105 protein-coding genes (2 of these 105 cut by a window edge) are annotated in these 114,051 nt (G+C 58.3%); 41 read left to right on the plus strand and 64 right to left on the minus strand.

The window, feature by feature from the left end; all coding sequences use genetic code 11:
- From leuD to DNI29_RS09555, 3 genes are all read right to left on the minus strand, one after another.
- Nucleotides 1-542 carry the 5' portion of a 3-isopropylmalate dehydratase small subunit gene (gene leuD / locus DNI29_RS09545; RefSeq protein ID WP_110977882.1) on the minus strand. It extends 58 nt beyond the left edge of the window, so 542 of the gene's 600 nt are visible here — the first part of the coding sequence; the start codon lies at nt 540-542; the stop codon falls past the left edge of the window.
- Between the two features lie 260 nt (nt 543-802).
- Nucleotides 803-2,197: a 3-isopropylmalate dehydratase large subunit gene (leuC, locus tag DNI29_RS09550; RefSeq protein WP_110977883.1), complete on the minus strand. Its 1,395-nt coding sequence runs from the start codon at nt 2,195-2,197 to the stop codon at nt 803-805.
- A gap of 86 nt (nt 2,198-2,283) precedes the next feature.
- The gene (locus DNI29_RS09555; RefSeq protein WP_110977884.1) at nt 2,284-3,450 is read right to left on the minus strand and encodes a 2-isopropylmalate synthase; all 1,167 of its coding nucleotides are present in this window, start codon (nt 3,448-3,450) and stop codon (nt 2,284-2,286) included.
- Between the two features lie 356 nt (nt 3,451-3,806).
- On the opposite strand from DNI29_RS09555, the gene DNI29_RS09560 reads away from it, so the two are divergent.
- From DNI29_RS09560 to DNI29_RS09575, 4 genes are read left to right on the plus strand one after another with little or no spacing between them, the layout of a single operon-like run.
- Nucleotides 3,807-5,249: a 3' terminal RNA ribose 2'-O-methyltransferase Hen1 gene (locus DNI29_RS09560; protein WP_110977885.1), complete on the plus strand. Its 1,443-nt coding sequence runs from the start codon at nt 3,807-3,809 to the stop codon at nt 5,247-5,249.
- A gap of 59 nt (nt 5,250-5,308) precedes the next feature.
- A complete protein-coding gene (locus tag DNI29_RS09565; protein WP_110977886.1) occupies nt 5,309-7,909 on the plus strand; it encodes a polynucleotide kinase-phosphatase in 2,601 nt (866 codons plus the stop codon).
- A complete protein-coding gene (locus tag DNI29_RS09570; RefSeq protein WP_110977887.1) occupies nt 7,909-8,691 on the plus strand; it encodes a nucleotidyltransferase domain-containing protein in 783 nt (260 codons plus the stop codon). Before DNI29_RS09565 ends, DNI29_RS09570 begins: the two co-directional genes overlap by 1 nt.
- 35 nt (nt 8,692-8,726) lie before the next feature.
- The gene (locus DNI29_RS09575) at nt 8,727-9,809 is read left to right on the plus strand and encodes a DNA polymerase beta superfamily protein (protein ID WP_317048749.1); all 1,083 of its coding nucleotides are present in this window, start codon (nt 8,727-8,729) and stop codon (nt 9,807-9,809) included.
- 238 nt (nt 9,810-10,047) lie between these two features.
- Here DNI29_RS09575 and DNI29_RS09580 read toward each other — a convergent pair whose 3' ends face one another.
- The 6 genes from DNI29_RS09580 to DNI29_RS09605 form a co-directional block, all read right to left on the minus strand.
- Complete coding sequence (locus DNI29_RS09580; RefSeq protein WP_110977888.1) at nt 10,048-12,093, minus strand: HelD family protein; 2,046 nt, start codon at nt 12,091-12,093, stop codon at nt 10,048-10,050.
- 307 nt (nt 12,094-12,400) lie between these two features.
- The gene (ilvC, locus tag DNI29_RS09585; protein WP_110977889.1) at nt 12,401-13,489 is read right to left on the minus strand and encodes a ketol-acid reductoisomerase; all 1,089 of its coding nucleotides are present in this window, start codon (nt 13,487-13,489) and stop codon (nt 12,401-12,403) included.
- Between the two features lie 55 nt (nt 13,490-13,544).
- A complete protein-coding gene (gene ilvN / locus DNI29_RS09590) occupies nt 13,545-14,150 on the minus strand; it encodes an acetolactate synthase small subunit (RefSeq protein ID WP_110977890.1) in 606 nt (201 codons plus the stop codon).
- Between the two features lie 179 nt (nt 14,151-14,329).
- Entirely contained in the window at nt 14,330-16,093 is a 1,764-nt protein-coding gene (gene ilvB / locus DNI29_RS09595) for a biosynthetic-type acetolactate synthase large subunit (RefSeq protein WP_110977891.1), read from the minus strand.
- Nucleotides 16,050-17,774: a dihydroxy-acid dehydratase gene (ilvD, locus tag DNI29_RS09600; protein ID WP_110977892.1), complete on the minus strand. Its 1,725-nt coding sequence runs from the start codon at nt 17,772-17,774 to the stop codon at nt 16,050-16,052. The genes ilvB and ilvD overlap by 44 nt, the downstream gene beginning before the upstream one ends.
- A 174-nt stretch (nt 17,775-17,948) precedes the next feature.
- Nucleotides 17,949-18,857, minus strand: coding sequence for a branched-chain amino acid transaminase (locus DNI29_RS09605; protein WP_110977893.1), 909 nt, complete (start codon nt 18,855-18,857; stop codon nt 17,949-17,951).
- A 410-nt stretch (nt 18,858-19,267) separates the two neighbouring features.
- Here DNI29_RS09605 and DNI29_RS09610 point away from each other — a divergent pair, with 410 nt between their 5' ends.
- The gene (locus DNI29_RS09610) at nt 19,268-20,812 is read left to right on the plus strand and encodes a hypothetical protein (RefSeq protein ID WP_202910418.1); all 1,545 of its coding nucleotides are present in this window, start codon (nt 19,268-19,270) and stop codon (nt 20,810-20,812) included.
- 55 nt (nt 20,813-20,867) lie between these two features.
- Here DNI29_RS09610 and DNI29_RS09615 read toward each other — a convergent pair whose 3' ends face one another.
- On the minus strand, nt 20,868-21,737 hold the full coding sequence (locus DNI29_RS09615; RefSeq protein ID WP_110977894.1) for a hypothetical protein: 870 nt from the start codon (nt 21,735-21,737) through the stop codon (nt 20,868-20,870).
- A gap of 12 nt (nt 21,738-21,749) precedes the next feature.
- Nucleotides 21,750-22,211: an ABA4-like family protein gene (locus DNI29_RS09620; protein ID WP_110977895.1), complete on the minus strand. Its 462-nt coding sequence runs from the start codon at nt 22,209-22,211 to the stop codon at nt 21,750-21,752.
- 164 nt (nt 22,212-22,375) lie between these two features.
- On the opposite strand from DNI29_RS09620, the gene DNI29_RS09625 reads away from it, so the two are divergent.
- Nucleotides 22,376-23,083 (plus strand): hypothetical protein, encoded by a 708-nt coding sequence (locus tag DNI29_RS09625; protein ID WP_123823176.1) that lies wholly within the window; start codon nt 22,376-22,378, stop codon nt 23,081-23,083.
- A 142-nt stretch (nt 23,084-23,225) separates the two neighbouring features.
- On the opposite strand, the gene DNI29_RS09630 is transcribed toward DNI29_RS09625, so the two are convergent.
- The 3 genes from DNI29_RS09630 to DNI29_RS09640 form a co-directional block, all read right to left on the minus strand.
- On the minus strand, nt 23,226-23,651 hold the full coding sequence (locus tag DNI29_RS09630) for a hypothetical protein (protein ID WP_110977897.1): 426 nt from the start codon (nt 23,649-23,651) through the stop codon (nt 23,226-23,228).
- Nucleotides 23,652-23,935: 284 nt separating this feature from the next.
- Nucleotides 23,936-25,051, minus strand: coding sequence for an AMP-binding protein (locus tag DNI29_RS09635; RefSeq protein ID WP_110977898.1), 1,116 nt, complete (start codon nt 25,049-25,051; stop codon nt 23,936-23,938).
- 215 nt (nt 25,052-25,266) lie between these two features.
- Complete coding sequence (locus tag DNI29_RS09640) at nt 25,267-25,983, minus strand: DUF1266 domain-containing protein (RefSeq protein ID WP_110977899.1); 717 nt, start codon at nt 25,981-25,983, stop codon at nt 25,267-25,269.
- Nucleotides 25,984-26,168: 185 nt separating this feature from the next.
- Here DNI29_RS09640 and DNI29_RS09645 point away from each other — a divergent pair, with 185 nt between their 5' ends.
- Nucleotides 26,169-26,387: a hypothetical protein gene (locus DNI29_RS09645; protein ID WP_110977900.1), complete on the plus strand. Its 219-nt coding sequence runs from the start codon at nt 26,169-26,171 to the stop codon at nt 26,385-26,387.
- Between the two features lie 107 nt (nt 26,388-26,494).
- Here the strand turns inward: DNI29_RS09645 and DNI29_RS09650 are convergent, their stop codons facing one another.
- From DNI29_RS09650 to DNI29_RS09695, 8 genes are all read right to left on the minus strand, one after another.
- Nucleotides 26,495-29,071, minus strand: coding sequence for a hypothetical protein (locus tag DNI29_RS09650; protein WP_123823178.1), 2,577 nt, complete (start codon nt 29,069-29,071; stop codon nt 26,495-26,497).
- A gap of 164 nt (nt 29,072-29,235) precedes the next feature.
- Nucleotides 29,236-29,592 carry a DUF6370 family protein gene (locus DNI29_RS09655; protein WP_110977902.1) on the minus strand — a complete coding sequence of 119 codons (357 nt, stop codon included), beginning with the start codon at nt 29,590-29,592 and terminating at the stop codon, nt 29,236-29,238.
- A gap of 38 nt (nt 29,593-29,630) precedes the next feature.
- Nucleotides 29,631-30,149 carry a hypothetical protein gene (locus DNI29_RS09660; protein ID WP_123823180.1) on the minus strand — a complete coding sequence of 173 codons (519 nt, stop codon included), beginning with the start codon at nt 30,147-30,149 and terminating at the stop codon, nt 29,631-29,633.
- 191 nt (nt 30,150-30,340) lie between these two features.
- Nucleotides 30,341-31,165 carry a 1,4-dihydroxy-2-naphthoyl-CoA synthase gene (menB, locus tag DNI29_RS09665; protein WP_110977904.1) on the minus strand — a complete coding sequence of 275 codons (825 nt, stop codon included), beginning with the start codon at nt 31,163-31,165 and terminating at the stop codon, nt 30,341-30,343.
- Nucleotides 31,166-31,179: 14 nt separating this feature from the next.
- Complete coding sequence (gene menD / locus DNI29_RS24460) at nt 31,180-33,168, minus strand: 2-succinyl-5-enolpyruvyl-6-hydroxy-3-cyclohexene-1-carboxylic-acid synthase (RefSeq protein WP_162303567.1); 1,989 nt, start codon at nt 33,166-33,168, stop codon at nt 31,180-31,182.
- Nucleotides 33,169-33,242: 74 nt separating this feature from the next.
- Entirely contained in the window at nt 33,243-33,569 is a 327-nt protein-coding gene (locus tag DNI29_RS09685) for a DUF4844 domain-containing protein (protein WP_110977905.1), read from the minus strand.
- A gap of 32 nt (nt 33,570-33,601) precedes the next feature.
- A complete protein-coding gene (locus DNI29_RS09690) occupies nt 33,602-34,843 on the minus strand; it encodes a chorismate-binding protein (protein WP_110977906.1) in 1,242 nt (413 codons plus the stop codon).
- Nucleotides 34,840-35,271 carry a hotdog fold thioesterase gene (locus tag DNI29_RS09695; protein ID WP_110977907.1) on the minus strand — a complete coding sequence of 144 codons (432 nt, stop codon included), beginning with the start codon at nt 35,269-35,271 and terminating at the stop codon, nt 34,840-34,842. The genes DNI29_RS09690 and DNI29_RS09695 overlap by 4 nt, the downstream gene beginning before the upstream one ends.
- A gap of 202 nt (nt 35,272-35,473) precedes the next feature.
- Here DNI29_RS09695 and DNI29_RS09700 point away from each other — a divergent pair, with 202 nt between their 5' ends.
- From DNI29_RS09700 to DNI29_RS09740, 9 genes are all read left to right on the plus strand, one after another.
- On the plus strand, nt 35,474-36,097 hold the full coding sequence (locus DNI29_RS09700) for a histidine phosphatase family protein (protein ID WP_110977908.1): 624 nt from the start codon (nt 35,474-35,476) through the stop codon (nt 36,095-36,097).
- A gap of 145 nt (nt 36,098-36,242) precedes the next feature.
- Nucleotides 36,243-38,000, plus strand: a complete 1,758-nt coding sequence (locus tag DNI29_RS09705; RefSeq protein WP_110977909.1) for a pyruvate dehydrogenase complex dihydrolipoamide acetyltransferase — start codon at nt 36,243-36,245, stop codon at nt 37,998-38,000.
- Between the two features lie 188 nt (nt 38,001-38,188).
- Entirely contained in the window at nt 38,189-40,744 is a 2,556-nt protein-coding gene (locus tag DNI29_RS09710; protein WP_110977910.1) for a TonB-dependent receptor, read from the plus strand.
- A 117-nt stretch (nt 40,745-40,861) separates the two neighbouring features.
- Nucleotides 40,862-43,195, plus strand: coding sequence for a S9 family peptidase (locus tag DNI29_RS09715; RefSeq protein ID WP_110977911.1), 2,334 nt, complete (start codon nt 40,862-40,864; stop codon nt 43,193-43,195).
- A gap of 281 nt (nt 43,196-43,476) precedes the next feature.
- Nucleotides 43,477-44,013 carry an ATP-dependent protease subunit HslV gene (gene hslV / locus DNI29_RS09720; RefSeq protein ID WP_110977912.1) on the plus strand — a complete coding sequence of 179 codons (537 nt, stop codon included), beginning with the start codon at nt 43,477-43,479 and terminating at the stop codon, nt 44,011-44,013.
- 14 nt (nt 44,014-44,027) lie between these two features.
- The gene (locus DNI29_RS09725; protein ID WP_110977913.1) at nt 44,028-44,522 is read left to right on the plus strand and encodes an STM3941 family protein; all 495 of its coding nucleotides are present in this window, start codon (nt 44,028-44,030) and stop codon (nt 44,520-44,522) included.
- Between the two features lie 133 nt (nt 44,523-44,655).
- On the plus strand, nt 44,656-45,627 hold the full coding sequence (locus DNI29_RS09730) for a deoxyhypusine synthase family protein (protein ID WP_110977914.1): 972 nt from the start codon (nt 44,656-44,658) through the stop codon (nt 45,625-45,627).
- 221 nt (nt 45,628-45,848) lie between these two features.
- A complete protein-coding gene (locus tag DNI29_RS09735; protein WP_123823182.1) occupies nt 45,849-46,577 on the plus strand; it encodes a hypothetical protein in 729 nt (242 codons plus the stop codon).
- A 135-nt stretch (nt 46,578-46,712) separates the two neighbouring features.
- The gene (locus tag DNI29_RS09740; protein ID WP_110977916.1) at nt 46,713-47,042 is read left to right on the plus strand and encodes a hypothetical protein; all 330 of its coding nucleotides are present in this window, start codon (nt 46,713-46,715) and stop codon (nt 47,040-47,042) included.
- A gap of 5 nt (nt 47,043-47,047) precedes the next feature.
- On the opposite strand, the gene DNI29_RS09745 is transcribed toward DNI29_RS09740, so the two are convergent.
- The 5 genes from DNI29_RS09745 to DNI29_RS09765 form a co-directional block, all read right to left on the minus strand.
- The gene (locus DNI29_RS09745) at nt 47,048-47,782 is read right to left on the minus strand and encodes an ATP-grasp domain-containing protein (RefSeq protein ID WP_110977917.1); all 735 of its coding nucleotides are present in this window, start codon (nt 47,780-47,782) and stop codon (nt 47,048-47,050) included.
- 26 nt (nt 47,783-47,808) lie between these two features.
- Nucleotides 47,809-48,861, minus strand: coding sequence for an N-acetylmuramoyl-L-alanine amidase family protein (locus DNI29_RS09750; protein WP_238388057.1), 1,053 nt, complete (start codon nt 48,859-48,861; stop codon nt 47,809-47,811).
- A gap of 209 nt (nt 48,862-49,070) precedes the next feature.
- Nucleotides 49,071-49,958, minus strand: a complete 888-nt coding sequence (locus DNI29_RS09755; RefSeq protein ID WP_238388058.1) for an SDR family oxidoreductase — start codon at nt 49,956-49,958, stop codon at nt 49,071-49,073.
- A gap of 133 nt (nt 49,959-50,091) precedes the next feature.
- Entirely contained in the window at nt 50,092-50,931 is an 840-nt protein-coding gene (locus DNI29_RS09760; RefSeq protein WP_110977919.1) for an oxidoreductase, read from the minus strand.
- An 82-nt stretch (nt 50,932-51,013) separates the two neighbouring features.
- A complete protein-coding gene (locus tag DNI29_RS09765; protein WP_110977920.1) occupies nt 51,014-51,913 on the minus strand; it encodes a helix-turn-helix domain-containing protein in 900 nt (299 codons plus the stop codon).
- Nucleotides 51,914-52,012: 99 nt separating this feature from the next.
- Here DNI29_RS09765 and DNI29_RS09770 point away from each other — a divergent pair, with 99 nt between their 5' ends.
- The 3 genes from DNI29_RS09770 to DNI29_RS09780 all read left to right on the plus strand — a co-directional run bounded on the left by DNI29_RS09770 (nt 52,013) and on the right by DNI29_RS09780 (nt 53,817).
- Nucleotides 52,013-52,543, plus strand: coding sequence for a hypothetical protein (locus DNI29_RS09770; protein ID WP_123823184.1), 531 nt, complete (start codon nt 52,013-52,015; stop codon nt 52,541-52,543).
- Between the two features lie 14 nt (nt 52,544-52,557).
- Nucleotides 52,558-52,983: a helix-turn-helix domain-containing protein gene (locus DNI29_RS09775; RefSeq protein ID WP_110977922.1), complete on the plus strand. Its 426-nt coding sequence runs from the start codon at nt 52,558-52,560 to the stop codon at nt 52,981-52,983.
- Between the two features lie 72 nt (nt 52,984-53,055).
- Nucleotides 53,056-53,817 carry an SDR family oxidoreductase gene (locus DNI29_RS09780; RefSeq protein WP_110977923.1) on the plus strand — a complete coding sequence of 254 codons (762 nt, stop codon included), beginning with the start codon at nt 53,056-53,058 and terminating at the stop codon, nt 53,815-53,817.
- 76 nt (nt 53,818-53,893) lie between these two features.
- Here DNI29_RS09780 and DNI29_RS09785 read toward each other — a convergent pair whose 3' ends face one another.
- Together DNI29_RS09785 and DNI29_RS09790 are read right to left on the minus strand one after the other, a co-directional pair.
- Nucleotides 53,894-54,367: a hypothetical protein gene (locus tag DNI29_RS09785; RefSeq protein WP_110977924.1), complete on the minus strand. Its 474-nt coding sequence runs from the start codon at nt 54,365-54,367 to the stop codon at nt 53,894-53,896.
- 107 nt (nt 54,368-54,474) lie between these two features.
- A complete protein-coding gene (locus tag DNI29_RS09790; RefSeq protein ID WP_110977925.1) occupies nt 54,475-55,053 on the minus strand; it encodes a 2'-5' RNA ligase family protein in 579 nt (192 codons plus the stop codon).
- Between the two features lie 197 nt (nt 55,054-55,250).
- Here DNI29_RS09790 and DNI29_RS09795 point away from each other — a divergent pair, with 197 nt between their 5' ends.
- Nucleotides 55,251-57,398, plus strand: coding sequence for an AsmA family protein (locus tag DNI29_RS09795; RefSeq protein ID WP_123823185.1), 2,148 nt, complete (start codon nt 55,251-55,253; stop codon nt 57,396-57,398).
- Nucleotides 57,399-57,480: 82 nt separating this feature from the next.
- On the opposite strand, the gene DNI29_RS09800 is transcribed toward DNI29_RS09795, so the two are convergent.
- Entirely contained in the window at nt 57,481-58,488 is a 1,008-nt protein-coding gene (locus tag DNI29_RS09800; protein WP_110977927.1) for an SMP-30/gluconolactonase/LRE family protein, read from the minus strand.
- 97 nt (nt 58,489-58,585) lie between these two features.
- Entirely contained in the window at nt 58,586-58,987 is a 402-nt protein-coding gene (locus tag DNI29_RS09805; RefSeq protein WP_110977928.1) for an STAS/SEC14 domain-containing protein, read from the minus strand.
- Between the two features lie 274 nt (nt 58,988-59,261).
- On the opposite strand from DNI29_RS09805, the gene DNI29_RS09810 reads away from it, so the two are divergent.
- On the plus strand, nt 59,262-60,899 hold the full coding sequence (locus DNI29_RS09810; protein ID WP_110977929.1) for an amidase: 1,638 nt from the start codon (nt 59,262-59,264) through the stop codon (nt 60,897-60,899).
- Between the two features lie 242 nt (nt 60,900-61,141).
- Complete coding sequence (locus DNI29_RS09815; protein ID WP_110977930.1) at nt 61,142-62,401, plus strand: hypothetical protein; 1,260 nt, start codon at nt 61,142-61,144, stop codon at nt 62,399-62,401.
- 93 nt (nt 62,402-62,494) lie between these two features.
- On the opposite strand, the gene DNI29_RS09820 is transcribed toward DNI29_RS09815, so the two are convergent.
- The 3 genes from DNI29_RS09820 to DNI29_RS09830 all read right to left on the minus strand — a co-directional run bounded on the left by DNI29_RS09820 (nt 62,495) and on the right by DNI29_RS09830 (nt 64,570).
- Nucleotides 62,495-62,737: a hypothetical protein gene (locus DNI29_RS09820; protein ID WP_110977931.1), complete on the minus strand. Its 243-nt coding sequence runs from the start codon at nt 62,735-62,737 to the stop codon at nt 62,495-62,497.
- Nucleotides 62,738-62,835: 98 nt separating this feature from the next.
- Nucleotides 62,836-63,378: a hypothetical protein gene (locus DNI29_RS09825; protein ID WP_123823187.1), complete on the minus strand. Its 543-nt coding sequence runs from the start codon at nt 63,376-63,378 to the stop codon at nt 62,836-62,838.
- A 604-nt stretch (nt 63,379-63,982) separates the two neighbouring features.
- Nucleotides 63,983-64,570, minus strand: coding sequence for an HAD family hydrolase (locus DNI29_RS09830; RefSeq protein WP_110977933.1), 588 nt, complete (start codon nt 64,568-64,570; stop codon nt 63,983-63,985).
- 88 nt (nt 64,571-64,658) lie between these two features.
- Between DNI29_RS09830 and DNI29_RS09835 the strand changes: the two genes are divergently transcribed.
- Nucleotides 64,659-66,569 (plus strand): ABC-F family ATP-binding cassette domain-containing protein, encoded by a 1,911-nt coding sequence (locus DNI29_RS09835; protein ID WP_110977934.1) that lies wholly within the window; start codon nt 64,659-64,661, stop codon nt 66,567-66,569.
- A gap of 213 nt (nt 66,570-66,782) precedes the next feature.
- Here the strand turns inward: DNI29_RS09835 and DNI29_RS09840 are convergent, their stop codons facing one another.
- The 4 genes from DNI29_RS09840 to DNI29_RS09855 all read right to left on the minus strand — a co-directional run bounded on the left by DNI29_RS09840 (nt 66,783) and on the right by DNI29_RS09855 (nt 71,823).
- A complete protein-coding gene (locus tag DNI29_RS09840) occupies nt 66,783-67,271 on the minus strand; it encodes an imm68 putative immunity domain-containing protein (RefSeq protein WP_162303568.1) in 489 nt (162 codons plus the stop codon).
- 135 nt (nt 67,272-67,406) lie between these two features.
- On the minus strand, nt 67,407-69,227 hold the full coding sequence (locus DNI29_RS09845) for a cytochrome c peroxidase (RefSeq protein WP_110977936.1): 1,821 nt from the start codon (nt 69,225-69,227) through the stop codon (nt 67,407-67,409).
- On the minus strand, nt 69,227-70,144 hold the full coding sequence (locus tag DNI29_RS09850; RefSeq protein ID WP_110977937.1) for a leucine-rich repeat domain-containing protein: 918 nt from the start codon (nt 70,142-70,144) through the stop codon (nt 69,227-69,229). The genes DNI29_RS09845 and DNI29_RS09850 overlap by 1 nt, the downstream gene beginning before the upstream one ends.
- Nucleotides 70,141-71,823 carry an alkaline phosphatase PhoX gene (locus tag DNI29_RS09855; protein WP_110977938.1) on the minus strand — a complete coding sequence of 561 codons (1,683 nt, stop codon included), beginning with the start codon at nt 71,821-71,823 and terminating at the stop codon, nt 70,141-70,143. Before DNI29_RS09855 ends, DNI29_RS09850 begins: the two co-directional genes overlap by 4 nt.
- 250 nt (nt 71,824-72,073) lie before the next feature.
- Here DNI29_RS09855 and DNI29_RS09860 point away from each other — a divergent pair, with 250 nt between their 5' ends.
- Nucleotides 72,074-73,420: a type IX secretion system plug protein gene (locus DNI29_RS09860; protein WP_162303569.1), complete on the plus strand. Its 1,347-nt coding sequence runs from the start codon at nt 72,074-72,076 to the stop codon at nt 73,418-73,420.
- A gap of 86 nt (nt 73,421-73,506) precedes the next feature.
- Here the strand turns inward: DNI29_RS09860 and DNI29_RS09865 are convergent, their stop codons facing one another.
- Nucleotides 73,507-74,445: a hypothetical protein gene (locus tag DNI29_RS09865; protein ID WP_110977940.1), complete on the minus strand. Its 939-nt coding sequence runs from the start codon at nt 74,443-74,445 to the stop codon at nt 73,507-73,509.
- 160 nt (nt 74,446-74,605) lie between these two features.
- Between DNI29_RS09865 and DNI29_RS09870 the strand changes: the two genes are divergently transcribed.
- Complete coding sequence (locus DNI29_RS09870; protein ID WP_110977941.1) at nt 74,606-75,898, plus strand: cation:proton antiporter; 1,293 nt, start codon at nt 74,606-74,608, stop codon at nt 75,896-75,898.
- A 107-nt stretch (nt 75,899-76,005) separates the two neighbouring features.
- On the plus strand, nt 76,006-77,469 hold the full coding sequence (locus tag DNI29_RS09875; protein WP_110977942.1) for a M48 family metalloprotease: 1,464 nt from the start codon (nt 76,006-76,008) through the stop codon (nt 77,467-77,469).
- A 24-nt stretch (nt 77,470-77,493) separates the two neighbouring features.
- Here DNI29_RS09875 and DNI29_RS09880 read toward each other — a convergent pair whose 3' ends face one another.
- From DNI29_RS09880 to DNI29_RS09895, 4 genes are all read right to left on the minus strand, one after another.
- Nucleotides 77,494-78,069 carry a hypothetical protein gene (locus DNI29_RS09880; protein ID WP_110977943.1) on the minus strand — a complete coding sequence of 192 codons (576 nt, stop codon included), beginning with the start codon at nt 78,067-78,069 and terminating at the stop codon, nt 77,494-77,496.
- A gap of 99 nt (nt 78,070-78,168) precedes the next feature.
- The gene (locus DNI29_RS09885; protein ID WP_110977944.1) at nt 78,169-78,378 is read right to left on the minus strand and encodes an alkylphosphonate utilization protein; all 210 of its coding nucleotides are present in this window, start codon (nt 78,376-78,378) and stop codon (nt 78,169-78,171) included.
- A gap of 22 nt (nt 78,379-78,400) precedes the next feature.
- Nucleotides 78,401-79,501 (minus strand): redox-regulated ATPase YchF, encoded by a 1,101-nt coding sequence (ychF, locus tag DNI29_RS09890; RefSeq protein WP_110977945.1) that lies wholly within the window; start codon nt 79,499-79,501, stop codon nt 78,401-78,403.
- Between the two features lie 280 nt (nt 79,502-79,781).
- A complete protein-coding gene (locus DNI29_RS09895) occupies nt 79,782-80,123 on the minus strand; it encodes a DUF3276 family protein (RefSeq protein ID WP_110977946.1) in 342 nt (113 codons plus the stop codon).
- A gap of 462 nt (nt 80,124-80,585) precedes the next feature.
- Here DNI29_RS09895 and DNI29_RS09900 point away from each other — a divergent pair, with 462 nt between their 5' ends.
- Together DNI29_RS09900 and DNI29_RS24115 are read left to right on the plus strand one after the other, a co-directional pair.
- A complete protein-coding gene (locus DNI29_RS09900) occupies nt 80,586-81,506 on the plus strand; it encodes a DUF58 domain-containing protein (protein WP_110977947.1) in 921 nt (306 codons plus the stop codon).
- Between the two features lie 34 nt (nt 81,507-81,540).
- Complete coding sequence (locus DNI29_RS24115) at nt 81,541-81,750, plus strand: hypothetical protein (RefSeq protein ID WP_123823191.1); 210 nt, start codon at nt 81,541-81,543, stop codon at nt 81,748-81,750.
- 3 nt (nt 81,751-81,753) lie between these two features.
- On the opposite strand, the gene DNI29_RS09905 is transcribed toward DNI29_RS24115, so the two are convergent.
- From DNI29_RS09905 to DNI29_RS09920, 4 genes are all read right to left on the minus strand, one after another.
- Nucleotides 81,754-82,392 carry a DNA-3-methyladenine glycosylase family protein gene (locus DNI29_RS09905; protein ID WP_110977948.1) on the minus strand — a complete coding sequence of 213 codons (639 nt, stop codon included), beginning with the start codon at nt 82,390-82,392 and terminating at the stop codon, nt 81,754-81,756.
- A gap of 21 nt (nt 82,393-82,413) precedes the next feature.
- A complete protein-coding gene (locus DNI29_RS09910; RefSeq protein ID WP_110977949.1) occupies nt 82,414-83,079 on the minus strand; it encodes a metallophosphoesterase in 666 nt (221 codons plus the stop codon).
- A 46-nt stretch (nt 83,080-83,125) separates the two neighbouring features.
- The gene (locus DNI29_RS09915) at nt 83,126-84,391 is read right to left on the minus strand and encodes a cation:proton antiporter (protein ID WP_110977950.1); all 1,266 of its coding nucleotides are present in this window, start codon (nt 84,389-84,391) and stop codon (nt 83,126-83,128) included.
- Between the two features lie 124 nt (nt 84,392-84,515).
- Nucleotides 84,516-85,541: a threonine aldolase family protein gene (locus DNI29_RS09920; protein WP_110977951.1), complete on the minus strand. Its 1,026-nt coding sequence runs from the start codon at nt 85,539-85,541 to the stop codon at nt 84,516-84,518.
- A 100-nt stretch (nt 85,542-85,641) separates the two neighbouring features.
- Between DNI29_RS09920 and DNI29_RS24730 the strand changes: the two genes are divergently transcribed.
- Nucleotides 85,642-85,800, plus strand: coding sequence for a hypothetical protein (locus tag DNI29_RS24730; RefSeq protein ID WP_202910420.1), 159 nt, complete (start codon nt 85,642-85,644; stop codon nt 85,798-85,800).
- A gap of 115 nt (nt 85,801-85,915) precedes the next feature.
- Here DNI29_RS24730 and DNI29_RS09925 read toward each other — a convergent pair whose 3' ends face one another.
- Nucleotides 85,916-86,410: a metallophosphoesterase family protein gene (locus tag DNI29_RS09925; protein ID WP_110977952.1), complete on the minus strand. Its 495-nt coding sequence runs from the start codon at nt 86,408-86,410 to the stop codon at nt 85,916-85,918.
- 262 nt (nt 86,411-86,672) lie between these two features.
- Here DNI29_RS09925 and DNI29_RS09930 point away from each other — a divergent pair, with 262 nt between their 5' ends.
- Entirely contained in the window at nt 86,673-87,374 is a 702-nt protein-coding gene (locus tag DNI29_RS09930; RefSeq protein ID WP_110977953.1) for an NUDIX hydrolase, read from the plus strand.
- A gap of 18 nt (nt 87,375-87,392) precedes the next feature.
- Entirely contained in the window at nt 87,393-87,869 is a 477-nt protein-coding gene (locus DNI29_RS09935) for a hypothetical protein (RefSeq protein ID WP_110977954.1), read from the plus strand.
- 70 nt (nt 87,870-87,939) lie between these two features.
- Here DNI29_RS09935 and coaD read toward each other — a convergent pair whose 3' ends face one another.
- The 4 genes from coaD to DNI29_RS09955 all read right to left on the minus strand — a co-directional run bounded on the left by coaD (nt 87,940) and on the right by DNI29_RS09955 (nt 90,905).
- Nucleotides 87,940-88,404 carry a pantetheine-phosphate adenylyltransferase gene (gene coaD, locus DNI29_RS09940; protein WP_110977955.1) on the minus strand — a complete coding sequence of 155 codons (465 nt, stop codon included), beginning with the start codon at nt 88,402-88,404 and terminating at the stop codon, nt 87,940-87,942.
- A gap of 225 nt (nt 88,405-88,629) precedes the next feature.
- Nucleotides 88,630-89,505 carry a DUF3822 family protein gene (locus DNI29_RS09945; protein WP_110977956.1) on the minus strand — a complete coding sequence of 292 codons (876 nt, stop codon included), beginning with the start codon at nt 89,503-89,505 and terminating at the stop codon, nt 88,630-88,632.
- Nucleotides 89,506-89,673: 168 nt separating this feature from the next.
- Nucleotides 89,674-90,183, minus strand: coding sequence for an NUDIX domain-containing protein (locus DNI29_RS09950; RefSeq protein WP_110977957.1), 510 nt, complete (start codon nt 90,181-90,183; stop codon nt 89,674-89,676).
- 119 nt (nt 90,184-90,302) lie between these two features.
- A complete protein-coding gene (locus tag DNI29_RS09955) occupies nt 90,303-90,905 on the minus strand; it encodes a DUF4126 domain-containing protein (RefSeq protein WP_110977958.1) in 603 nt (200 codons plus the stop codon).
- 93 nt (nt 90,906-90,998) lie between these two features.
- On the opposite strand from DNI29_RS09955, the gene DNI29_RS09960 reads away from it, so the two are divergent.
- The 4 genes from DNI29_RS09960 to DNI29_RS09975 all read left to right on the plus strand — a co-directional run bounded on the left by DNI29_RS09960 (nt 90,999) and on the right by DNI29_RS09975 (nt 96,245).
- Nucleotides 90,999-91,427, plus strand: coding sequence for a PaaI family thioesterase (locus DNI29_RS09960; RefSeq protein WP_110977959.1), 429 nt, complete (start codon nt 90,999-91,001; stop codon nt 91,425-91,427).
- 83 nt (nt 91,428-91,510) lie between these two features.
- Nucleotides 91,511-93,727, plus strand: a complete 2,217-nt coding sequence (locus DNI29_RS09965) for an ATP-binding protein (protein WP_110977960.1) — start codon at nt 91,511-91,513, stop codon at nt 93,725-93,727.
- Nucleotides 93,728-93,998: 271 nt separating this feature from the next.
- Nucleotides 93,999-95,423, plus strand: a complete 1,425-nt coding sequence (locus DNI29_RS09970; protein ID WP_110977961.1) for an ATP-dependent DNA helicase — start codon at nt 93,999-94,001, stop codon at nt 95,421-95,423.
- A 282-nt stretch (nt 95,424-95,705) separates the two neighbouring features.
- Nucleotides 95,706-96,245 carry a DUF1573 domain-containing protein gene (locus DNI29_RS09975; protein ID WP_110977962.1) on the plus strand — a complete coding sequence of 180 codons (540 nt, stop codon included), beginning with the start codon at nt 95,706-95,708 and terminating at the stop codon, nt 96,243-96,245.
- Between the two features lie 76 nt (nt 96,246-96,321).
- On the opposite strand, the gene DNI29_RS09980 is transcribed toward DNI29_RS09975, so the two are convergent.
- The 5 genes from DNI29_RS09980 to DNI29_RS10000 form a co-directional block, all read right to left on the minus strand.
- Nucleotides 96,322-96,699 carry a DUF423 domain-containing protein gene (locus DNI29_RS09980; RefSeq protein ID WP_110977963.1) on the minus strand — a complete coding sequence of 126 codons (378 nt, stop codon included), beginning with the start codon at nt 96,697-96,699 and terminating at the stop codon, nt 96,322-96,324.
- A gap of 123 nt (nt 96,700-96,822) precedes the next feature.
- Nucleotides 96,823-97,485, minus strand: a complete 663-nt coding sequence (locus DNI29_RS09985; RefSeq protein ID WP_110977964.1) for a YggS family pyridoxal phosphate-dependent enzyme — start codon at nt 97,483-97,485, stop codon at nt 96,823-96,825.
- Nucleotides 97,486-97,675: 190 nt separating this feature from the next.
- On the minus strand, nt 97,676-98,725 hold the full coding sequence (locus tag DNI29_RS09990; RefSeq protein WP_110977965.1) for a vWA domain-containing protein: 1,050 nt from the start codon (nt 98,723-98,725) through the stop codon (nt 97,676-97,678).
- A 75-nt stretch (nt 98,726-98,800) separates the two neighbouring features.
- Complete coding sequence (locus DNI29_RS09995) at nt 98,801-99,844, minus strand: hypothetical protein (protein ID WP_162303570.1); 1,044 nt, start codon at nt 99,842-99,844, stop codon at nt 98,801-98,803.
- Nucleotides 99,786-100,685 carry a DUF58 domain-containing protein gene (locus tag DNI29_RS10000; protein ID WP_110977967.1) on the minus strand — a complete coding sequence of 300 codons (900 nt, stop codon included), beginning with the start codon at nt 100,683-100,685 and terminating at the stop codon, nt 99,786-99,788. The genes DNI29_RS09995 and DNI29_RS10000 overlap by 59 nt, the downstream gene beginning before the upstream one ends.
- 37 nt (nt 100,686-100,722) lie before the next feature.
- On the opposite strand from DNI29_RS10000, the gene DNI29_RS10005 reads away from it, so the two are divergent.
- Nucleotides 100,723-101,148 (plus strand): DUF4296 domain-containing protein, encoded by a 426-nt coding sequence (locus DNI29_RS10005; protein ID WP_123823194.1) that lies wholly within the window; start codon nt 100,723-100,725, stop codon nt 101,146-101,148.
- Here the strand turns inward: DNI29_RS10005 and DNI29_RS10010 are convergent, their stop codons facing one another.
- From DNI29_RS10010 to egtB, 6 genes are all read right to left on the minus strand, one after another.
- On the minus strand, nt 101,149-101,481 hold the full coding sequence (locus DNI29_RS10010; RefSeq protein WP_110977969.1) for a tRNA-binding protein: 333 nt from the start codon (nt 101,479-101,481) through the stop codon (nt 101,149-101,151).
- Nucleotides 101,482-101,714: 233 nt separating this feature from the next.
- Complete coding sequence (locus tag DNI29_RS10015; RefSeq protein WP_110977970.1) at nt 101,715-102,281, minus strand: DUF922 domain-containing protein; 567 nt, start codon at nt 102,279-102,281, stop codon at nt 101,715-101,717.
- Nucleotides 102,282-102,417: 136 nt separating this feature from the next.
- Nucleotides 102,418-103,794 (minus strand): MATE family efflux transporter, encoded by a 1,377-nt coding sequence (locus DNI29_RS10020; RefSeq protein WP_110977971.1) that lies wholly within the window; start codon nt 103,792-103,794, stop codon nt 102,418-102,420.
- Between the two features lie 99 nt (nt 103,795-103,893).
- Nucleotides 103,894-105,015 (minus strand): pyridoxal phosphate-dependent aminotransferase, encoded by a 1,122-nt coding sequence (locus tag DNI29_RS10025; RefSeq protein WP_110977972.1) that lies wholly within the window; start codon nt 105,013-105,015, stop codon nt 103,894-103,896.
- Between the two features lie 45 nt (nt 105,016-105,060).
- A complete protein-coding gene (egtD, locus tag DNI29_RS10030) occupies nt 105,061-106,077 on the minus strand; it encodes an L-histidine N(alpha)-methyltransferase (protein ID WP_110977973.1) in 1,017 nt (338 codons plus the stop codon).
- 84 nt (nt 106,078-106,161) lie between these two features.
- Nucleotides 106,162-107,457, minus strand: a complete 1,296-nt coding sequence (gene egtB, locus DNI29_RS10035) for an ergothioneine biosynthesis protein EgtB (RefSeq protein WP_110977974.1) — start codon at nt 107,455-107,457, stop codon at nt 106,162-106,164.
- Nucleotides 107,458-107,719: 262 nt separating this feature from the next.
- Here egtB and DNI29_RS10040 point away from each other — a divergent pair, with 262 nt between their 5' ends.
- The 5 genes from DNI29_RS10040 to DNI29_RS10060 all read left to right on the plus strand — a co-directional run bounded on the left by DNI29_RS10040 (nt 107,720) and on the right by DNI29_RS10060 (nt 113,785).
- Nucleotides 107,720-107,956 carry a KGG domain-containing protein gene (locus DNI29_RS10040; RefSeq protein ID WP_110977975.1) on the plus strand — a complete coding sequence of 79 codons (237 nt, stop codon included), beginning with the start codon at nt 107,720-107,722 and terminating at the stop codon, nt 107,954-107,956.
- 183 nt (nt 107,957-108,139) lie between these two features.
- Nucleotides 108,140-109,213 (plus strand): o-succinylbenzoate synthase, encoded by a 1,074-nt coding sequence (locus DNI29_RS10045; RefSeq protein WP_110977976.1) that lies wholly within the window; start codon nt 108,140-108,142, stop codon nt 109,211-109,213.
- Nucleotides 109,214-109,296: 83 nt separating this feature from the next.
- Nucleotides 109,297-110,592, plus strand: coding sequence for an aspartyl protease family protein (locus DNI29_RS10050; RefSeq protein WP_110977977.1), 1,296 nt, complete (start codon nt 109,297-109,299; stop codon nt 110,590-110,592).
- A 162-nt stretch (nt 110,593-110,754) separates the two neighbouring features.
- A complete protein-coding gene (locus tag DNI29_RS10055) occupies nt 110,755-111,945 on the plus strand; it encodes a lysophospholipid acyltransferase family protein (protein WP_110977978.1) in 1,191 nt (396 codons plus the stop codon).
- A gap of 151 nt (nt 111,946-112,096) precedes the next feature.
- Entirely contained in the window at nt 112,097-113,785 is a 1,689-nt protein-coding gene (locus tag DNI29_RS10060; protein WP_110977979.1) for an ABC1 kinase family protein, read from the plus strand.
- Nucleotides 113,786-113,794: 9 nt separating this feature from the next.
- Here the strand turns inward: DNI29_RS10060 and DNI29_RS24120 are convergent, their stop codons facing one another.
- Nucleotides 113,795-114,051: the 3' end of a hypothetical protein gene (locus DNI29_RS24120; RefSeq protein ID WP_123823196.1), read on the minus strand. 913 nt of this gene lie beyond the right edge of the window; the window shows 257 of its 1,170 coding nt (coding positions 914-1,170); the start codon falls outside the window, past its right edge; it ends in the stop codon at nt 113,795-113,797.

Here is a 114,051-nt window from a genome sequence, read left to right on the forward strand (position 1 = left end):
AGAAAATCGATGTCGTCGTACCCGTTGATCAGGCACTCTTTTTTGTAAGGGTCCAGCTCGAAGTGAATCACCTCTGCCCAGCCGGGTACGGTCAGGGTTTGCGTCTGCAAATCCACCATCAGGGCAGCCTGCGGGTCTTGGTCTACCACCTCGAACAGGCCCTGCAGCACCTCATCCGAAACCTGCAGGGGCAGCAGACCCGTGTTTAGCGCATTGCCCCGGAAAATATCGGCGAAGTAGCTGCTGATTACTACCCGAAACCCGGCGTCATACAAGGCCCAGGCGGCGTGCTCCCGACTGGAGCCGCACCCGAAGTTCTTGCCAGCCAGCAGAATCTTGTGGCCTTGGTAGCGGGCATCGTTCAGCACGAAATCTGGCTTAGGCTGCCCATCAGCGGTGTAGCGCCAGTCGGCAAACAGGTTAGCACCAAATCCTTCGCGGGTCGTCGCCTTCAGAAAGCGCGCCGGAATGATCTGGTCGGTATCCACATTTTCTATCGGAAGCGGCACCACGCCGGAGCGTAGTGTTTGGAATTTTTCCATGGGGTGGGGAGGATTAACTGTTTAGAGCTAGGCTAAGCTCCCCTCCTCAGATGAGAAGGGGCTGGGGGTGGTTGAAGTGGGCTAGAACGACAACCCGTAACCGTCATTCCGAGCGAAGTCGAGGAATCTCGCATGCTGACGTTGTAATGGTAATTCAACGATTCGAGCGAGATGTCTCGACAAGACGTTCTCGGTAAACAACGATGGGTCAACCACCCCCAGCCCCTCCTCATCTGAGGAGGGGAGCTAGGTTCTAGTGTCTAGTTCAAATACTGGGTGATGTCTACCAAGCGGCCTTCCACGGCAGTAATAGCCGCTACCAGCGGGCTAGCGAGTAGAGTGCGGGCGCCGGGGCCCTGGCGCCCTTCGAAGTTGCGGTTGGAGGTGGAAACGCAGTAGGCGCCGGCTGGAATCTTGTCGTCGTTCATGGCTAGGCAGGCACTGCAGCCTGGTTCACGCAGTTCAAAGCCAGCTTCGGCCAGCACCTTGTCAAGGCCTTCGGCAATGGCTTGTTGCTCTACTTGTTTGGAGCCAGGCACGATGATGGCTTCCACGTGGGCCGCTTTCTGCTTGCCCCGCACGTAGGCCGCTACCGTGCGCAAATCCTCAATGCGCGAGTTGGTGCAGCTCCCGATGAACACGTAGTTGATTTCCTTGCCCAGCAGCGACTCGCCCGGCTGAAAACCCATGTAACGCAGTGACTTGTCGAAGCTGGTGGCCTCGCTACCCCCGTTAAGCACTGGAATGCTGGCCGAGAGCGGAATGCCCATGCCGGGGTTGGTGCCGTAGGTAATCATAGGCTGAATGGCCGATGCATCGAACTGCAGCTCCGCATCAAATACGGCGTCTTCGTCCGAGTACAGGGTCTGCCAGTAAGCCACGGCTCGGTCCCAGTTCTCACCCTGGGGCGCAAACCGGCGGCCTTTCACGTACTCGAACGTGGTAGCATCGGGGGCAATGAGGCCGCCGCGGGCACCCATCTCAATGCTCATATTGCAGACCGTCATGCGGCCTTCCATGCTCAGGCCCCGAATGGCGCTGCCGGCGTACTCCACAAAGTAGCCCGTGGCCCCGCCGGTGCCCAGCTGCGAAATCACGTACAGAATCAAATCCTTGGCCGTTACGCCGGGCCGCAAGTCGCCATCCAGGGTGATGCGCATGCGCTTGGGCTTGTCGAGCAGCAGGCACTGCGAGGCCATTACCTGCGTCACCTGGCTGGTGCCAATGCCGAAGGCAATAGTCCCAAACGCGCCGTGGGTAGAGGTGTGGCTGTCGCCGCACACCATGGTCAGGCCCGGCTGCGTGATGCCCAGTTCCGGCCCAATTACGTGCACAATGCCCTGGTATTGGTGGCCTAGGCCATACAGCTCCACGCCAAACTTGGCGCAGTTCTCCGTGAGCTTATCCACCTGGGAGCGGGACAGTGGGTCCTGAATCGGCTGGTCCTGGTGGCGCGTGGGCACGTTGTGGTCAGCGGTAGCTACTATCTGCTCCGTGCGGCGCAGCGTGAGGCCGCGGGCCGTTAGCTCGTCAAACGCCTGAGGGCTGGTTACTTCGTGAATCAGATGGCGGTCGATGTAAAACACCGTGAGGCCGCCGGCTACTTCGCGCACCACGTGCGCGTCCCAAATTTTATCAAATAAGGTCTTAGCCATGAGAGAGGGGTGGGGGCGGGGTTAGAAATAAGCAGACCGTCAGGCGTAGGCGGTGCTACGCGTGACGGTCTTTCGAGAGGTGGTACTTAGCTGACGGTAACGAGCTGCTCCTGCTCCACCATCACGTGCAAGTCCTCGTCAACCACTTCTTTCTGGCGGTCGGCCAGCACGAGGAAGGAGGCGTAGGCCTTGTTGAGGGCGGTACGGTCAAAGTCGTAGCCAATTTTCTGGAGGCGGTAGGCCAGGGCCGCGCGGCCGGAGCGGGCCGTCAGCACAATGGCCGAATCGGGCATGCCTACTTCGCGCGGGTCAATAATTTCGTAGGTCTCGCGGTGCTTGATAACGCCGTCCTGGTGGATGCCGCTGGAGTGTGAAAACGCGTTGGCGCCCACAATGGCCTTATTCGGCTGCACCGGCATGCTCATCAGATGCGACACCATGGCCGAGGTTTCGGCGAGAAGCTTGGTGTTGATGCCCGTCTCGAAGTTGAGGTAGGGGTGCTGGCGCAGCACCATCACGGCTTCTTCCAAGGCCGTATTGCCGGCCCGCTCGCCTACGCCATTGATGGTGCACTCTACCTGCTGGGCACCGTTGAGCACGCCGGCAATGGAGTTGGCCGTAGCCATACCCAAATCGTTGTGGCAGTGAGTAGAGAGGCGCACGTGCTCAATACCACGCACGTTATCCGCCAGGTACTTAATCTTGGCCCCGTACTCGCTGGGCAGGCAGTAGCCGGTAGTGTCGGGAATATTCAGCACGGTAGCACCGGCACGAATGGCGGCCTCGCATACTCGGGCCAGAAACTCGTTATCCGTGCGCCCCGCGTCCTCGGCGTAAAACTCTACGTCTTCCACGAAGGACTTGGCCAGCTTCACCGCCGCCACGGCCCGTTCCAACACTTTCTCGGGGGTAGTACAGAGCTTGAACTTGATGTGCGAATCGGAGGTGCCAATACCCGTATGAATGCGCGGGTACTTTGCAGATTTCAGGGCCTCGGCGGCCGTAATAATATCGTTCTCCACCGCCCGCGAAAGTCCGCAGACGGTAGCATAGCGCGTCTGGGCCGCAATGGCTGCCACCGCCGCAAAGTCGCCGGGGCTCGACACCGGAAAACCCGCCTCAATCACGTCGACGCCGAGTAGCTCTAGCTGTCGGGCAATCAGCAGTTTCTCGTCCCGGTTCAGCTTGCAGCCCGGCACCTGTTCCCCGTCGCGCAGGGTCGTGTCGAAGATGTGGATTTTCTGAGTTGCCATGTTTCTAGGGTTCAGTCAGCGAAAAAGCTTCCTGCAAGTACATGGCTCCAGTGCGTCAGCAAAAACCGGCCGCTCACGCGCCTACTATTTCTAAAACGAGTAATTTATTTTGTAATATGCTGATTTATAGCGTTTAGCATTCGGTAGGAATACAATGGCAAAGGCAAGGAAGAACGAGGCTTCTGGCCGGTAAGTGGGGGTAGGGCCGGCCCATTGGCGCGGCGCTAAGCTACTCGTACCCTCACACTCGGGGTTTGAACAGCGAAAAAGGACTTCAGCCGCCCGCAGGAGAGCCGCAACCGAAGCCCTATCTTCGGCCGCAGGCCAACCAGTAGGCCTGATTCTAGAGCTACCCGATGCTATTAACCATTACCACCACCCATCAACCGGCAACTGATTTAGGCTATCTGCTGCATAAAAATCCTGCCCGGCTACAGTCCCTGGACATTGCGGCGGGCCAAGTACATATCTTTTATCCGGAGGCTACCCTTGAGCGCTGCACGGTGGCCCTGCTACTCGACATCGACCCTGTGGCCCTAGTCCGCAGCCACCGCGGCCCGGCCGGGGAGGGCTTCGCGCTGGAACAGTACGTGAACGACCGACCCTACGTGGCCTCTTCGTTTCTGAGCACGGCTCTGTCCAAGGCCTTCAATACTGCCATGAACGGCACCTGCAAGGACCGCCCAGAGTTGCCCGATGTGCTGCTACCCCTGGAAGCCACTGTAGCCGTGATGCCTGCCGCCAACGCCGAGCAGTTGCAGCGCCTGTTCAGCCCCCTGGGCTACGAAGTAACCACCGAAGCCCACGCCCTGGACCCCACAGTGCCGGAGTGGGGCAACAGTCGCTACTTCACGCTGCGTCTGCGCCACGCCGCCCTGCGCCTGCAAGACTTGCTTTCTCATCTGTATGTGCTGATTCCGGTGCTGGACAACGACAAGCACTATTGGGTAAACGCCAGCGAAGCCGAGAAACTGCTGCACCGCGGCGCTGCCTGGCTACCCCAGCACCCCGACCGGGAATTTATCACCCGCCGCTACCTGCGTAACCTGGCTCAGTACGTGAATCCTACCCTAGAGCGGCTGTTGGAAGGCGAAGAGCCCTTGGGCGAAGAAGCCGCTGATTTCAACCCGCTGGAAACCACAGCCCCCGCAGGTGCCGAGGCGACTCATGCCCTAGGCCAGTCGGCTACCCGGGAAAAGCAGAGCCTGCACGATGTGCGCCTGGACCGGGTGGCGGAAGAAATGCGGCGGCTGGGTGCCAAGCGCGTCCTGGATTTAGGCTGCGGCGAAGGCAAGCTGGTGCGCCGACTGCTAAGCATGCCCCACGTAGAGCATGTGCTGGGGATGGACGTGTCGCACCGGGAACTGCAGCGGGCCCAGGAGCGGCTGCACGTAGCCGAAATGCCTCCGCGCCAGCGCGAGCGACTAACCCTTACCCAAGGCTCCCTGCTCTACCACGACCCGCGTTTGAGTGGCTACGATGCCGCGGCCGTGGTAGAGGTGATTGAGCACCTGGACGAAAGCCGTTTGGCCGCCTTTGAGCAGGTAGTGTTTGCTAGAGCCCGCCCCGGCGCGGTGCTGGTCACTACCCCCAACGCCGACTACAATCAGCGCTATGAAACCCTGTCCGCCGGTCAGTTTCGGCACACCGACCACCGCTTCGAGTGGACGCAGGCCCAGTTCCAGGAGTGGGCCGCTGGCGTGGCGGAGCGCAACGGATATCGGGTGCGGGTAGAGGCGCTGGGGCCGGAGGTGGCCGAAGTAGGCGCCCCTTCGCAGTTAGCCGTGTTTGAGCGATAATCCAGATGTTGATGCTGGCCTAAGGGATATTTCTGCCCAGGCCTCCTATTGCTAGTTTTATGTCCTTGACTACTCTTAAAGTCCCCGAGCTGTCCTTGGTGTTGCTAATTGGCACCTCCGGAGCCGGGAAAAGTACGTTTGCCCGCCGCTTATTTCGTGCTTCTGAAATCGTTTCCTCGGACCAGTGCCGGGAGCTGGTGGCCGATGATGAAAACGACCAGTCGGCCACGCCGGATGCCTTTGCTCTGCTGCACTACCTCGTTGGGCTGCGCCTGAAGCGCGGCCTACTCACGGTGGTAGATGCCACCAACGTGCAGCCCGAGGCCCGCAAAACTCTCGTGCAGTTGGCCCGCGACTACCATGTGCTACCCACGGCTATCATCCTAGACGTGCCCGACCGCGTGGCCGAGGACCGCAACCGCGCCCGGGCAGAGCGCATGCACATGGGGCGCCACGTAATTCCGCAGCAGCGCCAGCAGTTGCGGCGAAGCCTGAAAACCCTGAAGGCCGAGGGCTTCCGCCACATTTACCACCTGCATGGCACCGAGGAAATTGAGGCCGTGCAAACCGTAGTGCGCGACCCGCTCTACAACAACCGCAAGCACGAAACTGGCCCCTTCGATATCATCGGGGACGTGCACGGCTGCTACGACGAACTAGTGCAGTTGCTTACCAAGCTGGGCTACTCCGTGGCAGCTGAGCCCGTAGTTGATGCGCGCGACCTAGGCGTGCGTGTGCAGGCACCGGCTGGCCGGCGGGCCCTATTCCTGGGAGACCTAGTGGACCGCGGCCCGGCTTCGCCGCAGGTGCTGCGCCTGGTTATGCGCATGGTGCAAGATGGCACGGCCCTGTGCGTGCCCGGTAACCACGACATCAAGCTGCTGCGCCACCTCAACGGCAAACAGGTAAACGACAAGCATGGCTTTGCCGAAACACTTCAGCAGCTGGCCGTTGAGTCCGATACATTCAAAAACCAGGTACGCCAGTTTCTGGATGGGTTGGTGAGCCACTACGTGCTCGATGGTGGCAAACTGGTAGTCGCCCACGCCGGGCTGCGCGAAGACATGCAGGGTAGGGGCTCCGGGGCCGTGCGCGCCTTCGCGTTGTTCGGGGAAACGACGGGTGAAATCGATGAGTTCGGGTTGCCCGTGCGCTACAACTGGGCTTCGGAGTACCGCGGGCGCGCCATGGTGGTGTACGGCCACACGCCCGTGCCCGACCCCGAGTGGCTCAACAACACCATTGATATTGATACCGGCTGCGTGTTTGGGGGTAGGCTGACGGTCTTGCGCTACCCCGAGCGGGAGCTGGTAACGGTGCCAGCCGCGCAGGTGTACTGCGAACCAGTGCGCCCCCTGCGGCCGGCCGAAGTAGCCCAGGCAACGGCCCAGCTTACGGCCCAGCAGCAGCACGACGACCTGCTCGACATCCGCGACGTAACAGGCAAGCAGATTATTCGCACCCGCCTGTTGCCCTCTGTAACCATCCGGGAAGAAAATGGCGTGGCTGCCCTGGAGGTCATGAGCCGCTTTGCCCTGAACCCCAAGTGGCTGCTCTACCTGCCGCCCACCATGTCGCCTTCCGAAACCAGCGCCCTGCCCGATCTGCTGGAGCATCCGGCTGAAGCCTTCGACTACTTCCGCCGTCAGGACGTGCAGCGGGTGGTATGCGAGGAAAAGCACATGGGCAGCCGCGTGGTAGTAGTGCTGGCCAAGGATGATGATGCCGCTCGCCGCCGCTTTGGCGTGGTAGGTGAGGGGCCGGGCAAATGCTACACCCGTACCGGCCGTAACTTCTTCAACGACCCGGCCCTGGAAGCGGCTTTCCTGACCCGCCTGCAGGAGGCACTCACTACCGCTGGCTTCTGGGAGAAGTTCAGCACCGATTGGCTGTGTTTGGATGCCGAGCTATTGCCTTGGTCGGCCAAGGCTCAGGAGCTGATTAAAAACCAATACGCTGCCGTAGCGGCGGCGGCCACGGCAGCCCTGCCCGTTGCGGCGGCCGTGCTAGCCCAAGCCGCCACGCGCAATCTGGATGGTATTGAGGCCCTGCTGGCCCGCACCACGGCGCGGCAAGCGGCCGCCGAGCACTATGCCGAGGCCTACCGCCGCTACTGCTGGCCAGTGGAGAGCCTCTCTGACCTGCGCTTGGCGCCCTTCCACCTGCTGGCTACCGAAGGCCGAACCTACTTCGATAAGGACCACGCCTGGCACATGGAAACCCTGCGAGCCATCTGCCTCGCCGATGAGGGCCTGCTGCGCGCTACCCCTTACCGGGTGGTAAACCTGGCCGATATCACCGACGTGGAAGCTGCCACCCAGTGGTGGACCGACCTGACTGCCGCCGGGGGCGAAGGCATGGTAGTCAAGCCCTACGACTTTATCCCGGCCGGTCATAAGCACTTGGTACAGCCCGCCCTGAAGTGCCGGGGCCGCGAGTACCTGCGCATTATTTACGGTCCGGACTATCTGTTGCCGGGCAACTTGGAGCGCCTGCGCGAGCGGGCCGTGAAAACCAAGCGTAACCTGGCCCTGCGGGAATTTGCCCTGGGTGTGGAAGGCTTGGAGCGCTTTGTGGCGGGAGCCCCTTTGCGCGAGGTACACCAGTGCGTGTTTGGCGTGCTGGCTCTGGAAAGTGAAGCAATTGACCCCCGCCTCTGATGAACGACGCCATGCACACCCGCATCCAGCACGCGCTGCAGGAGGTAGAAACTGCCCGTGGAGTACGAGTGCTCTACGCCTGCGAGGCGGGTAGCCGGGCCTGGGGCTTTCCTTCCCCCGACTCGGACTATGACGTGCGCTTCATTTACTGCCACCCGGCCAGCTGGTACCTGACCCTGGAAGAAGCCCCCGATACGCTCAACTTCCCGGTAGATGCGCTGCTGGATCTGGGCGGCTGGGAACTCCGCAAAGCCCTGAAATTGCTGCGCAATTCTAACTCGGCGCTGTTTGAGTGGGTGCAGTCACCGATAATTTACCGGGAGGCGCTGGATTTTCGGGCGCTGCTGCAGCCTCTGTTGCCCCGCGCGTTCAACCTGCGGGCTGGCCTGCACCATTACCTGGGCCTGGTGCGCCGGGGGCTGGAGGCTGATTTCATCGTGCCAGAAGTTCGGCTCAAGCGCCTGTTTTACGCCTTGCGCTCGGGGCTGGCCGCCCGCTGGATACGGCAGCGGCAAACCGTGCCGCCCATGCAACTGGCGGAGCTGCTGGCGGTACTACCCCCTTCGCTGCACGCAGAGGTAGCCCACCTGTTGGTAGAAAAAGCCCAGGCCGTCGAAAAGGCTACCGTGCTTCTTTCCCCAGCTATACTGAGTTTCCTGCAAGAAGAGTACGCCGCCTGCCAGCAGGCACGTGACACGCTGCCCGTGCCAATCGGCTCCGACCCTATTGCCGATCTGAACCAGTTGTTTCAGTACTGGCTGGCCGCCGCTTTTCCGGCCTGAGCACAGCGCTTCTCATTTACTACCTCGTCTGTTTTGTGATTGACATTGCCTACCTGCGTCGCCACAACCTGATTCTGCTGGAAGCCGTCAGCGGCAGCCGCGCCTACGGTACCGACCTGCCCCATTCCGACACGGACCTAAAAGGCGTGTTCATTCTGCCGGAGCGGGACTTCTTCGGCCTCGACTACGTGCCCCAGGTAGCCAATGCTACCAACGATGAAGTATTCTATGAGCTGCGCCGTTTTGTGGAGCTGTTGCTGAAAAACAACCCCACGGCCCTGGAAATCCTGGGCACTCCACCCGACTGCATCCGCTACCAGCACCCGTTGTTTGCGGCGTTTCGGGCAGAGGATTTTCTCTCCAGGCTTTGCCGCCAGACGTTTGCTGAATACGCCGTGGCCCAGATCCGCAAGGCGCAGGGGCTCAACAAAAAGATCAACAACCCCGAGCCGCCAGCCCGCAAATCGGTGCTGGATTTTTGCTACGTAACCGTGGGAGCCGGCGCCCAGCCCGTGGAGCAGTGGCTGGTACGCCAGGGGCTGGAAGCCGCGCAGTGTGGCCTGGCCAAGGTTTCGCACCTGACTGACCTCTACGCCTTGTTCGTCGATGCTGACCCCACGGCGCCGAAAGGCTACCGGGGCCTGCTGCGCGACGCGGAAGCTTCTAACGATGTGCTTCTCTCGGCCGTGCCGAAAGGGGAGGTGCCGGTGGCCTACCTGTCCTTTAACCGCAACGGCTATTCCACTTACTGCCGCGTGTACAAGGAGTACTGGGACTGGGTGGCCCGGCGCAACGCCGAGCGGTACGAAAACACGGTGCAGCACGGCAAAAACTACGATGCCAAAAACATGCTGCACGTATTTCGCCTGCTGCACACGGCCCTGGAAATTGCCACCACCGGCCAGCTCCACGTCCGCCGCCCCGACAGGGACTACCTGCTGCGCATCCGCAAGGGCGAGTTTGAGTACGCCGAGCTGGTAGCCGACGCCGAGAAACTGGTACAGCAGGTGGATGCCGCATTTGCGGACTCAACGCTGCCAGAAGCCCCGGACCGCGAACGAACAGAAAACCTCCTAATCGAGCTGCGGCGCCAGTTCTATGAACAACAGGCCTTCTAGACGGTCATGCTTGATCTGGCGTCCGCGCAGCCGAAGCATCTCTGCCTCTGACTAATTAAAAGGCAGCAACGAAGCGGTAGAGATGCTTCGACAAGCGGACGCCAGATCAAGCATGACGGTCTACAATCATACAGCCAGAAAAGAGGGGGTAAAAAAGCCGACAGCTTTTCCTACCCCCTCTTTTCAGAAAGCTAGGCCTGTGCCCTGTGCCTACCCCCATAGGCGGCGCCAAACCTGCTTAATCAGCCAGAAAACTTGTAAGCTCCCCGGAGTACGTGAGGGTGAGTTGGTGCATGGCGCGGGTACAGGCCACATAGAGCATGCTCTTATCGACCTCTGTTTTGTAAGTGCGCGCCGAGGCGAAAGGCACGATGACCCCATCAAACTCTAGTCCTTTTGCGAGGTGAGCTGTGGTGATGATAATACCTTCCTTAAACGTGGTCGATTCTTCCGTCAGCAGATGAACGCCGGGGGCTTGCAGCGCCTCGTAGGCCCGTTCGGCCTGGCGCTGGGTTTTGCAGATGATGCCCAGGGAGTGGTTGCCGGAGCTTTTGAAAGCCGTGATTAGCTGCTCAATAGCTTGTAGCTCCTCTTGGGGACTGTTGAAGCGCGTAATGGTAGGCTGCTGTCCGTGTCGCTCCAGCGGAATGATGTGCGGGTTGGGGCTGATGCGCTGGGCGAAGGCGGTAATCTCGACGGTAGAGCGGTAGCTGCGGAAGAGCTTGACTACATCGGCCTGCGGGAACACGCGCTCAATGGCTTCGGCTGAGGAGGCACTGTAAGGGTTTACCTGCTGGCTGACATCGCCCAGGATGGTTTTACGGCACGGAAACAGCCTTGACAGCACGGCGTACTGCACCGGGGTGTAGTCCTGCATTTCATCTACCAGCAAGTGCTTCACCTGGTCGTAGGCGGTGATGCCTTCCAGGCGCAGGCGCAGGTAAATCAGCGGGAAAACATCAGCATACTCCAGATGCAGGCGGTGGTCAAGCTTCAGCAGCTCGGGCCGACCAACCCAGCGGTAAAAGTCGCGGTAGAGTTCCAGCACATTATTCATCCGGAGCATGCGCGGAATGGCTTCCCCGATGGTGGATTTCTCCTGCCCAGTCAGCTTGCGGCCCACGGCATCGCGTACGTAGGCCCGCACATCGTTGGCCACCAGCGCAAACCGTTTCAGCAGCGGCACCCGGTGGTAGGTCTTGAACTTGGCCAGCAGGAAGGGCATGGGCACCACCGTTCGGCCCACGCGCAGCTCCGTTACGGTGAGGTAGGTGTTCTCAATGTGCAGCAGAAACTGGTTGAGCTGGCTGAGGAACTCAAACGACGATTTAAACCGGATTCGCTCAATAAACGCCGGATTGTGGTGTTCCAGCAGCGCCGCTACCTGCTCGAAAAAGGTCTGGAAGCTGTAGCGGTTATCCAGCAGGTCGGCGGCCAGCTCGTCCATGCCCAACTCCGGAATGTGCTCTTCGCCCAGCTCAGGCAGCACGTTGGAGATATAGTCGGCAAAGACCTTGTTGGGCGAAATAATCAGGATGTCTTTGGCCGCAATGGTTTCGCGGAAACGGTACAGCAGAAACGCAATGCGGTGCAGGGCAATGGAGGTTTTACCCGAGCCAGCTACTCCCTGAATTACCATCACCGACGCCTCCTCGTTGCGAATCACCGCGTTCTGGTCGCGCTGAATAGTAGCGACGATGTTCTTCATCTTATCGTCGGAGGACTTAGCCAGCTCCTGCTGCAGCACGTCGTCGTGAATGTTCACGTCGCTGTCGAGCATGAACTCCAGGCGCCCCTCACGAATCTTGTATTGGCGCTTCAGCTCAATGGTGCCTTGCACCGTGCCGGAGGGGGTAGCGTAGGAGGCCTCGCCCAGCTCGAAATCGTAGAATAGCGAGGAGATGGGCGCCCGCCAGTCGTAGATCAGGTTCTGGCGCTGGGTTTCATCCAGGAAGGAATATACCCCGATATATACCGGGTTGGCCGCCTTGTCGGGGGTAGCAAAATCAATGCGGCCGAAGTACGGCGACTGGCCTAGCTTGAGGAGGCGGCGCTTGCGGGCCACGGCGCCCTCACCCGTGTAAGCCATACGGTTGATGGATTGCTCGGCGGAAACCATATCGGCCTCATCCATGCCCGACTGATGCTCGTGGATGTACTGCTTTTTCTCCCGCAGCTCGTTGGAAAACTGCCGCACGGCCTCGTCGATGCGCTTCACGGCCAGCGTCAGTTTCTCCTTAATTTCTTCCAGATGTTCTTTTTCTTCTTGCTGCGTTACGTTCATCCCCGGCGGCTTTTGGCAAATGGACCTCAAAGGTCCAGCAAATTCCGGTTGGCCGAAACGTTTGGCTGATTTTATTAGATCTGGTGAACATTTACGTCTCGAATAACCTCAGTCCGTTCTGTGAAGGGAGGCAGTAATTTCTGACTCGGCCTTGCTACACGCGGCTTACGGCGAAGATTACGCGCCGAAAACACATAAGTCCCATCCTGAGCCAGGACGGGACTTATGTGCGCTGATTACGACACTGCTTTGACTATCTACTGGTTACGGCACTATCAAAGGAGCCTCCTCCCGCATTACCTGACAGCTAGTTGCTTTCAGCAGAAAGCGCGAAGCCTTCTTCTACTTTCTCAGTGGCCTTAGAGCGTAGTTCGCGTACGGTGGCGCCGGTCTGCCACAGCTCCGAGTCGCGTACTTCCTTCAGTTCGGCTTCTAGCTCCTGGCGGTAGCCGGGGGTAGAGCCGCGCTGAATGGTGCGGGCAGCCTCCTTGCCCGAGGCTACGCTGTCGTAGAGCTCGTTGAGCACGGGCAGGGTCGCGTCGCGGAAGCGGCCTTTCCAGTCGAGGGCGCCGCGCTGGGCCGTTACGGAACAGTTGCTGAACATCCAGTCCATGCCGTTTTCGCCAACCAGCGGCACGAGACTCTGGGTGAGTTCTTCCACCGTTTCGTTGAAGGCCTCGGAAGGGGAGTGGCCGCGCTGGCGCAGCACCTGGTATTGGGCTTCGATGATGCCGGCCAAAGCCCCCATCAGCACGCCTCGCTCGCCGGTGAGGTCGGAATACACTTCGCGCTTGAAGTCGGTTTCGAACAGGTAGCCCGACCCTACCCCAATGCCGAGGGCAATGGCCTTGTCGTAGGCTTGTCCGGTGGCATCCTGGTACACGGCGAACGAGGAGTTCAAGCCGCCCCCGGCCACAAACAGGCGGCGCAGGCTGGTGCCGCTACCCTTCGGGGCCACGAGAACCACATCTACCTCCGCGGGCGGCACAATGCCGGTCTGGTCGTTGAACGTGATGCCGAAGCCGTGCGAGAAGTACAGCGTTTTGCCGGGCGTCAGCTTGGCTTTGAGGGTAGGCCACACCGCAATCTGGCCGGCATCGGAAAGCAGGTTGGCGATGATGGTGCCCCGCTCAGCGGCCTCTTCAATATCAAACAGGGTTTCGCCTTCTACCCAGCCATCGGCTTCAGCCTTGCTCCAGGAAGCCGAGTCGCGGCGCTGCCCGATGATGACGTTGAAGCCATTGTCGCGCAGGTTCAGTGCTTGGCCGGGGCCCTGCACGCCGTAGCCAATCACGGCAATCGTCTCATCTTTCAGAATTGCGCGAGCTTTCTCCAAAGGAAATTCGTCGCGGGTAACTACGTGCTCTTCTACGCCGCCAAAGTTGATGGTTGCCATGATGTTGGATATTGGGTTGGAAGATGGAATTGAGTTGTTGTTAGGCTGGAGCGGTTCACATGGTGAATACCTTATCTCGGCTGTTGAGGTAGTCGTTTTCGCTGACCTCAGGACCAGGCTCGGTGCGCTCAAACTCGCGGAGTTTATGGTGGAAGCCCAGGCTGTCTTTGATGATGGCAATGCGGGCCGAGCGCACAAACTCAATGAGGCCGTAGGGCTGCAGCACTGTCAGGAGTTTGTCGGTTTCCTCGCGGTGGCCGGTGGTTTCGAACACCGTGTAATCCTTGCGGATGACCACGGCGCGGGCCCCATGTTCCCGCAGTAGCCGCTCCACCAGGGCCCGCTCGGCAATGACGTCGGTGGGTACTTTGTAGAGGGCCATTTCCTGCCAGATGACGTCCTCGTTGGGGTTGAAGTACACCTTGAGTACCTCTACCTGCTTCTCAATCTGGCGGGCAATCTTGCGCACTACTTCCTCGGTTTCCACCACCACAATGTTGAAGCGGTGAATGCCTTCGACCTCCGAAGGGGAGGTATTAAGGCTCTCGATATTGATTTTGCGCCGGGAGAAAATGATGGCAATGCGGTTCAGCAGCCCCACCTGGTTCTCGGTGTAGGCCGTGATGTTGTACTCCCGCCGGTCGATGGATTGCTGGTGCATGATGGTGAAATGCTGAGGTAGTGAAATGGTGAGTTTGCAGGAGCAGCTCTACCGCTTCCGCCACCGGTCATGTCGAGCGCAGTCGAGACATCTCGCTCGAATCGTTGGAGTGGCCTGGTACCGTCAGCACGCGAGATGTCTCGACTGCGCTCGACATGACGATCTTCTTTAGGACTGCTTTACTTCAACCGAATCTCCCCAACCCCACAGCCTTGCGGCACCATGGGGAAGATGTTGTTCTCCTTCGTTACCATCACCTCCAGCAGGAAGGAGCCGGGGTGTTCCAGCATCTCGCGCAACGCCGTTTGCAGCTCGGGGCGGCTGTCCACGCGGTGGCCGGCAATGTTGTAGCCGCGGGCCACGGTCACGTAGTCGGGGCTGGCAATATCGACGAAGGAGTAGCGCCGGTCGTGGAACAGCTCCTGCCACTGGCGCACCATGCCCAGGAATTGGTTGTTGAGCAGCAGGATTTTCACATTTACGCCCGTCTGCATGATGGTGCCCAGCTCCTGAATCGTCATCTGAATGCCCCCGTCGCCGATAACGGCTACTACCGTGCGCGCTGGGGCGCCGTACTTGGCCCCGATGGCGGCGGGCAGGGCAAAGCCCATGGTGCCCAGGCCCCCGCTGGTAATGTTGCTGCGGGTGTGGTTGAGCTTGGCGTAGCGGCAGGCCACCATCTGGTGCTGGCCTACATCGGTTACAATAATAGCCTCGCCCTGGGTCAGCTCATTCAGCTGCTGAATCACCTCGCCCATGGTCAACTCATCGGAGGTTGGGAACAGTTCGTCCTGAATGACGGCCGCTATTTCCTCCGCGTCGTGGTCGAGGAAGCGTTGGCGCCATTCGGGGTAGGAGCGGGCTTCCACCAGTTGCGTGAGCAGGGGTAGTGTTTCCTTGCAGTCGCCCCACACGGGCACGGTGGCCTTCACGTTCTTGTCAATTTCCGTGGGGTCGATGTCGAGGTGAACGACCTGAGCCTGCTTGGCGTACTTATCCAGGCGGCCTGTTACCCGGTCGTCGAAGCGCATGCCAATGGCAATGAGCACGTCGCACTCGTTGGTCAGCACGTTGGGGCCGTAGTTGCCGTGCATGCCTAGCATACCCACGTTGAGTGGGTGGCCCGTAGGCAGAGCGCCAGCGCCAAGAATGGTCCAGGCCGCCGGAATCCCGCTTTTCTCAATGAACCGTTTGAACTCCTGCTCCGCCTTGCCCAGCAATATGCCCTGGCCCCACAGCACCAACGGGCGCTTGGCCTGGTTGATAAGCGCCGCGGCCTGCGCCACGTACTCCGGGCGCACGACTGGTCTAGGCCGATAGCTGCGGATGTGGGTGCAGGGCTGATACGGCGGGAACTCCGCCTTCTGCATCTGGGCGTTCTTGGTGATGTCAATCAGCACTGGACCGGGTCGGCCGCTGCGCGCGATGTAGAAGGCCTTGGCCAGCGCCTCAGGAATTTCACTCGCGTCCGTTACCTGATGATTCCACTTGGTGATGGGGGTAGTGATGTTGATGATGTCGGTTTCCTGGAAGGCATCCGTGCCCAGCAAGTGCGCAAACACCTGGCCCGTGATGCACACCAGCGGCGTGCTGTCAATCAGGGCATCGGCTAGGCCTGTCACAAGGTTGGTAGCGCCGGGCCCACTGGTGGCAAACACGACCCCCACCTTCCCCGACGACCGCGCGTAGCCCTGGGCCGCGTGAATGCCGCCCTGCTCGTGGCGTACCAGCACGTGGTTGAGCTGCTCCCGGAAATCGTAAAGCGCATCATAAATTGGGATGATGGCGCCGCCGGGGTAGCCAAACACGGTGTCCACGCCCTCCGCCAGCAGGGCGTGCAGCGTAGCCTCGGCGCCCGACAGGGTGCGGGTAGCGGGCTCCGCCGTGGCTACGGCCGTTTCAGGCGAGGTTGGCGCGGGCTGGGGTTGCTGTTTCGTGTACATGGTCTTCCTGGTAATCGGTGATACAGCCGCGGCTCGCGTCGCTCACGGTGCGGATATACTTCAGCAGCACGCCTTGTTGCACGTTGGGCCGGGGCCGCTGCCACTGCTGGCGGCGTAGCTCCAGCAGGGCGTCCTCTACCTGCACCTCCATGGTGTTGGTGCTGGCGTCCAGCACAATCCAGTCGCCGTCTTCTACCAGTGCGATGGTGCCACCGTCGTAGGCCTCGGGGCACACGTGCCCGATGACAAAGCCGTGGGTGCCGCCCGAGAAACGGCCGTCTGTAATCAGGGCAACCTTGTCGCCTAGGCCGGCGCCGATGATGGCCGAGGTGGGCTTGAGCATCTCCGGCATGCCCGGTCCGCCCTTGGGCCCCACGTAGCGAATCACGACGACCTGACCGGGCTGAATCTTGCCCTGCGAAATGCCTTCGTTCAATTCTTCTTCGGAGTTGAACACAATAGCTGGCCCCTCAAACCGCAGCCCTTCCTTGCCGGTGATTTTGGCCACCGCACCTCTTTCGGCCAGATTGCCATACAGAATCTGAATGTGGCCGTCGGCTTTGATGGGGTTACTGAGGGGGCGTAGCAAATCCTGCTCCGCGCCCAGGGGCTGCACGTCGGCTAGGTTTTCGGCCAGCGTCTTACCCGTTACCGTCAGCAGGTCGCCGTGGAGCAGGCCGAGGTTCAGCAGGGTTTTCATCACGGCCGGCACGCCGCCCAGGGCCGAGAGGTCCTCCATGAGATATTTACCGCTGGGCTTCAGATCGGCTAGTACCGGCGTGCGGTTGCTCACGGCCTGAAAGTCTTCCATAGTCAGCGGCACGCCCGCGGCGTGGGCAATGGCAATCAGGTGGAGCACGGCGTTGGTAGAGCCGCCGAGCACGGTAGTCATGACTAGGGCATTTTCAAAGGCCTCGCGCACCAGGATGTCGCGGGGCTTGAGGTCGAGTTCGAGCAGGCGGCGCAGGTAGGCGCCGGCCGTGAGGCACTCCTGTTGCTTCTCCGGGCTAACCGCCGGGGAGGACGAGGAAAACGGGACGCTCATACCCAGCGTTTCGATGGCCGCCGCCATGGTATTCGCCGTGTACATGCCGCCGCAGGCTCCGGGCCCCGGGCAGGCGTTGTGGATGATGCCGCGGTAATCCTCGTCCGATATCTGCCCCTGCAGCTTTTTGCCGTAGGCCTCAAAGCACGACACAATGTTGAGCTGCTGCCCCTTGAACGTGCCGCCCTTAATGGTACCCCCGTACACCATGAGCGAGGGCCGGTTCAGGCGCGCCATGGCAATGAGGGCGCCGGGCATGTTTTTGTCGCAGCCCATCACGCAGGCCAGGGCATCGTAGTTGTGCGCCCCGGCCATGGCCTCAATGGAATCCGCAATGATTTCCCGGGAAACCAGGGAGTAGCGCATGCCCGCCGTGCCGTTGGTAATGCCATCCGATACCCCAATGGTATTAAACCGCAGCCCCACCAGCCCCTGCTCCTGCACGCCCACCTTCACTTGGTCGGCCAAGCCATTCAGGTGCATGTTGCAGGTGTTGCCCTCGAAGCCCGTGGAGCAGATGCCCACGAACGGCTTATGCAAATCAGCATCCGACAGACCCGAGCCAATGAGCATGGCTTGGGACGCCGGCAGGCTGTCGTCCTGAGTGTAGATGCGGCTGTATTTATTCAGGGTCATTTCGGGCGGGATTGGACTGATGTGATGGAGGGCGTCATGTCGAGCTTGTCGAGACATCTCGCGTGCTGACGTTGCCATGCTGCCTCAACGAAGCGGTAGAGATGCTTCGGTCCCTGGCTTGATGCGCCACATGCTCAGCATGACGTTTACTGTGGATGGTTCAACTCTAGGCCACTACTGCGCTTGCTCCGCGAAGCTGGCGTTGCGGCTCACGGCTTGCCCGGTCACTAGCGCCTGGTAATGGCTGGCGAGCATGCCGCCAATGGAATGCTGGAAAGACTTTTCGAACACGATGTCATCCACAGAAGCAATGCCGATAACCTCGGCAGCAGTACCCGTCATGAAGGCCGCGGAAGCCGTGCGCAGCTCCTCTGGTCGGAAGAACCGCTCGTGCACCGTAATGCCAGCTTCCCGGGCCAGGTCGATGATGGTGTTGCGGGTGATGCCGCGCAGAATGCTACCCTGCGGAGCGGTGTACAACTCCCCGTCGCGCTCAAAGAAGAAGTTGGCACCGGGGCCTTCGGCTACGTAGCCGTTCATGTCGAGCAGCAGGGCCTCATCGTACCCGCGGCCTTTGGCCTCGGTGCTGGCAATGATAGAATTGACGTAGTGCCCGGCTACTTTCGCCTCGATGGGCACGGCCTTGGGGTTCGGCCGCTCGTAGGGCGAGATGGTCAGACGCAGCAACTGGTCGCCGAGATACTTTCCCCATTCCCACACCGCAATCAGCACGTTGCTGCTGTTAGCGGCCTTCAGGCTCATGTTGGGGGTAGCAGCGTACACCAGTGGCCGAATGTAGGCGTCTGTCAGGTTGTTGCGCTCCAGCACTTCGTAGCTGATGCGCGTAAGTTCCTCTACCGAATACTCTAATGGCAAGCCAACGCACTTGCACGAATAATGCAACCGCTCGTAGTGCTCCTCGGCCTTGAAGATGCGGGTCCCAGCCGGGGTGTTGTACGCCCGAATGCCTTCGAACACGGCGTAGCCATAGTGCAGCGACTGGGCATACACCCCACAGGTAGCCTGCTCGGCCGGTACAAACTCGCCATCCAAAAAAGCGACGGTATTACTGGTGTAGTACATGAAGGTAGAAGGGGTAGGGAGAGAATAAGTAGCCACTAGGAAAAAGCCTTTCTCGGCACCGGGCTAAGAAAGGCAGCAGAGAAAAGCAGGGGTAGGAAATGTAGAAGCCTGTCGGCGACTTGGCTGGGTTCTATTCCTTTCCGGGCATAGCTGCCACAGTTGATGTGCCCAGCCGCCATCACCCGGATGTTGGTAGCCGGCCATGCGGCCGCACCTGTTAGAAGAAATAGTGCAGACCAGGAGGTGGAAAAAGGCTCGGGCATATCATCTTTACAGCAGTAGGGTGTCTGCAAGTAGGACAGCTGGCGAGCATTTGAAAAACTTTTTTCTTACTTAGATACTATTTCAAAATCTTTATTAAATGATTGTAAATAGCTTATAATCAGAAACTTGAAATTTAGAGAAATACAATGCCCAACGAGAATACCGACCCGGTTTTCCAGCTCATTAAGACTCTGACGCGCACCGAGAAGCGGCACTTCCGCTTGTTTGCCAACCGGCAGGGCTCCACCGATGGGCTAAAGTTCTTACAGCTTTTCGATGCCTTGGATAGTCAGGAACGCTACGATGAGGAGCGAGTGCTGGCCCAGGTGCCGGCCATCAAAAAAGTACAAGTAGCCAACCTCAAGGCCAACCTGTACCGGCAACTGCTGGCCAGTTTGCGCATGTACCACGCCGGCCATAACCTTGATATTCAGCTCCACGAGCAGCTTGATTATGCCCGCGTACTCTACAACCGCGGTCTATACCAGCAGAGCCTGCGCATGCTGGAGAAAGTGAAAGCCCAAGCCCAGCAGGCCGAAATGAAGCACATTGTGTTGCTGGCTCTGGATTTTGAGAAGATTATTGAGGGCCAGTACATTACCCGCAGTCTGCGTGGCCGGGCCCGGGAGCTGTCGGATGAGGCTACGGACACAGTGCAGCACGTAGCGCAGGAGCATGAGCTCTCCAACCTGGCGCTGCGCATGTATGGGCGCTACCTCAAAATCGGGCACACCCGTAACCAACAAGACTACGACAAAATCACGGCCTACTTCCGGGAGGGGCTGCCCGTGCTGGACCCCCGGCAGGCCGGCTTTTTCGAGCAGCTCTACTACTACCAGGCGCACGTTTGGTACTACACCATCACCCAGAATTTCTGTCTTTGCTTCCGCTATGCCCAGAAGTGGGTTGATTTGTTTGAGAATAACCCCCTGATGCGCGAACAGCAGGCCATGCTCTACATTAAGGGCTTGCACAATCTGCTGATTACGGCGCACAACATGCTGTACTATAGCAAATTCGAGCAGGTGTTGGCGCAACTAGAGGCCTACGCCGCTGACCCCGACCGACGCAGCAGCCCTAATATTGAGATGCTGCTGTTCCTGTATATCTATACAAACCGGCTCAACGGGTACTTCATGCGCGGGCATTTCACGGAAGGGCTTGCCATTATTCCGGAACTGCTGGAAAAGCTCGATTACTTCCGCATCCAGCTCGACTCGCACCGGCGCTTGGTGTTCTACTACAAAATTGCCAGCCTCTACTTCGGCAGCGGGCAGCCCGACAAAGCCATCGAGTACCTCAACAAGGTCATTTACTTCAAGGAGGTGAGTCTGCGCGAAGACATTCAGTGCTTTGCCCGCATCCTCAATCTGATTGCCCACTACGAGGCCGGCCGCGACGAGGCCCTGGACTACCAGATCCGCTCGGTGTACCGTTTCCTGGGTAAAATGAACGACCAGCAGCAGATGCAGGAGGCCATCTTCCAGTTCCTGCGCAACCTCGGCGACGTAGCGCCCTTCGAGCTAAAAGACGCTTTTATTAAGCTGAAAAACCAGCTGATCCGCATTGCCGAAAACCCCTACGAGCGTCGCCCCTTTCTTTACCTCGACATCATTTCGTGGCTGGAAAGCAAAATTGAAAACGTACCCGTTCAGGAGGTAATCAGGCGTAAGTTCAGGCAGCTGAAATGATGCGTAGGCCTGTTATTGCTTCGTTGTTCCTTGTAGCAATGACAGGTCTACGTGCTTACAGAGGCAGCAGCGGCCTACCAGCCATTGCCTGCGCGAATAGCCAGACCACCGCACCGGCATACAGCGCCGCGCCTAGCCACGTCAGGCCTGTTGCTTGTTTGGGAAACGTGCGACCGGCAACCCAGCCCAAAAAGGGCACCACTTGTAGGGAGTGCAGGCCTAGGAAATGGGCAATGCGCAAGTCGCCGGCGCGGGTGCTCCACCCGAGGCCGGGTAGGCCGGGGCCCCCATCGGAGGCGCCCACCGTGTGCTGATTGAGGTAGATCATTATGCCGCCCAGCACGCTGCCTACCAGGAACAACAACAGGCCTAGCCGCACGCCCCACACATAGCCGGCAGAGCCGTGCGGGCGGTGCCGCCACACCAGGTACACGGCCCAGATGGTGAGCACAGTGTTCAGCATAATGAACACGCCCATCAGGTTAAATACCAGAATATCGAAGCCGCTGGCAATGTTGTAGTGCGAGGTGGTGCCGCGGGCGGCCTGCCCTGTAATGCACATCATTTCAACTACCATGCTCAGGGCTACCCCCCAGCTGATGCGGCGCACCGGCTTCTGGGCCCCAGCCGGCAGATCGGCCAGCAGCCAACCCAGCGTCCAGAGGTAGAGTAGGCCCGACAGTGCAAACTTGACCGGCTTCACCCACACCGGTAGCCCCGTCACTACCCGATGATCGAGGGGCAACAACACTAGGCATACCAGCAACAAGCCCACATGCAGCCAGCCTGCCCAGGACAGGACTGGATTTACGCGGTGCAGCACCCGCAGCCAATCGGTGGCATACGTGAGGGGAGAAGCTGCATAATTTTTTGGTGCTTGTTGGGTGCCGGTTGAACTTGTTTTCAGGGGTAGGGCAGCAGACATGGCGACGACAAACTAAAGCGTGGCAGAAGCAATAGAAGCGGTAACATCGCGGCCATAAAAGCGCCGCACCAGAGAGTACAGAAGCAGCCCTACCGGGCCCAGCATAAACGTGAGCAGCAGGCAGGGCACCAGCAGCAGGTGCGGTACGCCGCGGCGCCGGGCATCCAGGCTTTCCCAGACGCCGAGGCACAAATCGAAGCACAGGTAATGCACCCAGCCCGCCAGCAGGGCCCATGGGTCGCGGAACAGCGCGGTTACCTCTTGCAGAGAACTGAAACCTCCCTCCGAGGCATGCGCGCCCAGGTAATGGCTGCCAATCAGCAGGGCATAGGTTACGGCCAGCACCAGGGGTAGGGCACCGCTCAGCACGAGCCGGCGGGTAACGGCCCAACGCGGCGCCAGTATCAGCAGGCCCCAGCCGAGCAGGGCAACCGGGTTGGCCAGGGAAAACAGAAAATCTGGGGTGAGAGCCATAAGTAATGCCGATAGATGACCCCGTAAACATGGCTGAAAATCAGGCGATGACCACAGACAATGCAGGTGAAGCGGCAGCTATGGCGGGCGAGTTGTGAGGCAAAGTGGGGTGAAGCGTAAAGTTGGGGTACAACTTACCTCGTGCGGCGGCGTACTTTTGCTCCGTGGAAGCTGCTTGTTTACCCCGCCTGCTCCTGGCCTCGTCCGTTTTGCTGCTCAGCGCCACCTATGGCCGGGCCGCCACTACCCCTGCGTACTACTACGATAGCACCTTTGTGCGCCAGAGTCACCGCCGGGCCGTCTTTCAGTTCGACCAGCGCTTTTCTATTCTGAACGGGAAAGTGGTGGGCATTAATGGGCTGAAAGGCGGCATCGAATGGCGCGGCCGCTGGCGTGCAGGCCTTGGGGTATACCGCCTTTCGGGTGGGGTGCCTACCCGCATTGCTCAGCCCGAGGGCACCCCGGCCGGCACCCGCGACGAAGTACGGTTCCGCTACCTGGTGGCTTACGGCGAGTACGTGTTTATTGGCAACCCGCGCTGGGAGCTAAGCACGCCGCTGCAGCTGGGCGGCGGGAGCTATTACACCAAGTACTACTTCCCCGACGGCAACGTTCGGCGCACCAACAACCAATTCCTGTTTGTAATCGAGCCTTCCATTGCCGCTCACTACCGCATTTTCCGCTGGGTGGGAGTAGGGGCCGGCACCGGCTATCGGCAGGTAATGGCCGCCGGCAAGCTTCCCCAAGATGACATGAGCGGCGTTATCTTCTTCGGCCGTGTCAAGCTCTTCCTCGGCGACTTCCTTAAAGTGGTGCGCGGGCACGAACGGCTATTCTCGCAGCAAGGCCTGGAAAACAACCGCCTCCGCTAGGCCGCTGAATAAATTGTGTTGGTTTTGGCTATAGTCAAGTCAATCCCTACCCCCTGAAAACGCGCAAACCCTTACCTCCGTGCTGGAAGTAAGGGTTTACAGATTGCTGACACTTGTAAAGCGGTGTCTGCGCTGATAGAAGTTAGCGTGGCACCGCCACGCCCTGGGCTGATAGCGGACGGCGCAGCACATAGCGACGCACATACTCACTGGGCTCGCCTTTGGTGTAGTTGATGGGCTGCTCCAGAATCTGCACAATTTCCCAGCCCCGGCTGCCCATGTAATTAAGGGCGCTGATAGTGGTAGCAAACACCTGAATCTTGCCGGCCTCGCGTACTACCTGCTCCGAGCCACCGAGCTTCTCGTAGCCATACCCAAAATCCACGTAAATGTCGCCGCTCTTTTCTTTCTCCGGCTTACCCAGATTGACAGCCCCCGTGCGCATCAGTTCACAAAATTCGTAGCGGATGGGCTCTGCCTGCAGAGGGCGCACTACCGATGGAGTTTGGGCCCGGCTGGCCGAGGCCAGTATAAGCATCAGGGCTAAAAGGGAGAAGAAATGCTTCATGTGCGGTTGTGAATAAAAAGAGAGGTAGCGAAAGAATGGAGGTGCTTACCCAAGCCCGGCATCTGCTTTGGTTAACCGGTTTTGAGGGGGTAAGCTACGGCAGTCGGCACAATGAATTACAGGGTGAACTTGGCCCCGCTGTAGCGCCTGATGATCAGAGCAAAAAGTTTGTACAAAACAACGGATATTTTAACAAAACCAATAACCGTTAGCGTACCTCAACCATAAATGATGCGGACAGCCCAATCCATGCTTGTCTCGCAGGTAAACGGGGTGCCGGCAGCTTATGGGGCGCTCTGAATGGTAGCCCGACGGTCGAGCTTGCCGGAGGCCGTAGTGCTGAACTGTGGTACAAACACCAACTCCCGCGGTATCTCGTACTTGCCCAGGCGCTGACCCAGGAGCGCCTGAAGCTGCTGTTGCTGCGCAGCGGGCAGTGCGGGCCCCTCCAGAAAGGCGCTTACCTGCTCGCCTAGGCGCTCATCGGCCCGGCCGGCTACGAAGGCGCGCGTCGTGAGTCCCAGCTCCATCAGGGCCATTTCCAGCACCTGCTCTACTTTCTCGGCCTGCACTTTCACCCCGCCGCTGTTAATGACAAAATCGGCCCGGCCGAGCCACTCGAACGTGTGCGCATCCAGCAAGTTTACCCGGTCGTTGGTGGTAATGAGCTCATTGCGGGTTACGTCGGCTTGGATGGTGAGGCAGCCGCGCTCGTCCTGGCCTACCTCAATACCAGGCAGCACCCGGTAGGTAGGGGTAGGGTTTGGGCCGTTAAGGCGGCGTAGGGCAATGTGGGAAGCCGTTTCCGTCATGCCGTACGTTAGGTACACGGGCACCGTCAGCTGCTGAATGTCGCGCTCCAGGCCCTTTTCCACGGCGGCGCCGCCCACCAGAATTGCTTTCATGCGGTTGAGGCGTGGCGCGTGACCAGCCGCCAGTATCGCCCGCAACTGCAAGGGCACAAAGGAAGTAAAATCGAAGTCAGCCTCTGCGGGTACCAGCGCGAACGGGTCGGCCTGGGGCTCCACAATAGTCAGGTGCATACGCCGCTCAAAGGCCCGCACCAGCATCATGATGCCGCCTACGTACTCACAGTTCAGGCACACGAGCATCCGCTCGCCGGGACCCAGGTCAAAGTAGTCGCCGGTGCGGCGGGCCGAAGCTTCCAGCTGCTGGCGCGTCATGGTCACGGATTGCGGCGTGCCCGTGGAGCCGGAGGTGTGCAACGTAAATTCCTGGGCGCCATTTAGCCACTGCCGGCAAAAGTCCAGCACTCTAGCCTCGTAGCCATTCAGGTCGGTGGGCGAGTTGGCGGGGTACTGCTGTACATCGAGGTAGCGGAATTCGCGGCCGTTGAGCAGCAAGGAGTCGGGCAGGAGGGCAGATTCAGAGGCAGACATTTCGGAAGAAAGAGAGACCAGCAGCAAAGATGGAGTAACACAAACTGCAACTACATACGAAGCTCCTGGCATAAAGCTCCGTTGCGGCGCCCTGCCAGATGATTTACGCTGACTGAACAGGTAGGGCAAGGGGCGACCTTGAGCAAACAGCATGAGCTGCAAGCGCCTTCTAAATCCGGTATTCTTGGCTGTACCGAAGGGTGTTGCGAGCGGCTTTATTCTACGGGGTAAACCTGCCAAGGAATGTCGTGCCACAGGCTTACCCGTGATTCTAGCAGGTAGCGAGCTATATCGGCAATATCCCCGTGCTGTTCATTAGGCAAATCCCACATCATACGCCCCGCCACGAAACCCGTGGTAAAACTCTCCCACGAATCGTACTCGCGCAGGGCGTGCCGGGTGGCGGCATCAATATAGGGCCAGGCCTGTTCCCAAGTAAGGTAGCCATAGTCGTAGCACCAGCGGGCCACGTTCACGGAGCGGGCATAATCCCAGGCGCCTACCTTCTCTACCTCGCGCTTTTTAAGAAATGGGTTATTGGCAAATTGATTGCGCCAGTGCAGCGGGTTCTGTTTAAGCTGGCCCTGAAACTTCTGGCGGTGTCCTTCCTCGCGGAGCCACTGTAGTATTTCCAGCGCGTCCTGGGTGTCGTAAATACCCCACCACTGCGCCGTAGTATCCTTTCTTTCTGCTAACCGGTCGGGCTTGAGCCGAGGCAGAATTTTGATGGGGTTGTCGCCGTAAAAGAAGAGAATAGCGCCGGTAGCCAAGCCCCGTATTTCCGTTTTTGATAGTTGCCGCACCGGCTGCGTAAGGTCGAAGTCGGCAAGGTCCCGCGCGCCGTACTGCCGCAGATTATCATTTTCCAGCTGAATAGCAGCCTGTTTCTTGTTGCTGAAGAAGATGGAGATAGAGCGAAGCAATTCACGCATAAGCAGCAGAGGGTAACAAAGTAGAAAACCTATTGCGGCCCCTATAATAGAGTAAACTCGCTTGATTTTACTTGGTCTTGTGTACGATGGGCTTACTGGCTTCCGGAATAGCTAGCAACCCTAGTTGTGCTTGACTTTCGCGGTGTAAACGCCGTATCTTAAGTACGCACCAACCACCAAACGCCATGCAGCCCACCGCCCCAAGTCCGTTTGTTCTGGCCCGAACCTGTGTTTTCCGGCGCTACCTCACGTTCCGCAACCACGTAACTGTGCCCATTGCTGCTCCCGTTAAGGATGCCGCCCGCCAAGCGCGCAAGCTGCTGAAGAAACGCATCAAAAACGAGCGGCTGCGCAACTTCTTCGGTTGGTGCGAAGGCTGCGCCGCATATGGCTCCATCTTCTGAGGGATGGGTACCTAGCCCCGGCTTTGTAGTGCTACCCCCGCGCCGCCTTGTGAAGGCGGCGCGGGGGTAGCACTACAAAGCCGGGCCACCTGCACTAGGTAAAACCTCTAATAATAGAGCTGTAGCACGTCCACGTCGCCCAGGGGAAGTGTGACAGTTACGTGGTTACCGCTCTGGCGAAAGGGTAGGGGCCCGCGCTGCGCCGACACCACCCGTCGCACGGGGCGGTCGGTGGCTACGCTCACGTCTACGGATTGCGCCGCGGTACCCCGCCAGTTGAGCAGCGTCACGGCTACGCCTGCCGGGCTGTAGAGGGCGGGTGCCTCCACCAGAGGCTGGGTAACACGCACGGGCAACTCGGCCCTAGCGTCGCGGACGGGCTGCACGATAAGCTGGCGCCAGCCCGCATCGAAGCCGCTGGGCAGCCCCCCGGTGTTGCCCGCGGCCGAGTGGCGGTAGGAAAGCCCCGGGTAGCAGGCAAAGCGCAGAATGCGGCCCCGGCCCAGTACCCGCTCCGTAAGTGCAGGCGTGCCATCGGAGAAGCGGGCGAGCGGGCGGGCAGGTGCCGCTCCTGGCAGCAGCGTCAGTTTTTCTCGCTCCCCGAACACGGGTAGGGCCGTGGCGGCTTGCAGCTGGCCGTTGCGCGTAGCATCGGCGTACTGGAAGGCGGGCATCCGCACCGGGGCAGCCGGCGCGATGCCCGCCGCCTGCAGCAGTGTGGGTAGAGGCTGGTGGTAACGGTCGAAGCCGGCGGCCCCGGCTACTGTTACCAGCGTACCGCCCTTGCGTACCCACTCCAGCACGGCAGCGGCCGACTCGGCGGGCAGGTCCGGGGCGGTGAGGTAAAGCACCTTCGTGGCCTGAAAATCCGGATCGGTAAGTTTCTGTTCATCCACAAAGCGCACGGGCACGGCGCTATGCTGCAGGGCCAGAAACAGGCTGTGCATCTCCACCATATAAGCCATGCGGCCCGCGTCCATGTAGGGATTTGTCACGTCGATGATGCGGGGCGGCGTAACGTGCTCCTCCAAGTCCCAGAGCGGGGAGCTTTGCGGCGTAAGGATGGCCACAGGCGAAACCTTGGCGCGTCCGGGGTAAAGCAGGTCCTCGGCTTTGCCTACCAGGCGCATGCCCGTAGCCAAGGGCTTGAACACGGGCAGATTCTCGGAGTAGCAGTTGCCCGGAAAGGCGTACTCCGGACCGTAGGTGAAGAACTGAATAGTTTTCGCCCCATTCCCGACCAGCGCCAGCAGCTTCTGGGCCATGCCGGCCGGGCGCTGCCCCGCCACCCTTGGAATTACCAGGGCCCCCATGCCCACACCGCCCAACTCGGCCGCCGCCCGCAGCCGCGAGGCGTAGAATGACCACTGCGGGGCCATGTCGTCGCCAAACCAGTCTTCGGTGGCAATGGCTGTGGTACCCCGCGCCCGGCCAAACTCCAGCCAGTCGTGCTGGCCCATGGCGGCGTTGGGGCTGTTACCCTGGCTGTTGTTGCCAACCGGTCCGGGCTGGTAGGCTAGGCCCATGAAATTGTTGAAGTTCACCAGCACTGGCACCTGCGGCCGGATAACTTCCTCGTACGCCTTGGCTACCTCCCCGAAATAGCGGGCCGAGGCCCAGGGCACAAACCGGTTCGACCAGTAGAACAAGCGCCGGGAGGGTAGGTCCTGGTAGTCACGCCGGCCAATCAGCCGGACTTCGTTCCAGCTCTTTTTGCCCAGGCTCGCGGGGGTAAGGCCGCGGGCGTGCAGGTAGCGGTGAAACTCGGCCAGGGCGTTGGGCTCTTGGTTGAACTCGGTGTAGCGGGCGGGGTAGTACCAGCCGGGCTCGTCGCTGGTCACCCAAAACCCAATATCCTCCTTCTGCCAGCCGGCGGCCAGCTGCGGATTCACTTGGTCCTGCACAAACTTTGTAAACTCAGCGTGACGCTGCGGGCCAAAGTGGAAGGCGTAGCCCGGCGGGTTGTACACGGCCCCCCAGATGCGGTGAATACCGGCGGCGCGCACCGTGGCCGTCAGGTGGGCTGGCACGGTGTGCAGGGCGTTGAACCCAAGCCCGGCCAAGCGCCGAATGCCCTCCTGCCAGCTCAGGAAATCATCGTCGGAGCCGATGTACCGCTCCCCAAACATAATCTTCTTGGGCCGCTCCTTCTCGGGCAGAAAAGCCGCTTTCAGGGCTTGGTCGTACACGCGGCGGCCGTGGCCGGTGTAGGTGTCAATGTGCACCTTCTGGTCGCCGTCGGTGCGCCACAGGATTACCCCTACGTTGGGCCCGAACAGCTCGGCGGGTGTAGTGCTGGTTTCGCCGCCATCCACGGCGCTCTGAACCTGTAGGGTGAGGGTAGGAAACGGGGTTGTCGGCGTGGCTGGCGCTACGGACAGGCTGGTGGTTACCTGCCAGAAGGGGTTGTTAGCATTGTTGTAAGCCGCCAACGCCTGCTCAATGCCGGCCCGGGTGGAGCTTACCCAGGCGCTCCAGCCAGAGCCCGCAAACCGTACGCTCTGTGCGTTGCCCGCCAACGTCAGCCCGAAGACCTGGGTGGGCGCTGGAGCCTTACCCTGCACGCTGATGACGCGCACCCGCACCCGGTAGTTGGGCACATCCTTTGCCGTCGGTGCGGCACTAGCATGCTGGACTGCAAATAGTACAGATAGTAGGATGCTTAGCCATTGCGTACTGTTCATATATTCATTTTTCGTGAGGGCCGCTCATGCTGGCAGCGGCTATCCTAGCCCTCAAGGAACAGCTAAAATCTACTCCAGTATCAGCAGCTATTATAAACTGCACAAGAAGTACGCATTGGTTTTACAACGTCCCGTCAATTTGTGGCTGGCACAAGGCCCGCTACTTATTCTGCTTTGCTAGTTGCCGGCAGCAGCTTGAAATACGTGGCCTTAAAGCGGTTGTCTACCACCTCGCCCTGCACCTCCGCCCGCCGAATGGCCTGGCAGAATCCGTCCTTGGCGTGGGCGTCGCCGTGCGAGTCGATAGTGGTGCCATCCACGAAATAGGCTTTGCCATCGAAGCGCACTGCCAAGTCGCAGCTTTTGCCTGGTAGGCCCAGCTGGCATTGCCCGCAAGCGGCCTGCACCACGCGCACGTCTTTTTTGGGGTCAGGAGCCGCCGCCGTTGTGGTGGTGGTCTGGGCCTGCGCTGCCGATACGGTAGCGGCGCTGGTCAGCAGCAGAAATAGCAACGATTTCATGGGGTAGGGAAAGGCGAGAATGTTCCGAATATGCAGACTTACGTAGCGGCCACCATAGTAGCCACTGCGCCCGCCGACATAGCCATGTAGTAGTTGGTGCAGTGAATAGCTACCAAGATGAGCAGGTGCCTAGCCTCAAAGGTTTCGAAAAGCTCGGTGCTATTAATGGCGTAGTCGTGCTTGGCTGTGCTCCATTTGAAATCAGGCTGGATGGTTAGTAGTTCCTGGCCGTGCTTGTCCTGTAGCACGTAGGTGTTTTTCATCAGACTCTGGTTTTTCAGGACCAACGCTCTGTTCTCGCCACCCAACTTGGATTTCAGCACGATGTTGCCATTCCAGTGCATCGTGAAGCTGAGTAGTACTGATTCCTGGTCTTTCACCTCAATGGTAGTGCCCCAAAACCCTTTGGGCTCAACGCGTAACGAAGTGCCATCGGCCAGGGTCAGCGCCGCTTTAAAGGAGTACCACTCCATGTACTTCAATTCGCCCAGCGGCGCAGCCTCAGCTAGCAGCGTAAACGTGCGGGCTTCCATCGATTTAACCTGGTATTCAGCCATAGAAGTACTGTCGGAAGATAGAAAGCAGTTAGAGGGGTAGGCCACTACGCCCCGGCTGTTTGTCAGGCCGTAGCACGGGCCCAATATAGCAGGATTCAGTATGCTGGTAACGTAGTGCTTTTCTATGCTTCCCATTAAAAAAGGCCCGGACATTGCTGCACGGGCCTTTTTTGTAGTTATAGATAATACGCTTACGGGAATTTGGGGAACTTCGAGAAGTCGGGCTTGCGCTTTTCGATGAAGGCGTTCTTGCCTTCTTTGGCTTCTTCGGAGAGGTAGTAGAGCAAGGTGGCGTTGCCGGCCAACTCCTGAATACCAGCCTGACCATCGAGCTCCGCATTGAAGCTTGATTTCAGCATGCGCAGGGCCAGGGGGCTCTTTTCGAGGATTTTGTGGCACCAGGCCACGGTAGTTTCCTCTAGTTGCTCCAGCGGCACTACCTTATTTACCAGGCCCATGTCGAGGGCTTCCTGGGCATTGTACTGGTCGCAGAGGAACCAGATTTCGCGGGCCTTTTTCTGACCTACAATGCGCGCCAGGTAGCTAGCGCCGAAGCCGCCGTCGAACGAACCTACGTTGGGACCAGTCTGGCCAAAACGGGCGTTTTCAGCGGCAATGGTCAGGTCGCAGACGACGTGCAGGACGTGGCCGCCGCCAATGGCCCAGCCGGCCACCATGGCCACCACGGGCTTGGGGATGGAGCGGATCATTTTCTGCAGATCCAGCACGTTCAGGCGGGGTACGGTGTCCTCGCCTACGTAGCCGCCGTGGCCGCGCACGCTCTGGTCGCCGCCCGAGCAGAAGGCCTTACCGCCCTCACCCGTCAGGATGATAACGCCGATGTCGGTGCGGTTGCGGCAGATATCCATGGCCTCAATCATCTCCTGCACCGTGAGGGGCGTGAAGGCATTGTGCACCTGCGGGCGGTTGATGCTGATTTTAGCAATACCGCCGTGCTGCGTGAAGAGAATTTCGCGGAACTCCTTAATCGGGGTCCAGGTAAGTTGTTCGGCCATAAGGTGGGTAGTAGTTAGGAGGAAAATGAGGTCCGGACCGCGGCCCGGTACTGTTCAAAGAACTCGGCGTTGGTCTGGCTGTCGGTGGTAATTTCGAGCAGACTGGCGCCGGATTCGGGTGCAAAGAAAACCGGTAGCGCCGACTCTAGTTCAGCGAAAGACGAAACGGCGAAGTAGCGCAGGTTAAAATCGCGCGCCGTGTTCTCGGCGCGCAGCAGCTGGCGCGTCTCGAAAAACTCTTCCAGCTCCGGCTGCTGGCGCGGCCCGTCGATGAGGCGGAAAATGCCGCCCGCGTGGTTGTTGAGCAGAATGACCCGCAGATTGGGGGTAGGGTAGTTGTGCCAGAAGGCGTTGCGGTCATAGAAAAAAGCCACGTCGCCGGTGAGCAGCACCACGGGCCGCTCCGGCTGGGCCAGGGCCGAGCCTACGGCCGTGCTGTTGCAGCCATCAATACCACTAGTGCCCCGGTTCGCGAATACCTCGATGTTTCGGCCCGTCGGTAATCCCAGAATATTGGCGTAGCGCACGGCCATGCTATTAGCCAAATGCAGCGCAGCATGGTCGGGCAGCTGTTGCAAGGCCTGGTAGATGGCCGTAAATTCATTGAACGGCTGGTTGGGCTGCTGCATGAACTCCTGCAGGAAGCCAGTAGCCCAGTTTTCGGCAGCCAACCAGGGCTTGAGGTAGGCAGCTTTAGTGGTCGTCTGCGCTTCATTGAGCTGTCCGCCACTACCCGGCCAGGTAAGCCTTGGCGTGCCAGTGGGGGTAGGAGCTGCCGCTACGCGGGTGGCATCCTGAGCAGCGGCGTGGCCCCGATTGGATTCGAATCCCTGCAGCTCCACCGAATCTGTGGGCACAACTGGAATCGAACCTTGAGAAGCGGTGGTTGCGCCAGGAATCGAACCTGCATCAAGAGCTTCTGAACCCCCTGTACTATCCGTTATACTACGCGTGTTCTCCGTGAGCAAAGCCGCAAAGAAATCAGCCGGCTCCATGCGGATGGTCTTGGTCAGCGACTGGAACGTGTCGGCTACTACCCCCGCGGGTTGAATGTGCCAATGATGGGCTGGTTTGGCGTTGCGCAGGTAGAGTTTGAGGGCTTTGGAAATAAGCGACTGGCCGAATGTAATGAGCAGCTCCGGTTTCAGGGCTTCTTTCAGGCCCGGCTCCGGCACGGCCATAAATACATCCTGGCGGCCCAGGGGCCGCAGGCGCTGGTCGTAGCCGGGTGCGGCGGGCAGATGCAGGTTGGCAATCAGGTCGCCGACTACCGGCACCTGGTAGGCTGCCGCAAACCGGCGCAACGCCAGCAGCAGGTCCATGTCGGCCGGGTGCTGACCAGCTACCACCAGCACGCGGCTAGTATTGCGGATGGCTTCGGCCAGCTCCGTAAGGGTAGGGGCTGGTAGCTGGGGCCGACCCGGCAGCTCGCGCGTCACTTTTACCGGCCCAAACGTCAGTTCCTCGCCGGCCTTGGGGTAGAACGGCTCCCGCAGCGGCACGTTCATCTGCACTGGTCCGGCTGGAAACTGCTCCGCCAGCCCAATAGCTTCGGACACTAGGCGGGTGGCGTGCCAGTGCGCATCAGAGTGGGTAGTATCAGTAGGGAAGGTGAACGAGCCTTTGGCGTGCGCCCCGTACAAATCCGTCTGCCGCACAGTTTGGCCGTCCAGCTGGTCAATCCATTCCGGCGGCCGGTCGGCAGTAAATACTACCAGCGGAATCTGCTGAAAGTAGGCCTCCGCTACGGCTGGGGCGTAGTTCAGACCCGCTGTGCCCGAGGTACACACCAAGGCCACGGCCCGCCGCTGCGTCTGTGCCAGCCCCAGCCCGATAAAGGCCGCCGCCCGCTCATCGGGCACCGTTCGCACCCTAATTTCCGGATGGCGCGCGAAGGCAATGGTCAGCGGCGCGCACCGGGAGCCCGGCGACAGCACCACATCCGTAACACCCAGCCGGGCGCAGATTTCAGGAATGTTATGAACAGCTTGGAGGGAAGACATGGGGTAGTAACTAGGAGCAGGAGCTGAATTCAGCTACGTCAGAACGATTGTATAAGTGAGGCTATAACCGGCCGCTAAATGTGAATGTCTTCGGGCTTTACTTCGGCTTCCCGCATAATGTCGCAGGCCACATCGTAGAGAAATTCCCGTTCCTCGGTGTCAAAATCGTCGGTATCCCACTCCTCCAAAAACGACTGGACGGCAGCCGTTAACTCCGGGCTGCCCGGCGCGGCCGTGCGCAGAGCGCTCTGCAAATGCCGCACGAAGCCAATAATGGCCTGCTGCATGTCCTGCTGCACATCGTCATCGGAGGGGCGCAGGCCGCGGGCACCCCAACTCTCCTCCGGAAAGTTATTGCGAGTGACGTAGGCTTCGAGCTGCTGGTGGAGGGTAGTGCTCATAGAGGCAGGGCAAGTAAATAACGAAGCTTTGTTTACGCTGAAGCCGGGGAAGGTTCCTGCAGAATAGCCCCTACTGTGCGCAACTTCAATTCGGTTTCCTGCCACTCACGGGCAGGGTCCGAGTCGATGGTGAGACCGGTGCCAGCGTAGAGGATGGCTTCCTGGAGGCGTAGCTGCAGGCAGCGGAGGTTCACGTAGAGGCGAGCCACGCCGGCGTCGGGTAGGTTTACGGGGCCCAGGAAGCCAGCGTAATACGCCCGATCATAGCCCTCGTGGCGACGCAAAAACTCAAGGGCGGGCTGCTTGGGTACGCCGCCCACGGCGGGGGTAGGGTGCAGCAGCCGCAGCATATCGGTACCGAGGGTCGGGAAAGGAACCTGGGTGAGGTGCACGGCGAAATCGGTGCGCAGGTGCAGGAGCTGCCCGGCGGCCACGGTGCGCGGGCCCCGCTCGTCGTACTCACGCAGGCGCAGCTGCTTAAAGCAGTTCACAATGTAGCGAGCCACCATGGCGTGTTCCTCCAAGTCTTTGTGGGCCCATTTGGCCGTAGCCGGCTTCATGCCCGGCAGCAGGGGCTGGGTGCCCGCCAGAGCCATCGTCCGGAATACCTGGTCCTCATCTATTTCGGCCAGCACTTCGGGAGTAGCGCCCAGCCAGGTGCCTACCCCCGGCGCACTCACCAACGATACAAAGGCGTTGGGGTAACGCTCCTGCAGTTCGGCAAAGGCTGCCAGCGCATCAAACCCAGCGGGCAGCGCCCGGCGTACTGCCCGGCTTGATACTACCTTTTGCACCGTGCCGGCCTCAATAGCTGCCACCCCGGCCGCTACCAGCGCCTCGTACTCAGCCTGCGAAGCCGTGGCGGGCACCGGCTGACGGCTCAGGTGCCAGGGCAGTTCCGCAGTTTCAGGGAGGGTAGCAAAACGCTGCCGCAGCTCCGGTAGGCGCGCCGCCGCGGCGGCACTCACCTGAATTTCCTCGGGCTGCGCCAGATCAAAAAACAGGTCGGCCGGCAAAAAGAGCGGCGGGTTGTGGTCGGAGTCGCGGAAGGGAAAGAAGGCAAAACCGGCCGGGGCCGTGGGCTCCAAGGCCGGCGGCAACCCCACATAAGCCGAATCGACCTTCAGACTCAGGCACAACCGAGGGTGCTCGGCACCAGGCAGCCGCCACAGGGCCACCGGGCGGCCGCTGGTGAGGGCCAGCGCCACCAGCCGCCGGAGCCGTTCGGCTACAGGCAGCTCGGGCTTCCAAGAAATGCGCTGCAGGCTGCTCATGCCTGCGGTTTTGCTGAAGGCAGGTCGATGACGGCCATGGTAATACGGCTGATGCAGACCAAAGCGCCGGTTTCCTCGTGCGTAATCCGGATTTCCCACACCTGCGTGCTACGCCCTACGTGCAGCGCCGTGGCCCGCCCAATTACGTACCCGTCGCGCACGCCTTTGATGTGGTTGGCATTGATTTCCAGTCCCACGCAAGCCTGTTTGGTAGGGTCAAGCTTGGTAGCGGCAGCCACGCTGCCCAGGGTTTCGGCCAGGGCCACCGAGGCGCCGCCGTGCAGCAGGCCCATGGGCTGGTGGGTGCGCCCATCTACCGGCATGCGCCCTTCCAGGTACTCGTCGGTGAGGGCGGTCAGTTCAATGCCGAGGGCGTCGGCCAGGGTAGGGCGGGTGCTGACCCACTGTTTAATTTGCTCCAGCGTCATGGATAGGGGCGGGGTGGAAGAGGCGGTGTTTCCCGGAAAAAGGATGTTGTCTCTCTTCCGTTATAACAAAGTCGGCGCTTGATGTTCCGAGCCGACCCGCCCTGCGTATACGTAAAACAGAAGAACAAACTCTGCCCTCTGACACGTCCTTTCCAGCGAAAAGACCGTACTTTAAAGCAGAAACAGCAAAACTAGCGGGAAAGTGAGCGTCAAAAAAATCTACCTCATCCGCCACGGACAGACCGATTTCAACGTGCGCGGAATTGTACAGGGCAGTGGCGTCGATTCCTCGCTGAATGAAGCCGGGCGTCGGCAGGCGGCGCGTTTTTTCGCGGCCTACCGTCATATTCCTTTCGATAAGGTGTACACCTCCGTGCTCCAGCGCACCCACCAGTCGGTGCAGGGCTTTCTGGAGCTGGGCCTACCCCACGAGCAGCACGCTGGCCTCAACGAAATCAGCTGGGGCACCCGCGAGGGTACGCGCATCACGCCTGAAGAAGACGAGGAGTACCACCGGGTGCTGCAAGACTGGAAGGCCGGCCGCACCCATGTTCGGATGGAAGGCGGTGAAAGCCCCGACGACGTAGCGGCTCGCCAACGCCCCGTGATTGAGCTGCTTACCTCGCGCCCCGAGGAAGAAACCGTGCTAGTGTGCATGCATGGCCGGGCTATGCGCGTGCTGCTCTGCCAGCTGCTGGGCTACCCCCTCAGCCAGATGGATTCCTTCGAGCACCACAACCTCTGCCTCTACCAGCTCGACTACACGGGCTCTATGTTCACCGTCCGCAGCTTCCTCGACGTGCGCCACCTGCAGGAGGCCGTGTAGTATCCTGAAGGTAGGAGCTGGACGTAGGGCAAATAGTAAAGGCGAAAATTCGCTGTTTTCTGCCTGCTCCCAGAAGAGTGCCTTTAGTTTGCACCCCCAAAAATTCGGGCTAATTTTGGCCCCACTCAACCCAACGAAGACGCAGATGGCCGAACTCATAAAAATGCCCAAAATGAGCGACACGATGACCGAAGGGGTCATTGCCTCGTGGCTCAAAAAAGTAGGCGACAAAGTGAAATCCGGGGATATCCTGGCCGAGGTGGAAACCGACAAGGCTACGATGGAACTCGAAAACTACGAGGACGGCACCCTGCTTCACATCGGCCCGAAGGAAGGTGAATCTGTGCCTGTAGATGGCCTGCTGGCTATTGTGGGCAAGGAAGGCGAAGATATTTCCGCACTGCTGAATGGTGGCGGAGCTGCTCCGGCTTCTGTGGCCGAAGCTCCCAAAGCGGAAGCTGCGCCCGCTTCGGCGCCCGCGCCTACCCCCGCACCCGCTCCGGCTGCTACTCCGGCCCCGGCTCCTGCACCCGCAGCCGCTCCAGCTGGCAACGGCAAGAAAGCCACCATCATCCGGATGCCCAAAATGAGCGACACGATGACGGAAGGCACTATTGCTGCCTGGCTCAAAAAAGTAGGTGACAAAGTAAAATCCGGGGACATCCTGGCCGAAGTGGAAACCGATAAGGCGACCATGGAGCTGGATAACTACGAAGACGGTACCCTGCTCTACGTAGGGCCGAAAGAAGGCGAAGCTATTCCGGTAGATGGCATTCTGGCCATCATCGGGGAAGAGGGCGCTGATGTGCAGGCCCTGCTTGGCGGTCAGTCGGGCGGTAGCGCCTCTCCGGCTCCGGCAGCTGCGGAAGCAGCTTCGGCCCCCGCTACTTCGTCGGCTCCGGCTCCGGCTGCCGAGGAAGCTCCGGCCCAGAACGGCGGCCGCATCTTCGCTTCGCCGCTGGCCAAGAGCATTGCCAAAGACAAAGGCATTGACCTGAGCACCATCAAAGGCTCGGGTGAAAACGGCCGCATCGTTTCCCGCGACCTAGAGAAAGCCCAGCCCTCGGCTACTACTGCTCCGGCCGCGCAACCTGCCGCCGCTCCATCCCAGCCGGCCCAACCAGCCGCAGTACAGTCGGAGTACATTCAGGCCGCCCTCCCCGAGCAGCCCAAAGCCGCTCCGGCTCCGGTTGCTGCCCCCGCAGCGCCAGCCGCTGCCGAAGGCACCTACACCGATACGCCGGTGTCGCAGATGCGCAAGGTAATTGCCCGCCGCCTGTCGGAGAGCCTGTTCACGGCTCCGCATTTCTATCTGACGATGGAAATCCTGATGGACCGCGCCATGGAGGTTCGTACCCAGCTCAACGCCCTGTCGCCGGTGAAGCTGTCGTTCAACGACATGGTTATTAAAGCTTCGGCCGTAGCCCTGAAGCAGCACCCCGCCATCAACTCCTCGTGGCTCGGCGACAAAATCCGCCAGAACAAGGTGGTGAACATTGGGGTAGCTGTAGCCGTGGACGAAGGATTGCTGGTGCCGGTAGTGCGCAACGCCGACGGCAAAGGCCTCTCAGCTATTGCTACTGAGGTGAAAGAGCTGGCCGGCAAAGCCAAGAGCAAGAAGCTGCAGCCCAGCGAGTGGGAGGGTAGCACCTTCACCATCTCCAACCTGGGCATGTTCGGCATCGAAGAGTTCACCGCCATCATCAACCCCCCGGATGCCTGCATCCTGGCCGTGGGTGGCATCAAGCAAACGGCTGTCGTAAAAGACGGTCAGCTGGCCATCGGCAACGTGATGAAAGTGACCTTGAGCTGTGACCACCGGGTAGTAGACGGTGCCACCGGCGCCGCCTTCCTCCAGACGCTGAAGAGCCTGCTGGAAGACCCTATGCGCATGCTCATCTGATCAGCATAAGTAGTACAAGAGCACAGAAGCCAGCCCCACCGGGGCTGGCTTTTTTGTTGCCTTGCTTTCAAGCAGCTGGTTGAAAATCTTCTGCTTGCAGCATTTTCTATTATAAAAACTCTATACTTACTACCACAGGAGCTTCGCCGGCAGAGCCTGTTTGTCTGATTGCTTCATCATAGATGCGTATGAAAAAGAATCTACTAACAGTAACCATGTGCCTCGCCAGTGCCGCTGCTTTCGCGCAGGGCCAGACAATTACCGGGCAAATAGTAGACAATGCAGGTAAGCCTGTTATTGGGGCTACCGTGGTGGAAAAAGGCACTAATAACGGTACCGCTACCGGCAACGACGGCCGCTTTACGCTTCGCGCCCGCACGACTACCCCTCGCTTGCAGGTAAGCTCCATTGGGTACGCCTCGCAGGAAGTAGATGCAGCGGGCGGCACCGTGAGCGTGCAACTCACGGATGCCTCCACGGGCCTGGGCGAGGTGCAGGTGGTAGGCTCCCGCAGCCAGAACCGCTCCGTTACCGATTCACCTTCACCCGTCGATATTATTGACCTGCGGGAAGTGACCACTAAAACCGGTCAGCTCGACGTGAACCAGCTGCTGCAGTTTGTGGCGCCTTCCTTCAACTCCAACCGCCAGACCGGTTCCGACGGCGCCGACCACGTGGACCCCGCCACCTTGCGCGGCCTCGGCCCCGACCAGACCCTGGTGCTGGTAAACGGCAAGCGCCAGCACCAGTCGGCCCTGGTGAACCTGTTTGGCACCCGCGGCCGTGGCAACACCGGTACTGACCTGAACGTGATACCGGCCGCCAGCATCGAGCGGATTGAAATTCTGCGCGACGGAGCCTCGGCTCAGTACGGCTCTGATGCCATTGCCGGCGTCATCAACATTGTGCTGAAAAGCTCGGTGAAGGAACTGACCGCCAACGTGAACTACGGGGCCTACGACGCCAAATACCGTTTCGATGACGAGAACTTCGACGGCGGCAACTTCAACGCCAACCTAAATTACGGGATTGGGTTGGGGGAAAGGGGTAGCTTCGTGAATGCTACCGTCGACTATAATCTGCGCGAGCACACCCAGCGGGCCAATGTACCAAACGCCGATGGCCTGGCCCGCCGCGAATACGGCGACCCGGAAATCCGCAACCTCTCGGGTTACCTCAACTCCCGGTTTGCCCTCAGCGACCGGTCGTACTTCTACGTATTTGGTGGCGGCAACAAGCGCAAGGGCGACGCCTACGCCTGGACCCGCTTTGCCGACGACGACCGGAACGTACCGGCCATCTACCCCAACGGCTTCGACCCCATCATCAGCAGCGACATTTGGGATGCCTCGGCGGTGGCCGGTCTGCGCACCGCCCTGGGCGAGTGGGAGCTGGATTTGAGCAACAACTTCGGCTCCAACCGCTTTGAGTACGGGGTCAAGAATACCCTCAATTCCTCGTTGGGCGCCAGTTCGCCTACCTCCTTCAATGCGGGAGGGTTTCAGCTCCAGCAGAACGTAGTAAACCTGGGTCTGACGCGCAACTACAAAACCGTGCTCCAGGGCCTGAACGTGGCCGCCGGGGCCGAGTGGCGGCGCGAGTGGTACTCGCTGTTTGCTGGGGAAGAGGCTTCCTACCGCAACTATGACCCGCAATCCGGCGCAGCCAGCGGCTCCCAGGGCTTTCCTGGCTTTCAGCCCACCGACGCCATTAAGGCCCAACGCGACAACGTGGCGGCCTACGCCGATGCCGAGCTGAGTGTGACCCAGCGCTGGCTGCTGGCCGGAGCCTTGCGCTACGAGCACTACTCCGACTTTGGTAGCACCCTCAACTATAAGCTGGCTACCCGCTTCAATCTTACCGAGTTCCTGACCCTGCGCGGTACCTACAGCACCGGCTTCCGGGCGCCCTCGCTGGCCCAGGTGAACTTCAACTCTACCTTCACCAACTTCATCAACGGTGAGCCGGTGGAAGTGCTGCTGGCCCGCAACAACAGCGCCGTAACCCAAAAACTGGGCGTACCCAGCCTCAAGCAGGAAACCTCGAACAACGCCAACATCGGCCTCACCAGCCGCATCGGTTCGTCCCTGAGTCTGACGCTGGATGGCTACTACATCAAGGTGAAAGACCGGGTGGTGCTCACCAGTCAGTTCTCGGCCGACGACACCGTGATTGGCCCCGACCTGCAGGCTCTGAACGTAGATCAGGCCCAGTTCTTCGCTAACGCTGCCGATACCCGCTCTATTGGGTTTGATGTGGTGCTGAGCCACACCACCAACCTGGGCACCGGTCGGCTGAACTCCACGCTGGCGGCCAACGTCAACAACCTCAAAATCGATAGAGTGCGGACTTCGGGCCGACTGACGGGTAGAGAAGAGGAATTCTTTGGGGCGCGGGAGCAGGCCTTCGTGAAGGCGTCGGCCCCGCCTTCCAAAATCAACCTCACCTTTGATTACCAGGTAGGGCGCTTTGGGGCCTTGGTGCGCTTCGTGAGGTTTGATGAGATTACGCTTATCGACTGGGACGGCGCGCCCATGAAGTACGATGCGCGCATCACCACCGACCTGACCCTGAACTATGCGCTAACCAATCAGTTGCAGTTCATCGTGGGCAGCTCCAACCTGTTCAACCGCTACCCTACTTTATTCGACCCGCAGCGCACGGAAACCGGCGGGGCCTGGGACCCGGTGCAGATGGGCTCGAACGGTCGGTTTTACTTTGCCAAGCTGCAAGCCCGCTTCTGAGCAGCGCAGAAGGAATAGCCCGCAACGAGCAATAAACAGGTACGGCAGGAGCAGGAAAGAATATTTCCGGCTTCTGCCGTACTTGCTTCCTGTTCATTCTTCACTGTTCCTTACTACATGCATAAATATGTACTGGCCTTTTCGGCTGCGGTATGGTTGGCTCAGGCCAGTGCCTCAGCCCAACAGCGGCCCATTCTCACGGCCCAGGAGTATGCCCGGGCGGAGCGCTTTCTGAGTTACAACACCCAGCCTCTGATTGATGGTAGCGCCGGCCAGCCGAACTGGCTTGCCAACGACCGGTTCTGGTACCGGGTGCTCACGGCCCGAGGCAGCGAGTACGTGCTGGTAGATCCGGCCCGCAAAACCCGCGCTGTGGCTTTCGACCATAGCCGCCTGGCCACCGCCCTGTCTTCGGCCACCGGTAAAACCTATGAGGCCAACCGCTTGCCCTTCCGCAATCTTTCGTATTCCGCCGATGAAAAAACCATTGCCTTTGCTGCCGCCGGCAAGGCCTGGAAGTATGATCTGGCAAGCGGACAGCTAAGCCCCGACGCTTCGCCGGCGAAGCCCTTTGCCAACGCCGACAATGAAGTCGTGTCGCCGGACGGAAAGCTGGCCGCTTTTATCAAGGACGATAACCTGTGGGTGCGTCATACCAGCACCAACCAACTCACCCAACTCACTACCGACGGCACCAAGGACTACGGCTACGCCACCGACAACGCCGGCTGGACTCACAGCGACGCGCCGGTGCTGCGCTGGTCGCCTGACTCGCGTAAGATTGCGACCTTCCGCCAGGACCAGCGCAACGTGGGCAACATGTATTTGGTGACTACCAACATTGGCCACCCCCGACTAGAGGCCTGGAAATACCCGCTGCCGGGCGACAAGGACATTGCCACCATTGAACGGGTAGTAATCGAGGTGGATAACCCGAAAGTGGTGCGCTTTCAAGTAGCCCCCGACCCGCACCGTGGCACCCTCTCCGACGATATATCCAGCAGCGGCACCTTCGACGATGTAGACTGGGGCCCCGATACCCAGGAGCTGGCCTTCGTCTCGACTTCGCGCGACCATAAGGAGGAGAAATTTCGCATTGCGGATGCCACTACGGGCGCCGTGCGGGAGGTGTTTACGGAAACCGTAGCCACTCAATATGAGTCGGGGCAAGGAGCTATTAACTGGCGCTATCTACCCAAGAGCAAGGAAATCATCTGGTACTCGGAGCGTGACAACTGGGGCCACCTCTACCTCTACGATGCCGGCACCGGTAAGGTAAAGCGCCAGATTACCAAGGGCAACTGGGTAGTGACGAAGCTGCTGCGCGTGGATGAGCAGAAGCGGGAGCTGTATTTCCTGGCCGATGGCCGGGGGCCGGGCAACCCCTACTTCACCCACCTCTACCGCATTGGGCTAGACGGCAAAAACCTCAAACTGCTTACCCCTGAGCCGGGCAACCACCAGGTGACCCTCTCGCCCTCAGGCCAGTACTTTATCGATACCTACTCACAGCCCGACAAGCCCGGCCAGACGGTACTGCGCGCCGCCGATGGCAAGCTGCTGTCAACGCTGGAGAAAACCGACATTTCCCGCCTCACTGCCACCGGCTGGAAAGCGCCTACATCCATCACGGTGAAAGCCGCCGACGGGCAGACCGACCTGTACGGGCTGATGTTTACGCCGACTACCCTCGATGCCAGCAAAAAGTATCCGGTTATCGACTACATCTACCCCGGTCCGCAGGGCGGGGGCGTGGGCAGCTGGTCATTCAGTGCCGGACGTAGTGACCACCAAGCCTTAGCTGAGTTGGGCTTTGTGGTAGTGGTGATTGAGGGTAGCTGTAACCCGCTGCGCTCCAAGAGTTACCACGATGCCTGCTACGGCAACATGGCCGAAAACACACTATCTGACCAGATAACCGGTATCAAGCAGCTGGCCCAGAAGCATCCATATATGGATGTGAACCGGGTCGGCATCTGGGGGCATTCGGGTGGGGGCTACGCTACGGCGGCCGCCATGTTCCGCTACCCCGAGTTCTTCAAAGTAGGCATTTCGGAGTCGGGCAACCACGAGAACCGCAATTACGAGGATGACTGGGCCGAGCGCTACATCGGCCTGCTCAAAACCAACCCCGACGGTACCACCAACTACGACAACCAGGCCAATGCTCCTTTCGCCAAAAACCTGCAGGGCAAGCTCATGCTGGCTCACGGTCTGATGGACGACAACGTACCGCCCTACAACACCTGGCTGGTAGTAGAGGCCCTTACCCGCGCCAACAAGAGCTACGACTTAGTAGTATTCCCGAATGCCCGGCACGGATTCGGCGCCTACGGCCCCTACATGATGCGCCGTCGCTGGGACTACTTTGTGCAGCACCTGGCTGGTGCCGAGCCCCCGCAGAACTACGAGATGAAGCCCGTGGCCGACCCCCGCAACGCGGTGCAGTAAGCGGCCTAGCGGGCTTTAGAGCACAAGTAAAAGTTAGAAACTAGTTCCCCTTCTCAGCTGAGGAGGGGTTAGGGGTGGTTTAAAGTCTAGAGCTAGTAAGTAGAACTAGATAATCGTGTGACGATTGATCAACCACCCCTAGCCCCTCCTCAGCTGAGGAGGGGAACTAGCTTTTAGTTTCAATATGCACAGTAGGTACTTCTGCTGGGCGTTGCCGCCGGATTCCCGTAGCTTTGCGCCTTCCTGTTGAAAAAGCAGGGTGCACTATTTCTGACTTCCCTATGAGAATCCGTTCCACTACCGTGCTGGGCGTGCGCCACAACGGCGAAATTGCCCTCGGCGCCGATGGCCAGGCTACCATGGACAAGCACGTGGCCAAGAGCAACGTGCGCAAAGTGCGTAAGCTGCAGGATGGCAAAGTAGTAACCGGTTTTGCCGGCTCCACCGCCGACGCTTTCATGCTGCTCGATAAGTTTGAGGAGAAACTTAACGGCTATGGCGGCCAATTGCGCCGCGCGGCCATTGAGCTGGCCAAGGAGTGGCGCAAAGACCAGTACCTGCGCAAGCTGGAAGCCATGATGGTAGTGGCCGACAAAGATGAGCTGCTCATCATTGCCGGCACCGGCGACGTGCTGGAGCCCGACTTCGACGTGGCCGCCATTGGCTCAGGAGCCATGTACGCCCAGGCCGCGGCCCTAGCCCTCAAGAAGCACGCCCCCCACCTCACGGCCCGCCAGATGGTAGAAGATGCCCTGCACATTGCGGCCGACATCTGCATCTACACCAACCACAACCTAATGATTGAAGAGCCCCGCTAGGCCACTCTTGCGTCATGACCGAAGACCTGATTTACTACAACTCGCGTAAGCGGCATGCCCTGCTCACCCTGGGTGCGCTTGCTTTTGTAGCCATGGGGGTATTTATGATCGTGACCAAAGGCAACTGGGGGCTTGGGCTGATAACCATTGTCTTCTTCGGAACTGGTGCGGCGGTGGGTGCTTGGCAGTTCTTGGATACCCGCCCGCGGCTACGCATCACCGATGAGGGCATTCTGGACCGCACGCTAGGCGTGGGCCTCATTCCCTGGACAGACATCACGGACGCCTACGTGCGGTCTATAAATCAGGAGAACTTCGTCTGCCTACAGGTGCGCGATGAACAGGCCTACTTGAGCCGATTGTCGCCGCTGAAACGTAAGCTGGCGGGGGCTAACGCCGCACTGGGCTTCACGCCGTTGTCCATCAACCTTAGCGGCGTCGACCTAAACCCGGAGCAGCTACTAGAGTACATTCTGAAACAAAGCGCAGCTGCTCAGCTTCAGTCCTAGGCCTGTTTTTGTGAGCAACCCAGCCGCAATAGCACGCTATTCAGAATCTTCGATATAGGGCAACCTGATTGAACGATTCCAGCCTTTTTTTTGATAGAACACTGACACCTATAAGTACAGAACACACGACTCAATGAACGTAACGAACTTCCTCAAGCACCACTACCGCCACTTCAACGCCGCTGCTCTGATTGATGCCGCCGAAGGCTACAACAAGCACCTCGCGGAAGGTGGCAAGATGATGATTACCCTGGCCGGTGCCATGAGCACCGCCGAAATGGGCATCCAGCTGGCTGAGCTCATCCGCCAGGATAAGGTGCAAATCATCAGCTGCACGGGTGCCAACCTGGAAGAGGATATCTTCAACTTGGTAGCCCACGACTTCTACGAGCGTGTACCCAACTACCGCGACCTGACGGCTGCTGACGAGCAGGCCCTGCTGGAGCGCCACATGAACCGCGTAACCGATACCTGCATTCCGGAAGAGGAGGCTATGCGCCGCCTGGAGCACTCGGTACTGAAGTTCTGGGAAAAGGCCGATAAGGCCGGCGAGCGGTACTTCCCCCACGAGTTCTTCTACCAGATCCTGAAGTCGGGCGAGCTGGAGCAGTACTACCAGATTGACCCCAAGGACTCCTGGATGCTGGCTGCCGCTGAGAAAAACCTGCCCATCATCTGCCCCGGTTGGGAAGACTCTACGCTGGGTAACATCTTCGCCGGTCACGTTATCAGCGGAGACATCAAGAACGTGCACACCGTACGCACGGGCATTGAGTACATGATTTACCTGGCCGACTGGTACACCAACCAGGCTACCGAGGAAAGCAAAGTAGGCTTCTTCCAGATTGGCGGCGGCATTGCCGGCGACTTCCCCATCTGCGTGGTGCCCATGCTGCACCAAGATCTGCAGCGCACCTCAGTGCCGCTGTGGGGCTACTTCTGCCAGATTTCAGACTCGACGACTTCTTACGGCTCGTACTCCGGCGCCGTACCGAACGAGAAAATCACCTGGGGCAAGCTGGGCCAGGATACGCCCAAGTACATCATCGAGTCGGATGCTACCATCGTCGCCCCGCTGGTGTTTGCCATGGTGCTGGGCCAGTAATTGGCTGCATAGTCTGAATGCTTCATAAAGCGCCTGTTGCTGATAAAGCAACAGGCGCTTTTGCTTATCTGGTCAGGTGACTATTCAGAGTTTACAGCATCAAGCAAAAAAGATGAATGGAACAGCAGAAGTCAAAACCAGTTCGAATACTGCTTATCGTTCTCCGTGTCATTGTGGGTGCTGTGGGAGGATGCTACTTGTTGTTACTTCTGCTCTTACTTGTGATAAAAATGCTGGAGCCTGATAAAAGAGAAGCATTTTTAGCCGACCAGATTATTTCAGAGGTGTACTTACGAAACCGCACCAATGCAATGCTTTCCCTGACGCTGACAGTCCCGCGTTCGTCCCTACAGCTTGATACTGTATGGTGGGGAGTAGAAATTGCCCCCGAAGCTGTTGGCTACGCAATGGTAGCTCGGAATCTGACCCTGGGCTGGATAGAGTATCCGGTTACGGCCCCGGTATTGCTGCAAGGCTCCGGTGATACGCTGGTGGCAGATAAGCCAATCGACCTTGCTGCAACCGGCATGGCTGGCAAGCGTCCAGCCTTTTACCCTCATCGAAATTTATCCCTCTGGAAAAGCCGTCTGCGACAGTACAAGCCTGCTTTCGAGTCAACGGTAATGCTACGGCCTCTTTCCGGGAAGCCAGATTCGATTATAGTTGTAGTGAAAATTGCTCCCTACGACAGCCTTTTACTTGCTCAGGAACAGGAAAGGCCGGTTGAAGTAACTGATCCTAAGAATGCGGAAGTAGGCCGGCCGATAGATGAGGCAACTGAGGAAACTATTTCTTTTGCCCTGTTACCCAGAGTGCAGTGGACTGACTCTCTTCAGCGTGCACATAGACAGTATATTATCTTGGCTGATATCAAAAACGCTCGGGCTAAAAAAAACATTACTGTTTCCAAAAAGCCCAGCAAATCAATTTACTACCTGGATTTTAAGTAGCAGCACAATTGACCGAAGGGGTGCTAAGTGCTTGTCTTACAAATTACGGTTGCTATCCAGTTGATATTTTACTGATTACTGCCGCTCGAGACTATACCTTCGGCCTCAATTTTACCCTACCTCCTTCGCTCAGCCATGCCCCTCGACTCCGCCAGCTTTCTGCAGCACGCCGCCCCGGACGAAAAAACGACCGTTTACACCAAAGCTACAGACGGCACTGTGCAGGAGCATCCGGCTTTGCTCATTGCCCAAACCAAGCACCAGAAGCTGTTTATCACGCTGGAAAAGCGCCGCCGCTACGTAACGCACACGCAGGTGCCGGGCTCCAACGACGTGGAAATTGACTTTCTGCAGGATTACGAGGAAATAGAGGCCTTAATGGAAGACGCCGGCCTCGACGGTATCCACGACGGCGAGCAGGGCATTCTGTATCATAACCTGCTCTTCCTACTGATGAACCCGTAGGAAGGTCAGAAATTACACAAGTCCGGGGTGCCCGTCAACTCTGCCCAGCGGGCACTCAGGAACTTGGCGTAGCGCAATGAGGGTAGCCCGTAGCTGCCCACCGAATACCCTTCGTTTACTTCAATAACCACCGTACTGCCGGCGGATGTTAGGCCAATATCGAGGGCGTAGGCGTGCGGGGCCGGAGTGTAGGCGGCCACAGCTGCCTCTACCACGCTAGGGTTGAAGTGGGTCCGCCAGTCGCCCCGGTAGGGCTGGGCTGCCAAGACTTCTCCATACCGCACAAAGCAGCGCCATTCAGCTACGAAATGCACTGGCTCAGCACACCAAACGGGCGTATTCTCGGCTTGGTCGCCGCAACCGATTAAGTCGCGGAACTGGCGTACCAGAACGCCCGTGAATTTTTTGCGCGCTAGCAAGGGCTTCACAAACACGGGCCACTGGGTGGGGTCAGCGGCCACGGCATTGATAGTCGATTGCCACATGCGCCGCCCCAGGAACGGTTTCAACTGCTCCGGGTAATCAACCGCCGGGGGCACAAGCCGGCCCAGGGCGCGGAGGCTACCTTCCACATCGTCGATGTGACTCACGACGATGTCGGCCAGCTCGTCGTGCGGTAATTCCGAAAAGCGGTGAAAAGGCACAATTTCCCAGCCCATCTGCCGAAACCCATCAGCCGCAGAAAAGCAGTTGGTGCTAGCCCACTCCCCGGTAGAATCTTGGTTGATATACGCCCGCATAGTACTACATAGGCAAGCCTTACTGGTTACCGACCCGTGTAATCGGCCAGAAGGCCCTCGTAAATCCAGTTGGCCAGGGCCTGGCGGTTATCAGCCACCACGAAGCGGCGCTGGTCCTTGCTGTTGCGGATGTTGCCCAGCTCCATAAACACGGCAGGCGCGTGGCTGGTGCGCACCTCGTAGAGGCTGCTGCGCACCGATACGTTGCCTTTGTAAGGGCGGGTAGGCTGGGCCCGCTTGTAGCGGGCGGTGAATACTTTATGGATATTCTTGGCTAGTCGCAGGCCGGCTTGGCTGTTCTGGTGGTGGTAGAAGAACACGTCAATGTTCTGGCCGGCGCTACGGCTGTCTACGTGCAGGCTCAGGAGGCGCTGGTAGGCGCCTTTGTGGCGGGCGTAGAGCTTGTTTACCTGGGTCATGCGCTGGCGCAGGCGGCCGAGTTGGCTGAGCGGAATGCGCTGCTGAGGGTAGGTTAGCTCGTCGTAGTCCATCTTCAGCACGCTCTCGTCGCGGATACCGTCGTTGGGGTCCTGCACCATCATGTACACGGTAGCACCGTGCTCCATCAGCACCCGAGCCAGCCGAATCGTCACGTCGTAAGCATACTCATCCTCGGCCAGTTTATAGGTACCATACTGGCCAATGGCGCCGGGGTCGGGGCCGGCGTGGCCCGGCGAGAGGTAATACACTGCCCCGCGAAGGGCCCGGTCGCGGACGGGTACGGGGCTGTACTTGGGTCCGAAGAGCTTGGAGGGCAGCATGGGGGTAGTGCTCAGGCCATGCGAAGCAGCAGTGCGTGAGGCCGTGCTGCGGGCCGCCGGTTTTCGGGCGGCAACTTTCGGTGCTGAGCGGTGGGGGAGCAAGTACGTACGCCCAATGATAAGGCCGTTGCGCTTGGTGAGGTTGGCCCGGTTGAGCTGTTGAAACTGGCGCAGATGCTGGCTTGGGTTCAGGCCGTTGCGGTAGAGCAGCGTATTCACTCCGTCGCCTGGCTTGGCAACTGCCCGCCGGTACTTGCTCTGGCTAAAGGCAAGCGTAGAAATCAGGAGAAGCAGGCCAAGGAGAAGAGCTGAGCGCAAAAGCAGAGGAAATCTGGTGAGAGTGAGAGGAGAGCGGTAAGGCTCTGAGCTATAGGTAGTAACTACCGTCAGCCATAGGCAGAAGCAGGCGGTAGCATAGGCTCCCTACGGTATTCCAGTACAAAAAAGGCAGTAAATCTTCAGAATACGAACAAAAAAGGCCCGCAGCTATGCCGCGGGCCTTGGAGTTGGGGCCTTATCAGGAGCCGTTAGGCTTCGGTGAGTTGGGTGGCTGCGGCTACTGCCCTCCATTGCTGGAGGTCGTGTTGCACGGTGGCTATTTTCTGCTCGGCCATCTGGTGTGCATCGGCACCCAGGAACAAGTGCACGGGTTGTTGGGCGGCTTCGCTGAGCTGCAGGAGGGTAGCAGCGGCTTTTTCCGGGTCGCCGGGCTGGTTGCCGTTGATCTGCTGCTCGTGCGCCGCCTGCGACTCGCGCACCGACTGATACGCTTCCAGCTCGTATTGGGGTGTGCCCAAGGAACCGGCCGTGAGGAAGTTGGTGCGGAAATAACCGGGGTACACCACGCTGGCCTGCACGCCAAAATCTTTTACCTCTGCCGCGTACGACTCCGTGAGGCCGGCCACCGCAAACTTGGTGGCGCAGTACACGCCCCAGCCAGGAAAATCGCCGGTAAAGCCCCCGACGGAAGAAATGTTGAACACCCGCCCCGAACCTTGCTGGCGCAGATGTGGGGTAGCGTAGCGCAGCACGTTCAGGAGGCCAAACACATTTACATCAAAGTTGCGCCGGGCTTCCGCATCGGTGAGTTCTTCGAGGGCGCCCAACTGGCCGTAGCCCGCGTTATTTACTACCACATCCAGCCGGCCAAAGGTGCTAATGGTGGTATTGATGGCCTCCTGCACGCTCTGTTCACTGCCCAGGTCCATGTGCAGGGGTAGAAAATGGGTAGGGTCTTCAGGCTGCACGGCCTGTTTCAATTCGCTCAGGTTGCGGGAAGTGGCGGCTACCGCATAGCCGCGGGCCAGCAGGTGGTGTACCAGGGTCAGGCCGAGGCCCTTCGAGGCGCCGGTCACAAACCAAATGTTCTTGGTGGTCATATTCTTGGTGATTTTCGTGGTAAGACAAAGAATCATGCAGGGCCAAGCTTCCGAATAAATACAGCATAAGAACAGGGCGTAAAGGGTGGACAACTACGAAGGCAGACGCACCAGCCTAGGTTTTACCGTACTCGGAAACCAGAGGAAACCAAATGATAACATAGGCGGGCTAGCCCTCGAAGCCCGTGGAAACCGTCAGTTGCTTCCAAGCCTCTATTTCCTGCCGGAAAGAGTCCAGCTTGTGCACGGCGCGGTTATAAGCATCTGGCCCTAGCAGCAGGTGAAGGGGTGGGTTAGCCTCCGTCGTGATTTGAATGATGGCGGCGGCGGCTTTCTCGGGGTCGCCGATTTGGGTGCCATTCATCTGCCGGTATTTCTCGTGGGAGGCGCGCACCTGCTGATAAGCTGGCAGTGGCCGCTGGGCCAGCACCAGCGACTCGGGGGTGAGAAAGTTGGTGCGGAAGGCACCTGGCGCCACGGCAGTTACCTTGATACCCAGGTCTGCCACATCCTGGGCCAGAACTTCTGAGAAGCCCTCTACGGCAAATTTGGTAGCCGCGTAAATGGCCCAGCCAGTGGCCGACGAAATACCGGCAATGGACGAAATATTGATGATGTGCCCCCTTCGAGCGGCTCGCATGTGGGGTAGTACCTGCCGGATGACGTTCAGCCCGCCGAACACATTCACATCAAATGCCTGCCGGGTTTCTGCGTCCGTCAGTTCTTCAATGCTGCCCCCAATGCCATAGCCCGCGTTGTTCACTACCACCTCCAGGTGGCCAAAGGTGGCAATGGTGTGCGCTACAGCCTGCTGCACGCTGGCCTCGGAGGTTAAGTCGGTTTCAAGGGGTAGGAACTGGTCGGAAGCCGGACCGATGGCCTGGGTAAGGTTATGGAGGTGGCGGGAAGTAGCGGCTACCCGGTGGCCAGCGGCCAGCAACTGTTTCACCAGCGCCAGCCCCAACCCTTGCGAAGCTCCTGTGATAAACCAAGTGGTGTGGTTACTCATTGTATGCTCTGTTGGTACAGTGCAAAACTAGAGCAGGGGCAGGCCTAGTAGCTTGCCGCAATCAAACGGATGCTTGCGAAAATCAAACAGTGCGTACGGCGGTAGGGGTAGTGCCCGCCCGCTTCCGGAAAAAGTTGTTGAAGTGGGCCGGTTCCTCGAAGCCCAGGCAGTAGCTGATTTCCGACACGTTCCAGGCCGTATGGCGGAGCAAGGCGTGAGCTTCCTGTAGCAGGCGCTCGGCAATCAGCTCGGTGGTGGTTTTGCCAGTAACTTCCTTCAGGGCCCGGTTCAGGTGGTTGACGTGCACGGCCAGGTGTCCGGCAAAGGCATTGGCATTGCGCAGGCGTACCTGCTGGCCGGGCGTTTCAATCGGGAACTGCCGCTCCAGCAGCTCCGTGAACAGAGAGGCAATACGGGTGGCGGCATTGGCTTCCCGGTAGAGGGTAGTGGCCGGCTGCAGCTTCAGGGCCGTGTGCACCAGCTCAAACACGTAGTTGCGCAGCAAGTCGTACTTGAACGCATACGTGGAGCTTATTTCCGCGAACATCTTCTCAAACAACTGCTTTACCGGTGCTACCTGCTCATCGGTGAGGGAGTACAGGGGCTGCCCGCCGGGCCGAAACATGGGCAGATCGAGGCTGTTGGCTAGGTGGCGCTGCAGAAACGCTTCGGTGAAAATGCAGAAGTAACCGGTCTGCTGGTCATCCAGCGGTTCCCAGTCGTAGGGCACCATGGGGTTGGCAAACAGCAGCGCGTTACCCCTGATTTCGATGGTTTTGTCGGCGTAGTGGTAGTTGCTGCGGCCCGTTACCAGCGTGATTTTGTAGAAATCCTTGCGGCTGTAGGGCAGGTGGCAGGCGCTGGGCCCCACGTAGTCATCCAGCCGAAACACGTTGAAGTGGCCGATGTCCTGCTGCAGGTTATCGGGCATCCAGTGAATTTTCTGTTGGTAAAAGTCTTCGAGGGTTTGCAGCTTTGTCATGACCCGAAGTTACGTAATTCAAACGATGAGGATTCCGGTTACCGTCTATCTAGTGCTTCCGTGTAAAGTAAAGTTGACCATCTGTCCGTCTTGTATTCTGTGAAAAGCCTACCGCGCACTTCATGGAAATATTCTAGCTTAACCTTGGCAATTCGGCGGACGCATATGGGCTTTTCGGATTTCTTCTTTGGCAAACAGCTTCGAATAGAAGACCAAAAATTTGGAACGCTACTCTTTGTTGACGGCAAAGGCGTATGGCCTAACTACTTGGAAGGTGAACGGTTGTTCACCCCAACAGGCACGGCTATTGAGCTTTGTATTGAGGCCAACGCAACCGGACCAACAGGCGCGCAACGGGCTTTTTATCAGCAAATAGAAGAACAATATTTTGCCTTTTTGCCTGCTGTACAACAGTTGGTAGAAACAGCGGTTAGCGCATGGCTGTCAGATAGCAGGGCGCGGTCTTTTATTCAGGGGCTCCTTCCCGTTTACCTTTCACTACCTAGGCTAGAGGAGCAAATGAGTGAAGTGGAATGGGAAATGGCATTTGAAAGCCCTGATGATAAGAACCATACGTGTACACTATCGATGATAGGCTTGAAGCCCTATCATGTTCACATCGACGGATAACAGTTTACCTGCATATGACAACGATAACTTCCATTCCCAAGAAAATTCTGGCCCGCCAGCACGAAATAACCGCCGATTTCCTGCGAGCCATCGATCAGCACCTTGAGGATATTGTGACGGGTAGGGCCACGGAAATGCTCGAGGTTCGGGACTTGGCCGCTCAGCTGCACATTCACCCGACTCACCTGAGCAATACCATAAAGCTGGCCACCGGAAACCCGCCGTGCTACTATTTTGAGGCGCGCATCCTGGAAATTGCCCGCGAGCAGCTCCGTGACCCGCGCCGGTCCGTGGCCGACATTGCCACTGGCCTCACCTACGACCCTTCCAACTTCACCAAGTTCTTTAAGCGCTTCCAGGGGTGCACGCCCAAGCAATACCGCGAGCAGGTGTGGGCCGAGCAGCGGGCGGCCCTAGGTTCGGAAACTGTCACCATTTAAACTGAACTACTCACCATACTTCCGGGCCGGAGGGGGTGCACCTTTGCAGTGTTCACTTCAACCCCGAAACGTATGAGCAGCACCAAAATAGCCCTGATTACCGGCGGCAGCCGCGGCCTCGGCCGAGACATGGCCCTGAGCCTGGCCCGCAAAGGCACCGATGTACTGTTTACCTACCACAGCAAAAAGGACGAAGCCGACGCCGTGGTAGCCGAAATCCAGGGCCTGGGCCGGCAAGCCGCCGCGTTGCAACTGGACGTAGCCGACAGCAAAAGCTTCGACGCCTTCTTTGAGCAGGTGCGCGCTACCCTGCAGGCTACCTTCCAGGCCGAGCAGTTCCACTTCCTCGTGAACAACGCCGGCGTGGCCCTCTACGCCCCCTTCGCGGATACCGCCGAGGAGCAGTTCGATGAGATGGTAGCCGTTCACCTGAAAGGCCCCTTCTTCCTGACCCAGAAAGCCTTGCCGCTGCTGGCCGATGGCGGGCGCATCATCAACATCTCCTCGGGGCTGGCGCGCTTCTCGCTACCCGGCTCCTCGGCTTACGCCAGCATGAAGGGTGCCATTGAAGTGCTGACCCGCTACCAGGCCAAGGAGCTAGGAGCGCGCGGCATTGCGGCCAACGTGGTAGCGCCCGGCGCCATTGCCACCGATTTTGGCGGCGGCCGAGTGCGCGACGACGAGCACCTTCATCAGTTTGTGGCCTCGCAAACGGCCCTGGGCCGGGTAGGCCAACCCGAGGACATTGGTGGGGTAGTAGCCTTCCTATGCTCCGAGGAAGGCTACTGGGTGAATGCCCAGCGCATAGAGGCTTCGGGCGGCATGTTCTTCTAAGCAACTTCCCGTAGAGCCCCCAAGCAAAACGCCTCCCGAACTCAGGTTCGGGAGGCGTTTTGCTTGTATTACTTCATTAAGCTCCGATGCGGAACGCGGGACGGTCGGGGTTCCAGATGCCCCACGGAATCATTACCAGCACAATCAGCAAGGCAATCAGGAACCAGGTGAAAGCTTTCTTGTGCTTCACGATGGGGTCAACGGCTTTCTTGGAGAGCGAGCGGCCCACTTGAGCGGCTACTACGGCCAGAATCATCCCTACCAAGTGCTCCACGGCAAAGAAGCGGCTACCCGCGTCCTTCATTACCGCGCCGCCCTGGGTTTCAAAGGCCTTTACTCCGTAGGGGCTCAGGGCAAAATACAAAATCAGGCCCAGCAGCAGTTGAAGGTGCATGGAGCCTACGAAAGCAGCGCCCATGCCATTGTCGGCGCCGGTCCAGGGGCGGCCCTGGCGGCCCGAGAAGGCGCGGAACACGGCAATCAGCCCGAAAATAAGAACCAGCCAGCGCGTCCAGGAGTGCAGGGCAAGAACGATGGAGTACGTATTCATACGCAAAGAGAAGGTGAGTTGGAAGCCGTAAAGGTCGCAGCCAAGCCCGGAATTCCAAGAGTAAGGTCTCTGGGGAGGTTGGGAAGCAGCAGGGGGGTAGGGGCCGGTTACGCCTCCGACTTAAACAGAGTAGGCAGCGGCTCGTGCTTGTGTCCTTCGAAGGTGAATATCTTTTCCGGGATAAACTGCTCGCCTTCCTGCCGCAGAATAGCCAGGTTGTTGATGCTGAGCTTCAGGTTGAACGTATGCTGGTTGAGGTACTGCATCACCGGGCCCAGCAACTCGGGGGTGGTATCATGCAGGGCCAGGGAAATGTGGGGCAGCCAGCAGTCGGGCCCGCTGAACTTATCGGTGCGCAGGCAGAGCGGGGCCGTGGCCTGCAGCACGCGGTGGTGCAGCTGGTTGAGCGCATCGGAGCGCAGCACTGGAATATAAATAACCGGATTCGGCCCCGGGAAAACGCCTAAGCCCGTGGTAAACGCCGCGAATGGCTGGGTGTGGCGGGCCACTTCGCGCAGGGCCTGCTTCAGCACCGAGAGCTTGCGCACCCCGGCCAGCTGGTAGGTAATGTGCGGATCGGGGGTGGCCTGTACGTCGTCGAGGCCGAACTCGGCTTCCAGGCTCTTAATCAGCCGGTTAATCCGCTCCGCATTTTGCGGGTTCAGAAGAGAAGTTATGGCGAGCATCGGTTCTTTAACTGAAAGCACTGCGGATTGGTTGGCCCCCACGGGTCCGGAAATGAGTACGTACGGAAGGCTTGGCGCAGGGGCCTTCCCCAGGAAAATCGTGCTAAAATACACGCTGCCACCAACCGGCCCTCATAAGTAGCACCAGCTTTCCGCATCCTGCCCTACCCCTTCGCCGTAAGCGAGCCGTGTTTCCCTTGGTCGTAGTATCTGCCCCTATCGCGCTTCCGGCCGCTCCCCGCCGCCACTGGGGGCGCTGGCTGCTGCTCCTGTTGCTGGGTCTGGTCCTAGTAGTGGGGGTAGGGCTGATGTTTTTCCTGGACCCTTGGCTGCGCCGCACCCTGGAGCAGCAGGTTACAGAAAGCAGCCACGGCCGCTACCAGCTGCGCATTGCCGAGCTGCAGACCAGCCTATGGCGGGGCAATGCAGTGCTCCGTGGCATCCGTCTGCGCACCGTGGCTCCCTCGGCCGACTCTGCTAGGTTGCCGGCCGTGCGTTTAGCACTGGGGCACTTGCGCGTGAGCGGCATCGGGCTGCTGGCCCTGGTACGTCGCCGCGAGGTGCCCATCGACAGTATTACGCTTGACTCCCTGACTTTGCGCCTGGCTGCCTTGCCCCGAGGGGGTAGCAAACAGCCCCTGCATGAGCAATTGCCGGTGCCCGGAATTCGGGTGGGGGCGCTGGCCCTGCGCCATGTACGGGTTGCCTACGGGCCAGAAAAACAGCCGGCAGTGCAGTTGGGTGAAGGAGCTGTGGTAGCGCAGGATATCTGGCTGAGTGCTGCCGGAGCCGCTGACTCCGCCCGGATTGGTTATGCCGCCGCGGTGGCCGCCCAGCTGCGCGGCGCAGCACTGCGGGTGCCGGGGCACCAGCTGCAGCTGGTGCGGGCCATGTTTTCGTCCCGCCGCCGGCGTATGCAGCTCGATTCCGTACTGGTTCATCCCAATCAGGCCATCAGCAATACCCGGAGCCCGGCCGTGCGCGTGAGCCTGGCCCTGCCGCGGCTGGTGCTAACCGGGGTAGATGCTGCCTACTTTAGCCGAAGCCGGTTTCGGGCCGATACGCTGCGGCTGCAAGCACCCCGCCTTGCGCTTACCCTACCTGCTCAGTCGCCCCCCACGCTGGTACAAATGCTGAAGCCATACCTGCGCGAGTGCCGCCTGAATCAGCTAGAGGTGACAGAAGGGCAGGTGCGTGTAGCCGGGCTGGAGCTGGCCCCGGCCGTAGCCAATGTTCAGCTTTCGGCCACCAGCATTCAGGTACTACCCCGCCGCGCGTCGGCAACCGATGTGCTCTACGCCCGCGCCTGGCAGATAAATACCGGCCGGGCCACGGGCACACTGGATGCGCCTTACTACCACGTATCGTGGCAGAAGCTGCGGGCCGACAGTCAGACAAAGCAGATTCAGGTAGCGGGGGCGCTGGTGGTGCCCACCCGGAGCGTAGAGGCGCTGGCCCGCGGCAAAGGCCACCAAGCAGCCCACGTAACGGCTCGGTTGCCGGAAATTCGACTTTCGGGGTTTGATTTCGCGGCCGCCGCCAACCGCCAGCAGTTGCGGGCTAGCTCTGTGCTGGTGCGCAACCCCCGCGTGAGCACCCGCAGCGACGGACGCTTCCCTATCAACCCAAGCTACTCCGTGGCCACTCCCGAAAGTCTGGGCCGCCTCCCTTTTGGGCTGACTGTAGAGCGTCTGCGCGTGGAAGGTGCTACCATCACTATGAGTTACCGCTCCCCGCGCGACCCTCAGCCGGGTATCATGAGCATCAATCGGATGGGGGTGGAGCTACGCAACCTCACCAACGACCCGCGCCGCATGAGTGCCGCCACGCCCTTGGTCGGTGAGGCGACTGGCTGGCTGCAAAACAGCTGCAAAGGGCACCTGGCGCTGCGGGCGAATCTGCTGGATGCCCACGGCCGCCACACGCTCACCGGCAATTTTGGCCCAACCCCCCTAACTATTCTCAACTCCATGATTGTGCCTACCCGCGGCATTGCCCTGCGCAGTGGCACGGTGCAGAGCATCCGGTTTCAGATGCAGTTCGACCAAACCGCCGCGCGCGGTACGTTATGGGGGCAGTACTCCGACCTGAAGCTACAGCTGCTGAATCAGAAGGAAAAGCCCGGCCTGCTGCACCGCCTTGAAACCTCCGTGGTCAACGGCATCTTTATTCGGGACAATAACCCACGCAAACCTGGCCAGCCCCTGCAGCCGGGCAAGGTAAACTCGGCACGGGAGAGGCGCTTCTCGGTGTTTTCGCTGTGGCGGCAGGGCATGGTCAGCGGCATGCTCAACGGGGCCGGAGTGCCGGCCCCACTGGCCAAAAAGCTCAGCGAAGCAGAATAATCCGGAGCCTATACAAACAACACAACGCCGCCCTTCTACTGTAGAGAAGGGCGGCGTTGTGTTGTTTATTGTACGTGGCGGGCTAGAACTTCACTTGGGTAATGCTGAAGTCTGCAACGGGAGGGTTTTGGTTAGCCTGCAAAGCATTCAGGTTGGAATAGAGTACGTAGCTGTCGGCACCCTCACGCCGGGCCAGGGTGGTAGGGTACTGGGGTGGGGTAGTAAACGTACCCGACACGGTAGCTGAGCCCCAGCCATCCGTTGAAGCCAGCCGATACACCCGAGCCTGGGCGTTAGTCACTACCTGCAGGGTGTTGTTGTCCTGGAGCAAGAGGCCGTCGGCGCCCATCAGGTTCTGGGTGGTAGTTACTTTGGTGAAGCCGGCCGGGTTAGCTACCGGCACCTTAAACAGCGCGCCTTCATTGGACTTGGCCACCAGCAGATAGCCGTCGGGATGATACGCAATGCCGTTGAGCCCAAAAGCGCCGGCCGGCGCGCCCAGCTGCGCATTCTCCAAAAAAACAGACGCTGTACCCTGGGTGTCAATCTTATAGATGATAGGCGAGAAACTGTCCGTGACGTAGATGTTGCCCTGCCCATCCACGGCAATATCGTTGGCAAAGTGGTTTTGGTTAGGCCGAAGGGCAGCCAGATCCAGGTAAGCCACACGCTGCCCGTTAGTCAGGTTGAAAATAGCCAGTCCGGCTAGTTTCCGCTGGGTAGCGGCGCTGGTGCGGGTAGGGTTGTAGCCAGGGTCAGAAACGGCTACCAGCAGTTGGCGCCGGTTTTCGTCAATGCGCATACCAATGGTAGACACCAGCGCCGGGTCGTCGGCAAACACGGTGTAGGTGCCGTCATCCTTCACCTGGCCCACAGCGCCACGGGTTTGGGAGCTTACCAGGAAGCGCTGCCCAGCCGCATCATACGCAACGCCCTCGGGATAGAGCCCCGCCTGGGTGAATACTACCTGGTTAGGAGCAGTAGGGGAGGAGTCCGTGTCATCATCGTTGGAGCAAGCCGTAGCCAGCAATGCCAGCAACAGCATAGTGGCCGCACGAGGAAGCAGGGCAGCAAAAGGACGGTTCAGCATGGCGCAGCACAAGCAAGGGTGTAGAGGGCATACGGTAGAGCTAGGACCCAGGGCGTACAGAATTATGCCGCCGTTTACTGCCCTGGTGCTACCCGGCTTAAAGGGTAACTTTTTGCTGGCTTAGCCACTTCCGGGCGGAGTCTATATCATCAAACGACACCACGGTTGGGTGTGTCATTAAGCGCACCAGCTTCTCCGACGCCTGCCGGCCGTCAAACTCCTTGGCATACACCCAGGCCAGGTAGCGCAGGCCACCCGCGTACATATCCTGGAGCCACGCTACGCCCCACTCCGTGAATTGCAGGGCAGCTCGGGTAACATTGGTGTTGTCATTCAGGATTTTAGCCGCAGGCCATTGGCTTAAGGAGTCCAGAATAAGAGCACACGCTGCCCGCGTCGATTCCTGGTTGTGCATCCCCCGCCAGTTTATATAAAGCCACTGATTCGTAAAGTCATAACTAATGGATATGCCGGGGGTATCAACAATTATATGCTGCATACACACAAAATTAAAAGGCTAAATATATAACGTAGCAACTCACTGATTTATGTAATAGGATGATTTATTGTGTCTTATAAATAAAGCAAGCTGTTAACCGAAAGGTACAGCCTAATAGCCTGCGGATTTGTATGTACAAACATATTTTTTGTCAGCAACCCATAGCAGAATCATCTACTGGGGTAGGGGTATTTAATTTACCAGCCCGGTAGCAGAGGGAGATGCGCCGCGTCCGATTCCCCTCTATCTTGAAGGTCCAAACCTGATCTTCTACATGAACCGCCGAATCTTCCTGCGCAACGGCTCCCTCGCCGGCCTTGCCCTTTCCACCCTCTCCCTGGGAGCCTGCTCCACTACCCCCAACAAACCCGCCAACCCCAGTGATGAAGGCTCCGCCGATGGCGGCCCCGATACTAGTTTTGAATTGCACGAAGCTACTGTAGCCGACCTGCAGGAGAAAATGAAAAGTGGACAGCTCACCGCCCGCCGCATCACGGAGCTGTACCTGGAACGCATTAAGCAGATCGATCAGGCAGGTCCCAAGCTGCGCTCGGTGCTGGAAACCAACCCCGATGCCCTCAAACTTGCCGATCAGCTGGATGAGGAGCGCAAGAACGGCAAGCTGCGTGGCCCTCTGCACGGCATTCCGGTGCTCATCAAAGACAACATTGACACCGCCGACCAGCAGCAAACCACCGCTGGCTCCTTGGCGCTGGCCGGGCATAAGGCTCAGCAGGATGCGTTTATTGTGAAGAAGCTGCGCGAAGCCGGTGCCATCATACTAGGCAAAACCAACCTGAGCGAGTGGGCCAACTTCCGCTCCATCCGCAGCACCAGCGGCTGGAGCAGCCGCGGGGGGCAAACCAAAAACCCCTACATCCTCGATCGTACCCCCAGCGGCTCCAGCTCCGGCTCGGGGGTAGCGGCGGCGGCCAACCTGTGCGCTCTGGCCATTGGCACCGAAACCGATGGCTCTATTGTGTCGCCGGCCTCGTGCTGCGGGCTAGTGGGCTTTAAGCCGACGGTGGGGTTGTGGAGTCGCACGGGCATCATTCCTATTTCCGCCACCCAGGACACGGCTGGGCCCATGACCCGCTCCGTTCAGGATGCCGCTGTGTTGCTGGGGGCCCTGGCCGGCGAAGATGCCGCCGATGCCGTTACCAAGGAAAGCGCTGGCAAAACCCAACCCGACTACACCAAGTTTCTGGACGCAAATGGCCTGAAGGGCAAGCGCCTGGGCGTGGAGAAAGGTCACCTAACGGGCGCTTCCGACGCTATTCCGCTGCTTAAGCAAGCCATAGAACTGCTGAAGGCCCAAGGGGCTACGGTAGTAGAAGTAGAGGTAGAAAAGCAGACCGACCCGCTGGGCGAAGCGGAGTACGACGTACTGCTCTACGAATTCAAGGACGGCGTAAACAAGTATCTGGCTACGGCCGGGGCGGGCGTGAAGACCCTCTCCGATGTTATTCGTTTCAACACTGAGAACAAGGCCAAGGCCATGCCTTTCTTCCAGCAGGAAATTCTGGAAACCTCTGATAAGCTAGAGGGCCTCCAAAGCGCTAAGTACCAGGCGGCCCTACGCAAGTCGCACCAGGGCGCCCGCACTGCTATTGACACGGTACTGCGCGAAAACAAGCTCGATGGACTGGTGGCTATTACCAATGCGCCCGCCCGCTGCATCGATTTGATTAACGGTGACGGGGGCGGTGGCCCCGGCTTTTCGTCGCCGGCTGCCATGGCCGGCTACCCCCATATTACGGTGCCCATGGGGCAGGTGCACGGGCTACCCGTAGGTCTCTCATTTGTGGGCGGCGCGTATCAGGAAGGGCCCTTGCTGACGCTTGCCTACGCTTACGAGCAAGCCTCCAAGAAGCGGGCGGCTCCGGCCTTTAAAGCTCCGTTTGTGGGGTAGCAAGAGTTTACTAGAGGGGTAGGGGGTAGCCCGGAGAAAGTGTCGTATAAGCGCCGCTTTTCTCCGGGCTACTTCATTATGCCGAGCTTCAAGCGCTAATCATTAGCTGTAATACCTGCCAAGAACTATATAGAATTAAACAATTGTCATAATTATTATGAGTATTACTTTAAATATTTTCACTAGGTTTAGAACTACATCATGTCATACTTATCCACTCCAAAACACAATCTACTCAGTACATGAAGTTAAAATCATTTACAGTTGCGCTGCTCTGCAGCGGTGTCGGGTTCCTGACTACTTCCTGCGAAAAGGAAAATGAAGCGGTAGCCGTTCAGCCACAAAGCAGCCAGTCGGCCGCTGTTACCAGTAGCCAGACGGTTGGCGAGGGTAAATTCAAGCTAGATAAGACCAAGCTGCTGACTTCAGGAGCCAACTGCTCTTACGATGTCTTCAGCAAAACCTTGGCCGCTAACGGAGCCAATGCCGTAGTGCCCAGCACCTGCGGGCCTACCCCTTTCAATACCGCAATTAATCCTTATGCTAACGCATTCGGGGCACTGGAATGGGAGTGGTATGATTTGCTGGTGACAATTAACCAGCTCTATACCTACCTCGATGCCGGCAAGCAAACCTTCGGGGCCGACGGCAGCCAGACCAATTTCGCCGCTAAGCATAAGCGCGACCTGGAATCGTTCTGGAGCATGCAGAATCAGGTTACGCTGGTAGGCCAGCACACCAGCACCCTGCAAAACCGCGACGCTATTGCGGCCGTTTACGTGAACTTCGCTGGGTTGTCGGAAGCCGATGCTTACGCTAACGCCGACTTCATTATTGCCAACGTAATCCAGCCCAGCGCAGCCTTCAAAACCTCGCCGCTGTTGTCGTTTGATGGCTTTGCTACCACCGACAAGCTTATTGTAATTGGCGACGGTATTGTAAAAGTAATGACCGATGCCGGGGTTGATGAAGGCGTCACCTTCGCTGGTATTCTGGCCCACGAGTGGGGCCACCAGGTGCAGTTCAACAACTACACCGCCTGGTATGGCCCCCGGGTAGATACCCCGGAGCAAACCCGCAAAACCGAGTTGGAGGCCGACTTCTTCTCCAGCTACTACCTCACCCACAAGCGCGGAGCCACCTACAACTGGAAACGCGCCGCCGAGTTCTTCGAGCTATTCTACAACATCGGCGACTGCAGCTTTACGAGTAGCGGCCACCACGGCACGCCTAACCAGCGCCTGGCCGCCTCGCGCCTGGGCTGGATTATTGCGCAGGAAACCAAGCCGATGGGGCACATCCTGAGCGCCGATGATGCCCACAGCATCTTTATTGCGGCCCTGACCAGCGTCATTGAGAACAAGATTGACAGCTCTGCCGCATTAGCCAACCTGAAAACACCTCAGCAGAAAGCGGTGTTCGGCAACGTGCTCAAATACGAGAAAGAACTGAAAGGAATTGCCAATGGCAGCCTGAACCAAACGGCCATCGAGAACCTGTAGGCGGTAGTTTTGCTACCCCTGCTAAACAGAACGACCCGCCTTGGCGGGTCGTTCTGTTTGGTGGTCACCCAAGGTGGCCGGTATCACTTTTGGTTATTTAGCGTCGTCGCCGTCTTGGTTGCGGCCGCGGCTGGTGCGTTCATTGGCCGAGGTAGCGCTGCCCGAGCCGCCTTCGTCGCCGGCTTCGGCATCCAGGTTCAACTCGTAGCCGCCCACACCGTAGCTGGGTTTGCCCGACGATTGGCCTACTGGGCTACCGTCTTGCCGGCCTTGAGCGGCGCGTTCCGCGAAGTTGTCGTTTTCGGTTACGTTATCGTTAGAGGCGTTGGTTGCCATAGTAGTAAAGGTTAGGTACGTGAACAGATGCTGTCTTATACGGCTCTAACCCTAAGCAAGTCGATTGTTTGCCTTAAAAACTACTTACTCAGCTACCTCTACGGTACATATTGCTCCGTCAGGCCAGTGATGGTGCCTTGTTTGGTTTCCACAATAAAAGGGGCATAGCGAAACACATCCGTGCCTTGGTTCAGCACCTCGGAGGGGGTAGGGTTATACTGGCGAAGCTCCCCGGTTTTGTTCCAGAAGGTCAGCACGGCCTGGTCGCTGAGGCGGAACGTACGCTGACGCGGGCTGTCGTTCACGATGTAATAATCGTTGAAGACGGAGTAAGTCGTATCGCCGTTCTGCACGTCCATCACGGCGTCGCCTTTGCGCTGGGCCGCAGCCACAGCATCGGCCCCGTTCAAAAACTGGATGTAGTCGACGGTGACATAGTACTTACCCTTCTCCTGATAAAAGCGCCGAATGTAGCCGTGGTTGCGGGCTGTATTTCCTACTGTTTCTGTGGTCGATTGCTCGCCCTTCACGGCCGCGGGCACATTGTCGCGGGCTTCGGCCACGGAGGTTTCCTGCTCGGAGCGGCAGGCCGCCAGGGTTAAGAGCAACGCAAGGGGTAGGAGGGAGGAGACACGGTTCATGCGCAGGTGTACGGGGCCGGAAAGGGGCGGTTTGGGCAGTCTACTGTAAAGCAGCGGCAAATATCCCGTAATTGTAGATACTATCTTTACTTAGGGCTCGATACTGCTTTCCTCTGGCTTCCATTATCCAGTTTTTCCAACTCTACCTCTCGCGCTGCTACACCTAGCCGGCTACCTCACCTGGCAGCTAACAGAGTGGGTAGAGCTGATTCGGGGTGGGGTGCACCTGACCCGCGCTACCCCCAACGCCGACGCTAGCATTGAAACCGTGGTGCAGCCCGACATCTGCGTTATCTGAGACCCGTAGAAGCTCTATAACCGAGGCTGTCTCTGCCCTCGACTGGATTATCGAAATTCTAAGACCCGGCAACGTTTCCTATTGACACCAAGAAAAAGTTTGTCCTTTCTGAAGAGGTAGGCGTGCGCGAATACAGAATGGTAACCCCCGAGTAGAAAAAAGTAGTCGTATATCTGTTAAAGGAGGAAGGCTGCTACGAGTTGCACGGCGAATTCTACACCTCCGGCCTGATTTCGGTTGTTACCCTGCCGGAGCTGCAGATTAGGATGGGCGGAGGTATTTGAGGGAGTGTGAGTAGAGCTAATTCTATTTAGGAAAACCTATACGATTTCTCCAATCCCTTTTCTCGATTGACCGAACGTTTGCGGCGTCTTTCAGCTGCATTAGATAAGCTAAAAGCAAGAGTAATTCACTATCATGTAGTTGCCCTATGTATTCTTCAGGATAAATGGCATTGCCGTAATTCCTCTTGGATTTGGCCGGCGTATCATCAACGATCAACACCTTATTCAAATCGTAACCATAGCGTCGTACTTTCTTAAGTACTTTCAAATAATCATAGTGACTGTGATAGTTCGCATGTCCAGATTCTTCAAAAGCTAAGTTATTGAAGCAATATGTGCAACGGCTACGGCCCCAAACAAATTCGAGTGGTATAGATGCTGGAACGATACGCTTAGCTACCTCAACCACGTAATCATCGGATGCCGACGACCAGATTGCTAGCCTGAAATACTTACTGCAACTGGTCAGGAACTCCTTCAAATACGGCCGTTGGTAGATATAATAGCCGAATAACACAAAATCGGCTGGTCGGCCTAACTCCGTGCTTGATGCGTGGATTAATGTTTCATCTAAGTCTAGTATGAGAAGCAAGCTGTCTTTGTTGCTCATGTATATAAGTCACAGTTGTGTTAACTTCTAATCCAACCGCAACTAGATAGCTCGTACCTTTGCGGCTTCAAAGCCCCCGCAAAGTAGGATGATTTCCATTACTGACCTCGACTTTCATTTCGGCTCGCGTACGCTCTACGACAAGGCCAACCTGCATATCAAGCCCAAGGATAAGATTGGCCTCATTGGGCTGAACGGTCGGGGCAAATCCACGCTGCTGCGCATTCTGGTGGGTGAGTACAAGCCCGACGGGGGTAGCATCTCCATGAGCAAGGACGTGAGCCTGGGCTTCCTGAACCAGGATTTGCTCAGCTACGATTCGCACGAGTCCATCTTGGTGGTAGCCATGCAGGCATTTGCCGAGGCCTTGGATATTCAGAAGAAGATTGATGAGGTGCTGCTGGATTTTGAAACCAACTACACCGACGACTTGGTAGAAAAGCTGGCCGCCCTGCAGGAACGGTTCGAGGCACTGGGAGGCTACACCATGCAAGCCCGCGCCGAAGAAATTCTGGAAGGCCTAGGCTTTACCACCGAGGAGCTGCAGCGCCCCCTGAAGCTGTTCTCGGGTGGCTGGCGCATGCGTGTAATGCTTGCCAAAATTCTGCTGCAGCAGCCTTCCCTGCTGCTCCTCGACGAACCAACCAACCACTTGGACTTGCCCTCCATTAAGTGGATTGAAAACTATCTGGCTGGCTACGAGGGCGCCGTGATTATCGTATCGCACGACCGGGAGTTCCTGGACCGCACCACCAATACCACCGTGGAGGTAACGGGCGGCAAGCTGGTGCCCTACGCTGGCAACTACTCGTTCTACCTCGAAGAAAAAGAGGAGCGCAACGCCATCCAGAAAGGCGCTTTCGAAAACCAGCAGGCCCAGATTCGGCAGGCAGAGCGCTTTATTGAGCGTTTTAAAGCCAAAGCCTCGAAAGCCAAGCAGGCCCAGAGCCGCGTGAAGATGCTGGACAAGCTGGAGCGCATCGACGACGTAGCCGCCGATGATGCCCGCGTGAATATTAAGTTCAACTTCACCGTAACGCCTGGCCGCCACATCCTGCGCATGGAGCATGTAGGCAAGAAGTACGGTGAGAAAACCATCTTCCGCGATACCCATGTGCACATTGAGCGGGGCGACAAAATTGCGCTGATTGGGGCCAACGGCAAGGGTAAATCCACACTGATGCGCCTGGTAGCAGGCTCGGAGGCCCCGACTACGGGCAACCACCAGCTGGGTCACAACGTCATCATGTCGTTCTACGCCCAGCACCAGCTGGAAAGCCTGCGCATTGAAAATGAGATTCTGCAGGAAATGATTGAGGCCGGCTCAAAGCGCTCGGAAATGGAGTTGCGCTCGGTGCTGGGCTCCTTCCTGTTCACCGGCGACGACGTGTACAAGAAAATCAAGGTGCTGAGCGGGGGCGAGAAAAGCCGCGTAGCCCTAGCTAAAACCCTGATTTCGGAAGCCAACTTCCTGCTCCTCGACGAACCGACCAACCACTTGGATATGCAGTCGGTGAATATCCTGATTCAGGCGCTGGACCAGTACCAGGGTACCTACATTGTGATTAGCCACGACCGTTTCTTCGTGGAGAATGTAGCTAACAAGATCTGGTACATTGAGGACTACCAGCTAAAAGAGTATCCCGGCACCTACAACGAGTACGAGCAGTGGCAAGAGGATCGGGAGAAGGCCGCTAAGAAGGCCGGCCTACCCTCGCCGTCGGCTCCGAAGCCCTTGCCTAAGGAAGAAAAAAAGGTAGAAGCTGCCCCCGCTAAAACGCCTTCGCCCGACCAGAAGAAAGCACTGAAAGAACTAGCTGAGGTAGAGAAAAAAATTGAGGAGCGGGAAAAAGAGCTGGCCCAGTACGAAGCCCAGCTGGCTGACCCTCAGATCTACCAGAACGCTGCCCAGCTGAAAGATGCTACCCTCAAATTTGAGCAGGTAAAAAAAGAGCTAGCTCAGCTCAACGACCGTTGGGAAACGCTGGCTGAGATGTAATTGCCAGATAGTGTATAAAGAAAATCCCCACTGAAAGCAGGCAGCTTCAGTGGGGATTTTCTTTGTATAGTAGGTTAAGCTTTACCAGCGAGGTAGGCTACACAATGTGTGTGATTGGTAATACTAATTTATAAAGTGCCTATAATGTTAGAATAGCTAAATTCTCCATGTAAGATTTACTCTTATTCAAAGTGCTGTTACCAGCATGCACAACTATTTATTAGCTATGCATTCATCAAGACCATCAATAATTTCTGCAATATCCTGTTTCACATGGTTGGTCTCTTCACTCAAGAGCATGTCAAACAAGATGAAGTTATTTGGATGATCATAGATTTCGGATAGCGCATTTTTTAGTGTTATTAGCTCGTGCTTAGATATGTCAAAAACAAGCTTCTTGGAGCCATAAGCCTTTGTTAGGTCCGCAACTCCAGCTAGCTCGCTCTCCACAACAACTGCCGATAAAGCAATAACTGCATCTTCGTAGTGTACATGATGAGAAAAGCTCTTATTCTCAATTTTTACGTTGTTATCGGTTTGCTCACGCAATAATTTAGGATCGTCAAAATATCTTTTTAAATCACATCGGTCATAAATAATAGATAGGGTCAGCTTTTTATCAGGAATTTCTTCCAGGAAATCCTTGAAGTCTCCCCCATAATCGCTTCCGAAGGCAGTGTCTTTCCACTTCTCTATAAACATATCGTTAACTATTTCCAGGGTTATTAAGGAGTGTAAGTATAGAAACATTGAAAGCACCGCATTAACTATGCCTACAGTGCCGAGGCAACTCAATTAACTATTCTAACGATGCCTGTGAAGTAGAGTTTTGCTGTATCAGTAAGCTACCGGCGTATCGTTCAGAGACTTGATAAAGGCAATAATTGCCTGCTGCTCAGCGGTAGTCAAATCGAGCTTGTCTTCCGCTAAAGTTTGGGTAGGTACGGAAAGGCCCATGCCGCCGCCGCCGCCCTGGTTATAGAAATCTAACACCTGCTCCAAGGTTTGATACACGCCGTTGTGCATGTAGGGGGCAGTGAGGGCGGCGTTGCGCACAGTAGGCGTTTTGAAAGCGTGCCGCTGATGGGCCACGCCGTAGAGCAGAAACTTACCGGGGTCCGCATCCAGCTTTAGGGCCGCCGCATCGGCGGTGGCAGGCACGCCCAGTACTTCGCTTTCGGTTTTGTCGTAGAGGGGAGGCACGGTGCCGTTGAACAGAGGCAGGTAGTGACAGGTGCCACACTGAGCCTTGCCCATGAACAGGTTGAACCCTAGAATTTCCTGGTTGCCGAGCACCGTAGTGTCGCCGCGCAGAAACTGGTCGAAGCGGCTGTTGAGGCCCACCAAGGACCGGACGTAGGCAGCTACGGCGCGGCGGATGTTGCGCTCCGTAATGGGCTGCTTCTCGGTGGCAAAGGCTTTTGCGAACTGGCGGGGGTAGGCGGCTTTCCGACGCAGCAGGGCCGGAACCTCGTGCAGCTGACCGCCCATTTCGGCTTTGTTGGTTACCACGGCGTGCACTTGGTCTTCCAGGAAATGTACCCGGCTGTCGTAGAACTGGTCGGGCTGCAGGGCGGCGTTGAGCAGGGTAGGCGTATTGCGTTCCAGACTGGCATCGGCTAGCAGGGAGCTGTTCACGCGCAGCCCATCGGTGTAGGCGCGCTCGGGCTGGTGGCAGCTGGCGCAAGAGCGGCCAGCCTTACCCGACAGCAGCGGCTCTTTAAACAAAGCCTCACCCAGAGCTAATACGGCCGGCGTGGGCGCGGCAGCATCTTGGGGAGCAAAAAAGCCAGCATCGAAGGCATCGGCTACGAAAAAGCTGGCTGCATCGGGCCGCACAGCGCGCCGCGTAGTAGTAAACGGAATGCCTTGTTCTGTTTGGGCTTGGCGCAAAGCAGCCAGGGCAGGGTTGAAGTAGCGAGTAAAGAACCGGGCCCGATCAAAGCCGTTGAAATCCTGGCCAGGGCGGGCTACGGCGGCGGCAGACCGCTCCAGTTGTTGAGTTACGGTAGCGGGAGCGTTGCTGAGCGCTAATACCTCCTGAGCCGACTGTAGCGTAGCCGCCGCTTCGGGCAGAGAAGCATGGGCCGCGGGCGAATCGAAGCCAGAAAGACCTTTAGCTGCCAGGCGGTAAAGGTTCAGGCGTAGGGCGTCATACACTTCCTCGGCCGGAAAAACCAGCAGGGGCTGCTGCTGCTCTAGGTAGCGCAGCTGATAGAGTAGGTTGTCAATTTCCTGATGTACCAAGTCGCGGTTGGCGCGCGTGTCGGGGGTAGCAAACAGGTACTCTTCCAGCACCTGAAAGCCAGTGGGCAGAATTACTTCGCCCGGCTCACCGGGTTCGGTTTCGGGTAGGGCTGCCCCATTGATGCGCTGGGCCGCGTGGGGATAGTAGTACTCCACAGCAAACTCCAGGCACTTGTACTCTTGGCGGCAGGCGGCGAACTGCTGGCGCAGGCTAGTGGTATCGGCGGTATAGGCAGTTTCCTGAAAGCGTTGCAGGCGCGTGTGGAGCTGCTGCAGATGGCGAGTATAGTAGGCCTTCACCTTCTCGGCGGGCGACTGGTAGAACACCGCGAAGGAAAACAGAAGCCCCGCCAGTCCTAGCAATAAGGAGCGAACCAGGCGGCCGCCTAGTGGTAGTGAGCGGGTGTGCATCAGAAATGAAATTTGGCTCCGGGCAGCCGGGCTTCGGCCTCGCGGCGGGCTTGCGGGCTAAAGGTGTTGTTGCGCACAATGACGGTTTTCAACTTTTTCAGCTTGCCCAGGCTTTTGGGCAAGGCGGTCAGCTGATTATCGTTGGCAATGAGCATCTCCAGGTTTTGCAGCTTGCCTAGGCTTTTAGGGAGTTGCTTTAGCTGGTTGCCCGAGAGAATCAGCACCTTCAGTTGCTGGCAGTCGCCTAAGCTTTCCGGTAGTTGCTCTAGCTGGTTGTTGGATACATTGAGCTCTTCTGCCTTGGTAAGGCTACCCAGGCGGTTAGGTAGGTTCTGAAGCTTATTGTCGTTTAAATACACGTAGCGCAGATTGCGCAAATTGCTGATAGAGGCGGGTAAAAACAGCAGCTGGTTGTGCGAAACATCTATATACTCCAGCTGTGCTAGGTGGCCTACCTGCTCAGGCAGAGAAGTAAAGTTGTTGTAGGCTCCCATCAGGTAGCGCAGGCTATCAAGGCCCTTAATGCTGGGCGGTAGCTCCGTCAGCATATTTTGCTCAATTTGTAGCTGCCGTAGCCGGTGCAGGTTGCCAATAGAAGGCGGTAGGTCCAGTAGACTATTCTTGTTTATAAATAGTATCCGCAGGCTATCTAGCTGCGCGAGGTTGTCGGGCAGGTGGCGCAAGTGGTTTTCGTGGGCAAACAATAGCCGCAGCCGCCGCAGCTGCTCTATGCGCTGGGGTAGTAGTTCCAGATTCTGGCCCCGCAGGTTTAGCTCCGTAATGCAGGTAGGTTGGCTAAGAGCAGCAGTTAAGGAATGAGAAATTTTTGTAGTGCACTGCGCCAAACAATTGTTGCCCTGCAGAGCCTGCAGGGCAACAATTAGTATGGTTAGAAAGAAAAGTAGGCGAAACCTCACTGCTTAATGAAATGACGAGTAGTAACGGTAGTAGCCGTTTTGATAACCAGGCTGTAGTGGCCGCCACGTAGCTGGCCCACGGCTAGTTTCAGCGTGTTTTGGCCTTGGTTCAGGGTAGCCGACTGCTCCAGTACACGGGTACCGACAGAGTTATACACGGTCAGAGTAGCTGCTTCCCGCACACGGTGCGACAGCGCGATGTTGAGTTCCCCGTTGCTTACAGGGTTCGGATACACATCGGCCTTAATCAGTTCTGGTTTAGCAGTGCTCAGGGCAGCAGCAGTACCCAGCGTGCCCTTACGACCAATAACCAAAGCTGTAGACTTGTTGAATACTACCGACTGGCCCGCGGCATCAGTAGTCGCAAGCGTGTTCTTCTCATCCGGGCTCTGCATCGAGATGAAGATAAACCGCTCATCGGGAGAGAGCGTCATGCCGGTAGGTTCACACCCGGCAGGCGTTACGGCAAACAGCTCCACAGCAGGGTTTGCCTGAGTGTGGCAAGGCTTAATCAACCAGACGTGGTTGCGGCCACCGTCCTGCAATACGTACAGGTTGCCTTTGGAATCAAAGGTCAGGTTGTCGTTACCGGTGCCCCAACGCTCCGAGATAGTGCCAGTACCGTAGTTGATGGTATAAGACTGGTCGGTTACCGTAGGCGAGTTGCCAGCAAAGATTTCGAAGTTGCTGATAGTAGTGCCGGTGACGCCTGAATCGGTGAAGCGATAGGTAGTCCCGGGGCCTTTAGCCGTGAAATAGATCTGACCCGTAAGTGGGCTGATTTCAATGTCTTCAACACCGTTGAAGCTAGTAGCACCTAATGCTCTGGCCGCCGTAGTGGTGTTGTTGCACTCAGTAGGAGTGGAGTTCGGGATTTGAATCCAGGTGCCAGTGGTGGCTGTGCCAATAGCCCCGCCTAGTTGAAGAGCATACAGCTTGCCCTTACCAAGCTGACCCGCAACATCAGCTACAAACTTATATACAAAGCTGTTAGCGGAACCATCATCGGCGCCTTCATACACCGTGCGCTGGTCAGAAGCCACAACGATGTTCTCGTGCTTCAGGCGGCCCATCATCCACAGCTTATCAGGCTTGCCGTCACCGTCCTGGTCTTTTACCGCGTGCGTAGCAGGGTCAATTTCAATGTTCCAGCCGGAGTCTAGGTACCCGTCGTTATTGGTGTCTACAGGGTTAGTAGGCCCCAAATTTTCCTCGCAGGTCACAATGGAACTCCAGGGAGTAACAGTGCCCGAGCAGTTGTTAATGGTACCAATTACCGATGCAAAATTTACCGGGTGCTTGGCCGTTACGTTCCACAGCTTAGAGGTAGCATTGAAGTTCAGGCTGAGCATGCTTACCCCCGAAGTTGTGCCGGAGCCCTCATGGTTGATGGAGAGGTAGCCATTGGTGCTGCTGCCGCTTATAGGGGCATACCCCGTAAAATCGAAAGCTTCCAGCATGTTGCCATCGGCTGCGTTGGTGTAAGCATTTCCGCCCTGCGCCAGCATCTGGAACGTGTGGGTGGAAGGAATGCGCAGGTCCTGGGGCTGGGTGGAAGGCTGCACCGACGTGAACCGGCTAATGTGGTCCTCGGGCAGGGTAGGGCAGGCCGTTTGGGCCAGCGCTGCGGTGCTGCCGCCGAGCAAAGCGGCAGCCAGAAGGGTAGAGGTTGGTTTCATAGGGGTGTATTGGAATGCGCCGCAAGTACGAAACCTACTGTGTCGTTTGGTTTATGCCCAAGTTAAGGCTTTGTAAAGCCATAGTTACCGAAGTGTTACTCCTGGCTACACCTGTTGAGCTGTGGTCTTAGATGTGATAAAAAACGCGTCGGCATAGAAGCTCTTTACCCCCGTAGCTAAGCCCAACTGCTACCCCCCGACGATGGTTGGTGTGCGGTACAAGTGCGCCGTATCGCCTACATTCGCTTTTATGCGCTACCCCATCTTTTCCGCTGTTCTGCTGCTGGCGGCCACGGCCTGCGTCCCGCTGGGCACGCCCATCACTGACCCCAACGCCGCACGCCGGCCTGCTACCCCCGGCCAGCAAACGCCCGAATACTACGCCAACAAAACCCTCCGCTACGAAGATGCTGTTTACGACCCCAACGTGCGCACCGTGCAGTGCTACGTGCCCACCGGGCAGGTAAACGAAGTGTTTAATCCGCCGGTGGTGCCGTTGGCGCAGGGCCAGTCGCCGGTGCTGGAGTTTGATGTGCTGGGTGGCCAAGGGCAGCGCCTCACGGCCAAGCTGGTACATTGCGACCTGAACTGGCAGCCCTCCGTTTTGACGGACATGCAGTTCCTGTCGGAAATCAATGAGCAGACTATTACCGATTACCGCGCCTCCGTCAGTACCAAAGTGCCCTACTACCACTACCGCGTCCGGATGCCGCGCGTCAAGCTTTCGGGCAATTATCTGTGGGTAGTGCAGGGGGCGGGCGGTACGCCGCTTCTCTCGCGGCGGGTGCTGGTGTTTGAAGAGGGCGGGGTGCAAGTGTACCTGCGCCAGGGTATTCCGGTGGCGGGGCAGGAGCGCTACACCCTGCAACAACTGGATTTTGGTATCCGCTACAACATGCAGTTGGTGAACCCGGCCCAAGAAGTGAAGGTGGTATTGCGCCAGAACTACCGCTGGGACAATGCCAAGTACAACCTGCGCCCCACTTTCGTGCGCGACGCGGAGCGCCAGCTTGACTACCAGTATTTCAACTTCGAAAATGCCTTCCCGGCCCTGAGTGAGTTCCGCTTCTTTGATTTGCGCACGTTCCGCTCCTTGGGCATAGGTGTGGCCCGCATTGATGCCGAGGCCAGCCCCCGCGCCGCGCTGCTACAACCTGAAGCCACCCGCAACGGACAGGCTTATTCTCAGTACGACGACATCAATGGGCAGCGCGTGATTGAAAGCCGCGAGTACGGCAACGGTGCTACCAACGCCGACTACCTCGACGTGACCTTCCAACTCCGGGCTGAGCAGCCCGCCCCGGGGCCGGTGTACGTGCTGGGCGCGCTTTCCGACTGGCAGTTCAAGGATGAGTTCAAGCTCACCTACGACGCCGCCGCGCAGCAATACACCGGCCACGCCCTACTAAAGCAAGGCTACTACAATTACCTCTACGCTGTGCAAACACCCCAGGGCCCCAACAGCGTGTATTGGGAGGGTAGCCACCAAGAAACTGAAAACCGCTACGACCTGCTGGTGTACTACCGTCCGCCCGGCACCCGCACCGACCTGCTCGTCGGCTATCAGACGGTTAATGTAAACGGCCGCCAGCCCTAACCTAGTAGGCCATACATATAACAGCGGCGCATCCAAGAAATGGGTGCGCCGCTGTTTGCTGAAGGGAGTGCAGTTCTGGAATATAATTACGGGTGGTTCTGGCGTACTATCGTAATGTTGTTATTGCCTTCCTGGAGTGTAGTGCTGCTTTGTCCGGAAAGGCCCTGGTAGGTTTCGGCGGTATTGAGAATGCCAGTTTGCTGCTGGCGGGCAAAGCTGTTGAAGCTATCCTGCTGAATATAGGCATCGTTGCCATTGCCTAAGCTGGTTTGGTAAGCCTGGTTATCGTTGCCTACTTGGATGCTGGTAGCGGCGTTTAGAGCACCATCACTTTGCACCTGCTCCACGGTATTGCGGTTACCGGTCTGGGTAGCGCTAGCAGTGTTCTCGGCGTATGATTGCCGCTGTGATAAACTATTACCGTTGCCTGTCTGAATGCCGGAGGCTGTTTGATTAAAATCGGTCTGCTCCTGGTAGGAGGTATTGCGGTTGCCGGTTGTAAGAAGAGTAACCGTGTTGCCGCTGCCTGATTGTCGCTGCTCCGCGTCGTTATTATTCCCCACCTGCGTAATAAAGGCGCTCAACTGTCGGCCTACCTGGCTTTGCGTGGCGCTGTTACGGTCACCAATCTGCACGGCTGAGGCCTCGCCCTGCCCGGTCTGTTCCTGCACGATGTCGTTGTTGTTGCCGGTTTGAGTAGCCGTCAGGCTGCCACCAAAGAATATTCCTACCTGCTCTTGCGTCTGGCTGATGGTATTGCGGTTGCCGTTCTGGGTAGCGGTAGCCTGGTATCTGGAGCCATCCTGGGTTTGCTCAATGGTGTTGCGGTTGCCGGCTTGCGTGGCGGTGGCTGTGTTGCCTCCTCCATCCTGTATCACGGCAATAGCGTTCAGGCGGCCCGTTTGGGTATCGGTAGCTGTGTGGCCGCTACCTACCTGTTGAACAGTAGTTAGGTTTTGCTGGGCCCGGGCAGCACCCACACTTAGAACGGCCGCGCCCAGGAAAAGGCTTAAGGTCTTTTTCATAGTACACAGAGCTAGAGGTGAGAATATGATGCTATGTAATAAATTATATTAAATATAAAAATAATATTATTATATTGAACTTGTACTTCATTTAGAACCCTAATTCACCAAAACGGCTCTGCTTCCCGTACCAGAACAACTACACCTTCCGGTAGAAGCTATGTCGCTGTATAATTTGATTCTGGTGGTGTTGGGTATTGCCATTCTGGGCGTTGCCTGGCTGCCTTCTCTGCTCAAAAAGTATCCGCTGTCCTATCCCATCCTGTTCGTCGGGCTGGGGGCGCTGGTGTTCAGCCTGCCGCTGGGCCTACCCAACCCCGACCCCATAGAGCACTCCGGCTTCACCATGCACCTGACGGAAATCTGCGTGACGGTGGCCCTTACTGGCACCGGCCTCAAGATTGACCGGCGTTTTTCCCTCTACCGCTGGCGGGCCCCCCTACAGTTGGTATTGGTGCTGATGATTATCACCATTGGAGTGTTTATGGTGGTAGCATGGCGCCTGGGCGGGTTGCTGCCTGCCTCTGCCGTGCTACTGGCCGCTACCCTGGCACCCACCGACCCCGTGCTGGCCGGCGACGTGCAGGTTGGGAAGCCTGGCGAGGGTAGGGAAGACAACGTGCGGTTCGCCCTCACTGGTGAAGCCGGTCTGAATGACGGCTTAGCCTTCCCGTTCGTGCATTTGGCGGTGGCGCTGCTCCCCATGGCTGCGCTACCCCTTGCTGAAGGGCTGGTGCACTGGGCCTGGATGGATGTGCTCTACCGCACCGCTATGGGCGTACTGGCCGGCTGGCTGGCTGGTCGGGCGCTTTCCTTTCTGATTTTTGATTTGCCCCACCGCGTCAGCATCAACCCAGAGGCTTATGGCTTTGTGGCGCTAGCCGTCACACTCACGGCCTACGGCATTACGGAACTGGTGCATGGCTACGGATTTCTGGCCGTGTTTGTGGCCGCCGTTACGCTGCGCACCCACGAGCGAAGCCACGAGTACCACACCGAGATGCACGAATTCACGGACCAGTTGGAGCGTCTGTTTATCGTCGTGATTCTGATTTTGTTTGGGGGGGCTTTGGCCCGCGGGCTGCTGGCGCCGCTGACCTGGGGCGGCGCGGCGCTGGGGCTGTTTCTGCTACTGGTGCTGCGGCCGCTAGGAGGCATCCTGACGCTGGGACGCAGCCGCGTAACCTGGCCCGAGCGGCTGGTAATCTCCTTTTTCGGAATCCGGGGTATTGGCTCCTTTTTCTACCTGGCCTACGCTCTGCACGAAGCCGATTTCGCTAACGGCCGGGAACTGTGGGCCATTACCGGTTTCACGGTGCTCACGTCCATTGTGCTGCACGGCGTGCTGGCTACCCCGGTAATGGACTGGCTGGACCGCCGCCACGGCCGACCCACCGCCGTAGAGCTGGAAGAACAAATGCAGGAAGAAGCGAGCGAAAAACAAACGGGCTGACTCGGCACGGAATTGGTCTGGCGAATAACGACCCTGTAACCTTGTGGCCGTGGAGCTTCGTTGCAGGCGTATCCCTACCCCAATTTCTGTATCAACCTCTCCCGCCTATGCAACCTACCCTCGCTTCTGTACTATATGCCGGCACCACACTGACTCTGCTGCTGCCGCTGAGCGGCTCCCGCCCGGCTTCCACTGTTCCAGTGGCTCCCGTTGCTCCGGCCGTTGCACCCGTGCAAGGTGCCCAGCCCGATCCGCAGGTTATTGCCCAATTCGGCCTGCTTGATAACGCTAAGCTGCAAACCTACATTGATCAGAAAGGCATGCAGATGGGCCGGATTTCTGACCGCCCCGCCGACGTAAAAGGCTTTACCGTCGTCGATTCACCCATCATCAATGCCTTTGCTACCCCCGATGGGCACGTGTACTTCACCCGCGGTATTCTGGCTCACTTCAACAATGAGGCACAGTTCAGCGGAGTGCTGGGCCACGAAATCGGCCATATTACGGCTCGCCACGGGCAGAAGCAGCAGACCCGCTCCACTATTGCCAACATCGGCCTGATTCTGGGCTCAGTCGTAGCCCCGCGGGTGATGCAGTCGGTGGGCGGCGTGGTGCAGCAGGGCGTGGGCCTGGGGCTGCTCAAGTATGGCCGCGACGCCGAAAACGAGTCGGATGTGCTGGGGGTGAAATATTCCAGCAAAATCGGCTACGACCCGGCTTCCATGGCCGACTTTTTCCTGACCCTGCAGCGCACTGAGCAGCAGAGTGGAGCCGCCGGCGTGCCTACCTTCCTTTCTACCCACCCCAACTCCGCCGACCGTTACCAGCGCGTGAAAAAACTGGCCGTGCAGGCCGAGCAGCAAGCCGGCCGCCAGTTAGCCGTCAACCGCGACCAGTACCTGCGCATGATTGAAGGCCTGCCCTACGGCGATAACCCGCGCGAAGGCTACGTAGAAAATAGCGTGTTTTACCACCCCGAGTTGAAGTTTCAGTTTCCGCTCCCGAGCGGGTGGCAAAGCCAGAATTCGCCTAGCCAGTTCCAGATGGCTGAGCCCAACGGCAAGGCCGTAATCGTGCTACTGCCAGCCGGCAACAAAGGCCTAGATGAAACGGCTCAGGCCCTGGCCCAGCAGCTCAACCTCCAAAACGCCCAGGCCAACCGCACTACTATCAATGGCTTTCAGGCCGTGGCTATCCAAGGCGACCAAGTGGGGCAAGATCAGCAAACCGGCCAACAGGGCATCACGGCCCGTACACTTTCCTACCTCATCCAGGACGGCCAAAGCGTCTATGCCTTCGTGGGCCTGACCTCGCCTTCGGCATTTAATACCTACGCTCCGCAGTTCCAGCGCACGGCCCAAGGCTACAAGCGCCTCACCGATGCCGCCAAGCTCAATAAGCAGCCGGAGCGCATCCGCATTAAAACTGCTAAAGCCGGCCAAACGCTGGCTCAGGCTCTCACTGCCAATGGTGTGCCCGCTAAGCGTCACGAGGAACTAGCCATCGTGAATGGCATGAAAACTACTGATAAAATGTCGGCTGGTATGCTGTTTAAGGTAGTAGGGAAGTAAATGTATCGTAAAGCGAAATGTGAGCTAGGCTTCGAGTTTTTCGAGGCCTAGCTTTTCTATAAATAATTGTATAGCCGTCACCGTATAAATAATCCAAATATCATCTCCCATTGGCAGCTTCGGAATAAAATCTTTTTCCTCGTAAGAGTTTGCTATTCCTAGAATAGAGTTTGCAAAGTGGAGCACAATCATATGGGGCTCCTCTCGGTAAACATCGCAGCTAGTAATATAGCTAATACTGCAGGTTGTAGTAATTATATTAGTTTTATAGCCATAAACTTCATATTTTATTAACTCAGTGCCAATATATTGTTGCCATATATGTTCATTGTATCTAAACTTATCATTTAACACGACAAATGATTTTGTTGATACACTTAATGTATACTGATGCCATCCCTTGACGGAATCCCAGGAAATATAAATCGACTTTTGATTGTCAAAAATTAATTCGAGCTGAAATCCAATGATATCAATTTCCTTACTGTCACTAAGTACATAATCGGGTTCATATTCGTAGAAAAAATAATCGGATAGGTTGCTACCCATAATCTCATCAAGTGAGGATGTAAGGTGTTTTTTTAAAAGTCCTAGACTCATTTTAGCTATTATGCAGATCAAAAATAAAATTAAAAGCGCCCCGGCCGAACCATTCGACCGGGGCGCTTAAGTTACGGAGCAGCGGCTGCAAACGCAGGGCTAGGCTTTCTTCACGAATTCGGTTTTGATGACCAGCATGCTACCCCCAGCTTTGCCTTCAATCTCGGCGGGGCTGTTGGTGAGGCGAATGTTCTTGACCACAGTGCCGCGCTTGAGCGCCTGTGCCATGCCTTTCACCTTTAGATCTTTGGTGATGGTAACCGAGTCGCCGTCGTTGAGCAGGTTGCCGTTGCTGTCTTTTACGTCCATGAGTAGGGTAGGGAATGCGTAATTACACGTTGAAGCGGAAGTGCATGATGTCGCCGTCCTGCACCACGTATTCCTTGCCTTCCACAGCCATTTTACCAGCTTCCTTAATCTTGGCTTCCGAGCGGTACTGCTCGTAGTCGGCCAGCTTAATTACCTCGGCCCGGATGAAGCCCTTCTCGAAGTCGGAGTGGATAACGCCAGCGGCAGCGGGTGCTTTGTCGCCGCGGTGTACCGTCCAGGCACGCACTTCCTTCACGCCGGCGGTGAAGTAAGTAATCAGGTTCAGTAACTCGTAAGACGCGCGGATCAGCTTGTTCAGGCCCGATTCGGTGAGGCCGTACTCGCCCAGGAACATGGCCTTTTCCTCGGGGTCGTCCATTTCGGCAATCTGCGACTCGATGGCGGCCGACACGATAACCACCTGAGCGTTTTCTGATTTTACGTGTTCCCGCAGGGCTTCTACGTAGGCGTTGCCATTGGTCGGGATGCTGGCCTCGTCCACGTTGGCCACGTAAATTACGGGCTTGATGGTGAGCAGCTGCAGGTCGGCTACGGCTTCCAATTCTTCCTCCGAGGCGTCGAGCGAGCGGGCATTGTGGCCGGCTTCCAGGTGTTGCTTGAAGCGAGTGAGGGCGGCTACCTCTTTTTTAGCCTGAGCGTCGCCGCTCTTAGCCGAACGCTCCGACTTCGCCAGCTTCTTGTCGATGCTTTCCAGGTCCTTGAGCTGCAGCTCCGTGTCGATAACGTCCTTGTCAAATACGGGGTCAACGCCGCCAGCTACGTGCACAATGTTGGGGTCGTCGAAGCAGCGCACTACGTGGATAATGGCATCTACCTCCCGGATGTTAGCTAGGAACTTGTTGCCCAGTCCTTCACCCTTGGAAGCGCCCTTTACCAGGCCGGCAATGTCCACAAACTCAATGATTGTAGGTACTACGCGCTCCGGCTTCACGATTTCCTCCAGAATGGTGAGGCGCGGATCGGGCACGGTAATCACGCCTACGTTCGGCTCGATGGTGCAGAAGGGGTAGTTGGCCGACTCGGCCTTGGCGTTAGAAAGAGCGTTGAACAGCGTGGATTTGCCCACGTTCGGCAGGCCGACGATACCGCAGCGGAGACCCATATGACGGTGAAATAGTAAGTTAGTGAAATGGCGAGTTGGGCGGGGGGCGCAATTCGTGGCGCAAAGGTACGGGGCTTTTTCGGGGAAAGCACGGCCGGTTTCTGCTTCAGCTCCGGAACGCAAGCTCCCATCGGGCCGCTCAGGGGCAATGTTTGAGCGGCAGGAGGGGGTAGGGGCAAATGCAAAAACGGTGCGCCCGGCCGAAGCCAGGCGCACCGTGCAAGAGGAAGCTGAAAATCTGAGGAGTAACGAGTGTTTCGCTAGGCTTCCGGGTAATAAGTTAGTAGGCGTCGTCGGTGCGGTTGTAGTTGCCTTCCCGTTCGTCGTAGGCGGGGCGAGGGCGGTCCAGCTCGGCTACCTCTTCGGGAGTCAACAGCTCTTCGCGCACGAAATCAACGGCGTCTTGCAGGGCATCGACAAACTTGAGGAAATCCTCTTTGTAGAGGAAAATCTTGTGCTTCTCGTAGGAGAAAGTATCGTCGTCGCGTAGGCGACGCTTGCTTTCCGTAATGGTCAGATAGTAATCCTGGCCGCGGGTAGCTTTCACGTCAAAAAAGTACGTGCGCTTGCCGGCTTTAATGCGCTGGGAATAGATTTCTTCCTGGTCGTGACGGTCTTCCACAGTTCCTTCCGGTAAATTTTTGTTATTCCAAGATGATTGAAGTTCAGCGCAAAATACGTGCTTTCAGTCAGATATAAAAATTTGAAGTCTGGCTTTTTCCTTTTCCGAGGCACTGGCCCCGAAAACCCGGTAAGGTGTGAAAAATATGCCGTATACGCCGTGTTAGCTCTCTGATTAGGCGGCTGGTATAAAAGCAAGATTAATATCCTGAATAATATATATAAACGCCGCTACGTTTCATCCTTCTTGTTCCAGTTTAGATGTTCTGCTTAAGCCTGAGCTTGCAGAACAGTGACAACGGGCGCTAGCTGGCACTCTCTCCCCGGCAACATGGATGACCTTGGAGGCTTGAGTGGACAATAGAACCGGGGCCAGCTTGGTGTTGTTGCCTGCACAAGATGCCTGCCCCGTGGGTTTCCTCGTACCTTAGGGCTGCTTTCCGCCGTTTGCTACCCCGCTGTTATGGCCCAACCCCTCGATTTAGCCGCTATCCGCTCGTTCGAAAACCTGGAGTTTTTGGCCCGCCAACTGGTGGAAGGGTTCATTACGGGCCTGCACCAGTCGCCCTACCACGGGTTTTCGGTGGAATTCTCGGAGCACCGGCTTTACAACCCCGGCGAAAGCACCCGCCACCTCGACTGGAAGGTATTTGCGCGCACCGATAAGTTGTTTGTGAAGCGCTACGAAGAGGAAACCAACCTGCGCTGCCACCTGCTGCTTGATGTCAGCCCCAGTATGTATTACCCCGCACCCACCCACGATAAACTGCGGTTTTCGGTGCTGTGCGCGGCGGCCATTACCACGCTGCTCCAGAAGCAGCGCGACGCCGTAGGGCTGGTTACCTTCTCCGATCAGGTGGAGTTGCAAACGCCGGTGCGCTCTACCAGCACCCACCGCCACACCCTGCTCCTGACGCTGCAGCAGTTGCTAGAGCGCCCCGCTACCCCTGGCCGCACCCGCACCGATGTGTCGGGCGTTATTCACGCCATTGCCCAGCAAATCCCGAAACGCTCCTTGGTGGTGTTGTTTTCGGATATGTTGGGGAGAGCCCCCGAGGAGCAAACTGAAACCCTGGCTGCGCTGCAGCACCTGCGCCACCAGCACCACGAGGTACTGCTCTTTCATATTATGGACCGGGGCACGGAAGCTGATTTCAACTTCCAGGATCGGCCCTACCTCTTCGAGGACCTCGAAACCGGCCAGACGGTGAAGCTGCAGCCTGCCCAGGTGCGCGAGCAGTACCAGGCCACCATGCGCCGCTACGAGCAAGAGCTGGCCTTGCGCTGTGGTCAGTATAAAATTGACTTTGTGCCCGTTGATATCCGGGAGCCGTTTGATAAAGTGCTGTACGCCTACCTGGTAAAGCGCGGCAAAGCCCGGTAGCCTTTTTTCTTATTTCAGTCCGCCTTCGTGCCGCATGAATCTCATCGACATACTTTTCCCTTTTCTGTTCATCTGCCCGTTGTCGGCCGTCATGACGGTGTACATTGCCCATATGTACGGCCGGCGCTTCTGGCCCTGGCTGTTGTTTGGGTTGTTCGTGCCGTTGCTTTCCACGTTTGTGGCCATTGCCCTGGGCATTCGCGACGCCCGGCGTAATGAGGCTGCCGGCAAAACGGAGGAATAGCGCCTACCCCGGTACGTTGTCTAAGGACTGCCAGAGGTACTTGCTGGCCAGGGTCCGGTAGGGGCGCCACGGTTCGGCCAGCTCTATCATGCGCTTGAGTAGGGCGCGGCCGGTTTCCTGCAGGCCATAGTGGCGGCGCATGGCGTTCTGAATGCCCAGGTCGCCTTCCGGAAATACGTCGGGCTGGTCAAGGGCAAACATCTGGAGCATCTGAGCCGTCCAGCGGCCTACCCCTTTAATTTGGGTGAGGTGCTGGGTAAACTCTTCCTCTGAAAGCTGGCTAAGGTGGGTATGGTCGAGCTGGTCGCGCTGGGCAAAATCGGCAATGGCGCGCAGGTAGCCTGCTTTCTGACGCGAGATGCCCGCCGCCCGCAAGTCTTCATCGGAAAGCAGCACCAGAGCTGCCGGCTCAGGGTAGCCCTCAGGCGGAAACAGGGCCTGCACCTTCCGCCAAATGGCCGCCGCCGCTTTTGTAGAAATCTGCTGACTTACAATGGCCCGCAGCAGGGCCAGATACAGATCTTCGTGGGCAGAAGGCAGAATAGGGCGGCCCTGGCTGATGAGTTGAGCCAGCACCGGGTCGGCCTGCATGAGGTGCTGGAGGGCTGGGTTGGAAGAGGCAGAAAGGGTAGGAGCGGACATGAGATGAGCAAGAGGTGGGAGCTAGGCCAGCACAATATCCTGGGGAAACGTCGGAATCGAAACCTCCCCCAGCAGTTCTCCCGTGAACGATAGTCGCAGGCCGCTGAGGTTGCGGCCATAATAGGCTCCTGTGTCAATATAAAGGGCGTTAGCGGCCGCATCGAAGGTAGGAGCGCCCGTATCGGTGGGGGTGTGGCCCACCACTTGCCGCCGGCCTACATTGCGCAACGGGCCCCTACGCCAGAGCACCCCATCCATGTTTTCGGCATCGAGGGGGGTAGGGGTTTCGGCAAAGCCGGCGTGGCTGACCAGCACATGGTCGTTTTCCCAGGTGAAAGGGCGCTGACTTAGCCAGGCCAGGTGTTGGCCCAGCATTTCCGGGCGACCCTGATACTGCTGCATGGTAGCGCGGCCACCCCAACCCAGCCAGGGTGTGTTAGGCCCGTTAGGGCCAAAATGCTTGAGCATTTCGTGCTCGTGGTTGCCCATCAGAAACACCGTACGGCCAGGATACTGCCGCTCCACCTCCAGAGCCAGCTGCACGCACTCCGGTCCAAAACGACCCCGATCTACCAGGTCGCCGGTTTGTACCAGTAATTCTTCCTGGGGCTGCCAGTACCCCAGCAACTCCCGAAATGTATAGTAGCAGCCGTGTACATCGCCAATCAGAAAGAGGTTGTGGTTCATGAAATGAGGAGAGGTAGCCAGATAGAACGCAAAATCAGCTTGGATGCTAATGAGCTGACGCCGGACCGGCCGAGTTGCTAAGCCCTAATTTCTTAACCAATGGGCCAATAGTAAGTCCTTGCACGATGATACTGAAAATCACAACCACATAGGTTACCCCCACAATCAGGTCGCGCGGCATTGATTCGGGTAGCGACAGGGCCAGCGCTACTGAAATGCCGCCCCGTAAGCCACCCCAGGTAAGCACGCGCAGGGTAGGCCGGTCGAAACTGTACCGACGACGAAGCAGGCCAAGAGGTAAGGCCACCGAAACCAGACGGGCTAGCAGCACTACCACAATGGCTACGGCCCCAACCAGCAGAATAGTGCGGTTGATATCGAGTACCAGCATTTCGAGGCCGATGAGCACGAAAAGCACGGCGTTCAGAATCTCATCAAGTATTTCCCAGAACTTATCCAGGTATTCACGCGTCAGGTCCGACATGCCCTGAGCGCGCCCTTTGTCACCCACAATCAGCCCGGCTACTACCACGGCGAGCGGCCCCGATGTATGCAGAAGCGTGGCCAGTGCCGTGGTACCCATCACCAAGGCAAGTGTAAGCAGCACTTCTACTTTGTAGTTATCTATACTGCGAAGCGCCCAGAAGGTGATGTAGCCCAGCACTATTCCTAACAATACCCCGCCTACTGCTTCGCGCAGAAACAGCGCGCCGATGACACCCGGTGTTGCCTGCTCAGCGCCGTACTGGGCAATCTGGAAGAGGCTCACGAACACGACTACCGCAATGCCATCGTTAAAAAGCGACTCGCCAACAATCCTGATTTCCAGATTGGGCGCTATACGGGCCTCCTTCAGAATACCAAGCACTGCTATCGGGTCGGTAGGCGAAATGAGGGCGCCAAATAGCAGGCAATAAATGAAATGAGCCTGTAAGCCCACCAGCGGCAGCAGCCAGTATAGGGCCCCTGCTACCAGCACCGTCGAAAGTAGCGTTCCAACTACAGCCATGGCTCCTACCGCTCCCCGTTCCTGACCTAGGGCGCGCACATCTACATGGATGGCTCCCGCAAACAGCAGGAAGCTCAGCATCACCTGCATCAGTACCGTGTGGAAGTCAATGGTCCGTACTAGCTGGCTTACCGCCAGTACCCACGAAACGCCTAAACGGCCCAGCCCCACAACTAGCAACGACGACACTAGGGCCAGTACCATGAGGCCTATGGTACTCGGCAGACGTAGGAACCGGTAATTGATGTAGCCAAATAAGGCGGCTGCCACCACAATCAGGGCAAATGTGTTGTATAACTCCATCAAAAGCAGCAGGGCGAATAATGACAAACCTATATGCCAGAACGCGTATCGGGAGCCTGAGGTTAAAATACTCTAGGTTCTCGATACGCGTTCGGGTATTTATTGCTGGAAGAGCAGCTGCGGATTATAGAGCGGCTAACGTCTGTTCCACACGGCTAATCATAGCATCGTCGATATCCAGGTGGGTTACGAAGCGAATCATCTGGGGGCCGAAGGATGACGCCCGAATTCCTTGCTGCTCCAACTGGGCCAGGAACTGCTCGGCGGGGGTAGTGTCCTGCAAGCGGAAAATAACCAGGTTGGTTTCTACCGGCATAACCTCTGCTACATAGCTCTGAGCGGCCAGGGTGGTACCCAACTGCTGAGCACGGCGGTGGTCATCAGCTAGGCGCTCCACGTTGTGCTCAAGGGCGTAGAGGCCTGCGGCGGCCAGGTAGCCGGCCTGGCGCATGCCACCGCCCATTACCTTCCGGATGCGCTTGGTTTTCTGGATAAACTGCTTGCTGCCCAGCAGCACCGAGCCCACCGGCGTACCCAAGCCCTTGCTTAGGCATACGGAAATAGTGTCGAAGATGCGGCCGTACTCCTGCCCTGACTGGCCGGTAGCAACCAACGCGTTGAAGATGCGGGCTCCATCGAGGTGCAGCGCAATCTGGTGGCGGCGGGCTACCTCAGCAATAGCCTCCAACTCCGAAAGCTCGTAGCAGCTGCCGCCGCCGCGGTTGTGGGTGTTTTCCAGCGAAATCAGGCTGGTAGTGGGGTAGTGCACGTTCACGGGCCGAATGGCGGCCTCTACCTGCGCAGCTGAAAGGCGGCCCCGATTACCGGGCAGCAGCGCTACTGAGGCTCCTGAGTGGAAGGCAATACCACCTACTTCCCACAAATAAATATGGGAGTTCTGCTCACAAATCACCTCCGATAAAGGCTCCGTATGGGCCTTGATGGCAATTTGGTTGGTCATGGTGCCGGAAGGGCAGAATAGGCCGGCCTCCAGCCCGAAACGGGCTGCTGCTTCCTGCTCCAAGGCCCGCACGGTGGGGTCTTCTTCGTACACATCGTCGCCCACACGGGCCTGGAACATGGCTTCCAGCATGGCCGGAGTAGGGCGCGTTACGGTGTCAGAACGCAGGTCAATTACGGAATCAGTCATGGGGTTATGGTAGGGAAAAGCGGGAAAGGTTTCCCGGTTTCAAATTTAGTCGTTACTTTTGCCCCTCAATTTACTAGAAGACCTAAACCGACCCGGAAAAATGACCGTTACCCGTCTGAAGCGGAAGCACCGCAAGAACATTGCCCGCGCTAACAACAAGCAGCGCGTTATTAAGCAACTGCTCCTCACCCCCGTTCTGAAGAACGTGGACCTCGACGAGCTGAAGTCCCGCTTCACCAAGACCGAAACCGCCGCTTAGTCAGCCGCATTTCGCGTCTGGTGCGCCTACCCCGGTGTCGGTGGGTACTAACCAGAGCTTTCAAAAGCGCCTTTCCCTTTGGGGAGAGGCGCTTTTTTAGTTTGGTACATTCGGCTTATTTCGGCCCTAGCTCAATCACCTGTAGCTGCTGCACTTTGCCCGCCGCCACTTCAAACCGCAGCAGGGTGCGCACTTTATGAAAGCCGTGACGACCCGCCGCGCCGGGGTTGAGGTGGAGCAAACCCAGGCGCGGGTCGGGCATTACTTTCAGAATGTGAGAGTGTCCGCTGATAAACAGGCCGGGGCGCTCCTGTTGTACCAGGGCGCGGCCGGCGGGGCTGTAATGACCAGGGTACCCGCCAATGTGCGTCATCAGCACGCGCAGGCCCTCTACCTCAAAATTTTGCACCAGCGGCTGAGTGCGCCGCACATCCTGGCCATCAATGTTGCCATACACGCCGCGCAAGGGGGCTATAGTTTCCAGCGTTTCAGCCACCTCGGCCGTCCCAAAGTCGCCGGCGTGCCATATTTCGTCGCAGCCGCGCAAATGGTGCACTATCCGGTCATCGAGGTAGCTGTGGGTGTCAGAAAGTAGGCCTATTTTCTTCATGAAAGCGAAGGTAGAGGGATATTATTGGTGGGATAAGGGTGGAAGAGTAACGGATTAGGCAGGCTACAGATACAGTTATGTTTATACTAGTAGGCCCTTATCTGGCTACCAACTACCAAGGTCTAACTACCCCCTGATACAACACAACCGCTAACATCCCGTATCTTGCCCGACCCCCGGTGCTTTCGTTTCCGGGGAAATATGCTGTGTTTTGCAGCATCCCGCCTGAGTCCCCTTTTTGCCCTCTCCAGATTACCCCGCGATGAACGTTTTCATCAACGATATTCCGCTGATTATCAAGAAAAACAGCGAGAAGATATACAAGCACAAGTACGACCTGATTCTGAATCCGGAGGATGAGTTCATCTCGAAGGATCTGGTAGGCGACGTGCTCGTGCGCGACGTGACGGACGTGTTTGTGGACCGGTTGCTGCGCCTCATGGAAGTAAAAAAGCTGAAGAAGCTCACTTCCCTGACCCTACTGGCCCGCAAGAAAAAACGCCTGATTCTACACCTCAAGGATCAGTTCAAGATTGTGAAAGCTGCCGGCGGACTGGTGGTGCAGGATGGTAAGATTCTGATGATCTTCCGCCTGGGTAAATGGGATTTGCCGAAGGGCAAGCTCAAGAAAGAAGAAGACCCCGTGCTGGGGGCCCTGCGAGAAGTAGAAGAGGAGTGCAACATTAAGGTAGAAATAGGGGAGAAGCTGCCCAGCACCTGGCATTCCTACGCCTACAACGGCAACAAAATCCTGAAAAAAACGAACTGGTACATCATGCGCTGCCTCGATGACTCGCTGATGAAGCCCCAGGCCGAAGAGTACATCGAGGAAGTGCGGTGGATGACCCCGCAGGATGCCTTGGCCGTTCTAGATGAGTCGTACGCCAGCATTGCGCTGGTAGTTCGCCATTACCTGAGCGAAACTGCCGGCCAAGCCCCCGCCGACCAGGAGTCAGCAAATTGATCTTAGTTCGCCTTGCCTATGCTTCGTATCTGCTACCTACCCCTGCTACTATTGTTAGGCCTGGCCGCCTGCTCTGGTTCGCAAACGGTATCGGAGGCGAACATGCCCACGACCCAGCCGGCTGCCTCGCCTCCTGCCGCGGTTGATGTGCCCGCCCTCATGGGCCGCAATATTGATCAAATACGGCGAGTGCTCGGCAATCCGCGCGAAACCCAGGACCAGAAAGTTGGTCCTGAGCCGACTGCTGAGCAGATGAAGGCCACGAAAGGCGAAGACTGGATTAACACCTTCGAGCGCAACGGCGTTACCATTGTGGCTACGTTCAATGCCCGCAACCGCAAAGTGCGCGACTTGGTGCTAATCGGTACCGATGAGGACGAAATTCTGCAGAAAGGCAACCTGAGTCTGACGGCCAGCGAGTACATCGTCCTACCCGTAGTCAACCCCCAGAACAACCGCGAAATTGTAGGGATGCGCATAGTGGACCGTAAGTAATCCCTACCCCCTTCATAACAGAAAAGGCCCGCTGACAAATCAGTGGGCCTTTTCTGTTAGCCGATATGCTTTACTGAGCAACGGGGGGTAGGGCGAAGGGTACGAAATCATCAACGTTACCCCCGAAGCGGTGAATTTCCCGAATAATGGTGCTGCTAATAGCTGCCAGGGCCGGAGAAGTAATCAAAAACACCGTTTCCAGCTCCGGATTGACGTGGCGGTTGGCCTGGGCAATGGTGTTTTCGTACTCGAAGTCGGTGGTGTTGCGCAGGCCCCGCAGCAGAAACCGGGCCCCCACCTCGCGGGCAAAATCGGCAGTAAGGCCTTTGTACGCCTGCACCGACACGCGCGGCTCGTCGCGGAAAACTTCCTGAATCATTTCTATCATCTGCTCCACGGGAAGGTAGCGCTGCTTGCTGCTGTTGTTGCCAATGGCAATGATGACCTCATCGAACAGCGCCGCACCTCGCCGTACTACATCCAAGTGACCATTGGTAAAGGGGTCGAAGGAGCCAGGGAAAAGAGCAATTCTCATAGCAGAAAACAGAGGTAGAATATTAGCCAGGAGCCAAACAGAGCACTGTGCTCAGACGCTTCTTAGGCCTCGTAGACCGTAAAGATTGTTGTCGACAACAAGCCCGTCATGCGGAATGCCGTGAAGCATCGCGCGTGCTGATGTTAGATTACCATTGCCACGTCAGCACGCGCGATGTCTCGACAAGCTCGGAACGGAGTTCTTTTAGCTGCCTTTCCATATGCCCTAGCACAGATGCAGGGCGTACAACTCGAAGTAGCGGTACTCGAATACGTCGTTGAGGCGGTAGCTGTAGCCCAGATCGTAGGGGCGGTTGCCGAAGCGAATATTGCGGATGTACTTGCGCAGGATAGTGAACAGCTCCGAGTCGTGAGTAAGGTCGCCCCAAACCGTTACCACGTCCTGATCGGGGTTAAGCTGCAACTCCTGCATCACCAGAATGGTGTAGTAGATTAGGTCTTCGGGGGTGCTGAACGGAAACACGTTGCAGAGTTCCGGCTGCTTGTCGCGCATGGCCAGCAGGGTTACTTCCTGGTGGCTGATGCTGAGATAGATGCGTCGGGCGCCGCTCTGCTCATTTTGGTGGGCAACGCCTTCCAGCAAAGCGCTGGTATGATGCAGGAGCCGTCCTTCGGGGTAAGTCGCCTGAAACCATTCGGCCAGGCCCCGCTCGGCGGCAAAAATGCTGGTGATTTCCAGGCCCGAATGAGTATAGTGCTGCACCCGTTCGCGCTGCAAATCAATGTTATGGTGCAGGCGCAGATAGGCGGCCTCATCACCGGCCCGGAACAGTGAGGCCGGCAGCAGCGTGAAATGGCGGTTCTGCACGGCCAAGTGTACCCGATTCCAGCCGGTGCGGCCAACTACCTCCTGTTCAGCCGCCAGGGCCTGTAGCTGGGCGGCCAGAGGGGTAGCAGCATCGGGGGCGGCGTAGTCTTCCAGGGCCACAAATTTGTTACGCCGCACATCGGCCACGCCCACGCGCACCCCCGCCGGACCGGCCATCAGGTACAGGTTGTAGGCAGATGGATTGTCCAGGTCCAAGGTTTCGTCGTGCAGGCGCTGCAGGGCAGTCGGGGGCATCAGAACGGAAGTGGACATAGGCGAGGCGGAAGAAGTAAGCACAGGGAAAGAACTAGAGCAAAAGCCGCTAAAGGTACGCAGGCGCCGCCCGACTCGAAAGCACCATTGGGCACCTACCGGGCTAAACGGCCCCAACCCGCGCAAATTTCCGCCGCCCTACCCCTGGCAGCAGCCTAAAGGCTCCTCTTATTGAAAGCGCGTCTGGGGGATGAACACGTCGTCGGGGCTGATGATGTCGCGCAGGACTGGGTGCACCTGAGTGGGTAGCAACTGGCCCAGCTGGCGGGGCGTTACGAACTCCAGGTGGGTAAGCAGCTGAGCGTCGGCGGCATGCTCGGGGTCGAGGCCCAGGCGAGGGGTAGCATCGGGGTTGAGCGGGCGCACCTCGAAGAACAGCTCGAGTGCTTGCAGGCCGGGGCTGTGAAACTCATGCAAGTGTAAAAAGCGCCCTACAGTAACCTCCAGGCCCGTTTCTTCGGCAAACTCCCGCGCCAGGCATTCCTGAAGGGTTTCCCCAAACTGCCACCCTCCACCAGGCGGCGACCAGAACGGCAAGTTGTTGGGAAGCAGGCCGCGGTGGGCCGTAAGCAGCAGGGCATCTTCCTGCACCAGCAGGCCGCACACCCGCACCCGCGCTACCCCGGCGTAAGCCTCCAGCAAAGAGGCAGAAGGAACAGTAGTACGAAAGTCAGTCATAACAAAAGCTCGGCCCCGGCCGTGCAAGACGCGAAAACGCAAGCTTACGAAGAAAGCCGCTGTGCGGCTGATTAACTCTCGCCAAATGTATTTTCGTGTGCTGCCGGACCAAGGAATTGTCAGGCCGGGTGGCTGGGCGGCGTGGCCCGCCGGGTAACCCGGCGCTGCTGCCAGTGCCGCAGCCGCACCAGTACCCACACCACGCCAGCTACGGCCAGGGCTGCCATCAGGAGAGGAAGCAGAAAAACCAGCACCGTGCCCACCATAGCCAGCACATTTTCCAGGGTAGCCAGCACGGGGTTGCCCAAGCCGGCCGTAGTAACCGTGGAGCCCGCCCGCAGCAGAGAAGTGCCAAGCTGAATAACCCCGGCCGCTCCGCCCCCGGCTACTACCCCCAGCCCCCAGCGCAGCATCGGGGGCATATCAGGCAGGGCTGAGGTCATCAGGATGGAGCCCGCAATAAATGCCGCCGGCCCCGTGATGGTATCCAGAACATTATCGACGACGGGGATGTAGTAGCCCAGAATTTCGGCCACCGTGGCTGTACCCAGCACCGCTATGGCCGGCCAGCTACCCAGCCAGCCGAAGCCGGCGGCCGGGGTTAGGTGACCGGTGCGGTAAGCCAGCGCCGCCGCCAACAAAGGCACAAACACCCGAAAGCCGCTGCAGGCGGCCAGGGCCAGGCCCAGCGCTCCGGGCAGGATGTAATCCAGAGGTTCCATAGGCAGGCAAATGCAAGGAGGAGAGGCTGGTACAGTGGCTATTAGGCCCAGCAGACCGGAAACCTGCAAAAGATACACAACCTTTGCGGCTCTATGAATACAGAAGCCCTCGAAACGCGCATCCGCCGCAAGCTTACCCGCCAGCACTTCATGCACCACATTGGCGCCGACCTTACCCGGATTGAAGAGGGTAGGGTAGAAGCCGAACTGACCCTGCAGCAGGAGCACCAGCAGCATGGCGGCTTTGCCCACGGCGGGCTGGTAGCCACCATGGCCGACTTGGCCGCGGGCTTTGCTGCCGTAACCCTGGTGCCCGATGGGAAGGGGGTAGTAACGGTGGAGCTTAAGACCAGCTACCTGCACCCCGGTGTAGGGAAAAAGCTGCGGGCAGTAGGCTGGGTACTGAAGGCAGGGCGCCGCTTACATTTCTGCGAGGCCGAGGTGTGGTGCGATGAACGCCTCATTGCCAAAGCCAGCGCCACCATGGCCGTGACGGAGCCCCCAGCAGCAGCTTGTATGTAGCTACCGGAATCTGCCGTTTTCTTCTCAACTTAGCAAGGCAGTCCGGGCGCTACATTCCCCCACCGGACCTGCCTCGCTACGTTATGAAGTGGATTATTACGGTGCTGCTGCTGATAACTAGCAGTCCTATTCTGGCCCAATACCGGTACTGGGCTGCCAATTACGATTCATTAAACCAGGTACTGCACCAGCAGCCCACCGATACGGCCCGGGTACGTACCATCCAGCACATGCTGGATGTAGTAGAGCTGACTGAGCCGCGCCGGCGTCAGCAAGTGCTACCCCTGCTGCAGGAGCTGTTCGTGCTCAATGCGCGTACTGAGCAGCTCGATGAGGCCCCGTACCGGGAGCTGCAGGCCGGCGTGCAGCTCTGGGTGAAAGGCAAAAATTACCAGCAAGCCCTGAGTGCTCTGCACCAAGCTGTGGAGCTTTTTGACGCCGCCGGGCACCCGGTGCCTCTCTTGCTCATTGACCTGGGGCCACTTTACAACGCCTTGCATGATTCCGACAACCGCCTGGCTTATTTTGGGCGCAAGCTGACTCAGTACAAGGTGCAGGGGGTAGTAGAAAACGAGGCTGCCTGCTACCTGGTGTTGGGTGGTTCCTACCGCCACCGCGGCGACTACAATCAGGCTATCAGCCATTACCTGCACGCTGCTGACCTGTTTCGGGGTTTTCACCACCGCTTATACATCAACGAGCTGATGGTGGCCGGCACTACCTACGCTGAGTGGGGCAACAACCAGAAGGCCTTACACTACCTGCAGGAATCAGCTACCCTCAATGAGAAATTCGCCATTAGCGGGTTGCAGCGGTTCTTTTCTCAGCAGGCTGTGGCTAAGTTGTATCTACAACAAGGCAACTACCCGGAGGCGATGCACTACGCCGACCTGACCCTGGAAACCGCCCGCCACGATTCGGTAGATGGCACCCAGTTTAAGGCCTATGGCCTGGTGCTGAAAAGCCAAGTGCTGCTGGCCCTCAACCAGCCCCAGGCTGTGCTGCCCCTGCTTACCCGCGCCCAGCACATATCCGATTCGCTGCACATGCCCATCACGGCCCGCCCCGGCGAGTTTGCCCTTGATGCTACTTGGGCTCAGTACCACACCCTGCGCGGCAACTATGCCCAGGCCGATAAGCACTGGCGCTTGGCTTATCAGAAAGCTACGGAAGCCCACTTTCAGATGCTACGGCCCAAGTACCTAAAGCAAATTATTCGCTTTCAGGACACGTACGGGGCTGCCGAGCCTGTCCGCAACTACGCCCGGGCCTACTTCAACCTGATGGATACGCTGGATAAAGCTCAGGGCAGCAGCCTAGTGGCTCAGTATGAGGCGGAGCGAGTGGAACAGGTGCAGAACGCGCAAATTCTTCGGCTGCGTCAGGAGAAAGTAATGCAAAGTATGCGCCTGCGTCAGCGCAACCAGTTGCTGGGGGTAGCGGGCGTGGCCATTCTGCTTATATCGGGGCTGGGCGTGGCAGTATACCGGCAGTTGCAAATCAATAAGCAGACGCTGGCCCAGCTCCGCGCAACCCAAAATCAGCTGGTGCAATCGGAGAAGTGGGCATTTGTGGGCGAAGTGTCGGCCGGTATTGCCCACGAGCTGCAGAACCCGCTTAACTTCATGAAGCGGTTTGCAGAGGTAAGCACTACCATGGTAGATACCATGCACAACCCTGAGCAGAAAGACGGGCTGGAGCAGGAAATTCTGGTAGGCCTGCGCCAGAATCTGCAGGAAATCAGCCAGCATGGAATTCGGGCTTCGGCCATCATCAAAGACATGCTGGAACACTCGCGCGCCGGCACCGGGCAGCGCGAGCCAACAGACCTGAACGAGTTAATTCGGGAGTACTTGTACCTGGCCCGCCAAGCCCCGGAGCTGCACGAAAAAACGCAAGCCGTAACCATAGAAACCCACCTGGACCCCGTGCTACCCCTTGTATCGGTGGTTGCGCCAGACATAGGCCGGGTGATGCTGAACCTGTTTACGAATGCTCTGTACGCCGTGGTGCAGCGTCTGCAAACCGCCGATGCTGCCTACCTCCCCAAGGTGCGCGTATGCACCGCTATCCGGCCGGGCACCGTGGAAATCCGGGTGCAGGACAACGGCGTAGGAATGACGCCGGAGGTGCAGGCAAAAGTGTTTCAGGCTTTTTTCACCACCAAACCCCCCGGTGAGGGCACCGGCCTGGGCCTTTCCCTCAGCTCCGATATTGTAAAAAGCCACGGCGGCACTATGGCGGTTGAATCGGGGGTAGGGCGGGGTACGGAGTTTGTTATCACGCTGCCGCTAGCTTAACTCATAATTACGGCCGCCGCGAAAGGCACCCCTTGAAGCTGGGTGTTTGGCTTATTGTGCGCACAGAATGGGCTCTGAAAAATAACAACCGAGCCAATCTGGCGGCGGCAAGAGCACGGAAGGTGTTGCGGCGCCATTCTGCAGCATAGCTTCCGGTTGTGGCAGCGGCACACGTATCCGGCATCAGCCAACGCACGTTCCGGCGCTACAAACTGGCTACCCCCGTCGGGAGCTTAAACCGGCGTAGCTTTGTTCTGCTGAATACACTGCTATGCTTACCGTAAAAACACCCTCCGTTCGCGACTATTTTCCCTACGAACCTACTCAGGATCAGGCCACGCTGTTTCGGCAGATGGACGGTTTCCTGGGCGATGCGCTACCGGGGCGTAAGGCTTTCATCCTGCGTGGCTACGCGGGTACGGGCAAAACCACGGTGGTCAGCGCTTTAGTGCAGTGGCTGCACCGCATGGGCCGCAAATACGTGCTGATGGCCCCCACTGGCCGTGCCGCCAAAGTGATGAGCACCTACTCCGGGGTAGCGGCCAGCACTATTCACAAGAAAATTTACCGCCAAACCAGCGGCACGCCCTCCCAGGGCCTGTCGTTCCAGCGCCAGCCCAACCGGGCCCAGGACACGCTGTTCATCGTGGATGAGGCCTCCATGATTTCTGACGAGAAAGCCTTCGGCGAAAATGGCCTGCTCGACGACCTGATGAATTACGTGTTCGAGAAGCCCTCTAACCGCCTGCTGCTCATCGGCGACACGGCCCAGTTGCCGCCCGTGGGCCAGTTGCTCAGCCCCGCCCTCGATGCCGAGCTGCTGCGCCACCGCTTCCGCGCCCAGGTCGATTCGGTGGAATTGCGCCAGGTAATGCGCCAGGCCGAGCAGTCGGGGATTTTGATGAACGCCACCGTGCTGCGCGAAGAGCTGCGCGAGGAGCACCCGCAAATCACCTTCTTCACCAAAGGCTACCCCGATATTTTCGCTATGGGTGGCGACAAGCTGGAAGACGGCCTGCGCTGGGCCTACAAGAACTTCGGGCACGAGAACAGCACCATCATCTGCCGCTCCAACAAAAACGCCAACCAGTACAACCAGTACATCCGGCGCATCCTGTTTGAGGCCGAGGATGAAATCGAATCGGGCGACTATCTGATGGTAGTGCGCAACAATTACTACTGGCTCCCTAAAGATTCGGAAATCGGCTTTCTGGCCAACGGCGACTTTGTACAGGTAGTAAAAATTGTGCGCCTCACGGAGGAATTTGGTTTCCGCTTTGCCGATGCCCGCGTGCGCCTTGTGGACTACCCCGACGAGCCGGACATGGAAATCAAGCTGCTGCTCGATACCCTGCACACTGAAAGCCCAGCCCTACCCGCCGACCGGAACAAAGCCCTCTACGACGCCGTGAGTGCCGATTATGCCCACCTCGAAACCAAGAAGGAACGTACCGCCGCCATGCGCAAAGACCCGTTCCTGAACGCTCTGCAGGTGAAATTCGCTTATGCCCTCACCTGCCACAAAGCCCAGGGTGGCCAGTGGCAGGCGGTATTCGTGGACCACGGCTATCTGAAGGAAGACATGGTGAATAGTGAGTTTGCCCGCTGGCTTTATACCGCTGTTACGCGCTCCTCGGAAAAGCTGTTCCTGCTGAACTTCAACAAGAAGCTTCTCGCCGACGAAAATCAGGAGTAAATACCAACCGGCCGCTGCCCGCCCCGGTTGCCCTATATGCGCTTACCCCACACAACGGCCGCAAGCCTCAGCACAAAGCCAACCGATTGGCCGGCTGAGCCATTGGATTAGGGTAGGAGCCAAGGCGAAAAACTCCGGCAGAAAAGAACGCAACAACTGCCGCTGTGCGTTGTTGCTTATGTCGGCTTCCGAGGCGCTGGGGCGAAAACTGGCACGTAACTTGGCGCAGCCCCCGAAACTTGTATTTTTGCTTACTTCCAACGCTTTCCAGCAGTTCAACCCATGAAAAAAGCACTTCTTCTGGCTCTTTCCTTGTCCGTAATGGGCTTCGCGGCTCAGGCCCAGACGGCGGCCGTTAAGCCGGCCAACGCCCAGACCAAAGTGGCAGGCCCGCAAATCCAGTTTGAGGAAATGAAGTACGACTTCGGTTCCATCAAAACCGGCGACGTGGTAGAACACACGTTTAAGTTCAAGAACGTAGGCACGCAGCCCCTGGTGATTTCCAACATTGGCGTGAGCTGCGGCTGCACTACCCCCGACTGGACCCGCGAGCCAGTTATGCCCGGCAAAACCGGCATGATTACCGCCAAATTCAACTCGGCCGGCAAAATAGGCATGCAGAACAAAGTGTTGACCGTTGAATCGAACTCGGCGGGCGGTAACGCCATGGTTGCGCTGGTGGGTGATGTGAAAGAGGCCAACGCCGCCATGACGGCTGCCCCGGCTTCTACCGACGTATCGGCCCCCGCTGACACCAAAGACGCCAAGCAGAAAACCAAGATTGGCGATAACAAGATCAAAGCCAAGAAGAAAGCTTCCTAAGCACTGGGCTTCAGTAAAAAAGCAAAAAGGCTTGCCATGCGGCAAGCCTTTTTGCTTGTAACGGGGGTAGGGAACCCTACACCTGCCGAGCTGCCAGCAGCAGAGTAATCCAGCCGGCAATGAGCAGCACGCCGCCAATGGGTGTGATGGCGCCCAGCTTGGTAATACCGGTCAGGCACAGCACGTACAATGAGCCGCTAAACACCAGCACGCCGCCCAGCCACAGCCAGGCCGTGGTGCCCAAGCTTTGCAATTCAGGCTTAATGTGCAGCAGAATACCTACGGCCAGCAGGGCCAGGGCGTGGTAAAACTGGTAGCGCACGGCGGTTTCAAAGGTTTCGAAGCGGCCAGAAGCCTCCAGCATCTTGCGTAGGCCATGCGCCCCAAAGGCCCCAATTCCGACGCCTAGGCCGCCTAGTAAAGCGGCCAGCTGAATAATAAGTCGAGCTGTCATATGGTTGAGTTTTCAGGTGTGAGTTGCCAGTTTTCAGCTGCCAGTGCTGAGTTACCAGTTGTCAGTTCGTTTATACAGCTTTAGTAGCTCAGTACTGGCAACTGAAAACCGGCAACCGAAATATTACCGCGAGCCAAAAATAGCGCTGCCCACCCGAATGAGAGTGCTGCCTTCCCGCAGAGCCAGCTCGTAGTCGGAGCTCATGCCCATGGAAATTTCGCGGAAGTCCTCGTCCTCAGCAAAGTACAGCGCCTTTAGCTTGTCGAAATAGCCGCGTAGCTGCCGGAACTCGCGGCGTAGCTGGTCTTCGTCGGGGGTGTTGGTGGCAATGCCCATCACGCCGGCCAGGCGCACATGCCGCAGGGCCCGAAACTCCGCCGACTGCAGGATTTCTTCTGCCTCGGCCAGGGTCAGGCCGGTTTTGGTTTCCTCATCGGCAATATGAAACTGCAGCAGGCCCTCAATCATGCGGTTGTGTTTGGCGGCCTGGCGCTCAATTTCAAGCAAAAGCTTGAGGCTGTCGATGCTCTGAATGGTATGCACAAACGGAGCAATGTACTTCACCTTGTTGGTCTGCAGGTGCCCAATAAGGTGCCACTCTACATCGGCAGGTAGCTCGGGCTGCTTAGCGGCCATTTCCTGCACCCGGTTCTCGCCGAAGATGCGGGCACCTGCTTCATACGCCTCGCGCAGGCGCTCCACGGGGTGAGTTTTGGTAACGGCTACCAGCCGGGCGGCCGTGCCGGTCAGGCGTTGTTGAATGCGGTGCAGATTATCAGAAATCACTGATTTACGCTGATTAGTCGTGATTTCGCTGATGCCGATGATCAGGCAAAATCAGGAAGTAAGAGAATATAGGAAAGCAAAGCTAGGCTCTCAGGAAGTAAAACCCAGCCAGTACATTATTGTCTGCCGCCAAGGTAGCTCTGTCCTTAAAAATCAGCTAAATCACGACCAATCAGCGCAAATCAGTGATTTAGTCTTCCAGTGCATTCGTGAGGAAGGTGTTCTTCAGCCCTAGCCATACCAGCCACAGGCCCACGCACCAGAACAGGTAAATGCGGTAGTAGTCGCGGGTGTTGCGGTAGCGGGTCTGCCGGACTTCGGACTTCTCGTAGCGGTTGATTTGAGCGAAGGTTTGGCGTAGGGCTGTGTTGTCGGAAGCCCGGAAGAAGCGGCCCTCACCGGCCTGGGCAATCTGCCGCATGGTGGTTTCATCGAGGCGGGTACTGACGTAGGTAGGGCGGCCCGTTTCATCGGTGCCATAAGGCACAATACCATCTTTTCCCAGCCCAATGGTGTAAAGCTTGAGGCCGTAGGCATGGGCGAGTTGCGCCGCCGTCAGTGGGTCGAGGGAGCCAGCCGTGTTTTCGCCATCGGAAATCAGAATGCACACTTTGGTGCGGGAGCGGGAGTCGCGGAGGCGGTTGGTGGCTACCCCCAGCGCCGTGCCAATGGCCGTGCCGTCGTTCGGAATCATGCCCAGGCGCAACTCCTGCAGGTTGTCGCGCAGCAGGTCGTAGTCGGTGGTAAGCGGGGCCAGTGAGTAGGCATCGCCAGCAAAGGCCACCAACCCAATCCGGTCGCCCTGGCGGCCATCAATAAACTCGCGGGCTACTCGTTTGGCAGCCTCCAGGCGGTTAGGGCGCAGATCCTGCAGCTCCATAGAGCCCGATACATCCAGCACCAGCAGAATATCAATGCCCTCGCCTTGCTGCACCACCCGCTCATCGGTGCGCTGGGGGCGGGCCAGGGCCAGAATGCCAAAGCTCAGGCTCAGAGCTAGCACCACATCGGGCAAAAAGCGCAGCACCGTGCTCCAGTCTCGCGGGAGCTGGCCCGATACGAAGGCTACCCCCAGGCGCGCGCGCCGCCGCCGGGCCAGGGCCCATCGCAGCACAAACAACAGTGGCACTAGCGGCAGCAGCAGCAGCAGGCGGGGCTGCTCCCAGGTATAGCTGGCCAGGGTAGCGTAGCGCACGCTATCCAGCACGGGAGCTAGAACATCAGACCAGAGCTGAGGCATGCGGTAAAAGTAGTGAATCTGAGGGGTAGGGCCGGGTTTCGGACGGAAGAGAAGGGTAGAGCGGCGCTGCCCCGGCTAGGCTGCGGGGGTAGGCCGACGCGGCCCCGACGGGGTAGAATGTAGGGCGCCTAGCTGGTGCATTACGTGGGTGTACTGGCGTTCGGCAAAGCGGCGTAGCAGCTCAAAGGCCAGATCCGTTTCGGTTTCATCCTCAGAGAACTGATTGCCATAAATAACCCGGTCGGCGAGGCGCAGGGCTAAACTCACGTCGGCGTCGTTCTGGTAGTGGGCCACAATTTCGCGGGTGGTCAGGCTGGTGATGTTGTTGTCTTCGAGGGTAGAGAGGTAGTTTTTCCAGAGCGTGATGGCACGCTCCATGTTGGTTAGGGAACGAGACAAAGTAAAGCGCTCGACGTGGCGGGCGTACTGAGCCAGGAAATACGCGTGGTTTTTGCGCAGCCGGTAGCGACGGTAGCGTTGGCGCAGCCCACGCCGGAAGCCCAGCACTACCCCGCCAGCCACCGCCAGCAGCAGGGCCGTGCCCGCCAGCCAATAGGGGTAGTTGAACTGGGGCTCCACGGGTAGCAGGCGCAGGTTCTGGCGAAGCACGGGAGGCGCCGCTACTTCCAGCGGCGCCGTGCGCCGGAGCCGCACCTGAGCCGGAGCCGTAGGAACTAATAGCGTATCAAGTCCGCTGAGTACTGTAACGGGCAGCGCCAGTTGCTGCACCGAATCGAGGGCGAAGGTGCGCAACTGGTACACGGCGCGGTCGAGGCTGCGGCCTTGGCGGGTGCGGGTGGGGTAGTAACGCCGTCCTACGTACTCAAAAGGCGCAAAGTCAGCTGCCGAATCCGGAAAAATAACCTCTAGGTCCGGAGTATGCTGGTAGGTAAGCTCGAAGTCAATCACTTCGCCCACAAGCGTTGCGCGCTGCAGAAACCGGCCCGTGGGCACGGGTTGGTCTGGGGCCGAAGCCTGACCCGTGGCCAGCCCTGGCAACAGAGCTAAGGCTGCGCTGAAAACCAGGGCCGCGCCGCGCCACCAGCCAACTAAACTGCGGCTACCCACGGCCCCCACGCTGATTACGCCGCCGAAACAGATTGACCAGTTGAGGCACAAAATCGGTGTCGGTGGCAATGGAAAGGTACTCGGTGCGGTGGCGGCGACAGATCTGCCCGATTTGCTCCCGGTTCTGCTCGTAGGTAGCGCGGTAGCGGGCCCGGAACGCGGCCGAGGACGTATTCACCCACACCGTGCGCCCCGTTTCCTGGTCGTGTAGCGGAATAATGCCCAAGGGCGGAAACTCCCGCTCCCGCTGATCCAGCAGTTGCAGCACTACCAAATCGTGCTTTCGAGCCAGCATGGTTAGCTCCCGCTCGTAGTCAGCATCAATAAAATCAGAAATCAGTAGCACTATGGTGCGGCGCTTAAGTAACCCCAGGGCCTGCTTAATACCGGCTGCCACGGCCGTCTGTCGGCTACGGGGCTCCAGGTCAAACAGGCGTTTAATGAGGGCGTAGGCGTGCCGGATGCCTTTACCAGGCGCCAGGTACATTTCCTTCTGATCAGAAAAAGCCAGAATGCCGAGCTGGGCATCCTGCCGGGCGGCGGCCAGGGCCAATACCCCGCAGATTTCCCGCCCTACGTCGATTTTGCGACGGGTAGCGGCGCCTACCTGCTGCGAGGCGCTAACATCCAGCAATAAAAGCACCTGTTGCTCGCGTTCTTCCTTGTAGGTTTTAACGAAGGTGCCGTGGCCTTTACTGGATACTGCCCAATCAATGGCCCGTACCTCATCGCCGTACTGATACAGCCGTACATCATCAAACTCCAGACCGGTGCCCTTGAACACGGAATGAAAATCGCCCTGCAGCTGGGCATCCACCGCCTTCAGGATGCGGATTTCCATCTGCCGGAGCTTGCGAACGAGGTGCTGAAAGGGCGAGTCGGCGGGTTTCATTTAAACTAAACTACGGGTTCCTCCTAACTTTGCCGCTGTGAAAAGATTTTCGTTTCGAGTAACGATGTGGATAGGGGCACTGGCCCTGCTGGTTACAGCCTGCCAGAAAAATGATGAGGTAACGCCACCGCAGCAGCTTATTCCGCGCGACAAGATGGTGAGCCTGCTGGTGGAGCTGCATACCTTGGAAGCGCGGGCAGATGCTGCCGGCCTACCCACTGACTCGTCGCGGGCCCTGTTTTTGCAAGCCAGAAAAGGCCTCTACAGTCGCTTCGCCGTCGATGATTCTTCCTTCGTCAGGAGCTACCGCTACTACGCCATCCACGAGAAAGACCTAGATCAGATTTACGCCGTGGTGGTCGATAGCCTGGCCCTGCGGGAAGCGCGCCTGCAAACTGCGCATGATGCCGCCAGCACTGTACCCGCTACGCCCCCTTCGCCAACGCCGCCCCGACGCCGATAACTAAATCAGGCGGCTGCCATTGGGTACGGGTGCTGCCAGGGCTGATAGCACGATGTGACCCTGCTCATCGGAAACGCCCGTTACCAGCACTTCCGACATGAAATTGCCGATTTGCTTGGGCGGAAAGTTTACCACGCACAGCACCTGCCGCCCAATCAGGTCGGCGGGTTGGTAGTGATGGGTTATTTGGGCGCTAGACTTTTTCAGGCCGATTTCAGGGCCCAAATCAAGCAGTAGCTGGTAAGCCGGCCGCCGGGCCTTCGGAAATTCGCGTGCTTCTAGGATGGTGCCTACCCGCAGGTCCACACGTTCAAATTCAGCCCAGGTTAGCATAAGATTGAATAGGGAGATAGTAAAATGGTGAGTTGCCGTCCAAGCGGCTTCGTAAACCCCGTGGGGGCAGCATTCTGGCAGCAACCTAGTGCATATAGTTGAAAAGCCCCAGCGGAGCAGCACTAACCGTTCAACGGTTAGTACTGCTCCGCTGGGGCTTTGTGCGGTTGAGAGGGGTAGGGTGGGCAGCCAGAATCAATCGTACAGTACGGTTCAATAGCCCCGCAAACTTCCTACTTCAGGGCATAGGCTTCCAGCTGCTGAAGGCGCTGCTGTACTTGCTGCTCCCAGGCTTGCTGGCGGGGCTGGTTAAGGCCGTGGTTGGTTTCCTGATCGTAGCGGCCTTCCTCCCGCTGCCAAGCCAGGAAAGCTACCTTGGTGAGGTTGTTGAAGGCCGGCTGCAGCTTCTCGCAGTCGAGCTTTATAGTGCTGAGCTTCTGGCGCAGCATACGGGCGTGTACTTCCGTCAGGTCGAAGTGGAGCTGCTCGTGGCGGAGCAGGTTGGCGGTGGCTTGCTTGGGGTAGCGCACCCACGACTCCGTGGGCACGAACACGGCCCGCACCTGCGCCGAAAACACATAGTCAACGCAGCCTACTTTGGCATCAATGCTGGATGATGTCAGCGCGGCCAGCTGATCGGTAGTGGGGCGGCTCTTAAAATCGTCCCAGGTTAGGGGGCGGTTGGCCCTCCACTCGATTTTAGCCGGCGGCTGCGCAGGCGCCGGAGCCGGCGTGGTAGGGCCCTGGCTGAGAAGGGGAAGAACGCTGAATAAGAGAGGGAGAGAAAAATGAAACAGCATGCGGCGCTAAAACAGGATAAGGCTAGCGGAGAAAGAAACGTAAAACCAGGTCGGGCACAAGCTACGAGCAGGCCGCATTCCCTGGATTGATCAGCTGGAAATGCAAGTAGTGTCAGGGCACAGCCGACTGAGCTGCTTAACGTTGGGAGAAGGCTGCTTCGTTCATTGCCACCTCAGAAGTAAGCACCGGCCGGTTGCGGAAGCGCACTAGCAAAATACCGGCCACTAGAGTCAGGCCCGTGAGTAGACCCACCCATACGCCAGTAGCTCCCCAGCCCAGCCGGAAGCCTAACACGTAGCCGAGGGGTAGGGCGGCGGCCCAATAGGCCAGCAGGGCCACCACGGAGGGTACTTTTACATCTTCCAGGCCGCGTAGGGCCCCTAGGCCTACCACCTGCAACCCATCGGAAACCTGGAAGGCAGCGGCAATCAGCAGTAGGCCAGCCGCCTGGGCTACTACCTCGGGGTCGTGGTTGTAGTAGAGCGGAATGGTATGGCGACCTAAAACCAGCAATACGCCCATTAGGCTCATGAACAGGAAGGTGAGCAGGTAAGCAGCTAAGCCGGCCTGACGGGCCCCAGCCGCATCTTGGCTGCCCAGGTGCTTGCCTACCCGGATAGTAGCGGCCGCCGCAATACCACTGGCCGCCATATAGGTTACCGAAGCCACGTTGATGGCAATCTGGTGGGCAGCCAAATCAGTAGCTCCGAGCCAGCCAATCATGATGGCCGAGAAGCTGAAGGCCCCCATTTCAAACATCATCTGCACGCCGATGGGGGAGCCCAGCCCTACCAGGCGGCGCAGCCCAACGGCGTCGGGGCGGAGGTTTTCGGCGGCGGCTTCGCGGTAAGGCTGCAGGCGTACGGCGCGCAGCACGTAGCCGGCCATAAGCACTGCCATTATTACGCGGGCAATCAGGGTAGCCCAGGCAGCGCCCATCATGCCCAGCTCTGGCATGCCCAGCTTCCCGAATACCAGTCCGTAGCACAGCACGGCGTTCAACACGTTGGCCTGAACAGAAAGGAGCATGGCCTGGCGGGTAAGCCCCAACCCTTCAGCAAACTGCTTAAAACCCTGAAACAACATCAGGGGGAGCAAGGAGAGAAACATAACCCGCACCCAGGGCGTGGCCAGCAGCACCACTTCAGCCGGTTGGTTGAGGTAGGGCAGGACCTCTGGAACCAGCAGACCGCACAGGGCCAGTACTACCCCCACGGCCGCGCTCAACCATACCCCGTTCACTAGCAGGCGGCCCAGGGTAGGAACATCGCGGCGGCCATCGGCGGCGGCTACCAGGGGAGTAATGCCCATGGTGAGGCCCATGCCCAGTACCATTACTACGGTGTTTACACTCACGCTCAGCGAAACTGCTGCCAGGGGTACTTTGCCCGTTTGGCCCACAATCATACTGTCGCATACGTTTACTAGTACGTGCCCCAACTGGCTGAGCATTACGGGGTAAGCCAGGCTCAGGGTGGGTAGTAAATGGGAGCGAAGATCAGAGCGTGACATGAAGCAGCGGTAAAAAGAACCGCAAAGGTACAACACCCCGCCCCGCGAGCCTTCATGTAGCAAACTTCCGTTGCGCCCGCGCGCCTATTTTACCTTCACTCAGTAAGGCAACGTGCTCAAGGCCTGCCGCAGACGGGCCAGGGCCTCTTGTAACACCTGCTCCGGCACGGCATAGGATAGGCGCACAAAGCCCGGCGCACTACAGGTAGCGCCATCCACTACAGTTAGGCCAGCAGCTTGCAGGTGAGCTACCAACTCCTGAGAGGCCACAATGGGTTCAGCCTTGGGGCGGAGGTAGGCGCGCAAATCGGGGAAGGCGTAGTAAGTGGCCTCGGGTTGCAGCGGCGGCACCAGCGGGAGGTCGGCCAGGGCCGAGAGCATGAGCCGGCGGGTAGGCTGTAGCTGGTTTACCAAATTGCGGGCAATGGTGGGGGCGTGCTGGGTAACGGCCAGGGCCGCGTGCTGCAATGGGGCCGGCACGGCGTTGCCTGTGGCGTGCTGCCAGGCCGCACAGGCCCGGGCTGTGGCAGGCGGTGCTATCAGGTAGCCCAGTCCCCAACCAATCAGGGCCAGAGACTTGCTGAAGCCGTTCACGACCAGGTGCTGGCCGTGCGGATCGGGGAAGCTAAGCAGGGTAGGCGGGGGCTCCGGCCCAAAGCTGATGCCGTTGTAAATCTCGTCGCTGAGTACAAAAAGCTCGGGGTACTCTCGAGTTACCGTAAGCCAGGCTTCCACTTCAGCGCGCGAATACACCCGGCCGGTGGGGTTGTTGGGGTTCGAGAAAAGCACTACCCTGGTGCGCGGCGTAAGAGCTGCCCGGAGCTGCTCAGGGTCAAGAGCGTAGCCGCTCTCGGGGCTAAGTGGCAGTTCCCGCACGGTGCCGCCGGCCTGCGTTATCAGCTCCCAAAAGCCAAACCAGTTGGGGGTAGGCAGCAGCACCTCATCGTGGGGGCGCAGCACGGTACGGAGCAGGGCAAACAAGGCGGCTTTCGTGCCCGGCATTACCACCACTTGCTCCGGCGCCACGCTTCCGCCGCCTAAGGAAGAATGCACACCAGCCAGAGCCTCCCGGAGCTGGGGCAGGCCTGCCGCATCTAGCAGGGGTAGGGAGCCTGCTTGCAGAGCCCGGACTGCTGCCTCGGTGGCAACCTGGGGTGGAGCAAAGGAGCCGTAGCCCGAGGCCAGACTAAGAACAGATGAGTGCGCGGGGTTGGCGGACATAGAGGGGGGTAGGCCAAACTGTAGAACAAACAGCACCGCGCGCCATTAGCGCGCCGGCCGCAGAATCACGTCCGCAAAATAGTCCTGCTCATCGGTAAAAAACTCCTCCACAGCCAACCCGCTGTCTTGGGCAGCGGCACCAATACCGGGGCGGGTAAACTTGTAGGAGTTTTCGGTATGAATCATTTCCCAGGCGGCAAACTCCACCTGCCAATCTAGGGCGGCGAAGTGCACTGCCTGGGCTTGGCAACTCACCAGAAACGAGCGCACGGCTCCACTGAGCGGCTCATAATCGGTGTAGTGCTGCCACTGGCTTAGGTCGAAATCGGCGCCTAGCTCCCGATTCAGGCGCTGCAGCAGATTCAGGTTGAAGCGGGCCGTTACGCCCTGGCTATCGTCGTACGCCGCCCGAATCAGCCGCGGGTCTTTCTGGAGGTCGAACCCTACCAGCAGCCGGTCGTCGGGGGTGAGGGGCTGGGCCAAGCTTTGCAGGAATTGCTGGCGGTCGGGGGGTAGGAAGTTACCGATGGTGGACCCCAGAAACAGCACTGCCTTCCGGCCCGGCCGGCTGGCCATCAGCCGCAGGGCTTCGGCGTAGTCGGCCACCACGGGTTCTACCTGCAGGGCGGGCAGCTCTGTGCGTAGGCTGGCCGCCAAGCCATCTACGGCCGCCTTGGAAATATCTACCGGAACGTAGGTGAACTGGGCTCCGGTTTCCAGCAGATGGCGCAGTAAGATCTTGGTTTTCAATCCGTCGCCAGCCCCTAGCTCCAGCAGAAAGAAGGACTCAGTAGGGTTTTGGGGACGCAGGGCCCGGCTAATAGCTTCCTGATGACGTGTCAGGAGCCCAAACTCGGTGCGGGTGGGGTAGTATTCCGGCAGTGCCATAATTTGCTGAAACAGGCGGCTGCCCTCGTCATCGTAGAGGTAGGTAGAGGATAAGGTCTTGAAGGGTAGGCTCAGGCCTTCGCGCACATGCCGGGCCAGGGGCGTATCTGGCTCGGTGAGGGGTGCTGATGCCGGAGAGGAAGGGGAGGAGCCTGAAACAGGACGAGTGAGCATATGCGAGAGAGGAAAGGAAGGAGGGGCAGGCTGGGGAGAGCCGGCAACTTAAGCAGACAAAACCAGACGGAGCCGGCCCCCTACCTAGCGCGCCAGCCGAATGCCCGTAAACTGCCACCGCTTATCGGGGTGGAAAAAGTTGCGGTACGTGACCCGGATGTGGCTTTGGGGAGTGGCACAGGAGCCGCCGCGCAGCACCATCTGGTTCAGCATAAACTTGCCGTTGTACTCGCCCAGGGCGCCGGCTGCCCGCTCATAGCCGGGGTAGGGGTGGTAGGCCGAGTAAGTCCATTCCCAGGCCTCGCCCAGTAACTGGTGGCACTGGTTTGCAGAGGCAGAGGGGGGTAGGGGCTGCGGGTCATAGAGGGCGCTTTCGAGGAAAGTGCCGGTAGGAGCCGCCTGGAAATGACGGGCCGCAATTTCCCATTCCTGCTCCGTAGGCAGGCGGCAGCCCCGCCAGTGGGCGTAGGCATCGGCCTCATAAAAACTGATGTGCGTAACCGGAGCCACCATGGCCACCGGCACCAAGCCGTGATGAGTGAAGCGGTGCCAGCTCCCTTCGTGCAGAACCCAGTACAGGGGCGCTTCCCAGCCGTGCTGCTGCACCATTTCCCAGCCTTCGCCCAGCCAGTAGTGGAAGTCGCGGTAGCCGCCAGCTTCCATAAACTCCAGGTACTCGGCGTTGGTAACCAAGCGGTTTTGCAGCTCGAAGTCGGCTACGTAGGTATCGTGGGCCCCCTGCTCATTATCGAAATGAAAGCCTTCTTCCTGAAAGCCAATGCGGTGCACCCCGCTCGGCACCGGTAGCCAACTGACTGCCGGCGCCTCGGCCGCCGGGGGCACCACAGTTGGTGCGGGCTGGTACGCCGGTGCCAAAGGGCTGGTACTCAAAATATACTTGATGTCGGTGACCAGCAATTCCTGGTGCTGCTGCTCGTGCTGCAAGCCTAACTCGAATACCTCCTGAAAGGCAGCCGGCAGGGTATCTTGCAGAGCTAGTAGCTGCTCCATCTGCTGGTCCACGAAGGCCCGATAGGCGTAAATATCCTGTAATGGTGGGCGGGAGAGGGTACCCCGGTCAGCGCGGTTTATCCGGGACCCCAGAGAGTTATAGTAAGAGTTGAACAGGAAGGCGTAGCTAGGATGATACACCTGGTAGCCGGGCAGGTAAGGCGTCAGCAGAAACGTTTCGAAGAACCAGGTGGTGTGGGCCAGGTGCCACTTGGGCGGACTCACATCCAGCATGGGCTGCACAATGGTGTCTTCCGGCAGCAGGGGGCGGCACAGGGCTTCTGTTTGCTGCCGCACTGCCTGGTAGCGGGTCAGGGCCGATGCAAGGTGACCGGAAGAGATTAATACGGAGGCCGGGAAATGGGACATAGCACGCAGGAAAAGCAGAAAGACTCTACAGCATAACGGTAAAGTAGGCGGGTAGTTTACAGGAAAATCCGGAGAAAGCTCATCGGTACGTGTTTAACGTAGCTCGTGCGTATAACTACGGTGTAGCTCCTCAGTGAAAAGCGGTATTTTACAATTTCAAGTAGGTTATTGTCTAATCTGCTGGCATCTTCCGTTGCCTCTAGTCGTTAGTGAAGCACCATCGACCTAAAGGATTTCCTCAACCAACCTTACCCTACGAGCTATGAACACCAAATCCGCGAATCGTACAACCCCGGCCGAAACACCCGTCACCAAGCGTCCGCGCGGTTTCGCCGCCATGGACCCCGCCACCCAGCGCCGCATTGCCAGCGAAGGCGGCCGGGCCTCGCACCAGAGTGGCCGTGGGCACCGCTTTACCTCAGAAGAAGCCCGGGCTGCCGGCCGAAAGGGGGGCCAGGCCAGCCGCGGACGCGGCAATCAGGGCACTGCCGCACAATAAGCTGACCTCTGAGGCTGACGACGGAGCCGGTTTTGCTGGTCCTGTCGCCTGAATGGCGCCGCTCCCGTCTCGGGTTTTCCGAGGCAGGAGCGGCGCTTTCGCGTGGGCAGGCACCAGCCCCGCGTCAGCCCGTATATTGCCACCCCGATCAGTTCCTGCCTGCTACCCCGTCCTTTGCCCGCTATGCTTCAGCTTCGCTACTCCCGCCGCGTTCTGCACTTCAACTTCCCAGCCCGCACCTCCCGCGGGGCCATTACGGAGCACACAGCTTACTACCTGCACCTGCACGACTCGGAGCAGCCCCATCTGGAGGGTATCGGCGAAGCTGCCCCGCTAGCCGGCCTCAGCCCTGATTACCGGCCCGACTTTGAGGCGACCCTGGAAGGCTTCACCCGCGAGTTCAACCGCCGCCAGCTGCGCGAGCTGCTACCCCAGGAGGCAACCGAGCTAGTAGGCCCCGAGTGGCCTGCCCTGCGCTTTGCCTTGGAAACTGCTACCCTCGATTTAGCGCACGGTGGCCGGCACTGCCTCTATGATAACGCCTTTAGTCGGGGAGAGGCAGGGGTGCCTATCAATGGATTGATCTGGATGGGCGACGCCGCTTTCATGCGCCAGCAGATTGAAAAAAAGCTGACGGAAGGCTACTCTTGTCTGAAGCTAAAAATAGGCGGCCTCGATTTCAACACGGAGCTAGAGCTGCTGCGCGAAATACGGGCCGTGGCCGGGCCGGAGCGCCTAACTCTGCGCGTAGATGCCAACGGGGCTTTTGGACCAGAGGAAGCCTTGGGCAAGCTGGAGAAACTAGCGCAGTTTGACCTGCACTCCATCGAGCAACCTATTCAGGCCGGGCAGTGGGACGCGCTGCGACAGGTGTGCCGCTTCTCGCCGGTGCCAGTGGCCCTGGATGAGGAACTCATTGGTCTGACGGAATCTGAACGGCAGGAACACCTGCTGGACAGTGTGCACCCCGCTTATCTTGTGCTAAAGCCTACCCTGGTAGGAGGGCTGGAGGCCAGTATGGCGTGGGCTGCCAAAGCGCGGGAAAGGGGCATAGGCTGGTGGCTGACCTCGGCCCTGGAGTCCAACGTAGGGCTGAACGCCATCAGTCAGCTGGCTGGCTCCTACGCCGAAACTGGTTTTCCGCAGGGGTTGGGCACAGGACAGTTGTATCATAACAATGTAGCGGCACCTCTGCATATCCAGGCCGGACATCTGCATTATAGCCCGCGGGGCGTGTGGGAGCATCCTGAGGACTGATTTGCGCCTCGGTTATTGGCTGAAATAGCGCGTGCAGAGAATAGGATTTTTGGTTATCTTACCATGCCTGTTTTCTTACTGCTATGCACACGCATTTCTATGCTATTCTGCTGCTTCTAGGCCGCGCTCGGGGGGTAGGGATAGGTGTGGTGCTGGGATTTTTGCTGGTTTTTCTGGCTCCGCTTATTGTACAGGCCCAACCGGTGGCCTTCCGGTTTGAGAAGTCCCGTACGCGGAAGGTGCAGCTACCTTTTCTGTTGCAGCGCAACCTGATTATTGTGCCCATCTGGCTTAATCAAAAAGGGCCGTACAACTTCATTCTGGACACCGGCATCAACACGTCCCTCATTACCGACCCTACCCTGCGGCAGGAGCTGAACCTGAGCGTAGGTGGGCAGTTTCTGGTGGCCGGAGCCGGAGAAGAAAATCCGCTGGAGGCTTTTCATATTCCCTCCGTCGCCGTCAGTTTCTCCCAAGGCGTGGCGGCTCCCTCGCTGAATTTCCTGATGCTTTCCGAAGACGTGCTGAACCTTTCCGGCTACGTGGGCATGCCGATTCATGGCCTGCTTGGGGCCGATGTGTTCCGCAGCTTTGTAGTGGAGGTTAACCCAGTGACGGAAACCCTGATCTTCCGTGACCCAGCCACATTTAAAGCTCCTCGCGGCAAGCGGTGGGCCCGCTTGCCCCTCGATATGGAAGGGCGCAAGTCCTACCTCACCCTACCCGTTCAACTCAATGACTCTCTGACCCTGCCCCTGAAGCTGGTGCTGGATACGGGAGCAGGCCATGCCCTGTCGTTGGAAACTACCTCCGATGCCCGCTTGCAGCTGCCGCTTCAGCGCATGCGCAGCCAGTTGGGGCGGGGCCTGAACGGCAACATCAACGGGTACCTGGGGCGGGTGGCAGCGTTGCAACTGGGGCGCTACCGCGTGCCGTCCCTGCTCACTTCTTTCCCCGATGCGGCCGACGTGGCTCAGCGCGCCGATGTGCCCCGCAACGGCAACCTGGGCTTTGAGCTCCTCAAGCGCTTTACTGTCATCATCGACTACACCTACAACCGGCTGCTGCTGCGCCCCAACGAGAAGTACCGGGACCCTTTCGAGCATGATATGTGCGGCTTTGAGGTGCTGGCCACTGGTCCGAACTACCGCCAGTACCGGGTGCTGCGGGTAGAGCCAACGGGGCCGGCAGCCCAGGCCGGTATTCAGACCGGCGACGAAATTTTATCCATCAACCTGATTCCGGCCGAAGTATTCAACTTAACCCAGCTGAGCCGCATGCTCCACTCCGCCGACGGCCGGCAGCTTCTGTTTATTGTGCGCCGCGCCGCCACCGGCGACCTGTTTACGACCACCGTACGTCTGAAACGACAAATTTAAGGGCACCGGTGCGGTTGCCAACCGCCTGGGTTGCGGCCTTAGCAGGGGGTAGGGAAACGGGGCCGAAGAGACTGGCATGCGTGTGGCCGAGGGCAAAATACCTACATTAGAAGCCGCCTACCTCTTTGGCAGGCCGTTTTCTACCCGCCCTACTTTCCCCGCATGGCTCTCCCGTCGTCGGCCGCGCAGCTCCCGGTGCCCCCGCTTATTCAGGCCAACCAGCACATCTATTCCGATTATTTCGATGGGAATTTCGTGGATATGCTGGACCGCAACATCCTGCAACTGCTAGATCGGGTGTGGTTTCGCTCGGAGCTGGTTGGCTTTGAGAACTACCCGCAGCGCAACCGCCCCGACCGGCCCCTGCTGTTTGCCTCCAACCACTCGGGCATGGCCTTCCCTTGGGATGCTATGGTAGCCCTCTCGCATCTGTGGCGCCGCTTGCCCAACCTCCGCGACCTGCCCCGACCGCTCTCGGCGCCCATGCTTTCCCAGTCGCTGCTGATGAACCCGTTTCAGGTGCGCAACTTCTGGAAGAAGTGTGGATGCGTGGATGCCACTACCCCCAATTTCGAGACAATGATGTACTACCAGGACCACAACCTGATGGTGTACCCGGAGGGGGTAGCAGGCATCGGGAAGGGGTTCAACCGGAAGTACCAACTGCAGCGGCTGGCTACCAGTTTCGTGCGCCTGGGCATCGAGCATCGTACCGACATCATCCCGTTTTACACCGTCAACGGCGAATACCTGAACCCCTACACCTACAGCTGGGAGTGGGTAAATCGCCTGAGCAAGAAAATCGGGATTCCCTTTATCCCGATGGGTCCTGTATTGCTACTGGTGCTGCTGCAGCCCTGGTTTTTCTACATGGCTTTCCCGGCCAAGCTCACCTTTGTGTTGGGCCGCCGCATTCAGCCTTACACGCTGACCACCAAGCCCACCCCCGAGCTGACCCGCCCCGACTACGAAGCCATATCGGGGCAGATCAGGGGGCAGATGCAGCAGGAACTGGACGCCGCCGTGCAGCAGTACGGGCAGCAGCCCTACCGCTGGCGGGAGCTGTGGCAGCGCATCAAGGAAAACTGGCGCTATTTCCCGTTTTTCCTGCCCTGGGCCTGGCCGGCCCTGTTCCGCGAGTTTGAGCGCCAGTACGTGCACCTCGGCCGCCGCGACGTTACCCTGGACCTGCGCAGCCCCGGCGCGTACTTGCGTATGTTGTGGCGCAACCCATTTACCATCACCTTCTTTGTGCCCATTCTGGGCTGGATTCCGATTGCCATTCGGGGCTACAAGGGTCACCGCATCGGGAAGCGCTCTGCCATCGGCAAGACGCGCCAAAGCAACTCGTAAGTAATTCCTCCGGGCTACCCCCATCATTAGCTCCAAGGTCGGTACACATTGCTTGGCCGGGGAGGGGTAGTAGAAAGCAATAATCTGAACTCAGGAACCGATAGGGCAGAGCTATTTTGTCGGTTTCACCTCCTGAAGCACTTTTGGCTCCATGTTTAAGAACACCATTTCCAACCTTACGCGCATCAGGCAGGTAGCCGAAGTGCTTATTCGCTACGGTTTCGAGGACGTGGTGACGAGCACGGCCCTGCGCCGCTTGGTACCCCCAAGCCGGCGCCGCTCGTGGCAGGAAGGAGAGCAGGCCGTGTTTGAAACCACACGCTGGCAGCGCATCCGCATGATTATCGAAGAGCTGGGGCCTACCTTCATCAAGCTGGCCCAGGCCCTGAGCAACCGCGCCGATTTGTTGCCCCAGCCCCTGATTGACGAGTTTGAGAAGCTGCAGAGCAACGTGCCGCCCTTCCCGGTGGCCCAGGCCCGCCAGATTATCGAGCAGGAGCTGGGGTGCCCGCTGGAAGAGGTATTTGCGGAGTTTGACGAGGTGCCCCTGGGCTCGGCCAGCATTGGGCAGGTGCACGGGGCGCGGCTGCTTTCCGGCGAGAAGGTAGTAGTGAAAGTACAGCGCCCCGATGCCCAGGAGAAAGTGCGCACCGACCTGAGCCTGCTGCACGAGCTAGTGCGCCTGACGGCCCCCTTCCTGCGCCGCCAGGGTCTGAGCAACCCCCAGGACATCGTGGATGCCTTCGAGCGGAGCATGACCAAGGAGCTCGATTATACCTCCGAGGCCCGCAGCATGGAGCAGTTTCGCAAGCTGTACGCCAGCTACGAAACGTTCTACATCCCGCGGCCCTACCGGGAGCTGAGCACCAACCGCATCTTGGTCATTGAGTTTGTGAGTGGCTGCAAGATTACCGACAAGGCTCAACTGCTGGAATGGGGTCTGAGCCCCGAGCAGGTAGCCGAAACCGGTATGGATATCTACCTGACGCAGATTTTCGAGTTCGGGGCTTTCCATGCCGATCCGCACCCTGGCAACGTGCTGGTGCGTCCCGATGGTACGCTGGTGCTCATCGACTTTGGCATGGTAGGCCGCCTGAGCAAGCAGCAGAAGTACGCCTTTGCGGGCGTATTCATTGGCATGGCCCGCCAAGATCCGCGCAGCATGGCCTTGAACTTCCGCCGCCTGGCTCTGACCTCGGAAATCCCCGACATGCGCGCCTTCGAGGCCGACTTGGCCCAGCTGATTGAGGATTTTGCGACCCTCGATGTGCGCGACATGAGCATGTCGGATTTGGCTGATTCGCTGCAGGGCGTTATCTACCGCTACAAGCTGCAGGTGCCTGGCGCTGTGTTCCTGATTCTGCGGGCCCTTGTGATTCTGGAAGGCATTGGTAAGGTGCTGCACCCACACTTCAACACCTTCGAGTTTGTCCGGCCCTACGGGGCGCGCATCATCGCCGAGCAGTATTCGGCCGAGAACATCCAGAACGAAGCCCTCTACACGGGTACCCAACTGCTGGCTCTGCTGCAAACCCTACCCACCGATGTACGGCAAATCATGCGCAAAATATCCCGCGGCGACCTGCGGGTGCGCGTGGAGCTGAGCGGCTACCAGTTGCTCATGCGCAAAGCCGATCAACTAGTGAGCCGGGGCATTCTGGCGGCCGTAGCCGTGGCCATGATTGTATTTGCCGGCCTGAGTTTGCTAGGGCATTACCCAGCATCTATGCCCTACCACCGTGGCCTACCTATGGTAACCTGGTATAGCTTAGGCGTGGCCGCCTTCCTGCTGCTCATCCTGTTTATTCTGGGCACCAAGAACGAGCGAAGCCGGGAGTAGTACCTGAGCTTACTTACGGAACCAGGTATAGGCTACTTGGGCTCCGACTGCCTGCATATTAAAGAAAATGTATTTCTGGTAGGTAGCCGCTAGGCGTAGTTCATGACGAATATCTAACGGTACTATCCAACCAGCTTCGGCACCAATGTGCGTCGTGCCAAAACTTGGGTCTGGGCTACCCTTGGCGGAGCTAGTGCCTAGGCGCTGAAAGGGCAAGCTACTACCCGCGGGCCGTTGCCGCTGAGTGCTGGTGGCTTGAAGCAAAT

Source organism: Hymenobacter sediminis (assembly GCF_003231285.1).
GTDB lineage: Bacteria > Bacteroidota > Bacteroidia > Cytophagales > Hymenobacteraceae > Hymenobacter > Hymenobacter sediminis.

Coding starts and splice junctions, on each gene's coding strand:
- DNI29_RS10015 (WP_110977970.1), bottom strand. CDS start 102,281: ATGCTGTTTCATTTTTCTCTCCCTCTCTTATTCAGCGTTCTTCCCCTT.
- DNI29_RS09845 (WP_110977936.1), bottom strand. CDS start 69,227: ATGCACACCCGCTCACTACCACTAGGCGGCCGCCTGGTTCGCTCCTTA.
- DNI29_RS10010 (WP_110977969.1), bottom strand. CDS start 101,481: ATGCTAACCTGGGCTGAATTTGAACGTGTGGACCTGCGGGTAGGCACC.
- DNI29_RS09760 (WP_110977919.1), bottom strand. CDS start 50,931: ATGAGTAACCACACCACTTGGTTTATCACAGGAGCTTCGCAAGGGTTG.
- DNI29_RS09810 (WP_110977929.1), top strand. CDS start 59,262: ATGAACCGCCGAATCTTCCTGCGCAACGGCTCCCTCGCCGGCCTTGCC.
- DNI29_RS09840 (WP_162303568.1), bottom strand. CDS start 67,271: ATGTTTATAGAGAAGTGGAAAGACACTGCCTTCGGAAGCGATTATGGG.
- DNI29_RS09785 (WP_110977924.1), bottom strand. CDS start 54,367: ATGAATACGTACTCCATCGTTCTTGCCCTGCACTCCTGGACGCGCTGG.
- ilvC (WP_110977889.1), bottom strand. CDS start 13,489: ATGGCAACCATCAACTTTGGCGGCGTAGAAGAGCACGTAGTTACCCGC.
- DNI29_RS09630 (WP_110977897.1), bottom strand. CDS start 23,651: ATGAAGCATTTCTTCTCCCTTTTAGCCCTGATGCTTATACTGGCCTCG.
- DNI29_RS09570 (WP_110977887.1), top strand. CDS start 7,909: ATGAACGACGCCATGCACACCCGCATCCAGCACGCGCTGCAGGAGGTA.
- DNI29_RS09695 (WP_110977907.1), bottom strand. CDS start 35,271: ATGACGCTGGAGCAAATTAAACAGTGGGTCAGCACCCGCCCTACCCTG.
- DNI29_RS24115 (WP_123823191.1), top strand. CDS start 81,541: ATGAATCTCATCGACATACTTTTCCCTTTTCTGTTCATCTGCCCGTTG.
- DNI29_RS09740 (WP_110977916.1), top strand. CDS start 46,713: ATGCCCCTCGACTCCGCCAGCTTTCTGCAGCACGCCGCCCCGGACGAA.
- DNI29_RS09960 (WP_110977959.1), top strand. CDS start 90,999: ATGAATACAGAAGCCCTCGAAACGCGCATCCGCCGCAAGCTTACCCGC.
- DNI29_RS10000 (WP_110977967.1), bottom strand. CDS start 100,685: ATGAAACCCGCCGACTCGCCCTTTCAGCACCTCGTTCGCAAGCTCCGG.
- DNI29_RS10020 (WP_110977971.1), bottom strand. CDS start 103,794: ATGTCACGCTCTGATCTTCGCTCCCATTTACTACCCACCCTGAGCCTG.
- DNI29_RS09970 (WP_110977961.1), top strand. CDS start 93,999: ATGCTTACCGTAAAAACACCCTCCGTTCGCGACTATTTTCCCTACGAA.
- DNI29_RS09925 (WP_110977952.1), bottom strand. CDS start 86,410: ATGAAGAAAATAGGCCTACTTTCTGACACCCACAGCTACCTCGATGAC.
- DNI29_RS09875 (WP_110977942.1), top strand. CDS start 76,006: ATGCAACCTACCCTCGCTTCTGTACTATATGCCGGCACCACACTGACT.
- ilvN (WP_110977890.1), bottom strand. CDS start 14,150: ATGCACCAGCAATCCATCGACCGGCGGGAGTACAACATCACGGCCTAC.
- DNI29_RS09620 (WP_110977895.1), bottom strand. CDS start 22,211: ATGGCTCTCACCCCAGATTTTCTGTTTTCCCTGGCCAACCCGGTTGCC.
- DNI29_RS09650 (WP_123823178.1), bottom strand. CDS start 29,071: ATGAACAGTACGCAATGGCTAAGCATCCTACTATCTGTACTATTTGCA.
- DNI29_RS09980 (WP_110977963.1), bottom strand. CDS start 96,699: ATGACAGCTCGACTTATTATTCAGCTGGCCGCTTTACTAGGCGGCCTA.
- coaD (WP_110977955.1), bottom strand. CDS start 88,404: ATGAGAATTGCTCTTTTCCCTGGCTCCTTCGACCCCTTTACCAATGGT.
- DNI29_RS09830 (WP_110977933.1), bottom strand. CDS start 64,570: ATGAGCAACAAAGACAGCTTGCTTCTCATACTAGACTTAGATGAAACA.
- leuC (WP_110977883.1), bottom strand. CDS start 2,197: ATGGCTAAGACCTTATTTGATAAAATTTGGGACGCGCACGTGGTGCGC.
- DNI29_RS09910 (WP_110977949.1), bottom strand. CDS start 83,079: ATGAACCACAACCTCTTTCTGATTGGCGATGTACACGGCTGCTACTAT.
- DNI29_RS10040 (WP_110977975.1), top strand. CDS start 107,720: ATGAACACCAAATCCGCGAATCGTACAACCCCGGCCGAAACACCCGTC.
- DNI29_RS09870 (WP_110977941.1), top strand. CDS start 74,606: ATGTCGCTGTATAATTTGATTCTGGTGGTGTTGGGTATTGCCATTCTG.
- DNI29_RS09640 (WP_110977899.1), bottom strand. CDS start 25,983: ATGCGTGAATTGCTTCGCTCTATCTCCATCTTCTTCAGCAACAAGAAA.
- DNI29_RS09935 (WP_110977954.1), top strand. CDS start 87,393: ATGCTTCGTATCTGCTACCTACCCCTGCTACTATTGTTAGGCCTGGCC.
- DNI29_RS09915 (WP_110977950.1), bottom strand. CDS start 84,391: ATGGAGTTATACAACACATTTGCCCTGATTGTGGTGGCAGCCGCCTTA.
- DNI29_RS10045 (WP_110977976.1), top strand. CDS start 108,140: ATGCTTCAGCTTCGCTACTCCCGCCGCGTTCTGCACTTCAACTTCCCA.
- DNI29_RS09610 (WP_202910418.1), top strand. CDS start 19,268: ATGCCCAACGAGAATACCGACCCGGTTTTCCAGCTCATTAAGACTCTG.
- DNI29_RS09880 (WP_110977943.1), bottom strand. CDS start 78,069: ATGAGTCTAGGACTTTTAAAAAAACACCTTACATCCTCACTTGATGAG.
- DNI29_RS09805 (WP_110977928.1), bottom strand. CDS start 58,987: ATGCAGCATATAATTGTTGATACCCCCGGCATATCCATTAGTTATGAC.
- DNI29_RS09930 (WP_110977953.1), top strand. CDS start 86,673: ATGAACGTTTTCATCAACGATATTCCGCTGATTATCAAGAAAAACAGC.
- DNI29_RS24730 (WP_202910420.1), top strand. CDS start 85,642: ATGACCGTTACCCGTCTGAAGCGGAAGCACCGCAAGAACATTGCCCGC.
- DNI29_RS09645 (WP_110977900.1), top strand. CDS start 26,169: ATGCAGCCCACCGCCCCAAGTCCGTTTGTTCTGGCCCGAACCTGTGTT.
- DNI29_RS09855 (WP_110977938.1), bottom strand. CDS start 71,823: ATGAAACCAACCTCTACCCTTCTGGCTGCCGCTTTGCTCGGCGGCAGC.
- DNI29_RS09975 (WP_110977962.1), top strand. CDS start 95,706: ATGAAAAAAGCACTTCTTCTGGCTCTTTCCTTGTCCGTAATGGGCTTC.
- menD (WP_162303567.1), bottom strand. CDS start 33,168: ATGTCTTCCCTCCAAGCTGTTCATAACATTCCTGAAATCTGCGCCCGG.
- DNI29_RS09860 (WP_162303569.1), top strand. CDS start 72,074: ATGCGCTACCCCATCTTTTCCGCTGTTCTGCTGCTGGCGGCCACGGCC.
- DNI29_RS09990 (WP_110977965.1), bottom strand. CDS start 98,725: ATGCCTCAGCTCTGGTCTGATGTTCTAGCTCCCGTGCTGGATAGCGTG.
- DNI29_RS09900 (WP_110977947.1), top strand. CDS start 80,586: ATGGCCCAACCCCTCGATTTAGCCGCTATCCGCTCGTTCGAAAACCTG.
- DNI29_RS09800 (WP_110977927.1), bottom strand. CDS start 58,488: ATGCTGAACCGTCCTTTTGCTGCCCTGCTTCCTCGTGCGGCCACTATG.
- DNI29_RS09555 (WP_110977884.1), bottom strand. CDS start 3,450: ATGGCAACTCAGAAAATCCACATCTTCGACACGACCCTGCGCGACGGG.
- DNI29_RS09705 (WP_110977909.1), top strand. CDS start 36,243: ATGGCCGAACTCATAAAAATGCCCAAAATGAGCGACACGATGACCGAA.
- DNI29_RS10060 (WP_110977979.1), top strand. CDS start 112,097: ATGTTTAAGAACACCATTTCCAACCTTACGCGCATCAGGCAGGTAGCC.
- egtB (WP_110977974.1), bottom strand. CDS start 107,457: ATGTCCCATTTCCCGGCCTCCGTATTAATCTCTTCCGGTCACCTTGCA.
- DNI29_RS09710 (WP_110977910.1), top strand. CDS start 38,189: ATGAAAAAGAATCTACTAACAGTAACCATGTGCCTCGCCAGTGCCGCT.
- DNI29_RS09865 (WP_110977940.1), bottom strand. CDS start 74,445: ATGAAAAAGACCTTAAGCCTTTTCCTGGGCGCGGCCGTTCTAAGTGTG.
- DNI29_RS09690 (WP_110977906.1), bottom strand. CDS start 34,843: ATGAGCAGCCTGCAGCGCATTTCTTGGAAGCCCGAGCTGCCTGTAGCC.
- DNI29_RS09955 (WP_110977958.1), bottom strand. CDS start 90,905: ATGGAACCTCTGGATTACATCCTGCCCGGAGCGCTGGGCCTGGCCCTG.
- DNI29_RS09945 (WP_110977956.1), bottom strand. CDS start 89,505: ATGTCCACTTCCGTTCTGATGCCCCCGACTGCCCTGCAGCGCCTGCAC.
- DNI29_RS09660 (WP_123823180.1), bottom strand. CDS start 30,149: ATGGCTGAATACCAGGTTAAATCGATGGAAGCCCGCACGTTTACGCTG.
- menB (WP_110977904.1), bottom strand. CDS start 31,165: ATGGCCGAACAACTTACCTGGACCCCGATTAAGGAGTTCCGCGAAATT.
- DNI29_RS09780 (WP_110977923.1), top strand. CDS start 53,056: ATGAGCAGCACCAAAATAGCCCTGATTACCGGCGGCAGCCGCGGCCTC.
- DNI29_RS09730 (WP_110977914.1), top strand. CDS start 44,656: ATGAACGTAACGAACTTCCTCAAGCACCACTACCGCCACTTCAACGCC.
- DNI29_RS09905 (WP_110977948.1), bottom strand. CDS start 82,392: ATGTCCGCTCCTACCCTTTCTGCCTCTTCCAACCCAGCCCTCCAGCAC.
- hslV (WP_110977912.1), top strand. CDS start 43,477: ATGAGAATCCGTTCCACTACCGTGCTGGGCGTGCGCCACAACGGCGAA.
- DNI29_RS09560 (WP_110977885.1), top strand. CDS start 3,807: ATGCTATTAACCATTACCACCACCCATCAACCGGCAACTGATTTAGGC.
- DNI29_RS09715 (WP_110977911.1), top strand. CDS start 40,862: ATGCATAAATATGTACTGGCCTTTTCGGCTGCGGTATGGTTGGCTCAG.
- DNI29_RS10055 (WP_110977978.1), top strand. CDS start 110,755: ATGGCTCTCCCGTCGTCGGCCGCGCAGCTCCCGGTGCCCCCGCTTATT.
- DNI29_RS09605 (WP_110977893.1), bottom strand. CDS start 18,857: ATGTACTACACCAGTAATACCGTCGCTTTTTTGGATGGCGAGTTTGTA.
- DNI29_RS09745 (WP_110977917.1), bottom strand. CDS start 47,782: ATGCGGGCGTATATCAACCAAGATTCTACCGGGGAGTGGGCTAGCACC.
- DNI29_RS09965 (WP_110977960.1), top strand. CDS start 91,511: ATGAAGTGGATTATTACGGTGCTGCTGCTGATAACTAGCAGTCCTATT.
- ychF (WP_110977945.1), bottom strand. CDS start 79,501: ATGGGTCTCCGCTGCGGTATCGTCGGCCTGCCGAACGTGGGCAAATCC.
- DNI29_RS10025 (WP_110977972.1), bottom strand. CDS start 105,015: ATGTCCGCCAACCCCGCGCACTCATCTGTTCTTAGTCTGGCCTCGGGC.
- DNI29_RS09920 (WP_110977951.1), bottom strand. CDS start 85,541: ATGACTGATTCCGTAATTGACCTGCGTTCTGACACCGTAACGCGCCCT.
- DNI29_RS09615 (WP_110977894.1), bottom strand. CDS start 21,737: ATGTCTGCTGCCCTACCCCTGAAAACAAGTTCAACCGGCACCCAACAA.
- DNI29_RS09685 (WP_110977905.1), bottom strand. CDS start 33,569: ATGAGCACTACCCTCCACCAGCAGCTCGAAGCCTACGTCACTCGCAAT.
- DNI29_RS09765 (WP_110977920.1), bottom strand. CDS start 51,913: ATGACAAAGCTGCAAACCCTCGAAGACTTTTACCAACAGAAAATTCAC.
- DNI29_RS09825 (WP_123823187.1), bottom strand. CDS start 63,378: ATGAACCGTGTCTCCTCCCTCCTACCCCTTGCGTTGCTCTTAACCCTG.
- DNI29_RS09635 (WP_110977898.1), bottom strand. CDS start 25,051: ATGTCTGCCTCTGAATCTGCCCTCCTGCCCGACTCCTTGCTGCTCAAC.
- DNI29_RS09790 (WP_110977925.1), bottom strand. CDS start 55,053: ATGCTCGCCATAACTTCTCTTCTGAACCCGCAAAATGCGGAGCGGATT.
- DNI29_RS09835 (WP_110977934.1), top strand. CDS start 64,659: ATGATTTCCATTACTGACCTCGACTTTCATTTCGGCTCGCGTACGCTC.
- DNI29_RS10050 (WP_110977977.1), top strand. CDS start 109,297: ATGCACACGCATTTCTATGCTATTCTGCTGCTTCTAGGCCGCGCTCGG.
- ilvB (WP_110977891.1), bottom strand. CDS start 16,093: ATGTACACGAAACAGCAACCCCAGCCCGCGCCAACCTCGCCTGAAACG.
- DNI29_RS09885 (WP_110977944.1), bottom strand. CDS start 78,378: ATGGACGTAAAAGACAGCAACGGCAACCTGCTCAACGACGGCGACTCG.
- DNI29_RS09755 (WP_238388058.1), bottom strand. CDS start 49,958: ATGATTCTTTGTCTTACCACGAAAATCACCAAGAATATGACCACCAAG.
- DNI29_RS09655 (WP_110977902.1), bottom strand. CDS start 29,592: ATGAAATCGTTGCTATTTCTGCTGCTGACCAGCGCCGCTACCGTATCG.
- ilvD (WP_110977892.1), bottom strand. CDS start 17,774: ATGACCCTGAATAAATACAGCCGCATCTACACTCAGGACGACAGCCTG.
- DNI29_RS09950 (WP_110977957.1), bottom strand. CDS start 90,183: ATGACTGACTTTCGTACTACTGTTCCTTCTGCCTCTTTGCTGGAGGCT.
- DNI29_RS09815 (WP_110977930.1), top strand. CDS start 61,142: ATGAAGTTAAAATCATTTACAGTTGCGCTGCTCTGCAGCGGTGTCGGG.
- DNI29_RS09565 (WP_110977886.1), top strand. CDS start 5,309: ATGTCCTTGACTACTCTTAAAGTCCCCGAGCTGTCCTTGGTGTTGCTA.
- DNI29_RS09820 (WP_110977931.1), bottom strand. CDS start 62,737: ATGGCAACCAACGCCTCTAACGATAACGTAACCGAAAACGACAACTTC.
- egtD (WP_110977973.1), bottom strand. CDS start 106,077: ATGCTCACTCGTCCTGTTTCAGGCTCCTCCCCTTCCTCTCCGGCATCA.
- DNI29_RS09580 (WP_110977888.1), bottom strand. CDS start 12,093: ATGAACGTAACGCAGCAAGAAGAAAAAGAACATCTGGAAGAAATTAAG.
- DNI29_RS09775 (WP_110977922.1), top strand. CDS start 52,558: ATGACAACGATAACTTCCATTCCCAAGAAAATTCTGGCCCGCCAGCAC.
- DNI29_RS09725 (WP_110977913.1), top strand. CDS start 44,028: ATGACCGAAGACCTGATTTACTACAACTCGCGTAAGCGGCATGCCCTG.